The following is a 115,343-nucleotide window of genomic DNA, read 5'->3' on the forward strand; positions in this document are numbered from 1 at the left end:
CGTCATCGCCCGGGCGACCCGAACGGTTATTGGCGATTACACCTGGGATGCGCCCCGCAATGGCATTTGAAATATTGGCCGAACTGCTTTGTACAATATCACTCCCTTTTACAGAAGCGACAGCGCCGGTCACAGACGCCTTCTACTGCGCACCATATCCCACCACCACGACTTCATTCAACCCTTTGTTTTCAAGAGACAGGACGACATCCTGCGTATTGTTATTGCCTGCAGCAATTTCCTGCGGCACGTATCCGGTATAAGTGATGACCAGGATGACATTTTTGCCAGCAACGCTGATACTGAACCTGCCCTCTTCGGAAGTAACAACACCGTTGGTAGCTCCTTTTTCCATAACAGTTGCACCTGATACAGGTTCGTCCTTATAGTTCCGGACTATGCCGGTTATTACCCGGCGCACAGTTTGGGCTTGCGAAGCCATTTGAAGCCCAGGCATGAAAGGCAAAAGCAAAAAGGTAATCAGCAGGCATTTCGTTAAGACAGGGCACGCAAAGGCCAGGCCCCGTGAAGAACATTTTTTCATCATTAGCTTTTTTGGTAATAATCAGATAGAGATAAAATAATTAGCAGGTATGGTAGCAGGTTCGCTAACTACTGTCGTGCGGGATACAGCAAGTAATGAATGGCATAGCAGTCGTTTTACGTTTGAACTAATAGCACTCCCTCATCGGCCCGTCATGGAGAATAACAAAACCGGGGAAGTAGTAGATGATTGGTCTGGTCTGGTCTATTCTGTTTCAAATATAGAACAATTGCTTATCCCGGGAAAAATATTTTTGGAGTCGGGCCCGGGATGACTAAATAGATAAAGGGCCGTGCGATGTGCCGGCCCTTTATCCAGTATACTTCAACCAGGTAATGCTACCAATTAGTTCGCCATGATCTTCCCCACAGCCAATTTGGTGATGAATTATTGTCTTTTTCAGCTGGCAGGCACGAAGGCTACTGCATCCACTTCCAGTAAGAAATCAGGATTGCCGAATCCGGCTACATATACAACAGTAACCACCGGAGGTTTCGTCATCCCTTTCATTTCGGATTGCGCTGCTTTAAACGCTCCCCCCGCATCCTGACCTTGCTTCAAAAAGATGTTGAGCTTGACTACATCCTTCCAACCCCCACCGGCAGCTTCCAACGCTATCCGGATATTCTTCATCACCTGTACCGTCTGGGCATTCAGGTCACCCCTACCAACCAGTTCATTATTCGACAGCACAGCATCCTGACCGCCTATATAGATCGTTTTACCGCCGCCCTCCACAGTAACAGCCTGCGAAAAGGCCGGGCTTTTCAATAAGCTGTCCGGATTGATATGTTCGATCATTGTTGCCATAGTCTCCTTTTTAGAATTATCAAGTTTATTAACGCGATCGCTATCCGAACAGGATAGCATACCAATAACAGTAAGTACCACAAGTGTTGGCCTTATCATAACAAAGGTTTTGTTGACCCTTACGAAAATAGTGCCACCAGCCAACTGACAGCCCTGACCGATATCGCTTTCAATCCCTTATACAAAGCGGCTTTCACCTATTAACGCAAGAAGGCTGCTTTAAATAGCAGATAACCGTCCCGGTTCCTCCACATTCGCGGACCAGGTTCCCATTCGGAGCCCAATCGCCGGCGCCTCTTTTTTATTTTGAATAATACTTCGAACTTTGCAGTAATAATGTACACACGGGAAGAGATTTCCAGGTTAAAGCAAGCCTTCTGGACGGCTTTTGGGAAATATATGCAACCGGTCCTGTCGGCCGAAGGAATACCGGCAAACTGGATAAACTATAAAACGGGCGCCCCAGGCATTCAGTTCAAAATGGATGCCGACCGGGATCAGGCCGTCATCATGATCCTGCTTTCCCATAAAAACGCCGACGTTCAACTATCCCACTACGATCAATTGGTGCAATTGAAAGCCATGCTCGAAGAAGCCCTGGGAGAAAACGATTGGGTGTGGCAGGAAGCAGCCGTGGATAGCTCAGGCAGGCTGACCAGCGCTGTCAGCAAAACGCTGCCCGGTGTTAATGTATTGAAACAGGCCGACTGGCCGACTATTATATCCTTCCTCAAGCCGCGCATCCTCGCACTGGATGAATTTTGGAGTATGGTGAAGCATTCTTTTGAACAGTAATGGCCAATCAGCGAACCGTGCAGGGGCATGTACGACGGCACCTATGCATTGGAGAAGAACAGCGTGCGCTGATAAGTGCCCCCGGCTAGTTGAACGATTGCCGGAACTCCAGCGGCGACAACTTTGTCTTTATCTTGAATAATTTGCTAAAGGATTGAGGATGTTCAAAGCCCAGTTCGTAGGCTATTTCACTTACGGAGAGATTGGTCGTGGATAGTTTTTCTTTCGCCTTCTCTATTAATTTTTCGTGGATGTGCTGCTGGGCATTTTGTCCGGTAAGGGATCGCAGCATATCGCTTAAGTAGCGGGGCGATAAATGCAGCTGCTCTGCCAGGTATTCTACCGTAGGAAGTCCCTTATTCAACGCGTGCGCGGTTTCAAAATACTCATTCAGCAACTGTTCCATTTTCGACAACAGATCGTGGTTAACCGCTTTGCGGGTAATGAACTGCCGCTTATAGAAACGGTTGCTGTAGTTGAGCAACACTTCTAGGTACGACAACAATACATCCTGACTAAAATCATCGATGGGATTATTCAGTTCCCGCTCGATGTGCTGCAACACTTCCAGAATGGTCGTTCGTTCTTTTTCAGACAGGTGCAGCGCTTCATTGGCTTCATAAGAAAAGAAGCCGTATTTACCAATCGTTTTACCCAATGGATGGTTGCGCAGGAAATCGGGATGTATCAGCAGCGTAGCGCCAAAGAACTCCGCATCTTTATCGATCGCAATGACCTGATGAGGGGCGGTGAATACCAAACCGCCCTCATCATAATCATAATATCCTTGCCCGTACCCTATTCTGCCTTTCAACAATTTCTTGAAAGAGATCTTATAAAAGCCCAATATGAAGGTTTCCGGCAGTAAATGGACATCCACCGCAATTTTTGTATTGTCGATCAGGCTCACCAATGGATGCAGCGGTCCGGGTAACCCCAATTGCTTGTGCAATCCGGAGATAGTTTCAATATTATATGGTACAGGAGCACTTCTTTTCATGTAACCTGCTTTACTGTTTACAAACCTAGAACATTTTTGCCCATTTCTCTCCTGAAGGCCTCATTGCCCACCTCCAGCCGCCTTGCATACAGTGCTTTGGCATCTTCACCGGCCACATACCTCACCTGGTCTTTGCCATCGGTGGCGGCTTCATAAACGACGGCCGCAATCTGTTCGGCAGAGGAGAACTTGTCGACATCAAACAACGACCACAGCTTTTGCATGGCATCGTCGTACGCGGCATGCGTAGGGGCATCGATCGACCTGCCGCCAAAATCGGTGGCGATACCACCCGGGGCAACCGTTTTTACGCCGATGTTAAACAATCCCAACTCAAAAGAGAGACTTTCGCTCCAGCCTTCCAGCGCAAATTTGGTAGCGTGATAAATAGATCCCAGTGGAAATGCAAACAATCCGCCCATAGAAGTCGTGGTGATAAACAGCCCTTTTCTCCTTTTCCGGAAATAAGGAATAAATGCCTGCGTAACCCGCATCACCCCCAGCAGGTTGGTTTCCAGCTGGCGTACGATCTTTTCATCGCTGATGGCTTCCATGGGGCCTACCAATCCGTAGCCAGCATTGTTGAATACCACATCTACGCCTTGCTCAATAGCCTGCTGTACGGTATTGGCGATCTCTTCCGGTTTGGTTACATCCAGGGGCAATAAGGTTACATTATCCAACATCCTCAGCTCAGTATCTTTTTCCGGGTTGCGCATAGTGGCAATCACCTTCCATCCCTGCTGTTGAAACAATTTCGCGGTGGCTTTTCCTAAACCGGTCGAAGCGCCGGTAATAAAGATGGTGCTCATTTTTATTTGTTTTTGTTAGCACAAAACTCGGGCACCCACTACGGGCCGGTGTAACCAAATTGCAGATGGTTGTAGCCAAAATGACATAGGCGACCTTTAACATACAAGTTTATAAGGGGAATACAACTTTTCCTGTTTATGCACCTGCTCAGCAAAGACCCACTTGAAAAGTTGCCCGCTATGCGTATCCGAACGGTATTCAACAAATTATCAAGTCTGATACGATCATCCATCTCATTTGCCACTTAAACTATCCTACCGGTCATTCCAAGTCTACTGTACCGATAGGCTTTACATTTTCAATTATCTTCGCCGCTCATCAACTAACCAACACAGGGCAACAACTATATTATCACCCCCGATAAAAGTTGCATTGCCTGAAGTGCCCGTACCCTTGCTGCCATCGATCTGGTTACGACCCTTTTTACACTTAACTAAAAACATTCTACAGGCCCTTACAAAGGGTTTGCATGGATTGCATTGCGCCATCATCAATGATCGGCGGCGCAGCGATGACCGTGTCTATTAACAATTACCATAAGTATGCTACAAAAACAAAACTTGCTCGCACTGCTATTACTATTCAGTACCGGGCTATTGGCACAAACCAGGCAGGTACGCGGCGTAGTACTGACTGCCGAGACCAGGCAACCCCTCGAGGGCGCAACCATCGCCGTGAGCAAATCAACCCGCTCAACCGTTACCAACACCCAGGGACAATTCCAATTGGAATTGCCCGATGACAAAGCCGTACTGACCATTTCATTTGTGGGAAGAGAAAATGCCGAACTGGAAGTAAAGGCAGGTCAAACAGACATTACGATCCTCCTGAAGACCGGCAACAACACCCTGGATGAAGTAGTAGCCGTTGCCTACACCACGGTGAAGCGCTCCGGCTATCCGGGTGCCGTGACCACCATTGCTGCCGACAAGGTAAACAACCGGCTTACCCCCAACATCACCAATGCCCTGCAAGGGCTGGCGCCCGGCATTCAAACTACTTCGGCCAACGGGCAGCCCGGCAACAGTTCCACCATCCGCATTCGGGGTGTAGGGAGTATCAATGCATCGAGCGCGCCGCTGTTTGTAGTGGATGGCGCTCCTTATGAAGGCGATATCAATGCGCTTGATCCCGCCGATATAGCCACCATCAATATTCTTAAAGATGCCACGGCCGCCAACCTCTATGGATCGCGTGCCGCCAATGGGGTGATCCTTATCACGACCAAACAAGGCAAAAAAGGCAGCGACGTGGCCATCAATGCAACCATCAACCAGGGATGGAGCAGCCGCGCCGTCAAGGATTATGACAAGCTTGGCACTGACCAGTATTTTGAACTGTACTGGGAGGCCTTGCGCAACAAAGCGCTGACCAACGGACAAACAGCAGCACAGGCTGCCGCCACCGCGAGCGGTAAGATTGTTGCTGATCTCGGCATCAACCCTTATGGCACCACCTTTCCGCAGCCCGTAGGCGCCGATGGAAAGATCGTAGCCGGCGCACGCCCATTGTGGAACGACGATTGGGAAGAAGGCATGCTGCAGAATGCACAGTATACGCAGGCTCAGTTGAGCTTTGCAGGAGGCAGCGACAAATCGACCTACTATATAGGCGGCGGCTATACGAACAACCAGGGGGCTTACCTCGCGTCGGGATTTAAGCGCTACAATTTCAGGAGTAACCTAACCCTGCAGGCGAAGCCCTGGCTGAAGATCGGCCTCAACCTCAGTGGCGCCAGCACTGCACAGGACTACCCTACGTCTGCCGACTCCAGGCAAACCAACGTGGTACTGTTTGGCCGCACCATACCCAGCTTCTACCCCATTTACCAGCGCAATGCCGATGGCACGTTCAAGCTCGATGCCAGTGGTCAAAAGCAATTTGACTATGGTGCATACCGGCCAAACGCAGCGCTTACCCGCTACAACCTGATCGGTTCGCTTCCGTTGAACAAATCACGGAATACGAATGAGAACCTGTCTGCCAGAACTTTTCTGGAAGTAGCCGTCACCAAAGCATTGAAAGTAAAGACCAGCTTCAACCTGGATTATATCAACAGCAACTCATTGTATTATACCAATCCATTGGTGGGAGAAGATGCTGCTATCGGCGGAACGGTGAGCAAAAGCAGTAACCGTTTTCTCTCCTATACCTGGAACAATATCGCAACGTATGACTTCGACATCCAATCGGTCCACCATATCAGCTTGCTCGCCGGTCAGGAATATTACAAGTTAAATAACAGCGGGCTCAGTGGAAGCCGGCAGAAATTTGCCCTGCCCGATCTGTATGAACCCGTCGCGGCATCGCAACTGATCGATTTCTCGGGCAATGCAGACAATTATGCCAAGCTGAGCTTCTTTGGCCAGGGACAATACAATTACCTGGGCAAATACTTCTTCACCGCTTCTGTACGTCGCGATGGATCATCCCGCTTTTCGCCCGATTCGCGCTGGGGCACCTTCTGGTCGGCCGGTGCCTCCTGGCGCCTGTCGGAAGAAGATTTCCTGAAATCGGTGAATTGGTTAAACGCCTTGACGCTGAAGACGAGTTACGGCGCCTCCGGCAACGATAATATTTCCGGCTACTATGCCTATCTCGCATTGCACAGTATCAAGAACAACCTTGGCAACGGTGGCGTCATCACCTCCCGCCTGCCCACACCTGGCTTGAAATGGGAAAGCAACCTCAACCTCAACGTAGGCATCGACTTTGGCATACTCAAGAACCGCATTTACGGTACCGTCAATTATTACAGAAGAACCAGTAAAGACCTGCTGTATTCCAGACCGCTCGCCGGCTCTACCGGCTTCACCTCCGTAAGCGCCAACATCGGCGAGTTGCGCAATACCGGTGCAGAGCTGGAACTGAATGTAGTACCCGTTAGCAACCGCGACTGGAGATGGACGCTGGGCATCAACGTGGCACACAACAAAAACGAGATCACCTCGCTGCCGCAAAAGGAGATCATCAGCGGCAGCAAAAAGCTGATGGTTGGCACCTCCGTGTATGATTTCTTCCTGCGCGAATGGGCAGGCGTGGATCCCAACACCGGAAATCCTTTGTGGTACCGCACCACGGCCGATGGCAAAAAAGAAACCACCACGACATACGCACAGGGCACGCAGTACTATGCAGGCTCTTCCCTGCCCGACGTAACGGGCGGCATCACCAATTCGCTACAATATAAACAATTGGAATTATCGTTCGTGCTTTCATACAGCCTGGGCGGCAAGGTGCTCGATGCCGATTACATTTCACTGTTGACCGGTGGTCCATCACCGGGCCGCAACTGGTCTACAGAATTGCTTAACCGGTGGACACCCGACAACAAGAATACCAATGTGCCCCGCGTTACGACCGACGATCTGGCCTGGACCTCCACCTCAACGCGGTTCCTTTACGATGCCACTTATGCGCGCTTGAAGCAGGTATCGCTGGGATACAATGTACCGGCCAGCCTGCTGTCGAAGATCGGACTCAAGACTGCCAAAGTATATGGATTGGCCGAGAACCTGCTCACCTTCTATGGTCACCAGGGTATGGACCCCGAACAGTCGGTCGATGGCACCACCTATTACCAGTACCCGCAAATGAAAACCATCTCTGTAGGCCTGCAGGTTGGCCTGTAATGTTCACCTCAAATCAACTCTTTTATGAAACTATATAGATCACACTTGTTCATAGCCCTGCTGGCCATCGGCTCAACAGCCTGCAATAAGCAGCTCGATACCTCCCCCTCCAACGCCGTTCCGGAAGAGATCGTGCTGAAATCCGTTGCTAACCTCACCGCCCTGTCCGAAGGTACCTGGGCAGCCATGATGGACGATTTCTACGGCGGCACCTTTGGCAATCCCGGCTATAAGACCATTACCCTGGTCAGTGAAGCGATGGGCAACGACGTAGCATTGATCACTACCAAATACAGCTTTGCGCCGGTATACCGGTTCACCCAAATGAGCGACAAGACCCAAAGCCGGTTGAACGCCATCTGGAACCAGTTGTACCGCATCATCAATAACAACAACATTATCATCGCCAACGTTGACAAGGTAACAGGCGATGCGGCGGCGAAGAAGGTATTGAAGGGCCAGGCGCTGGCACTAAGGGCCAATACCTATCTTACGATTGCCTCCTTCTATCAGTTCTCCTACCTGAAGGATTCATTGACCAAAACGGCGCCGATCTATACCACCCCCACTACGGATACCACAAGGGGTAATGCGAAAGCAACGTTGAAAGAGATCTATGCACAGGTTTTTGCCGATCTCATCGAAGCAAAAGGGTTACTGGAAGGTTACCAGCGCGTTGCCAAATACAAGATCAATGCCGATGTAGTGAACGGATTGCTGGCACGTGCTTACCTGAATACTGGCCGGTGGACACTCGCGGCCGAAGCAGCCAACACTGCCCTGAAGAGCTACCCATTGATGCCACAGGCCGATTATGGCAAGGGATTCAATGATGTCAATAATTCAGAGTGGATCTGGGGGCATCCGGAAATTCCCAGTCAGAGTGATGGCAGCTACAGCTTTCACTTCCTCGACGTATCCTCTGCATCGTCTTATTACTACAGCTTTATGGCCGATCCTTTCTTCGGTGAGTTGTTTGAAGCTGGCGATATCCGCAAAACACTGTTCTCGTGGGATGGAAATCCCGGCCGGGAAGGATGGCTCCAATACAAGAAATTCAAGTTCCGGGCCGACCAAACGGGTGACCTCGTGCTGATGAGAAGCGCAGAGGCACACCTGATAAAAGCTGAAGGCTATGCCCGCGAAGGCAATATCACCGATGGGGCTGCTGCGCTCAACGTGCTGCGTACTGCCCGTGGAGCCAGCGCCTTCGATCCTGCCGGCGCCAGCAAGGAACAATTGATCGAAGCAATACTGGTAGAACGCCGGAAAGAATTGTGGGGCGAGGGGTTTGCATTGGCCGACATCATCCGCAACCAGTTGCCGGTTGTTCGCAAGCCCTATGTAGATGCTGGCGGTGCCGACCGTATTGTAACAGTCACCACACCCGACGGAAAAACCAAACAGGTACCGGCTAAATACCACTCGGCGTTCAAATTTGCAGATGGCAAAGACTTTACCGCCAATAGCACTAACTATATTTTCGTGGTACCGCAGGCAGAAGAACAAAACAATCCCAACCTGCTCAAATAACAGTCATCACCCAGGACGATGTAAAAAACTTACAGTAACCGGTTCCTCCCCAAAAAGGGTGTCTCACTTTTGAGACACCCTTTTTTCAGTCGGCTCCAATAAGCCCTTGCAGCGGAGACAGGATCGATATGCGGGGAATAATGCCTGGTGTATATTTTGTAAAAATCTACAGCCCTGGCGGCAAAATCAACACCACGTTTCAGGTTGTGAAAAGATAACCGTCTTGCACACTTATCGGCCAAAACTGCACGGTTTCCACCCAAATCTGCACACTTACGCATTGAAGGCTGGTTTTACGGGTATAACCTGATGGGGTCTAAAACGTTTAACCTTTCCGGGTATGCAAAATAATACCTGTAACAAGTTCGTTGTTATGAACTTACCGTTATTTTCACTTATTAATGCCCGTAATCGTAATGAAACCACGAATAACCCTGTTGAGTCTACTCTGTACTATCGGCCTTTTCGCAAAAGCACAAAACAAGGCCAAACTCATTAACTCTGGCGAAATCATCCAAACCGGGGTCAAATTATACGATGACGGAAAGTATAAAGAAGCGCTCAGAGAATTTCAAAAGGTACCCCTGGGCGATACAAATTATGTAATGGCTTTATATGAAAGCGCCCTGACCTGCTCTGCCGATAGCCAGTTCACCGCCGGCATTCGATACTGCGAAGAAGCGCTTTCATTAAAAACAGAACGTGAGCGTTGCCCCGAACTATTGGCACAGTATGCGTCCTTATTGGATTATTCAGGTCAGCAGGCACGTTCCCTGCAAATTTTCGACTCCGCCATTGCCCTTTACCCCGTTTATGTAAGTCTTCATATCAATAAAGGAACCACGCTTCTGCGGATGAAAAAATACGCAGAAGCTGAAAAAGTATTTCAGCAGGCACTACTGATCAACCCATATGCCTCCAGTGCCCATTATAAATTGGGCATCAGTGCCGTCAACCAGGGAAAGATCATTCCCGCCTTTTTCGGTATGCTGGGTAACCTGACGGTTGATCCAGACGGCAAATTCGCTAAAAACGCCATCAACATGCTTAGTGAAATAGCAAAGAGTAAGGATGATATTATGGAATTGGTCAATAAACGCCAGGAAGATCCCTCCGACAACTTCCGGTTGATCGAGCAAATTGTACTCTCGAAAATCGCATTGGATAAGAACTATAAGGCCACCATCGACCTGGATGATCCCATCCCCAGGCAAATGCAGGTTGTTTTCGAGAAACTATCTTACGATGAGTCCGACAAGGATTTCTCCATGCAATTTTATGTTCCGTTGTACAAAAAGATCTTTGACGACAAGAATTTTGAGCATCTCGTGAACTATATGTTCTCTGATGTTAACATCCCGGCTATCCAGAATTATAACAAGAAAAAGAAAAAAGATATTGAGTCCTTAAAATCCGATATCATTAGTTACCTGAACCAGATAAGGGCCACCCGCCAACTACAAGTTTCAAAACGTACCGCCAATGGCGCTATCTACCACTTCGTCGATGGCCGGCTGTTTGGAAAAGGCGTTGCCCCTAACAAGGACCTGCTCACAGGCCCCTGGGTGTTCTATTACGGCACAGGCAATAAAAAGGGAGAAGGCACCTATAATGAAAAGGGAGAAAAGGAAGACACATTCAACTATTACTATTTCAACGGTCAACTGAAAGGTCAGGAAATTTATAAGGGCGGCAAACAGGAAGGAGCAGAAACCTACTACTACGAGAATGGGATCGTTTCATCGCGTGCTACCTATAAAAATGGCGAAGCCCACGGAGAACATACCGCTTATTATGAAGAAGGCAACATCAAAATGATCCAGCACTTTTCGAATGGCAAACTGAACGGAACCAAGAAAACCTTCTTCGAGTCGGGCATAACCCAGTTGGAAGAAAAATATACTGACAACAAACGTAACGGGCCCGCCAGGACCTTCTACGAAAATGGCCAGCTCGAAACCGAGGGTAGCTACACGGATGATGAACTGAGCGGGCCATTTAAAGTATGGTACAATGACGGTACATTATCGATCGAAGGGAACTATGGTCAGGGTAAATTGACCGGCCTCTTGAAACGTTACGACGAAAATGGCAAACTTAAAGCCACTGAAAATTACAACAATGGCATACTGGAGGGGGAATACGTTAGCTATTATGATAACGGGCAGGTAAATGCCCGGTATATCAATAAGAAAGGTAAAACTTCAGGAGATGTACAATACTTCGACAAGGACGGGAAACTTTATTCCACGCTCACATTTGATGAAGATGTGGTGAAGACAGGCCGTTACTTCGACAAAACCGGCAAACAGATCAGTATGTCGGAAATGAGCAAAGGGAAAATGGAGATGCTCACCCTCAACCCCGATGGCACCAAAAAGATGTTAACCGTCTACAATTCAAAGGGAGAAATAGATGGCAACCGAACCTACTTTTTTGGTTCCGGTAAAGAACGAGCCCAGGAAGTATATAGCAAGGGTGAAATGAACGGAACGTCGGTTTCTTTTCATCCAAATGGACAGAAGCGGAATTCAGAACCCTATGAACACAATGAAAAAACGGGCTACTATACATCCTGGTATATCCATGGCGCTACGCAGGAAGAAGGTTGGTACGGAGAGAGCATGTTGCAGGGAGAATGGCTCAACTACGACGAACTCGGCAACCTGACCAACCGCAGCTGGTACCTGAACGGGAAAATAAACGGACTTAAAACATCCTACTGGCCAAACGGGAAAAAGCATACCGATTATGTCTACGAAATGGGCAAATTACTGGGCTTCAGTGAATACGATACAACAGGTAAGCTTATTAATGTGATGCAATTCAAAAATGGCAATGGAAAATACACTACACACAATGCCACAGGCAAGAAATCGGGTGAGTGTGTTTTTGTGAACGGCAACATAAACGGACAGTTCAGATCCTATTATTTCGATGGTTCGCCCATGACCGTTCAATACTACAAAAACGGACTGCTGGATAGCACCTATACCGTATATAATTATAGTGGAAAAGTGCAAACAGAAGGCAAGTATAAATTGAACGAGAAAGTAGGCTCCTGGAAATATTACCGCGCAGACGGAAGCCTGTCCTACACAGAAGAATATAAAGCCGGAAAATTGCACGGAAAGGCCATTTTCTATTACAAAAATGGGAAGCCAGATACCGAAATAACGAACGAAAACGGCGAGCGCCATGGCCTCTATAAACGATTTGCCCAAAGCGGTGAGTTAATGTACCAATTGCGCTATGAAGAAGGAGCACAAATGGGTTACAGCTACCTCGACAAAAACGGCCAGCTGGTACCGGAAATTCCTTTCCTGCAGGGCAATGGTAAACTAAAAGCCTACTTTGCCAATGGTACGGTCTCTGCTATCATGGAATATGTAGACGGTGTTCAAAATGGCCCTTTCACCCTTTATCACACCAATGGCCAGGTAGCAGTAAACGACAACGAGGTTTTCGGAGTTACAGAAGGGCTCCGCAATGAATATTACCCCGATGGGAAGCCCAGGTCGGTATATAATAACCTGCACGATAATTATCATGGCGCTTACAAAGAGTATAACACAAAGGGCATTGTAGTTGAAGAAGGAAATTACTACAACGGCGACCTGCACGGCGAACAACGTTTCTATGATGAAACCGGAAAGCTTAAACAGGTTAGAATTTTTTATTACGGTCAATTGTTGGAGGTAAAATGAAACCATTTAAAAGAATAGCATCCATCCTGCTAATGGTTGGGTTGGGAGGCGCCCTGCCGGTTGCCGCCCAAGAGGTAGAAGAATTGAAGAGCAAATATCCGGGCCACGAAGCGGTATTACTTCATGCATCCACCCAATTCAGGATATCACTCAAAGACGGAGAACCCTATGTGGAAAGCAAAGAAAGCGAGCAGGTGATGTTCCTGTCGTCCGATGCAGCCGCCTATCTCGGCCGATATGGATTCACGACCAGCAGCTTTCATGAGGTAACGGAATATGAAGCCTTTACCCGCACCGCTGAAAACAAAAAAGTAAAAGTTACCAGTTTCAGAACCGGCGACATGCAATCGGGCAGCGTATTCTACGACGATGTAAAACAAACCGTATTCGATTTCCCCGCCATCGGGCCAGGGGCTATCGGCGTATTGAACCAGAAGGCTATTCACAAAAAGGCCTACCTGCTTTCTCCGCAGTATTTTGCGCGCAGCATCCCGGTAATAAATAATGAGCTCACGATCTCCTTTCCAAAAGATATGTCGGTTAAGTATGTCTTTAAAGGATTGGACACCGATAAGATCCTTTTTACCCAAGATAAAAAAGGCGGGGAGATCACCTACAAATTCCAGGCAAAGGACCTGGCCCCGCTCCAAAAATATCCCGACGCTCCCGGCAGATCCTATTATGCACCCCACGTAATCTTTTATATTGAAAAGTATAAGAATGACAAAGGAGTGGACGTAACCTATCTCGCAGACACCAGCGCACTCTACAAACTGAATAGTAGTTTCGTAAAGGAAATCAACAAAGAGGTGGGCCCTGAATTGAAAAGACTTGTAGACTCATTGACCAGGGGCATCAATTCGAAGGAAGAAAAAGCACGCCGTATCTACCAATGGGTACAGGGGCATATCAAGTATATTGCCTTCGAGAATGGCATGGAAGGTTTTATACCCCGCGATGCAAATTTTGTATGCAGTCGGCGATACGGTGATTGTAAGGACATGAGTAGTATCCTCACCATGATGCTGAACACTGCCGGAGTACCTGCCTACTATACCTGGATCGGAACACGGGACCTCCCCTATTCCTACCGCGAAACACCGCTGCCGCTGGTCAGCAATCACATGATCTGCACCATACAGCTAAAAGAAGGAGAGTTCATATTTTTAGATGGAACCGACCCTACCTGTATTTTTGGAATTCCATCCGAAGGCATTCAGGATAAAGAGGCCATGATTGGGATGGGCCCGGATCAATTCCGGATTGTAAAAGTGCCCTCTGCGACAGGGCCGGTTAGTATAAAAACCGATTCCACCTTCCTGCAAATCACCGACAAGGGAATAACAGGCACCATCAAGCAGCATGTAACAGGTTATTTCGCGATGAATACCCACGGCCTGTTAAACTATTACAATGCCAGGGATAAGGAAGAATATATGAAAAGCCGCTTTTCCCGCGGCTCTAACAAATTTCACCTTACCGGATACGAGATCACCGATCAGTCGAGCAAAGAATATGTCACGCTCACCGCAAAATTTGACTTACAGGATTATGCCCGCAAATTGGGAGACGAGTGGTACATGAATATGAACCTGCTCAAGCATTATGAACATGAAGAGATCGATTACCCAAAGCGAAAGATGCCTGTCAAGCTCGATTTCCGGTTTATTGACCGGTATGTGACCGTACTTACCATTCCCGATGGCTACCAGGTGAGTCATCTGCCGAAGGGAAGATCTTTCCGGAATAATGCCTGGGGGTTTGCCCTCAATTATGAACAAAAGGGTAATGCCATCATCCTGACCCAGGAATTTTACAACGACCACCTGATGGTAGAACCCAGTCAATTCAAAGAGTGGAATGAGGTTCTCGAACGCCTTTTTCCCCAATACAAAGAATCCATAAGCATCTCTAAAAAATAGTACATGTCAAACTCGCTACAGAAACTATTGACCCTCGGCCTGCTGGCTTGCCAGCTACAGGCATTTTCCCAAACCACTCCCTCCATTGAACGGGAACAATGGAGTGGCAGTAACGTCATTCAAAAGCTCGACAGCAAGTACAACAACGAATCGGCCGTTATACTACTCGACAAACGCCGCGTAGAATTCATAGACGGGAAAGATGAAGTGACCTCCTATAAAACATTACACAAGCGCATCCATATTAATGACGACAAGGGTATTGAAAGGTTCAATAAAGTGTACCTGCCCGTGAGCTCAAGCAATGAGATCGTCGACATCATGGCACGTACCATCCTGCCCAACGGTAAGATCATAACGGTCGACAGTAAGAATATCCGGGATTTGCAGGAGGGCGAACAACGCTATAAGATCTTTGCTATGGAAGGTTTGGAAAAAGGCTGTGAGGTCGAGTTCTACTATACCTATAAAGCATTTGTCTCTTACTTTGGCAGGGAAATTATTCAAAACAATTATCCCGTTTTAGCGGCGCAGGTGATCGTGGTATCCCCCGCCCGGTTGATCTTTGAAACAAAAGGCTATAACCAGGTAAATGCAGCAAGCGACACCACGATCGTTGACAAACGGATCATTACCGTTAACCAGGCGGATATTACCGGCGTGGATGAAGAAAAATATGCTAACTACACGGCCAATCTCAAAAGGGTTGAGTACAAGTTATCGTACAACGCCAGCCGTAGCAAAACAGAAAGAGTATTTACCTGGAATGAGTTGGCAAAAAGGGCTTTCTCCATCTATGGAACCTACTCGGACAAGGAAATAAAACGGGTAAATGATCTGATCAGCAGTAATAACTGGAAGAAAATTGAAGGGAACGATGCCACCGTTGTGGTCGCTGTTGAAAACCACCTGAAAAAGAACTTCAGCACAGAGGAGAACCTCAACGACGAATCGGCTGAGAACCTGGAAATGATCATCAGGAACAAGATATCGAGCCATCGGGGCATCCTGCGACTTTATGGTGCGGTTTTCAAGCAATTGAACATCGAACATGAATTTGTAATGTGTGGATCAAGAGAAAACTTCGAAGTCGACAGAACTTTTGAGAACTGGAACAATTGCGATAACCAGGTGATCTATTTCCCGAAGCTGAAAAAATATATTGCCCCTACCCTATTGGGTATGCGTTACCCGCTCATTGACCCTTCGTGGGTAGGCACCAACGGCATTTTTTGTAAAGGAACTACCATCGGCAACTTCACAACAGCACTGGCCGATATCCGTCGCATACAGGGGGAAGATTATAACTGGTCATACAACAATATTGAAGCGAAGGTTCGCCTCGATGCCTCTCTGGATACCCTTATCGTTCAAAGCAAGCAATTGTATGCCGGTTATTCCGCTGTTTATTATCGACTCAGCTTTAACTATGGCCCCGCCGAACAACAACAGGAGATGCTCAAGGAAATGGCAAAATTCGGCACCAATTCCGAGCGGGTGATCACTTCAAAAGTGGAGAACAAGGAAATGGAAAGCATCCGGGAGAATAAACCTTTTGTGCTCGACCTGCAAGTGAATGCCAGTGAACTGGTAGACAGAGCCGGCAATAAAGTACTGGTCAAGATCGGTGAGATCATTGGGCCACAAGCCCAAATGTACCAGGAAAAGCCCCGGCAATTTGCGATGGACGTTAACTATCCACACGTGCTGCACCGAACCATTGAGTTCGTACTACCGGCTGGCTATAGGGTAAAAAACCTGAATGACCTCAATATCAGCAAAGTTTACCGGGAAAACGACCAGGTAACGATGGGTTTTGAATCATCTTATAAATTGGAAGGTAATGTGGTAAAAGTAGATGTCATGGAGGAATACCGGAATATCCATTACCCGATAACACAATACGAAGAATTTAAAAAGATCATCAATGCAGCGGCAGACTTCAATAAGGTGACGCTGGTATTGGAACCTCAATAATTTAGAAAACCAGGGCAGAAGAACAAAACAATCCCAACCTGCTCAAATAACAGGTACAATCCCGACCATGTAAAAAACTTACAATAACCGGTTCCGCTAAAAAAGCTTCACTATACAGTGAAGCTTTTTTTGTTGATCGTTATCTCCCGGCCCCCCTTCAAGCTACATAAAGTGCGTTCTATCCGATTGTGCTATAAAAAACAACCAAAACAATATTCATTTGCGGAAAGGATAGTACCGACAATGTCGATGACTATTTTTTATTTGAACCAATTCAAAATCCCACTACTAATGAAGAACCAGCAACGAGTTTTAGCGATGGTTGCAATACCTGTTCTTGCACTAACGGCAATTATAGGGTGCAACAAAAAAGACAAGACAGCTCCGGACGCTGTTCCGACACCACCCGTCATAACGAGCTTCACACCCACAGAAGCACAGGTAGGTACCACTGTCATCATCACCGGTCAGCATTTTTCAGATGACAAATCCAAAAACACCGTAAAATTCAATGGTATTACTGCCGAAGTTTCCAAGGCTACCACCACAGAACTTTCCGTTACCGTGCCGGAAGAGGCGTTAACGGGCCGGATCACGGTGAAGGTTGGCGACAGCACCGCCACGTCCCTCACCGACTTCAAGGTAAACCCAACAGCTCCTTCCATCACAAACATCAGCCCTACACATGGCAAACCGGGCATCGAGGTTACCATCACCGGCACCCGCTTTGCGAACGATAGCAAGGTGTATTTTGGAAGCGCACAGGCCACCGAAGTCACTTTTGTAAGTGCAACCAGCCTCAAAGCCAAAGTACCTGAAGCTGCATTGAACGGAAAGCTGAAGGTAACGGCCGGCAGCCTGGAAACGATCAGTGTACCTGACTTTTGGGTTAAACCTACCATTACCGGCTTTACACCTGCCAAAGCGAAAGAAGGAGAAGTGATTACCATTACGGGCACCAATTTCTCCGACGACAAAACACTCGACACAGTTTGGTTTGGCAATATCAAAACATCCGATATCGTAGAAGCCACCACTACCACTATTCGTGTAAAAGTGCCTTCCTTCAGCGGTAATGCAACCATCGCCGTGATGCTGAAAGACAGTACCCAAAGCCCTACCCCTTTTAGTATGTTGCCCAACATCACGTCTTATACACCTGGCTTCGGGGCCCGATCGACCCTCGTTACCATCAACGGCAAGAACTTTTCGTCGGATGCCACCGTAACGCTCAATGGCACAGTAGTACCCATTGAAGCTGGCCGTACTTCCACTTCCCTCCAATTCAAAGTTCCTGCAGATGGGATCGGAGGCAACATCGTGCTGAAACAAGCAGGCACCGATCACCTTATCGGCTCCTTCGAAGTAACCAATATCTGGGTACCCATTTCAGCAAAACACGGAGGTTATTATGTCGATGGCATGTCATTCGTTTACAACAACAAAATATACATAGGCCTTGGTCGAAATGGCAGCGGCAACCTGAACAATGGCTTTCAGATCTTTGACCCATCCACAAAGACATGGTCACCGGGCGCTACATTGCCAGGCTTTGTCAACGCAAGGGCATTGCCATCGTTTACCATGTTGAACAACAAAGTATACATCGGCCAGGGCAATGCCTCATCCGGTGCCCGCAATGACTGGTGGGAATATGACCCGTCTGTACCCGGCGATGCAGCCTGGATCAGCAAAACGTACTTCCCAGTTGCCGGCTATGGTGGCGTTGGGTTCACGATCAACAACAGGGTGTACAATGGGAACTTCTACCATGGATCGGGTATTTATGAATACATAACTGCCACCAACACCTGGTCATTGTCGGTAGCCCGCGACTATACCGTGCAGAGTGCCCTGTACAGTACTTATTTTGTGCTGAACAACAAGTGTTACATCGGGGGTGGTCTTACCTCAGGATTGGGTTATACCCAAAAAATGTACGTTTTTGATCCGGCAAACGCTTCACTGGGTGTTAAAGAACTTACCGGCGTAAGTATGCCATTCACAGTACAAAGCAGCGCCAGTACGTTCGTAATGAATGGTAAAGCCTATGCCCTTATGCAGGCGTATATGTATGAATTCGATCCTGCAGCCGCACCAGCTTCCGCCTGGAAAACAATTACCACCACGCCCGAAAGTATCCCTGAAAGCAGCGCTGCTGTCATAGGAGGCATTGCTTACTGCTGGGGTCCGGATGGCATCGTATATAAATACATTCCTAATCGATAATATATTCAATTCTTACATTTCAACGCAGGCGTCCCGGTATTCCGGGATGCCTGCGTTAATTTTATCAGCTAAAGAATATCTAACATGAAAAAGAGTATACTGACCGCAGCCCTTGCCGTAGTCATTCTATCGATGGGAAATAGTTGTCAATCGAAGAAAAAACCACCCGAAGACGAAGCCAAACAATGGCTGAAACAGTTTTACACCGATTATATTACAGCCTGCTCTAAAGGCGCCTCCAATGAGGAGATGGCTGTCATTGAAAAGAAGTATTGCACGGCCGCCCTTATCAAAGAGATCAAGTCCGATGAAGAAATGGATGTCAACCCTTACCTGAACGCACAGGACTGCGATACCAGTACCCTGAAGACCCTGCAGGTGGAAAAGGTACCGCAACAGAAAGATCAGTACAAGGTCTCGTACAAATGGTCGCCCGATGGAGTAGCAACAACCATTCATGTAACGCTGGTGCGGCAGCAGAACGAATACAAAATCAATAAGCTACAATAAATCTTTTAGCGTCCCGCCCCGCCAATTGGCAGGGCGGATGCCTGGGGCGCAATCGTTTGTTTCCCTTTCCTGGATTTTGCGCAACCGATTGGACAGCCTGGTCACCATATCCCCTGCCGTGTTATCGCTATCTTCATAGCGAACCATCATCAACGGCAATATGACAAAGACATCCGGCAACCGCAGCGCCATGATCATCATCGGGATCCTGTTCTTCGTATTCGGCTTTGTAACCTGGCTGAACGGCACCCTGATTCCTTTTCTTAAATTAACCTGTCAGCTGGAAACGGTAACGGAAGCGTTTTTCGTCACGTTTGCTTTTTACATGGCCTACTTCTTCCTGGCTATACCATCGGCCCGTATACTGCAAGGCACGGGGTTTAAAAACGGTATGGCACTCGGTCTGCTCATCATGGCTGCCGGATCACTGATATTTATACCAGCTGCGCAAACCAGGAACTTCGCCTTATTCCTGACCGGCTTATTTGTACAAGGTACCGGTCTGGCTCTGTTACAAACAGCCTCCAATCCCTATATCAGTATCATTGGGCCTATTGAAAGCGCCGCCCAGCGCATCAGCATCATGGGTATTTGTAACAAGGGAGCAGGAGCACTTAGTCCGCTCATTCTTGGCGCACTGATCCTGGGCAATGCCGGAGAGCTGGAGAAGAAAATAAACGAAACCACTGATGCAGCTGCCAAAGCAACCATGCTCGATGAGCTGGCAGGCCGTGTCATTGGCCCTTATATCGTGATGGCCGTTATACTGGCCATACTGGCATTCCTGGTAAGGAGAAGCAACCTGCCCAATATCGATACATCGAAGAGCAGCGAAGAGGCAGTGGCCACCGCAGATCAGCATAAGAGCATATTCCAGTTCCCGCATCTCTGGCTCGGCGTACTTTGTTTGTTCTTATACGTTGGTGTAGAGGTGATGGCAGGCGACGCGATCGGTGTATTTGGCAATGCCGCAGGCATCAGCCTCGATACGACACGCTATTTCACGACATTCACGCTCATCGCTATGTTGGTGGGTTATGTTATCGGCATCTTTACTATTCCAAAATATATCAGTCAGCAAAACGCTTTGAAGATATCGGCCCTTACAGGCATCGCATTCAGCCTCGGCATCTACCTCAGCAGCGGCTATGTAGCCATCGTATTTATTGCACTGCTGGGGTTATCCAACGCCTTGATGTGGCCTGCCATCTTTCCGCTGGCCATTAAAGGGCTGGGCCGGCATACACAGATGGGATCGGCCCTGCTGGTAATGGGCATTGCCGGAGGCGCGATCCTGCCACTGCTGTACGGCTTTTTGAAAGACAGCTGGCATATTCCCAATGCAACTGCCTTTACATTATGTACCCTCCCCTGCTACCTCTACATATGCTATTATGCAATTAAAGGGCATAAAGCGGGCGAAACGACCGGTCAGCTGGCAACGGCCTGATCCAAGACCATACGATCACCGTTAACATTGTCCTAATTATGGCCCGTTAAAACGCGCCATCCTCCAAATAGGCGGATGACAGCTATTGCTAAACGCCTAAAAGGAAATAAGTTTGTAGCACACCTAAACCGGAAAGCTACATGATCCGTTTCCAGTTAGCAATATTGCTGCTTTTATCCGTCAACCTCCAGGCCAGGCAGGCTGAACCTTTCGACACAACGCTGATCAACGCAAAGTCGAAACTGATTGGCTGGACGAGGATCGAAAACACCAGAGACAAAGTAAGCTTCATCCTCGACCAGCCCGAAGACATCAAAAAGGTAATGCCGCTCCTCACAAGTGGCCCCGAGGTCAACCTCCGGTTAACACACGAACCGTATTACATCAGCCTGGTTCAAAACAACCGGGAAATAAGGGTTTGGAAGGTCAACATCCCGGGCAACCGCATCATGAGTAACAACAACTGTTACTGGTTCGATGCCAGTATCATCTCCAAACTGGCCAAAGAAAATCCCTTCCGCTTCAAAAGCGAAAAGAAGATCTTCATCACCAATGGCGATGCCCAGGAATTCCTGCGGAAAGAATCGCTGAACCGCAATTTTCTGTTCGCCAGGATCCCGTCGGGTCTCTATGAAGGGATCTTTGACATACCGGTACCCCGCAACGTACAATACAAACATCCCGACACCATAGCCAATTATTTGCGAACGCAGATAGAAAGGATCGTGCCACAGGGCGCTTATGACTTTTACGATTTTCAGCGGTCGAGGGACCCCCAAAGCAAGATCCAATACATCATCACGATCTGCGGCAGCCGGGAACTTTTTGATAAACTCGACGCGGGCGACCTCACCAAAGAGAACTGGAAGTCGCTGACGGAGCCCTCCTATTTTTACTACCGTAAGTATTAAAGTTGCCGTATAGAGCACACCAGCCTGCACGAAGTGATGAGCCGATCATCCTGTGCCAACTGGCCTGCACCAGCTGCTACCAGCGCCGGCGATAAAGGCCTGTCATTCCCCATAGTCCCGCGATCATCGCTAGCGCCAGGGGTACAGCCAGGCACAGATACAGGGCAAAATACCTTGAATGGAACAGGTACCCTTTTTCTGTGCGCGCCAGGAACCAATAGCCCGCCGCCAAAATAAAGGCGGCAATCAGCCAGAGGCCCGGCACTACCACTTTCGCCATCGATCTACCGCAACGCAATAAAGCAACAGCCCATAAAGTGATCACCATACCCAATACGCCTGCCAGCAGACCGGAGAGCACCAGTTTTTTGTTGAGGTGATGTATGATGCTTGGATCAAAAGAATTGGGCACAGCCTGCAACTGCCGGTTCATGACATAGCAGCTAAAGCCGATCTGTCCCAGACAGGCTAGTAGAAAAGCGAACAGGAAAACCAGTACCAGTTTGTTCGAAGGATCAATGCCATGCCGGGAATACGTTTGCGCCATAGAGGTATTTGGAGCCATAATACAATGCTATAGGTGTCAGATTATTTGTCACCTGAAAACGAAGGTCATTGCTGCCTTATTTTGGCCCAGGATCAGCAATCGGCCTAACTGACTAATCTGATACACCAAAGCACATTAACAGCGGATCAACTGCCATGGAGCTAAACGCCTGTCATCGCTTTATTTCCCAAAGGCGGCTTTCACCTGGGCACGCACGGCTTTGTCCATTTTGTCGGCCGTAATACCATCGAGCTCGGCCACCACGCGGGTTTCCTTTTCAAACTGCATATGTAAAGGAGAACTGTTCAACTTCAGATCGGGAACATGCTCCTTGAATCGATACAACAGGACCTTTACTTTGGGCAGGTCTTTTTCGGTGATCGCATCACCGGGTATCCTTACATTGAAATCGAAACTCGGCAGAATGGAGATATGGTGGCCAGCGCGCGCCTTATCCTCGGGATGCGGAAAGCTTCGCTGCTCTCCAAAATCGGGCACAGAGGCTATGCTGAGACGTTGCTCGAGCAAGGTAGCTTCGTAGGTCAAACCACCTTGCACAATCCCCTCTTCGCGCAGTAGTTCGCTATCAACCCTTTTGCATGCCTCAACAGTCATTTCCCCATTTTGCACATGCATCCGGAATACCAGGTAGAAATCACCGGCCGTTTTGCGCGTCGCTTTCGGCTTCATGTCGCCCACAGGCGGCGACATCTTTACTTTCTCTTTGGGATCGAAAGCGCCCATCGCCTTGCCCGCCTGGATGTCTTTTTTGGTAGCCTTCGCATCACCCTCTTTCGCAGCACCCATTATCAACGCATTTTTAGCTTGCTTTGGCAAGGGCGCAGCTTGCTTACTGTCGACCGCCTCCATGCGGGGCAGCTTACTATTTTCAATCACCGGATCGGTAGCCTGGGCATCCATGGCCTTGCCAAAAATGCCTTTCGTTGATTTACGTGTCATAGCTTACCTCAATTATTTTTACCAGTTCCTACCATGACGGTAGTTGTGGATCCATTTAAAATAAAGTTTCTGCAGGCTGAGGGTGGGCGTGGCTTTGATCATGCCAAACCAGTTCGTGTTGTGCACAAACAGGTCACGTTTACCGGCGGCTCCCTCAAAGTTACACGGAATAAAGCGGTCTACCCGGCCGAGGTTCCACTCCCCTACCCAGTCCTCTTTCCAGGCGCACGAAAGCGTAGTTCCGTTCGAAGCCATCGTACCCAGGTATTCCGTGCTCCAATCCAGGCAATTGAAGACGAACAGATCTTCCCGGCTATCACCCTTGATGTTGCATACATAATGCTGATCGTTGCGCCGCATTTGCCAGCCTGGTGCATTGCCATCGTAACGGCGCACCATCGACAAAGCCGTACCCGACGAGCTCAGCATGCCCAAATAGGCCATCACCCAGTTCTCGCCATTGAACAAATAGATATCTTTTTTTCCATCGCCGTTAAAATCGGCCACATAGAACTTATCACCTTTTGTCATTTGCCAGCCCGGCAGGTTTTGATCATACCGTTTCACCATACGATAAGCAGTACCGGTACTTTGCAACATACCCAGGTAAGGAAAGGCCCAGTTATCGCCATTAAAAACGAAGAGGTCCTCTTTACCATCACCATTGAAGTCGCCCACATAGAACTTGTCCCCCTTTGTCATTTGCCAGCCCGGCAGGTTTTGATCGTACCGTTTCACCAACGAAAAGCCGGTGCCAGACGAGCGCAGCATGCCGAGGTAGGGAAACACCCAGCTAGTGCCATTGAAAACGATCAGGTCCTTTTTACCATCGCCGTTGAAGTCGGCTACGAAGAACTGGTCGTCTTTTTTGAAATCCCACCCAGGCATTGAATTATCGTAACGGGCAATAAGCCTTAATCCATTGTTGCCATCGTCGGCGAGTAAACCGAGGTATTCCATCACCCAATCGGTGCCATTGAATACAGCCACCTCATCTTTGCCATCGCCATTGAAATCACCAATATAAAAACGGTCGTTGGGCTGAAACTGCCACGAGCCGGGCACGCGTTCTACCGTACTGAACACCACATCCAGCTGCGTACCATTACTGCGATAGATCATGATGGAATTGCCATTGTGCACCAGCAGGTCCGATTTGCCATCGCCATTAAAATCACCCGCATAACATTTCAGGAAATTGCGCCCCGTATAAGTGTGCATCCTGTTTTTCATTTCGGTATAACACACCGGGCAAAACTCCGGCGTATTGCCCCGCATGCGGCAATTGATCACCGGGCGGTACATGCCAGTACTGTTCGTACCCCCGCCTTCAAACAAACCGGCGTCGTGTGCATCACTCCAGCCGGGCGGCTTTACGCCGCCGGTATAACCCGCACAGTTACCTGTACCGGTAGGGACCGGGGTTGCCGGAGCTACGAATTTTTTCCACTTGAGTGTATTGCGATTGGTATTGGTGGTCAGGTTCGCCACGCCTGGCTCGGGGCCCGAGTAAACACGAGAAGTACAATATTCATCGGCCAGGCCTCCGGTGCCGTGGCCAAACTCATGCGCCAGCACCGGCCAGGTCACCCCACGGGGTATGATTTGAAAACCACCACCACCACAGCCGCCATAGTTGGGGTTGTTGAGAATAACAACCACCAGGTCATAGTCCGGTACCCAGGTGGTCAGCGCAGCATTTACCAGCGTACCCGTTGTCGCCGTACCTTCCAGCCAGCAATGCGCCCACGATCCGCTGAAAATATACTTCAGGGCCGTATCGCGCAGCGTGGTACTAATGATCGTATCATCCGAAGCATCGTCGGGCGTACCATGCTCATCATATTGCCGCGTGCTCACCCCCGAGTCATTGGAAATGAGGTTGACGCGGAATACATTGAAAGCCTGCTTGTCTTCGTAAAAATAATCGTGACCGAAAACCCCATCCATCAGCAAGGATTGAACCGTGTCATTGTACAGGGTTTGATCAGCCGCTGCAAACCCATCGCCGAGGATAGCGATATTCAGCTTGGTACCAACCGGTCCAGCTTTTTGGATCTGAGTTACACTGTCTGGCATAAATACAAGTTGTATCCCGGCGATCGCGCATACGTAGACGGATGCCCGGGAGGGTTAAATAATAAGTGTCTTGTAAGCGCAGGGATCCTAAGGAATGAAAATGCAATGCGATAACTAATCAGCAGGCCAGGTAGAGTTTCGGGATTATCTGGTAGGATTCATCAATGGCGTGATACATTAACGTAAGCAAGGTAACATGATCCAGGAGGTAAAACAATACCACTTTAGTAGTACGAAGCGCCGGCAGGTACGATGCCGGCGGGATAAAAGTTGAGCCCTCCGCCTTCCGCAATAGAAAAAGCCGGTCACACAGGACCGGCTTGCATGCAGCGATTGTTGTTTAAATTATTTTATCAGAACGCCATTGAGCAGCAGGCCATCACCTGCAGGCATATCGAACTTGAGCAGTTTGCTGATCAGCGGTGCAATATCGACCAGCCCCATACGAGGTACCACAGCGCCTTTCCTGATATTCTTGCCAAAGGCAACAAAACCCGTCTGTATCTCTTTGAAATCGGGAAAGAAACCATGCGTGCCGCCTTTGCCGGCACGGATCAGTTCGCCGGTAGCTGCACCACTAAAGGTATAACCCTGCTGGCCTGCCAGGGCAAAAGCCGCAGAGCCATCGGCGCCTACAGCGTCCAGTTCTTCGCGCGATTTAATGATAAAGGTATTCCGTTGTGCAGCCGGCAACCCATTCAGCAACTGCAATACTTTTTCTTTGGTTTGCTTGTCATTCTTGTCTCTTAGTTGCAGGAAGGCTGCACCACCCGATTGATGAAAATAGGCCTTCCAGTTCTCCGGCTTCTGCGGATCGTACAAACCCGCCTTCGCCAGCAGTACATTCGGTGCAATGGCATCATGGATGTCAACAAAACCATGATCGCCGGTAACGATGAAAGTCGTTTTATCGGCAATGCCTGCTTTCTGTACCGCTTCGCGGATGGTTTTGATAGCCCGGTCTACGCCTGCGATTGCCGCCCTTACCTTATCGCCATCACGCCCCTGCTCATGCTCGAAGTGATCGACCGTTACCAGGTGCACCGCCAATAGGGAAGGCTTATACTGGCGGATGAGATAAGCGCTCATGCGGGCCAGGTTTTCATCGATGCCCAGGTAGTCGCCATTGAAGTCCAACTCATCCAGTTTACCGGTGGCTTTTTGCTCCAGCTCCTCAAACAAACCGGGCGGATTGGCATGCTCCTGCAAGGCTTTAGCCATCGTACGCTCCTGCCCTTTTTCCTTGGGCAAATACCAATACTCGGGAATATTATAAGTAGCCGGGCCACCTACCGATACGGGCCAGAATACGGAAGCCGTCTTCAATCCTTTCTCTTTGGCTACACTGAACAGCGTGGGCACTTTGATGTTCTCATATTGCCAGATCCAGTTGCCGGTAACACCCAGCGGTTCCGAAGGCGTGTTGTAATAGATGCCATGTTTCAAGGGCTTCACGCCAGAGATCATGGTCGTATGCGAAGGATAGGTAACAGTTGGGAAAACGCCATCCACCCCATCGGCATAAGCGCCTTCTTCCATCACCTGGCGCAGGTGCACCATATTCCACGAAGCATCTTTGTAAAATTCAGGACGAAGACCATCTATGCTGATCAGGATCACATGCTGATCCTGGGCACGGAGCGTGAGCTGGCCCAGGGCAAGCGCAGCAGCAAGGACAAGAGTTTTGTTCATAGTAGTAAGTGTCAGATTGAGTTTTATTCCATAAACCGGGCGCGAATGTACAGGTTAAGGCAGCTGTACGACGCCCCGCAATATGAACTTTACGTTAAGCCCATCAAACTTCTTCATTCAACTTCGACGTCTGCTTCGTATCTTTCATCAGCACGTACACCAACAGCGAAACGCCGATGCAAGCGGTGATATACCAGTAAAACCACGACTCATGCCCACTATCCTTCAACCACAACGCTACATACTCAGCGCTGCCGCCAAAGATGGCCACTGTCAACGCATAAGGCAGGCCAACACCCAGCGCACGCACTTCGGCCGGAAACAGTTCGGCCTTGACCACCGCATTGATACTCGTATAGCCGCTCACGATCAAAAGCGCAGCCATTAGCAACAGGAAGGCAGCGAACAAGGAAGTCGTGGCGCTCAGAGCCGTCAGCAAAGGCACCGTACACAACACGCCCAACACACCAAAGGAGATCAGCAAAGGCCGCCGGCCGATTCGATCGCTCAGTGATCCCAGAAAAGGCTGGAGCAAGGCAAACAACAACAGCGAGATAAATGACAACATGGTACTTTGCTCCTTACTAAGGTGCACCGTGTTCACCAGGAACTTTTGCATGTAGGTGGTGTACGTATAGAAAGCGAGGGTGCCGCCCAGCGTAAGCCCTACAACGGTCAATACAGCCCGCGGATGCTTCAGCAATTCTTTTACCGACCCCTTCTTAACGGATTGATTCGCTTCAGCGATTTCGAATGAAGGCGTTTCCTGCAGACTGCTGCGCAGGTACAGGGCCACTACCGACAGGATGGCGCCGATCACAAAGGGAATGCGCCAGCCCCAGGCATGCAATTGCTCGCTCGTGAGCAGCTTCTGTAAAATGAGTTGGATACCCAAAGCGATCAGCTGACCGCCGATCAGGGTCACGTATTGAAAACTGGAATAAAAACCTCGCCGGTTGCGGGTGGCCATTTCACTGAGGTAAGTAGCCGACACCCCGTACTCGCCGCCCACACTGAGCCCTTGCAGCAACCGCGCCAGCAATAAGATCACCGGAGCCAGGATGCCTATGCTGGCATACGTGGGTGTACAGGCTATGAGCAGGGAGCCCAGCGACATCAGCAATACCGACCAGGTCATGGAGATCTTCCGTCCGCGTTTATCGGCGAGATAGCCAAAGAGCCAACCCCCGATGGGGCGCATTAAAAAACCCAACGCAAACACACCCGCCGTATTCAGCAGCTGCGCTGTGGCATTGCCTTTGGGAAAGAAAGACCCTGAAAAATACAGGGCAAAGGCAGCATAAGCATACCAGTCGTACCATTCCACCAGGTTACCGATAGAGCCGCCAATGATCGCTTTCAGTCTTGTCAGGGAGATCTTTTCAGTGGGTTGCGCCATAAGTCTTCAAAAATAACCCCTGGGCGCAACAACACAAAGGGGCTCCTGGTAAAAACCAGGAGCCCGCCTTAACCTATACTTGTACATAAGAAAAACCTGGTTGAATACAGCTCCACACGTTCACGCCACCCGCAAAATCCTGCAAAGACAAGCGTGCATCATCAGTGATGGAAACCGCCGCCCTCGGCCTGGTTCAAAGGTGAAGTGACCGGATGCTTTTCAAAATGGTCCACACAACGCTTGTAATCCTCGATCAGCATATCGGCCATATCACGGCTAAACCCATGACGGATCAATACTCTTTGCACCACGATATTACTCGCTGAGCCCGTTAAAGGATAAGAAGCGATCTGCCATCCGCGCGAGCGGATCTTATCGGTAATATCATATAAACTAAAAGGATGATCGCCTTGCTTCAACGTCCAGCAGGCGCCGGGCAAACCGCCCCGCCCGTTATACAGGATATCGAAATGCCCCATTTGCGAAATGGCATCGGCGATGTAGGCCGCGTGATCGAGGCAGGCCTGCTGGATCTTCGCATATCCTTCCTTGCCATGCCGCAACAGGTTGTAGTATTGCGCTACGATCTGCCCACCAGGCCGTGAAAAATTAAGCGCAAAGGTGGGCATATCGCCGCCGAGGTAATTCACCCTGAAAACCAGTTCCTCCGGCAGGTCGTGCTTCTCACGCCAAACCACCCACCCAACACCCAGCGGACTCAATCCATATTTATGCCCCGAACAGTTGATCGACTTCACACGGGGTATCCTGAAATCCCACACCAGGTTGGGATCCACAAAAGGAGCAATGAAACCGCCACTGGCAGCATCCACATGAATAGGTATATCCAGTCCTTTTTCCTGCTGCAGTTTATCCAGCGCATCGGCAATGGCTTTCACCGGCTCATAGGTAAGCGTAAACGTGAGGCCGAAGGTGGGCACTACACCAATGGTATTTTCGTCTGCCAGTTCCAAAACCTTTTCGGGTGTTAGCTCCAGCCTGCCATGCTCCATCCCTACTTCGCGCAACTCAACATCGAAATAGCGGGCAAACTTATGCCAGCATACCTGCACGGCGCCGCAGATCAGGTTGGGCTTATCGACCGGCTTGCCTTCTTTCAATCTTTTCAGGCGCCAGCGCCATTTCATGGCGAGGCCGCCCAGCATGGCCGCCTCACTGGAACCGGTGGTGCTGCAGCCGATCGTTTCGGCACTTTCGGGCGAGTTCCACAAGTCGGCGAGTATATGCACGCAACGGTTCTCGATCTCGGCCGTCTGCGGATATTCGTCTTTATCGATCATGTTCTTGTCGAGGCATTCATCCATTAGCTAGTGTACGTACTCGTCGAGCCAGGTCTGACAAAAAGTGGCCAGGTTCATGCGCGAATTGCCATCCAGCATCAACTCATCATGCACGAGGTGATAAATGGTTCGCATATCCTGCGCATCATCGGGCATGGTGTATTTGGGAATGCTGTGGGTCGAGCTGTCCATCGCATACATACCGATCACCAGGCGGCTGGCATCCTTTTTCTTTGTGTAAAGAGACATGTGCAAACATTTAGTGAGTAGAATAGAAACGATCACCTTGGGATGGAAGCAGCAGGAAGCATTGTCTTACGCAGCGGGAGAATATCAATAGTCGATAGTTGAAAGTTACACCCAATGTCATTCACAAATAATTCCAAGTTGCTCAATATTCTAAAAACTGAACGGGCACCGTTTTCATCTACAGAAAATAGAGTAACTTGATGCATCCCCGCCGAGTCATCACCAAACAGCGCGATCGATGAACAGGCTTTACATGACCATACTGCTGCTCTTCACCTGCAATACATTATTGGCCCAGGAGCAGCCACCGGAAAAAGAAAAAGGCAAAGGCATTACCCGCAACGATATCGAAAGTGGCTCCTACGAAGGGTTGGTGTTTACCGATGTGCGGGGCATCCGGCTTCGCTTTAACGGATTTGTCCAGGCCGACTTCATCCACGACTTCAACGACATGGCCAATAAGTATGGGTTTCAACCGTCCACCATAACAGTACCAACACTGCATGATGCGAATACGGTGTTCAGCTATCGCCAGTCGCGATTTGCCTTCACGGCGTTGGGCCCCGTAGATCGCCGGGGACGCTTTTTAAAAGCAGTACTTGAATTTGACCTGTGGGGCAACAATACCGGTAACCCGCGCCTCCGCCATGCCTATATCGAGCATGGCAAGTGGATACTGGGACAAACCTTTAGTAACTTTATGAATGCGAATATCTGGCCCAATATCGTCGACTTCTGGGGGCCTAACGCGATCATTTCAATACGGCAGCCGCAGCTACGCTTCACCCAAAAATTGCCGAAGCAATACACGTTGTCAGTTTCAGTAGAGCAGCCTGGCAGCGATATCATACTGCCGCTCACCTGGGAAAAAAGAACAGTGTATCCGGATGTAACGGCAGCCCTGCAGAAAAACTTCGGACAGGAAGTTGCCAGCCACCTTCGCCTGGCTGCACTATTGCATCCTATTGATTACAAAAACGGCCAGGCTGTCAAGAAGACAAGCTTCGGGTATGCCGGCAGTTTTTCCGGCAGCATCGCCCTGCACGGCAAAGACGATATTCGCTTCCAGGTAAATTATGGAAAGGGATTCTCAAAATTCAACGAAGGGATCAGCGGCCAGGGATACGATGCCTACGCAAAAGACCTCAGCATAGAACCGCTGGAGATGCTCAACTACTGGGCATACTACGACCGTTACTGGAATGATAAATGGGGATCGGCCATCGGATGGAGCAGCATCCGGTTATTCAATACCGGCAGCATGGGCAACGCGGCCCTGCGTTATTCCAGCTACACCTCCTTCAACACCACTTATTATTTTACCCGCTATTTCAAGCTCGCCGGGGAAGTACTGTATGGTGAAAGAAAGATCAATACGGGCGAGCGGGGTAACAATGTGCGGTTACAATTCACCGGTTTTATCCGGTTCTAAACCGGGCAATTTCAGAGTACATTAAACGCTTACCCCTTTCACAACAGACTTGATGAAATCTTCCACACCCCCAAAGAGGATCTGACCACCGATACAAAGCAGGATAAACGCAAAGATCTTCATGATCACCTTGCGCATCTGGAGCGACAGGCGGCCCAGCACATAGTCTGTACTGCCGTAGCAGACATACACAGTGATCGCGATGAGCACGATGGCGGTAATGGCGCCGGCAAATTGCAGTACGCTGTTGGTGCTGTTGCCCCGGTGCACCAGCGATTCGGCACTGATGGTAAGCGCCACAGAGATGGTACCGGGGCCTACCGTAAAAGGGAAAGTGAAAGGATAGAACAACTTGCTTTTGTAAGCCTCGAAACCCCGGATGCTGTTGGCCAGCTTCATCTTCTCGTCGCTGTCGTTGGAATCATCATCCTTGGTCAGCGAACGCCAGCCCATCGCCAGGATCACCATGCCCCCGCATATTTTAACGATGGGAACGGTAATACCAAACAGCTTCAGGATATAGATGCCTCCCAGCAGCACCACGATGAGCATGATACAGGCATTAAGGGCGATCTTGCGGGCCATCAGACGCCGCTCGCGCCCATCGGCGCCGGGCGTGATATTATAGAACAATACCCCCGACCCGATCGGATTAATTACATGAAACAACGCTACATAAGTAAGCGGAATGATGCTGGCAAAATATTCCAGCTGCGCGATAAAGTTTTCGGGCATGGCCCAAACCTACCAAAAATGCAGTAACCGGCAAGCAGTTGTCTCAAAAAACAACCAGGTTGAACAGTAACCTTCCAACGCCTCACCGAAAAGCACCATTCGCAAGGTAGACTTGAAAAAACCAGGCCGGTAAACTAAATTCGGGATATGAGGAAGCCGATCCTTTTATGTTGCTGGCTGCTTGCAGCAACCTGGCCGGTTGGTGCACAAAATAACTTGTGGGCCACCTTCGAACAATTTGGACAAAAGGAGGGCTACCAAAACTACAGCAGTCCGGGTAAGATCACCCGCGATAAGGAAGGGCTGCTTTGGATCGGCAGCGACAACGGACTCTATAGTTTCGACGGCACCCACTTTACCAATTACCGGCATATTGCCGGTAACGACAGCAGCCTCCCCCGCAATGTGGTGTCTTTTAACTACCAGGACAAACAGGGCCAGTACTGGACAGCACTGCCCAACGCGGGTTTGTACCGGTTCAATCCAATCACCCGCGCATTCCGCCGATTTACCTATCAGGGAATAGAGCAGTTCAACATCCACCAGCAAAGAATATACGACATCTACGAGGAGGGCGAAAAACTATGGTTCATACTGCCCGGTTATGGATTGGCCTGCTGGGATCGCACAACGGCCACGATGAAGCACTACCCGAACCGGATGGCCGGCAGCGGCGCCACCTATTATTCGACATCGTGGATAACCACTATGGTCAAAAGCAAAACGGATAATACCTATTGGATAGGCAGCAACGATGGCCTGTTGCAATTTGATCCCGCAACCGGTAGCTGGCAGACCTTTCGCCCCGACCCGCTATCTACCATCGATGGCAGAAACATGGGTAGTATCTTCAACCAGCTTTACCTGGAAGCCGACGGAACCCTTTGGTGCGGCAGCTGGGGCCGGGGACTGCTACGATTCAACACCCGTGAAAAAAAGTTCACCGCCTCGTATACCTGGAAACAAGGCATTGCAGGTTCGCGAAATATCTGTAGTGGTCTTTGGAAGGCCAACGAACACCAGCTATGGGTTTGTACGCTCGATTACGGATTGTTATTGTTCGACAAACGTTCCGCATCCTTTCGCAAAACCAGGAGCATCGAAAAACCTGATGGTGCATTGGCCGTCAACAGCAGCTACCCAACGTCTCCTTACAATATGTGGGTGGTGGATAACAAAAATCTGTACAGGATCAATGTCGATACCACCCGGTTCCGTTGGTACCAGGTCATAGATCAGGCAAGTCAGCCCACGACACCTGGTGGCATCTACAATTTCATACGCCAGGGCTACAAGGTATATACCGGCGCATTCTATGATGGCCACTTTGGCTATTATGACCTGCAGCAACAGCGGTTTGTAAAGCGGCAGTTAAGCACAACACGCGACAACGAGGCCCCTTTGCACCTTTCCCAGGATCGTCAGGGCATAATCTGGGTATGTACCCAACAGGGCACTTATTGGTACGATCCATACCAGGAGCGGCTGTTGACGCCTCCCCTTATCGATAGCAGCGACCAGTATTTCCGCTCACACGGGCGAAGATCGCTCCACGCCCGCAATGGCAGCCACTGGCTCGCTACCAACAAAGGTTTACTGTACTATGATCCCGTAAAACGAACAACCACCGTATTCGATTCCCTGCAACCTCCCCGCCATCGCATCCGCTCACAGTGGGTTTATGAATTATACGAAGATTCGAAAGGAAGGATTTGGATCGGCACCCTCACTGAAGGTGTTTTCTGCTATTTACCGCAACAGGATACACTCATCAATATCCGGCAGCCCAACTTGCCCAGTGAAAAATGTATTGCCGTGCGCGAAGACAAAGCGGGCAATATCCTCTATATACTGGAATCAACAGGACTGGTAGTGCTCGAACAGCCATTTACCGCTCAGCAACGGTCCTATTTATACAACAGCAGCAACGACCTGCCCACCGATTACATCAACAGTATCCATATCGATACTAAAGGCAGGGTATGGTTAAACACCGCCAATGGGCTCGTCCTGTTCAACCCAGCCACCCGATCGCATATAGCCTTCCGCCGGCAGGACGGGCTATGGGACAATGCCATCGACTCCCGGCTGTACCAGGATAGCAGCGGATTGATGTACATAGGATTCAATTATGGATACCAGACCTTCCATCCCGATACATTGTTGAAGCACACCGATCAGCCATTCTATGTGCGCCTGAGCTCGCTGGAGATCGACGGGCAGCAGCAGGCCCTGCATGCGGCCTACAACAACGGCATTACCCTGGCCCCTACCCAAAACAACATCAGTTTTTCGTTTGCAGCAATAAGCCCTTCGCTAACGGGACAATACAAGTATGCTTACCTGCTCGAAGGGGTCGACAAAGACTGGAACCAAACGGGCAGTGCCACCACCGGCCAGTACAGCTACCTGCCCCCTGGGAATTACCGGTTGCGCATCAGGGCGGCTGGCAACAACGAAGCATGGTCGGTCAATGAATGGCAAATGCCTTTCGTCGTGCTGCCTGCCTGGTACCAGACTACCTGGTTCAGGATACTGGCAGCAGCCTTATTGGCAGGCCTGGTGTATGCCTTGTTCCGCTACCGTCTTAAAAAAGTACGCCTGGAAGCGGCACTCACAGAAAATTACCACAAACGCATCAAGGAACTCGAAATACGATCACTGCGGGCACAGATGAATCCGCATTTCATCTTCAACAGCCTTAGCAGCATCAACCGCTACATCGTGAAGAGCGATCATAAGATGGCATCCAACTACCTCACCCGGTTTTCGCGGCTCATCCGGCAAATACTGGACAATTCTGCTGCAGACAGCATCAGCCTGGAAACCGAACTGGAAACCCTCGAACTGTATATTGAAATGGAAAAGCTCCGCTTTGATGAGGCATTCACCTACGAGATCATTGTCGACGAACGGATACATGCCGCCGACACCTTTATACCGCCCATGCTCCTGCAACCCTATGTGGAAAATGCCATCTGGCATGGGCTCCTGCACCGGGAAGACGGGCACGGGAAACTAACGATCCGCCTGTTGCACAAGTCCGACGCCCTGCTCGAAGCACAGATCGAAGACAATGGCGTGGGTCGTCAAAAGGCCATGGAAATGAAGAGCCGCGAAGCCATCCGCACCAAATCCTATGGCATGCAATTGAGCCAGGACAGGCTACAGCTACTCGGCCAGCAAAAGGATAGCGCATCGGTCGTGATCGATGACCTCACGGATGCCGCTGGCAAGCCCGGCGGTACCCGGGTAATTTTGTATATTCCTATTCAAAACATCACCGCGTAAACCGGCAGCCATGAACGAGATCAAAGCAGTATTGGTAGATGATGAAAAGAATACCCTCGAATTGCTCGAGTGGCAGCTGCAAACCTATTGTCCGCAGGTGAAGGCCGTAGCGCTTTGCACCAACGCCGATGACGGCATTGCGGCCATCCGCACACACGATCCCCAATTGGTATTCCTCGATATCGAAATGCCCCGCAAGAATGGGTTCGAGCTCCTCTTGTCGTTTCCCGAGCCCAACTTCGAAGTCATCTTTACCACGGCCTACAACCAATTTGCCCTGAAGGCCTTCAAGTTTGCAGCACTCGATTACCTGCTGAAGCCGGTTGATGCCGACGACCTGATGGTGGCGGTGACACGCTATGAGAAACACCGCCGCAATATCGACTTCCGTACACAGCTCGATATATTATTACAGCAATACCAGCAACCGAGAGCACTTCCCGGCAAGATCCCCCTGGCTACCCAGGAAGGCATCCTCTTCGCCGATCCCCATCAGATCGTGCATTGCGAAGCTTCCAGCAACTATTGCGTGGTGCACTTTGCAGATAAAACAAAGCTGATCCTTTCCAGGCCACTGAAAGAAATGGAAGACCTTTTATTGCCCTTTAACTTCCTGCGCGTACATCACTCCCACCTCATCAACCTCAGCCATGTAAAACGGTATGTAAAGGCCGATGGCGGCTTTATCGAAATGAGCACCGGCGATCAGGTCACCATCTCCCGTCAGCGACGCGAAATGATCGTTGAGATACTGATGAAGAAACTTTAAAGGATCAGCCACCGACACGAGCGCCGATTCAGCGCTGGCGGCAACCTGCCGCCAACACCAGCCCCGGTACTACCACAAGCCCGCCTCTCCTTGCCGCCCGTCACGCCCGCATTGCCAATCGCTCGTTGGCGCCCGCCAACCGCTCATCCGGCCGGGAATCGCCTCCCGGGTGCTATAACTTGGTACAAAACCCTCCACATGCCATCCTCCACCAAAGCCCGCCTGTTCACCGGCGCCATGGCCGCATTACTCATCGTAACCCTGGTACAGTGGAATCCTCAACCCGTACCGACTTACACCGGCAACCAGGAATGGCTCAACGTTCGCAGCAGGTACGCCGTTCGCTGTCTGCCACCCGCTTATGTACCGGAAGATTTTCTGCAAAAGCCTATCTCTTTAAAGAAAGGGATCGGACAGGTTAGCTATCCCATACAAACAACTTCTCCTAAGGCCCAGATCTTCTTCAACCAGGGTATGACCTACCTCTACAACTTCGAATGGGTGCAGGCGGCGCGGTCCTTCTTCGAAGCAAAACGATTTGACTCTACCTCGGCCATGATCAGCTTTGGACTCGCCAACGCTTATGCCAACATGATTGATAGTAACGAGGCAAGAAGGTTTGGTCAATTGGCACTGCAACAAAGCAAGACGCCCTATGAAGGATCAATAACCCGCCTTCATGCCACCATGCTCGCGCCGGCACACGACCCGTCGACAGCCACCGCCAATAAACTATTAGCATACCGCCAGATCGATTCGTTGGTAGCAGCAAACGCCCACAATGCCGAAGCCTGGATGTTTGCCGGCAACTGTTATGCAGAGCTCAAATGGAAAGAAGGAGAAACAGAACAGGAGCATTACAAACAGGCAGGCACCTACTTTCACAAAGCCCTCGATATACTACCCAAACATTTCGGGGCCTGGCACTTGCTGATACACATCAACGAAGGATTGTCCAACTTCGGGGCTTGCCTCACCTATGGCAACCTATACACGCAGGCAGCGCCCGAAATACCCCACGCATGGCATATGTATGCCCACGACCTGATGAAGACTGGACGAGTCGATGAAGCCATCGAAAAATTCAACCATGCATTTCTGCTCGAACAGAAGAAGTATAAAGAAGAACAAATGCCCACGCACTATGACTGGCACCATACACACAACCTCGAACTGCTGGCATACAGTCACCAGTACAAAGGGCAACTTGCCAAAGCAGAGGCCATCTTTGCCAAACTCGACACCATCAAAGCTTTTTCCGTCCAGGCTACCGGCCAGATCAGGAAAGGATACCCCGAATACCTGTTGCAGAACGGACGCTATCTCGATGCAGTACGTATTGCACAGACCATGAAAGGCAGTCAGTATTCGGCAGGCATAGCCTATTCGCTGGCGGGATTGGGCTACCTCCTCGCGAAAGACACAGCAAACGCACGCCACGAAGCGACGCTATACGGGAAGCGGCTGGATTCCGTATTGCTGCAAAGGCTAAAAGAAGGATACACAAAGGAAGAAGCAGTAAGAATGCAATCGATCGGCAGGGGCTTATTAACACTGGTGGAGTCCGGTATCTCATTGCAGGCCGATCCGGAAAACAGCGGGCTACGGCAACAATTCACGAAAGTACAAACGGCCATGTTGAAACAAACGGGGCCCGACGCCTGGATAGCTGCTTTGTATTTTCTGCAGCTCGTTACCAATATCACCTGGTCGGGCGGCAATATGGAACTCGCCGAAACCAGCGCCCGCACCATGTTGCAGCACGATCCCAATTACGGCGGTGGCCATTGGTGGCTCGCGAAGATCCTGCATCGGCAAGGAAAGCTGGTTGAGGCCAATGCCGAACTGGATAAAGCCAGGAAAGCTTATGAAGACGCAGATCCGGCATTCTTACGAACTTTGACACTGTAAAGCATCCCGCCACAGCAATCCGCGCCCATACGTTCTGCCCTATACCCAACAATTAAACCAACCACCATGCGCAAGCCCAATCATTTTGCCGGCATTTTCCTGCTATCGCTGGCCACCTTGTTACTGGAACTTTCGCTTACCCGTGTAATGAGTGTTTCCCTCTGGTACCATTTTGGTTTTCTGGTGATATCGACAGCGCTGCTGGGCTTTGGCACGGCAGGCGTGGTATTGGCCTGCTGGCGAAACTTGCTCGAAAAAGCGAACCTCGATCAGGCACTTGCCTGGCTCTCGTTGTTGTTCGGGTTGGTGACGATCGGCTCGTATTGGCTATTGCAGCAGCTGCCCTTCAATCCCTTTTCCATCGCAACCGATCCCAGGCAATGGTGGATCATGTTGCTTTACTATATTATCATCGCGGCACCTTTCTTCGTTTCGGGCCTGGCTTTATCCTTACTGTTTACCCGTTCATCGCAACACATGAGCCGGTTATATGCCTGGGACCTGGCGGGTGCCGCCATGGGATGCCTGCTCATCGCCTGGGTGATGCCCTCACTGGGTGGCAGCGGATCGGTGGTGATGGCGGCGGCACTGGGCACTACTGCGACCTTCTTTTTCTGCAGCCAAAACATACTGCGCTTTTCCGGACTCGCCCTGTTCCTCCTCCTCGCCACCCTGGCCACATTGGCCGACCGCTGGCTGCCCATCAAGATCACTGAAAATAAAAGACCCGCTACTTTTAAGGCGAAGCCAATACTTACCCAATGGAATACCTTTTCCTTTATTGAACTCTTCGAGCGAAAGGCCGATTCCGCCACCGGGAACCTGGCATTGAGACGGTTTATGATCGACGGAGGCACCGCGGCAACGGGAATGGTGCAACTCTCGCCCGATGTTAGAAGCTATTTGGAAGCACATCCCCACGACTCTGTGTACGAAACCAGTGCAGCCTACGTACAATTGAATCACCCGGCAGTATTGAATATCGGCAGCGGGGCCGGACAGGAAGTACTCGACGCCCTGCACCACAAAGCCCGCCGGGTGGTATCCGTAGAGATCAACCCCATCATTAACCATACAGTCAAAGAGAGCATGAATGAGTTCTGGGGCAACCTGTTTCGCCAGCCGGGAGTTGAGCTCGTTACAGAAGAAGGCAGGAGTTATATCAACCGAAGCCGCGATCAGTTCGACGTGATCCTCTCTTCGCATACCATCAGCAATGCTGCAGTAGCTTCAGGGGCACTAAGCCTCGCCGAAAATTATGTGCTCACCAAAGAAGCATTTAATGCCTACTACAACCACCTCTCCGATACTGGTGTGATCTTTTTTTCCCGTCCCGAATCACAGTTGCCCCGATTGGTAACAACAGCGCGGGAAGTACTGGCCGACCATGACGTGGCCGATTTCTCCCGGCACTTTTACCTCTATAGATTGCCGCCGCCCAAAAACCAGCACAACCGGTCCTTCGTGGCCTGTTTCATGATGCGTAAGTCGCCCTTTACCAAAGAGCAGATAGACCTGATCGATAGCCAGGTGCTAACCCGCCATACATTCACCGATTCCATTTGGCAGCCTGTTCAAAAGCTATATGCCCCTTATGCCGGAAGGATCCCCAATGTATACGACACCATATTGACCACCCCCGACCTGAAAGCATTTTATGCCGGCTATGCAGCACAGGTAGCCCCGGCTACCGACGACAAACCCTTCTTCAACCAACACGCACGCTGGTCGGATATTGGCATACGCACGATCCGCGACGTGTTTTCACAAGATGATCCCACCGCCGCGAGATTGGCCCTCGAAAACAAACCGGTAGCAGAAGTAACCCTTACGATCATCCTGGTGCAGTCGATACTGCTGGCCACCATCCTCATCTTGTTTCCGCTGTATCGCTTCAACAGATCGGGCGTAATATTTGCCGGCCGCTGGCGCTACCTGGGTTATTTCGCCATGCTGGGCCTGGGTTTCATCATGATAGAAATATCCTTTATCCAACGGTTCACACTCTACCTCGGACAGCCGGTGTATACACTGGCTGTCATTATAGCGGGCTTGCTGCTGTTTACCGGGATAGGTTCCTGGCTTACGGAAAAGCTGGCGATATCGCCGGCATCCCTCACCAAACGCTGGATACCGGTATTACTCGCCGTATTACTACTCACCTCTTTGCTCACACCATTATTATTCAATAGTACGATCCACTGGCTTTTAGGATGGCGCATTGCACTAACCTTGTTGCTATTGGCGCCATTGGGCATCCTCCTGGGTATGCCCTTCCCTACGGGCATTAAAGCAGTGAGCTATTCATCGAAATCCTTTATCCCCTGGGCCTGGGGCGTCAATGGCTTCTTTACCGTAATTGGCTCCGTTACGGCATTGATCGCCGGTATGATCGCCGGATTTAAAGTAGTGATCCTGCTGGCAGCCTGTTGCTATTTGCTGGCGATGGTACTGCTGCCGAAAAAGGCGTCTTCCTGAACAGAACTTCATAACAACAAGGCCCGGCAACCATTCAGTTGCCGGGCCTTTATCATTTAACCCATATGGGCTCTATTCAACGCTTAGAGGAACTTCAACACTTCCGCACCGATTGCGTCCGTATTAAGTACTTTATCAGCAGGCGTAGTACCATCGGCGATATCGCGCGTACGGAAGCCAGCTTTCAATACTTTATCAACAGCAGCTATCACAGCTTCAGACTCTGCCTTCATACCGAAGGAGATGTCGAGCAGCAGGGCAGCAGACAAAATAGAAGCCAGCGGGTTGGCAACACCTTTACCAGTGATATCGTGGGCCGAACCGTGGATAGGCTCATACACACCAGTACCATCACCAATAGAAGCAGAAGCCAGCATACCCATAGAACCGGCGATCTGAGAAGCCTCATCGGTCAGGATGTCACCAAACAGGTTGGCAGTTACCACTACGTCGAAACGGCGGGGATCCTTGATCAGCAGCATCGCGGCAGCATCCACAAACTGGTGTTCCAGCTCCACGTCGGGATACTCCAGCGCTACCTTCTGTACCACTTCTCTCCACAGGCGGGAAGTTTCAATAACGTTGGCTTTGTCTACACTGCACAGCTTCTTACGGCGCGTGCGGGCAGCATCGAAAGCCTTGCGGGCAATACGCTCTACTTCGAAGCGGCTGTATTCGGCAATATCGTACGCCGTGTCGCCATTGTTCTTACGGCCTTTTTCGCCGAAGTAGATATCTCCGGTCAGTTCACGGAAGAACAGGATATCGGCGCCTTTCAGTATTTCGGGCTTGATGCTGGAAGCACCGAGCAATTCATCAAACAGCTTAATAGGGCGCAGGTTGGCATACAGGCCCAGCTCCTTGCGCATCTTCAGCAAACCCTGCTCAGGACGCACCTTAGCAGAAGGATCGTTATCATATTTAGGGTGGCCTACTGCACCAAACAACACCGCGTCGGATGTACGCATCTTCTCCAGCGACTCATCGGGTAAGGGAACACCGGTAGCTTCGATGGCCACGTGACCGATCAATGCTTCATCATAAGTAAAAGTATGTCCAAACTTCGCAGCGATCTTGTCCAGCACCTTTTTACCAACTGCAGTTACTTCCTGTCCGATACCATCACCAGGAACGATTAGAATGTGCTTAGTAGCCATTAGATTTTATTATGTTGTAAAAATATCAGGGTTGAAAAATATTGGAGCCGCAAATTACTGTATTCAGCGTACAAGTAAGGAGCAGCAGATCGACCAGGGCCGGTGAAGCCGCTAAATCTGGTTCAGCATCTTTTGCGTAGCCTTGATCGCCGACACAGTCTGGTCGCTGTCGAGACCGCGGGTAATGAACTCCTTGCCATGCTGCGACCACGTGATGATCGTTTCACACAAGGCATCCGTTTTACCACCGGGCGGAATACGCACCGTATAATCTGTCAGCAGGGGAAGTTCCCGCTTCAGTTGTTTATAGATCTTCTTCAACGCATTCATGAACGCATCGTATTGACCATCACCCTGCGAATGTTCCTCATACAACTCCCCGTCGATGCAGATCTTGATCGTAGCGGAAGGATGCAGGTTTTTCGAATGAGTGAGCACATAGTTTTCGATGCTCACTTTCTCCTCGATCGCATTGCTGTTCAAAACGTCGGCGATGATATAAGGCAGATCAGCCTGCGTCACCACTTCTTTGCGGTCGCCCAGCTCGATGATGCGTTGCGTTACTTTCTTCAGGTCGGCATCGGCCAGGTGAATACCCAGCTGCGCCAGGTTGTTCTCGATATTGGCCTTGCCACTGGTTTTACCAAGGGCATATTTACGCTGACGACCGAAGCGCTCGGGCATCAGGTCGCTGAAGTAAAGTTTGTTTTTCTTATCGCCATCAGCATGAATGCCGGCCGTTTGGGTGAACACGTTCTCTCCTACCACCGGCTTGTTCACCGGTACGCGGAAACCCGAGAAGGATTCTACCAGCTTGCTCACCGTGTACAAAGACTTCTCCACCACTTTGGTCTTTACCTCGGGTAAAAAGTCGTTCATCACCGCGATGGCGCTGGCCAACGGTGCATTGCCCGCTCTTTCTCCCATACCATTGATGGTAAGGTGAATACCATGAGCGCCCGCCTTGATGCCTTCGAGTACGTTGGCCGTACCCAGGTCGTAGTCGTTGTGCGCATGGAAATCGAAATGCAGCTTGGGATAACGCTTCACGATCGCGGAGATAAATTCATATACTTCCGAAGGAATCAGCACACCCAGCGTATCGGGCAGCATCACTCTTTTTACCGGCTGGTGTTGCAGGAAATCGAGGTATTGGTAAACATACTCCTGCGAATGGCGCATACCATTGCTCCAGTCTTCGAGGTATACATTGCACTCGAGTCCTTTTTTACGGGCGAGGGCAATCACGGCAGCGATCTCGGCGAAATGCTGCTCGGGCTTTTTCTTCAACTGGTGCGTGAGGTGATTGAGCGAGCCTTTGGTAAGCAGGTTCATCACTTTGGCGCCGGCTTTCTGCATCCATTGTACAGACACATCGCCATCCACAAAAGTGAGTACCTCTACTTTATTAAGAAACCCGTTGGCCTTGGCCCATTTGGTAATGGCCTTCACGGCGGCGAATTCACCATCCGAAACACGGGCAGAAGCGATCTCGATACGGTCAACCTTTACGTCGGTGAGCAAAAGTTGGGCAATCGTAAGCTTTTCAGAAGCTGAAAACGAAACTCCGCTGGTTTGTTCACCGTCACGGAGTGTCGTATCCATTATTTCAATGTAGCGCTGGGCTGAAGACATAATCGTTACTGGCTGTTTAGTATGGGCTGTTAGCAGCAAAAGCCTGGATCTCGGTTTTCAGAGATTGCAGGTAATCGATATCATCAAATCCGTTTTGCATGTTGTGCTTCTTATAGCCATTGATATCGAAAGATTCCTTTTCACCGGTCGCGAGGATGGTGATGGTTTGCGCAGGCAGACTCACTTCCAGCTCGGCCTTAGGATCGGCTTCGATCGCTTTAAAGATCTTATCGAGGAACTCCGGACTCACCTGCACGGGCAGGATGCCGATGTTCAGTGAGTTGTTCTTGAAGATATCAGCAAAGAAGCTCGATACTACGCAACGGAAACCGTAGTCATAAATAGCCCAGGCGGCGTGCTCACGGCTACTGCCGCTACCGAAGTTTCTGCCCCCAACGAGTATTTTGCCGGAATAGATAGCGTTGTTAAGAACAAAGTCTTGCTTGGGCGTATCATCGCCATTAAAACGCCAGTCGCGGAACAGGTTGTCACCAAAACCTTTCCGTTCCGTAGCTTTTAAGAAACGGGCAGGAATGATCTGGTCGGTATCCACGTTTTCAATCGGCATAGGAACAGCCGAACTCTTCAATATGGTGAATTTATCGTAAGCCATGATTGTAAATAATTGAGATGAACGGTAAAAGGTTAAATAAGTTCGCGGGGGTCAGTTACCACACCGGTTACGGCAGCAGCAGCAGCTACGAGCGGACTCGCGAGCATGGTGCGCGCGCCGGGCCCCTGACGGCCTTCGAAGTTGCGGTTGCTGGTGCTCACGGCGTATTTGCCGGCGGGGATCTTGTCGTCGTTCATCGCCAGGCAGGCCGAACAGCCGGGTTGACGCAGTTGGAAACCTGCAGCGGTAAGGATATCCAGGATACCCTCGTCCTTGATCTGTTGTTCTACGATGTGCGAACCGGGTACGATCCACGCAGTAACATGCTCAGCCTTCTTACGTCCTTTAATGATAGAGGCAAAAGCGCGGAAGTCTTCGATACGGCCATTGGTACAGCTGCCAATGAAAACGTAATCTACTTTCTTGCCGATCATCACGTCATCTTCATGGAAGCCCATGTAGTCGAGCGATTTGTCGTAGCTGGCCTTGCTGCCACCTACTTCTTTCGCTGTGGGGATATGCTTGGTGATACCCATGCCCATACCGGGGTTGGTACCGTAAGTGATCATGGGTTCAATGTCTGCCGCGTCGTAATTGTGTTCCACATCGAAAGTAGCGCCGGCATCAGTTTTCAACGTCTTCCAGTAAGCGAGTGCTTTATCCCAGGCAGCGCCTTGGGGAGCTTTCTCACGTCCTTTGATATAAGCGAAAGTCGTTTCATCGGGAGCGATCATACCGCCACGGGCACCCATCTCGATGCTCATGTTACAAACCGTCATACGGCCTTCCATGCTCATTTGCTCGAACACCTGTCCGGCAAACTCCACGAAGTAACCGGTAGCGCCGGCTGCGGTGAGTTTCGAGATGATATAGAGAACAACATCTTTAGGAGTGATGCCTTTGCCCAGCTGGCCATGCACGTTGATGCGCATTTTCTTGGGTTTGGGTTGCATGATACACTGAGAAGACAACACCATCTCTACTTCAGAAGTACCGATACCGAACGCAATAGCGCCGAAGGCACCGTGGGTAGAAGTGTGCGAGTCGCCGCAAACGATGGTCATACCCGGCAGGGTGATACCGTTTTCTGGTCCTACTACGTGCACGATACCGTTCTTGGGGTTACCAAGACCCCAGTGCGAAATACCGTATTTGGCAGAGTTGGACTCCAGGGCCTTCAACTGGTTGGCCGACAGGGGGTCCTGAACGGGCAGGTGCTGATTGATGGTGGGCGTGTTATGATCTGCAGTTGCAAAAGTCTTTTCGGGGAAAATAACCTTCAAACCACGGCTCTCGAGGCCCAGGAAGGCCACGGGGCTCGTAACCTCGTGAATAAAGTGACGATCAATGAAAAACACATCAGGACCATCTTCAATCTTCTTGACCACATGGGAGTCCCATACTTTGTCAAATAACGTAGCAGGCGTCTTGCTCATTTTGTATAATTTAAAACGGAATTGCGAATTTCTTAAAATATATCCGGAAAAACAGGTTTTAACCCTCCTTTTTCCTAACCTAAGTCATAAAATCGTGAAAATTATTCCACCCTGAAAATCAGCCGGTCCGGCATCCTGCCCCATCGGTTAACCCGGGAAAATAGGCCCGGGATCGTTAAATTGGAGCGCTTTCCGCAAATGTAACTCAATTTATCAGACCCTAAATCAATAGCAATCAGTGGATAATCGCTACGACCTGGATTATAGTGCGGTGATCGAAGAAGCAAAACGGCAGGCCCTGGCCTGCGCGCACGATATAGTGAGCACTGACCACTACCTGCTGGCCATGCTCCACCTCGATTGTTTGGCCAACCCTTACTTGTCCAGCCTCGACCAAGCACATTTTCAAGCCTGGACCTGCGAGAACTTTCCCCAGGCTAAAGCCTTACCTGATGAAAACAAGATCCCCACTGCCTGGTATGCAAGCCGGATAACCTGGCATGCCGCCTGGGTCGCCCAACAGGCTGACGCTGGCGATCCCACCAGCATACACCTGCTACTGGCAATCTTGAGTTACGATAACCATGTTTCTGAAAAACTGAAACAGGCCGGGATCATTTTCGAGGATGTTGCTTCCGCCATAGGCCTTCAGTCATTCCCAAGAAAGGGGCCTCAAATAAACCGTAGGGAAATAAAACCAGCCACCGGCTGGTCTAAACTATTTGGACGGGGGCCTTCAATCGATGAGCTGGGCGAAGAGCTGTATGGCCACGCCTATGAATTATTCCATTTTCAGCAATATGATGATTGCATCGCGGTTTGTACAGGAGGACTCAGTTGGCTGCCTGCATTCGATAGATTACGGGACCTGCTGGCCCAGAGTTATTTGTATAAGAGAGATTTTGTCAAAGCGCTGCCTGCATACCAGGAACTGGTACAGCTGTATCCCGAAGGCTTTAATTACAGGTACAGTCTTTCCTGCACACATGCGGAATTGGGCGAGTCCGGAAAAGCCGACACTTTATTCAATCAACTGCTGTTGCAATATCCCGAAAATGCATTATTGCTGAATGCAAAAGGCTTTGAGTGTTACAGGCAGGGAAAGTACGCCGAAGCCGTGCCCTGGTATGAAAAGGCTATTCAGGCCGATCCCTTGTTCGCATACCCATACGACAACCTTGGTTTCGTCAAATTCAAACTGGGACAAACACAGGAAGCATTGGAACTAATCGACAAAGCTCTCCAGCTCGACAAAGGAAACTCCTACGCATACATGTACCAGGGAAGAATTAAACTGGAGCAAAGCGATAAAGCCGGGGCCTTACAGCATTTTAAAAAAGCGCTGCATTTGCGTTTTACCCAGTCTTGGGGAGATGAAGTACTTGAACTCATCAAAAAATGTGAACAATAGATATCTGCAACTTCACTGAACTTCATTAGATTTATCCCATGAAACCTTACCGCCTCATCGCCCTGCTGCTCCTGCTGGCAGCCTCTGCCAAAACGATTGCCCAATCAACCGACAATCGCCTTTTTGAGCTCCGCATCTATTATTGCAACCCCGGCAAGCTCAACACCCTCATACAACGGTTTAACGACCATACGACCAAGCTTTTCGAAAAGCATGGCATGACCAATATTGGCTACTGGCTTCCTGTCAACAACACAGATAGCGCCCTGTACTACGTACTGGCATTCCCGAGCAAAGAAGCCCAGGAGGCGTCCTGGAAGTCCTTTATTGCCGATCCCGAATGGAAGCAGGTAGCCGCCAAATCGGAAGAGAACGGCAAGATCATCGCAAAGATCGTCTCCCAAAATATGCGCGCTTCGGATATCTCCCCCGCCATCGCAGCATCACAAAAAAGCCCCGACCGCACATTCGAGTTACGCACCTATACCTGCCTGCCCGGCCAATTGCCCAAACTCATCACCCGCTTTCGCGACCATACCGAAAAGCTGTTTGAGAAACACGGCATGACCAATGTTGCCTATTGGACCACCATTGAAAAAGACAGCAGCCAGCCCAAACTGGTGTATATACTCGCCCACAAAAGTGTAGAAGCCGTTAAGCAATCATTCGACGCCTTCCGCGCCGATCCCGCCTGGATCGCCGTCCGCGACGCTTCGGAGAAAGACGGTAAGATCGTAGAGAAACTGGAATCGGTCATCATGAAACCGCTGCCCTTCTCAACCATCCGTTAAAGAATCGGAGCAACACACCTGTTTAAAGTCTCACCCCTACCTTTGCTGCATGAAACGCTCGGGGTCTGCAGATCTGCCGCTGCATTATGGATATGTGCCGAAATGGTTGGCAGAACGCATGGCGAAGCTCGGATTGGCCATTACAGAAACCATCCTCATGGATTACGGGAAGGAAGAAGTATTGCGCCGCCTCTCCGATCCCTTCTGGTTCCAAAGCCTCGGCGCCGTCATGGGCATGGACTGGCACTCGTCCGGCATCACCACCTCAGTAATGGGCGCCCTTAAACGCGCCATCAATCCACACGGAAAGGAATTAGGGATTTATATCTGCGGAGGTAAGGGAAAGTTCTCTACCGAAACACCCGCCGAACTCCTGCGCCTGGCCGATGCCACCGGCCTCAATGGCACCGAACTCGTGCACGCCAGTAAACTCAGTGCTAAAGTCGACAATACCGCCGTGCAGGATGGATTTCAGTTGTACACCCACAACTTTGTCGTCAGCGATACCGGACAGTGGACCGTCATTCAACAGGGTATGAATCCCAATAACAAAACCGCCCGACGCTACCACTGGCATTCAGGCAACATCCAGTCATTTGTAGAAGAACCGCACACCGGTGTATGCGGCATCAACCAGGGCTCCATCCTCAACCTCACTGCTGGCGATGCCGCCAACACCCGCAACAGCATCGTACACATCACCACCGAAGAACCCATGCAAATAGTGCGCGACTTCCAGCGCCTCATCATGCCTGCGCACCACGACGTACGCAAAGAAGACGTGAACCTCAAACGCCTTGGCTCTGTACTATGGCTCGCCCATGAACAACACCTCACCAATTTTGAAGACTTCTTACTGCTGGAAGGCGTTGGTCCACGCACCCTGCAATCGCTCACCCTCGTCAGTGAAGTGATACATGGTACGCCCTCCCGATTCCGCGACCCTGCGCGCTTTTCTTTTGCACATGGCGGTAAAGACGGTCACCCGTTTCCCGTACCGGTCAACGTGTACGACGAAACCATCAGCCTATTGCAAACCGCTGTACACCGGTCGAAGCTCGGCAATACCGATAAAGCCGAAGCGATCCAAAAGTTGCATGAAATAGCCGCGCGGGCCGAAAAGGACTTTGTGCCCAATGATAATTTTGAAGCGTTGATAGAAAAGGAACGTGAGGAATCCTATAAGCACGGAGGCCGCACCGTATTTGGTAAAGAAAAACCACCACAGTCAGATCAGCTTTCCCTCTTCTAACCAATAACTACAACCCACAAACAAAAAACCCCGTTCCGGAGAACAGGGTCATGAATATGCCTAGAACTGCGTAGATTAATTCGACTCCGAAATGCGCTTCAGGTTGTTCAAACCCTTGTCGTACGATTCACTCATCATCTTATCCATCGGCATCACCAACAGCATCGCATTCATGGGGTAAGAATATTGGGTATCGAAACCCCAGGTAACCTTGGTTCCTGCACCAGCGTCCTGCAGGTTGATAAAGATATCGGCATCTCCATCAAAAGGCTTAATGAACTTCATATGCGATTCTACCCGTTGCGGCTGATCTACTTTAGTGAGCGTTTGTGTGCCTGCCCCAACCTTCTCGCTGGTATAACTATAAGAAGAGCCCACTGTTCCCAGATTGCCGGCATAGCTTACTTTAATATTAGGATCTTCCTCACTCCAGGGATTCCATTTGTGGCATTCTTCTAAATTACTCACATGCGACCATACTTTTTCGCGCGGAGCATTGATGGTGATCTCTCTTTCAATATGATATTTCTTAGGAGCAATGAGGCCGGCAACCAGTACCAGCACAATCAGTGACAGGATAACAATACCTACGATTTTCAGGAACTTTTTCATACAACTGCTTTTTGGTTAAAGTGTGTTTACTGCGTTTCAAATGTTACTGCAAGGTAAACCACTCAAGCAATATTATACAGGGTACGTTACGCCTATTCAGCGGGCTGTTTGCGACTTCATTAGGACGTCCAAATTCTGCCCCAACTATTACAAGATTTATAACCGCGTTAATCGAATTGATTCATTAACTCCAGTCCTAAACTCAAAGACATCACCCCGCAGCACTTCAGCCTGCTGCCCGTCTCGGATAAGCTTTACCCGCCTGCCCGGCCAGGGATTCTCCATCCTGCAAAGCCTCCCCTTTTCACTCAACAACTGCACATACTTTACCTGTCCCTTGATCAATTCGCTGCTCACCAAAAAGGCGCCATAAGCCCTCAGGTTATTGAACGAAGCGTCCTCACTGCGCACCCAATTGGGAAACACCCGCACTACCCCTTCATAACTTTGCAGCAACATCTCATTGACGGTAAGCGGTACTGCCGCCAGGGTTTCCAAACCACCACCACCCGCCGTGATCCACCCATTGCGCAACGACTGCGCCGCAATACGCGCCTTCAGGTAATGAAGTATCAGTTCAGCATCAAACCCAACCCGCACCGCACCGGGAAAACAGGTCTCGATGCCATTGTTCATCGTATTGCCCCAATCACTTGTCCGGGTAATATTGTCGCTCCAGTGAGATACATCGTTCAGGAGAATCCGATTGAAGACAGAATCAGTATAAGGCCCCGCCACACCTGCCGGCATCAGCAGGCCATGGATGGAGACTCTATTTAAACCCGCCGGCTTCTCAATTCCCCAGGGCCGCTTCTCTACGCTCATCAAACTCTTTCTGCCATTGATCTCACCAACAGGATACTGGCTCAAATGATCATAGATATGCTTCCATTTTTCGCGGCGGTCAGCATCAAGCCCCATGTATTCACTCATATCCAGCATCCCCTTAAACAACATTTTGACCAAACCCAGCGACAACGTCGAATTGAAGTCACCCAGCCTGTCGCGCCAGTTGCCCGTGCTGCCCAGCCTTGGCATAATTTCATTGAAGTGATCGTCGTAGATCACATAACGCCCACCCTCAAACTTCAAGTAATCTTCCCAGAAATTGGCACACTCCAGTATATAAGGATAAACACGCTCAGCATAGGCCGAATCATACGTACTATAAAAGCGCATCATCATATTGCCTACACTGAAAACGGCATTGATCTTTTGACCAAGAAACTTATATCCGTTATCAATGGTGTTCTCCCGCGTTCCATACCGCTTCTCCATTTCTTCTGGCGTTAACGGCCATAGCGTGGTAACCAACCCCCGCGGACCAATACCCACCGGATAATAAATACCCTGCACGCCGAGTAATTGCTTAGCATGCGCCCGGCCGCTGTCCATATAGTCCAGCAAAGGCTGATCGAAATTATCGGTCAGGTCAATATGGTTGGAAGAATAAGCCGCCCAATAAGGCGCCTGGTAATTGTAGTTGAGGTGATAATCGCCTCCCCAGGCCGTAGAATCTTTGGTGATGAAAGGCCCCCAGATACCCGGCGCAAATTTTCCAGCCCGCGATGCGCAGGCCAGCAGGTATTGCGAAACATAATAATAGTGCTCGAAAAAAACGTCGCCGATCTTCACCGAAGACTTTGACCAGAATTCCTGCCACCAGCGCTCATGCGCTGCCCGCATGGTATCGAGCGTAACAGGGGTAAGGCCAGATGCCGCCCTGATGGCTTCCTGCTTCCATTGAGCCTGATCAAAACCCGACAACAGCGTAACAGTGATAGAAACCGGTTTGCCCGGCAACAATTCGATCTCCTGTTGCTGGCCAGCAGGCACACCCACCACCTTCACCGCCATCGCCACCTGCGAAGGCCATTTGTGCAGCCCCGTATCAGGAAATGAACGCGTAGCCCAATACACATCACCATCCCAACCAGTCTCCGAAGTGCTGGCATTTCCCGTTGGCACTACCAGACTCCACCGTAGATGGTACTTTTTATTAGAAGTAAAGGTGGCCACCACGGTATTGCTGGTAGCACTTACCCAGGCATCAAGCTTGACCTCCCCCATCCCCTTTTCGGTTGATCCGTAAATACGGCCCTTCACCATATCCTGCTCATAATACCAATCACCGTCTTTAAGCGAATCTATATCCACCTGCAATACACCCGGCAAGGCAATGCCACCGCCCGGGTACACCGGCCAGGGTCGCCAGCAATCATTTTTACCAAGGTAAAAGCAGAAACGGCCGGGCTCGCCACCAAAGGTTAATCCGATATCACCATTACCCGCTAAAAAACCATCTGGCGTTTTCGAAGTGGGCACCCGCGTGGGAGGTTCACCCCAACGGGCATTCAGCAAACTGAAATCGCCGGTTTGAGCGTTGAGGCGAATAACGGTACCTAGCAGGAAGCAGGAGATCAAAAAAGCAACGCGTTTCATAATGGCCATTGAGGTGATGCTTACAGTCTCCGCAATCTAAGCCTCCTTATCCATATAAACTTTGGCAGACTTTACTATCCTGTAAACAATATTGTCAACCATTTTTTCGGTATATTTATAGTACTCCCCCGATTACTCACTGCCACTCCCGCGTCAATCATCCAACCGATCAAAGATCATTCGACTACTATGATCCGTTTATTAAAACTATACTTACCAGCCTTCGGATTGGCGTTATTGTTCACAGCCTGCACACCGCCGTCCGCTTATCCCGGCGATGTAACCGTTTATTACAATGGCGACATACTCACCATGGAGGGCGATAGCGCTCGTTATGTAGAAGCCGTCGCCGTTCAATATGGCAAGATCGCCTTTGCCGGCAAAAAATCCGGCGCCTTGCGCATGATGGCTGATGCAGTTCAACTTATTGACCTGCGCGGCAAAACTTTACTACCGGGTTTTATCGATGCCCACGGTCATGTTGGTGGCTATGCCTCCTTTATGCATACAGCCAACCTCCTGCCCTCCCCTTATGGAACCGTCATGTCTATACCCGATCTGCAGCAGGCACTGCGCAACTATATTCGCGACCTGAAAATACCGCCCGGCACCGCCGTCATCGGCAATGGATACGACGACGCCAACATGCGCGAACACCGCCATCCCACGCAGGCACAACTCGATGCCGTATCTACCAAACATCCGATTTACATCATTCATCAGTCGGGCCATATGGGCGTAGCCAATAGCCTGTTATTGCAGCAAATGGGCATATCGTACGCAACACCCGATCCAACCGGAGGGGTTATAGGAAGGGATAGTAAAAGAAAAAAGCTCACCGGCAAACTCATGGAGAATGCCCACATCCAGGCACTGTATTTCCTGATGAAACAAACGCCCGCTCCCGATGAAACCCACAAGTTCGATGACCTCCTGGCCGCAGAACAAATATGGTTTGCCAACGGACAAACCACCCTCTGCGAAGGCAAATCATCCCCCGCCATGGTCAACCTGATCCGCGAGGCCAGTGACCGCGGATTGCTGCATGGCGATTTCATCCTGCTGCCCGATTACGATGCCTACCACGACAGTTTGCAGGTACTCAAAAAAGCCTATCGCCATTACCAGGGTCATTATAAGATCGGCGCTATTAAACTAACCTTTGACGGATCGCCGCAAGGCAAATCGGCCTGGCTCACCCAACCCTACCTGGTACCGCCCGAAGGTGCAAACAAAGATTACCGGGGACAACCGATCTACACGCACGAAGCAGCCTACCAGGCTTTGAAGAAAATATTCGAACAAGGAATGCAGGCCCACGTACATTGTAATGGCGACGCCGCTATCGATGAAGGCCTCAACCTGATGGATACCCTGCGCCGAGAGGGGCTGCGCACCAGCGACATGCGCTGCGTACTCGTTCATAGCCAGGTAGCCCGGCCCGATCAGGTACCACGCTTCAAAGAACTCGGCATCATGCCCAGTTGGTTCCCCACCCACACTTACCTCTGGGGCGACTGGCACCTCCACAGCGTGCTGGGGCGGCCACGCGCCCAACACATCAGCCCATTAAAACAAGGATTAGACAATGGTATCCGTTTCACCATACACCACGATGCGCCGGTTACACCGCCCGATCTCCTCACAGCTGTGTACAGCGCCGTCAACCGCACCACCCGCACAGGCATTGTGTTGGGGGCCGATCAACGCATCACACCCTATGAAGCGCTCAAGGCCATCACCATTAACGCAGCCTGGCAATGGGGAGAAGAAAAAGAAAAAGGCACACTCAGGAAAGGAAAAAGGGCCGACCTCGTCATACTCGACCGCAATCCGCTCAAAGTAGAGCCGGCCCTTATCAAAGACATCAAAGTGATGGAAACGATCAAGGACGGCGTTACCGTCTTCAAAAAACAATAGCTCAATAAATACGGTACCGCAGTGCACCGCCATTGTCCGTACCATCAATCAGTACAATCCCTATAAATTCAGTAGACCATCCGCTACAACAACCCCGGCGGGCACTTCCGCACTTTTAAGCAATCGATTGATCTGAAAAAAATACGCCTGTCGCCATCAATCAATGCCTTAATATTTACCTCGCTTGTTGGGAATTCCCTACTTTGCAAAGGTTTATGAGGTCCCTGGAACGAATGGATGAAGCAACCCTGCTGAGAGAAGTAGCCCAAGGCAACGAAGCTGCCTTCCGGCAACTCTTTGAGCATTGGCATCCGGTACTCGCCGCCTATATCTTCCGCATCACCCGATCCAAAGAAATGGCCGCCGAGATCGTACAGGACGTATTTCTCAAGATCTGGCTCGACCGGAAAGCACTCACCGAAATTCGCCAGTTCAAACCCTACCTCTGGGTCATCAGCCGCAACCATGCCATCAACCTCCTCAAGAAAACCATGCGCGAACTGAAACGCGCCGAGGTCTGGAAACAGGAAAACAGCCACGAAGCAGTAACGCAACCGGAAAACCAGGAGGATATCTACCACGTCCTGATCGACGAAGCCATCCATAAATTACCGGCCCGCCAACAGGAAGTTTTCATCCTCCACCGCCGCGAAAACCTCACCTACCAGCAAATAGCCCTAAAACTGGGCATCGGCCGGGAATCTGTCAAGACACACCTCAAGCTCGCCACCCAAACCATTTCCAAATACCTGCAGGATCGCCGCGTGCTGCTGATCCTCATGGCAGAAATATTTTCTAAAAAATTCTGATCCTCATTCCCCCTCTCCCTTCGATCACATTGTCCTATTGATAGCATGGCTCCACATCAACGAATCAGGTCTTTGTTCAACAAGTATATGGCCGGCACCGCAACGCCCGAAGAAACCAGGCAACTGGCCGAATGGGTAGAAGCAGCAGACCACGATACGGTATCCGACCTGTTGGGCCAATCCTGGGATGAATTCAGTGATAAAAAGCCGGTGATCCATCGCCAGGAAGCAAACGATATCCTGCAACAGATACTCCGCAGCGAAAAAGACGATCAACAAACCTATCCATCAGTACAAACCTATCCATTTGAAGAAAAGCGGCGCCTGATGCGCCCCTGGCAGTATGCAGCGGCAGCAGCCGTGTTGCTGATGCTCACTGCCGGCTACTGGTTCTATACCGGAAGCCGCACAAAGAGCAACCAACCGCAGCCCGTTGTGCAACGCACCAACGACGCCAACCCCGGCAACCGCCAGGCAATGCTAACCCTGGCCGACGGACGCAAAGTGCTGCTCGACAGTGCAGCCAACGGCATCCTGGCCATGCAGAACAGTACGCAGGTAGAATACCGGAATGGAGAAGTGGTCTACAGCACGCAGCCAACAACTGCTGGCAATAAGGTAGCCTGGAACACGCTCACTACCGCCAACGGAGAAAGCTACTCGCTTACCCTGGCCGATGGGTCGAAGATTTGGCTCAACGCGGCCTCCTCCGCACGCTTCCCCGTCAGCTTTACCGGCAAAGAACGCCGGGTGGAAGTGAGCGGCGAAGTGTACATCGAGGTCGCGAAGAACAAAGCCATGCCCTTCATCGTATTGGTCAATGGAATGGAAGTACGTGCCCTCGGCACCGCTTTCAACATCAATGCCTATGCCGATGAGCCTGCCATGCGCACCACCCTGGTGGAAGGCAGCGTACAGGTAAGCAGGAGCAACCCCGAAATCAGCGCTGGCAAAGTATTGGTGCTGGCACCCGGACAACAATCCGTTTGCACGCCCGATGGCAGCATGCAGCCAATGAAGGAGGTCAATACAGAAGAGATCATCGCCTGGAAAGAAGGCACTTTCTATTTTGACAACGCCGATCTGCAAACCATCCTGCGCCAGTTTGCCCGCTGGTACAACGTAACGATTGCCTATGAAGGTCCCATCAAAAACAGGAAATTCTTTGGCATCATCAGCCGTCACAGCAACTTATCCGCTGTGTTGAAAATGCTTCAGGCCAACGATATCAGCTTCCGCATAGACGGGAAAAAGCTGGTGGTCACATCCATGTAAGAAAGTAATCGATGCAATTTTTATAGCGACCAAGGAAAAGGCCCCTGGTGGAACAGGAGCCTTTTGTATTGTCCAGGTGTACAACCTGACAGGTGTCGAGCCTAATCATCATTGTTAACCCAAACATGACAAAGTTATGCATTTACCCAAACTGCTGCACATCATGAAGATCACCGCATTCCTGCTGCTCGTAACATGCATGCAGGTCGCCGCCCGGACAAACGGGCAAACGTTGAACCTGAAGATGAAAAATGTCCCTGTAAAACAGGTGCTCCAGGAAGTCCGCAAACAAACCGGCCTCAACATACTGGTCGATGAATCGCTGCTACAGCAGCCCCATAAAATAACTATCCAGGGCAGCAACCTAACCCTGGAAGAAGTGCTGCAGCATTGTTTCGCCGACCAGCCATTCACGTACATACTGGCCGATGGCTCCATCACCATCAAACCCAGGCAACAGCCCGCACCGGCGCCTGCACGCGTGCAGCCACCGCGAATCCAGGGCCGCATTACCGACGAACAGGGCAACCCACTCTCCGGGGCCTCCATTAAAATAAAAGGAACCGAATTGGGCACCGCCTCCGGTCCCGACGGCAGCTTCGCCCTCGACGCGCCCAACGACAAAGCCATTCTCGTCATCTCTTATATTGGCTATCAAACCCAGGAAGTCAACGCCTCCGCAACCGGCAGGCTCGATATAGTATTAAAACCTGCAGCTACCACCAGCGAAGAAGTGGTGATTATCGGATACGGTACGCGTAAAAAATCACAGCTCATCGGCTCTGTATCGCAGATCAATGCCGGGAAAGTGAACAACCGCGCCGTACCACAATTATCCAACGTGCTCACCGGCCAGATGCCCGGTGTAACCGTCATCCAGCGATCCGGCCAGCCTGGCGCCAGCGGCGGCAATATCCAGATCAGGGGCGTAGGTTCCTTTGGCGCCGCCACCGGAGCCCTCATCCTCATCGATGGCATACCCGCCAATTCATTCAACGATATTGATCCCAATGATGTGGAGAATATCTCTGTATTGAAAGATGCCTCCTCTGCCGCCATCTACGGAGCACGCGCCGCCAACGGCGTTATCCTCGTGACCACCAAAACCGGCAAAGGCGAAAAACTCAAGGTCAATTACAATGGCTATGTAGGTACGCAAAAAGCAACAGCTTACCCCGAGTTCGTGCACTCCTGGGAATATGCCACCCTGCTCAACGAAGCGCAACCCAATGCCTACACCGCCGAACAGATACAGAAATTCAAAGACGGCAGCGATCCCGACAACTATCCCGACGAAGACTATATCGATCTCGTGTTCAAGAAGTCGACACTGCAAACCGGACACAACATCTCTTTGTCCAATAGCAACAAAAACACTTCCTATCAGTTGTCATTCGGCTACCTCACACAAAATGGTATCGTAGAAAAGAACAATTACAACCGCTACAATATCCGTCTCAACCTCACCAATACACTGGCGCCAACGGTTAAACTCACCACCCGCCTGTCGGCCATACAAACGAAGAACGACGAGCCCGCACCGCCGGCCACGCTCGACTTCACCGACATGCTCAACGCCATCAGCAACGTGATCCGTACCCCATCGATCTTTGTCAACAAACTCAGCAATGGCGACTGGGGGCCTGGAGTCGTTGGCAAAGGCACACCGGTTTCTTACCTCGACAACGCCTCTTTCTACAAATACAAAGGCACCGACCTGGCCGCCAACCTGCGGCTCGACTGGAATGTGATCCCCACGCTTAAGCTGTCGCTGATCGGCGGCTACACCGCCCTCTTCGAGAACTCCAGGCGTTTCCTTGCTTCGCAGCGCATTAATGCCAACGTAAACCTTGGTCCTTCCAGCCTCACCCAGGCAAGCGGCAACTCCAACTACCGCACCTTGCAGCAGCTGGCAGAATACCGCCTGCCCATCGGCCGTCACGACATCAGCCTGCTGGCTGGTCACTCGTTCGAAGCCTCCTATAGCGAGTCTATAAACGCCTACCGCAATGATTTCCCCGGCAACGACCTCACACAACTCGATGCGGGTGGCGCTACCGGAATGACGAATGGCGGCACCGCCACCGAATGGGCGCTCGACTCGTACTTCGGTCGCCTGCAATACAACTTCGCCAATAAGTATTTTGCCGAAGGCGTATTGCGCTACGATGGATCATCCCGTTTTCCGAAAGACAAGAAATACGCACTCTTCCCCTCTGGCGCCATCGGCTGGCGCATTGGCGAAGAATCGTTCGTAAAAAATACGCTGCCCTTTGTAAGTGACCTGAAGCTGAAAGCCTCTTACGGCATACTCGGCAACCAGAACGTCACCAGCGGCAACTATCCTTATCAGAACATCCTCAATGCAGGATACAACTACGCCATCGGCAATGTGATCTCCACCGGCGTGGCGCGCACCAACATCACCGATACCACCTTGCAATGGGAATCGACCCGCACCAGCGATATCGGCATCGAAGCCAGCTTATGGAAAGGGCTCGTTTCGTTCAGTGTAACCTACTTCGACAAATACACCTATGATATCCTCGTGAGCCCGGCCGCCAGCGTATCGAATGTATTGGGCTTTGGCGTAGGTCCACAAAACGCCGGCAAGCTCAAGAACACCGGCTGGGAGTTCACACTCGCTCATAAGAATACCATTGGCAAATTCAATTACTCGATCGATGCCAACCTCACTTATGTCCAGAACCGTGTATCCGACCTCGGCGTAGGCAACGTAAAGCAACCCAACGGCCTCACCGGAAACGGCAGTTCCTTATTCATTGGCTACCCCATCAACCTGTATTATGGTTATGTAGCAGACGGACTCTTTACCGATGCCACCGAGATCGCCGCCTGGCCCAATATGGCCGCCCTCTTCGGAGGCACCGCCAACAGCAATGTAAAACCCGGCGATATCCGCTACCGCGATATCAGTGGTCCCGATGGCAAACCCGATGGCATAGTGAATGCAGCGTACGACCGTGTGGTATTAGGCAGCTTCATTCCTAAATACAGCTATGGCATCAACCTGGGCGCCGGCTATAAGGGATTCGACTTCTCCTTATTGTTACAGGGTATAGCCGGCGTAAAGGGCAACCTCAACAACTATGCAGGATATGCCTTCTATCAGAACGGCGGAATACAACGCTGGCAGGCCGACGAACGGTGGACGAGCGCCAACCCCAATCGCGATGCCAAATATCCGCGCCTGGAAGTGATCACCAACCAGGGCACACCCAATACACAACAATCTTCATTCTGGATGCTCAACAGTGCTTACCTGCGCTTGAAGAATATCCAGCTGGGATACAACCTGCCGGCCGCCTGGTTGAAGAAAGCAGGCATCGGCTCGCTGCGTGTGTATGCGAATGCGGAAAACCTGCTCACCTTCAGTCAGTACCGCAAAGGATGGGATCCCGAGATCAATAATTCCGGAGGCTCTTACTACCCCATCCTCGCCAACTACACCATCGGCCTTAACCTCAACTTTTAATCGCCAATCCTACAACAATGAAGCAAACAACCCGCTATATACGCAACATCAGCATGGCCGCCCTCAGCGCCATCACGCTATTACCGGCCTGCCGCAAAGAGCTCGACAAATCGCCGCTCTACCAATTCGCCAATGAAACCTTCTGGACCTCCGAAGGTAATGCCGTGCTCGCGCTCAACGGGGTTTACCGGGGTAATATACAGATGAATCAGCTGGCCGAGTTTTCCGCCACCGACTGGTGGTCGTACCACGGCCTTCTCTACCTTGAATTTGCCACCGACAATGCCTACGACCGCCGCGGCGATAACTCGGCCATGAACAGGTTGTCCAATGGCACCCTTACGGCCGACAACAGTTATCTCAGCAACTACTGGAATGCCAGCTATAGCCGCGTGGCGCGTTGTAACTATTTCCTGGAGAATGTGGCTAAGACGCCCGTAAGTGAAGCCAAGCTGAAACGCTTTACCGCAGAAGCACGCTTTATCCGCGCCTGTCAGTATTTCTATATGTCGCAGTACTGGCAATCGGTACCGCTCGTTACCAAAACACTCAGCCTGCAGGAAGCCAATACCGTTACCAAGGCCAGCAAGCAGGACCTCGTGAATTTTGTAACGACCGAACTCAAAGCCGTAGCAGCCGACCTGCCCCAGTTCAAAGACATCCCTTCTTCCGAAAGAGGCCGGGCCTCCAAACAGGCTGCCCTCGCCTTCCTCGGTCGTTTGCAACTGGCAGAAAAGAAATATGCCGACGCAGCCGCTACCTATAAAACGATCATCGACTTCAACGACAACATCATCGATGCAGATTTTGAAGGATTGTTCAACAGCACCAATGAGAACAGCAAAGAGATCATCTTCGCCACACAATATATTCAGGACCTGGCAGGCAATGGCATATTGCAGCACGATTACCCGGCCATGGTAGGTGGCTGGCATTTGTACTGCCCGCTCGGCAGCCTGGTAGAATCATTTGAGTTTACCGACGGCACCACCTTCAGCTATACAGATGCGCGCTACAACGCAGTAGATCTCGGCGCCTCCCGCGACCCACGTCTCAAGTACACCGTGCTCTACAACCAGCAATCGTTCCGTGCACTGAAATACATCACGCATCCCGATTCCGCCAAATCCGCCGATCAGCTCACCACCACCAAGCAGGCCACCCGCACCGGCTTCGGCTTGAAGAAGTTCAACTTCGAAGGCTTCGCCGGCGGCAACCTGCAGAACTCCGGCATCGACCTGCCCATTATCCGCTATGCAGAAGTATTGCTCAGTTACCTCGAAGCCAAACTCGAGAACGGTGATGCCATTGACCAGGCTTTGCTGGATGCTACTATCAACAAAGTGCGCGGGCGCGCATCGGTGAACATGCCCAAGGTAACAGAAACCGATGCCACCAACTTACGCAGCATCCTGCGCCGCGAACGCCGCAACGAGCTGGCCTGCGAAGGCGTCCGCTACTGGGACCTCCTCCGCTGGGGAATAGCACCCACCGTACTGAACGGAGATTTTTATGGCGCACCGTATCCCACCGCGGTCAACCTGCGCAAGAAAGGCACTACCATCGATCCCTGGAAGCGCTGGTATGTCACCTCGAAAACATTCCGCGCCGGAACCGATGAAAAATGGCCCATACCGCAAAGCGAACAAAACATCAATCCGAACCTCAAATAACCATACAACCGGTATATTTGAACCAACATCCATCACCGCTACAAATCATCACCCGCATGATCAAAAAGATCGCAACATGCCTGTTCACCGCCGTATTGCTGAGCCACCCGGGCAAAACCCTGATGGCCCAGCAAAAACCCAATATCATCTTCATCATCGCCGACGACCTCGGCTATGGTGATCTCGGTTGCTATGGTGCCACAAAGATCAAAACGCCGCACATCGACCAATTGGCAAAGCAGGGCCTTCGGTATACGAACGGACATACTACCTCGGCCACCTGTACGCCTTCGCGTTATGCCTTGCTCACCGGTCAATATCCCTGGCGCAAAAACGGCACCGGCATCCTGCCCGGTGATGCAGCGCTCATCATACCACCCGGCTCTACGACGGTTCCTTCCTTATTGAAGAAAGCCGGCTATCAAACCGCCGTCGTGGGTAAATGGCATCTTGGCTTAGGCGAGGCAGTGGAGAAGAACTGGAATGGGGAGGTAAAACCCAGTCCCAACGAAACAGGATTCGATTACTCTTTTATCTTCCCCGCTACGGCCGACCGCGTGCCCACGGTATTCCTCGAGAACCACCACGTGGTAGCGCTCGACAGTAGCGACCCCATTGCCGTCAACTACAAGCAAATGGTGGGCAACGAGCCTACCGGAAAAGATCATCCTGAATTGCTGAAGCTGAAAGCTTCTCCCGGTCAGGGACACAACCAAACCATCGTGAACGGCATCGGCCGCATTGGTTACATGACTGGCGGTAAAACAGCCCGCTGGGTCGATGAAGAAGTATCTACCACCTTCCTGGCGAAAGCAAAGTCTTACATACAGGATCACCACAAGAAACCATTTTTCCTCTACTTTGCCCTTACCGAACCACACGTGCCGCGTATGCCGGCCACGATGTTCAAAGGCAAAAGCGGATTGGGATTGCGCGGCGATGCCATCCTGCAGCTGGATTGGACCGTTGGCCAGATCATGCAGCAACTCAAAGACCTCGGCATCGAAAAGAACACGATCGTCATCTTCACCAGCGACAACGGCCCCGTGCTCGATGATGGTTATGCAGACGAAGCCGTGACCAAACTCAACGGACATACCCCTGCCGGCCCGCTGCGCGGCGGCAAGTACAGTGCCTTCGAAGCAGGTACCCGCGTGCCCTGGATCATGAGCTGGCCCGGCGCCATCAAGCCCGGCGTAACGGACGCGTTGCTATGCCAGGTGGACCTGCTGGCCTCCTTCGCCAAACTCACCAAACAAACACTGGCCAATGCAGATGCCCCCGATAGTTATGATACCTGGGATGCCTTTACCGGCAAAACGAAAACCGGTCGCAGTACACTGGTACAACAAGGGGGCGCCATATCTATCGTAAATGGTCATTGGAAGTACATCGAACCGTCTAAGGGAGCTAAGATCCTGGGCGGTGTGAACATTGAGTCGGGCAGCGACGAAGAACCGCAATTGTATGACCTCTCCAACGACATTGGCGAAAAGAACAACCTCGCCAATACCCATCCCGATAGAGTGATAGCATTGAAAACACTGTTGCAGCAGATCAGGGACGCCGGACGAAGCAGAAAATAATAGCTCAACATGTCAAAGCCATGTCAGGTAAAGTCATATTAAGTCATGACATAACCTGACATGGCTTAATATTTTCAACCCTGCAGTAGGAATGGCCACGGGGCCTGATTAATTTTGCTCACCCCCACCCGGCCCGTGGCGCTCCCGTACCCGTTCCGTACCCGACCCGTACCGGTCTCGAATAAATAGCACAACTTTTAAAACACGGCCATTTTCACTAAAAATGGACGGATGACTGTTGCCATAAAAGTACCTGACGCCCCTAGTTTGAATTTTGCAATAAACCCTTTGAATAGTGCAATTAATCGCCCGAACCAGGAAATCAACCCCGCTGTTATTTAATCCATACACTACCAAAAATCAAAAAGATGAGCACACAAACAATTGAACAAACCTGGAAACTGGGTGAACAACTCGAAATAAACAGATTGGGTTATGGCGCCATGCAACTGGCCGGCCGTGGCGTATTTGGTGATCCGAAAGACCGTGAAGGCGCCAAAAAAGTATTACAGACAGCAGTAGCCGGCGGCGTCAACTTCATCGACACAGCCGAAGCCTACGGACCCAGGACCAATGAAATCCTGATCGCCGATGCCTTGCATCCCTATCAACAGGGACTGGTGATCGCCACCAAAGGAGGCTTCGACCGCCCTTCTGCCGAAGCCTGGATACCCAATGGTAAACCGGCCCATATCCGCGAACAGATTGAAGGCAGCCTCAAGCGGCTAAAAGTCGATACCATCGACCTCTGGCAGTTACATCGCATCGACTCCAATGTACCGGTAGAAGAAACCCTGGCGCCTGTGGCAGACGCCGTGCAAGCAGGTAAGATCCGTTACGTGGGACTATCCGAAGTAAACATCGCGCAGATCGAGCGCGCTGAAAAAGTAGTCCCCATTGTATCGGTACAAAACCTGTACAACCTCGGCAACCGCCAGTGGGAAGAGGTATTGAACTATACGATCAAACGCAACATTGCTTTCATCCCCTGGTATCCGCTCGCCTCGGGTCCGGATGCACTGGCCCCAAAGATTAACAGCATTGCGCAGGCGCACAACGCCACGGTAGCGCAGATAGCGCTTGCCTGGCTGCTGCACCGCGCCAACAATATTCTGCTGATCCCCGGCACCAGCTCTGTCGGCCACCTCAACGAAAACCTCGCCGCCGGTGACATTACCCTCACCGACGCGGAGTTCGAAGCGCTGTCCAACTAGTTTTTCATGGCTAACCAAAGAAGGGCTGCCCCCGCGGGCGGCCTTTTCGCTTTAAAGAATTGAACACGAAGCACTTACCCGAAAACCATCGTTAATACGCACATAACTCGCAGTAAACCCGCTGCTTATATACTGAAACAAGCCCCGGAATGGCACTGGAATGCACTAAAACAGGCACTTTTCATAGAGGGCCAGTGCAATTTGTAGTGAATAACAGTGCTTCACGAAGGGTGTTTTCAGGCTATCTCGCATGAGTCCGGCGTGGATTCCGGGCGGCGCCTTCAAACCCATTCATTCCATTACCCTTTCAACCGAACCCGCTACACCTCTGCCTACAATTCATCCCACTACCTAACTTTCCGGTAATAAAAAAGCGGTAGTTTGCCACACAACGAAAACAAAATTGATCAACAGGGCGTTGTATCGGTTCGCTATCGAAACGTAACTTCGAAAAGCCTGGCAATAAGCATCAACATTCGTTCAGCGTATGAAGGGAGTTCTCAGGAATTTGCTTTGGGGGATATTGGCCTTGCCATCGATCATGGTCCACGCTCAGGAACCGGCCAACCGGTACCTGTTCAGGGTCTATGAAGACAACGATGCCATGAACCTCTTCGATCCCGGCAGCGACAAAGGGTATACCAACGGCACCCGCCTCGATTTCTTCTGGGTGCCGCGCAAAGCCCCCTTTCTCAGCCCGCTGTTTCCCAAAGCCGGTGCGGGCAGCGTCAATACCCATGGCTGGAGTGCGATGCAGATGATGATCACGCCCGACAATATCCTGCGCCGTTATCCCGATCCCACCGACTATCCCTATTCGGGCGGACTGTTTGCGACCCGCAGCCTGCATTCGGCCAATCCCGACCGCAAGATCAGCTTCCAATCTGAACTGTTGCTGGGCGTTATGGGGCCACCGGCCCTCGCCGAGGATATGCAAAAACTCATTCACCGCATTATAGCCGCTCAGCCGCCCCGTGGCTGGGATTACCAGAAGTCGACCGACTTACTCCTCAATTACCAGTTTGCGGTCAGTAAACAGCTGGCAAACATGCCTGCGGGCATGGAGCTGATCGGCCATGCACAGGTGAATGCCGGCACCATGCAGAATGGCGCTTATATATCCACCCTGTTCCGGTGGGGCAAGAATATGAACCATTATTTCGATGGATTGATCCCGCAGTTCAGCAAAGACCGGCAGCAAGCCGACCGCTGGCAGTTCTACATCACTATACAGCCCGGCGCCGAACTGATGATCACCAATGCCTTGCTCGATGGCGGGGTCTTCAACGATCACCCCAAACAATTGCAGGGCACCAACCCGTATGGCGAACCAGGGCCAATACCTACCCGGCGCAAGCTATTGGGCCGACTCGATTTCGGCGCCGTCCTCTCGCACGGCAATTTCGGAGTCACCTATACGCAAAAAAGTACCACCCCCATTTACAGCGGTCTGCAGCCCCAGGGGCTGGGCAATGTGTCGGTTTACATCGCCTGGTAGGCCATGGAGCGCCTTCGGTAAGGCTCCTCCTGTTCGCACTTCCCCAGGCTGTCACCTCCCGATTTTAAGCGGCCCGTCCCGGCTACACACGTTACCCGGTTTTTTTAACAAAATCACCCAGGAGCATTTGTGTAATTTTTAGGTCGATTGCATCTACTACCAAACCACTGCTCATGAACCGGACATTTACCAAGGTCATCACCCTCACGGGGTTCGTTTTGCTGATCGGCGTATTCATTTACTACCGCCTGGATGGGTTTGAAACGACAGCACCTGTTATGCTCACCAGCAACCAGTCCGGTGCCGCTGATACCACCCGGCCACAAAACACCGATTCCCTGTTATTAGAAGAGATCATCGATTCCTTATCCTACATCCGGATGGTTAGCTCCAAAAGCATCGTAGTATTGAAAGATGTTAAATCCGAATTCAGGAAAGATCTCTTATCAGATACTGTCCGGTTGCGAAAGCTGCTTGACAAGCAAAAAGCCAGGCAACTCACCCGCAGCCAGTCTGTCAATATTCCAACGAAGTCTGCCGGCACCAAACGCGATACTACCAACCAGCACAACTAACAATATGCATTGGTTACAATTGTTATTGGGTACAGGAGCCAGCCTGCTTTTTCTGGCGCTTGTATTCATACCCATGGAAAAGGTATTCCCTGCGCGCAAAGAGCAAAAGATTCTAAGGCCCCATTGGATACTTGACCTTTGCTACTTCCTCGGTCAGTACTTACTGTGGAATGGACTGATATTATGGGCACTCACTTATGCCGAACAGTGGCTATCAGGTATCGTACCGGCATCGTTCCGTTCGATGGTGGGCAAACAGCCCGTTTGGCTGCAGGCACTTGAAGTAGTTGTCTTCAGCGACCTCATTATTTACTGGGGTCACAGGCTGCAGCACAAAGTCGATTTCCTCTGGCGCTTTCACAAAGTGCACCACAGTGCGCAGCACCTCGACTGGCTCGCTGCACACCGCGAACATCCGCTCGATTCGATCTATACCGTAGGGCTCATCAATCTGCCCGCATTGATCATGGGTTTCAACCTCGCGCCGCTCACCGCCGTCATCGCCTTCCGCGGCATCTGGGCCATTTATATTCATTCCAACGTACGACTGCCACTGGGCCCGCTCAAAGTACTGGTCGGATCGCCGGAACTGCACCACTGGCATCACGATATTGAAAGAGACGCGGGCAACTATGCCAATATATCACCACTCATGGATAAACTGTTTGGCACCTATACATGTCCGCCCAGAGAGCCCGAACAGTACGGCATTAAAGAAGATTTCCCGCAGCATTATGTTGGGCAGATGTTACGGCCGCTACTACCACTTCAAACAAGAAAGAAAAAGAAAGGTATCGTCGTTAACAAGGAGAACCATCAGTTTCCTTCACCCATCAACCAGGCATCGCAATCGCCTCCCCGATTCTAATATTATTCTAAGATGCTCCGCCCCACACCCGTCGTATCTTTGCGCCTTTTAAAGATAACCGGTCAACGTGTGTTATGGAGCTATACTATTCCTTTTCTGTACTGATCGTGCTGGCATCGTTTTTCGCTTACATCAACCTGCGGGTACTTAAATTACCTTCTACCATCGGGGTCATGATCATTGCGATGATCAGCTCCATCCTGCTGGTAATCGGCGGCAGCCTGTTCCCGAAATTCTTTACGCACTTCTCCACCCTGCTGATGGATGTGGACTTTACCGAAGTGCTGATGGGCGCTATGCTGAACTTCCTGTTGTTTGCCGGTGCTATTCATATCAACCTGAAAGACCTGCGCGAACAGAAAGGTCCCATCATCGTATTCTCCACCGTAAGTGTATTGATCTCGACGTTTGCGATCGGCATCATCCTGTATTACATATTTGCATTATCGCATATAGACCTTCCCTTCATTTATTGTTTATTGTTTGGCGCCCTCATCTCCCCCACCGATCCTATTGCAGTGATGGGCATATTGAAGAAAGCCAATGTAAGAAAGTCGCTGGAAACGAAAGTAGCCGGGGAATCCTTGTTCAACGATGGCGTGGCGGTAGTCGTGTTTGCCGTGATATTGCAGGTGGCACAGGGCAGCGAAGTGGATATGTCGGTAGGCAATGTGAGCTGGTTGCTGGTAAAAGAAGCAGCGGGCGGTTTCATATTGGGCGCTTTGCTCGGACTCGGCGCCTCCAATGCCATCCGCAAGATCGACGACTACAATGTAACCGTGCTCATCACTTTGTCGGTCGTAATGGGTGGGTACCTCATCGCGCACACGCTGCACATGTCGGGCCCGCTCACTATGGTGGCGGCGGGTATCGTGATCGGTAATTACGGCAAACGGACTGCCATGTCGGCCACCACGAAAGATTACCTCAATAAGTTCTGGGAACTGGTAGATGAGATCATGAACGCGATCCTCTTTCTCTTCATCGGCTTCGAGTTATTGCTGATACCGCACCTCAGCAGTTATTGGATCATGGGCAGCATAGCGATAGGGGTGGTATTGCTGGCACGTTTCATCTCCATCTGGCTGCCGGTAAAGCTGATCCCCTTCCGCAATAAGTTCAGCAGCGGCACCATCAAAATACTCGTATGGGGTGGCTTGCGCGGCGGCGTATCCATTGCACTGGCGCTCTCGATCGATAATGGTCCGTACAAGCTGGCCATCATCGCCATTACTTATTTCGTAGTGGTATTCTCGATCATCGTGCAGGGATTGAGCATCGGCAAAGTGGCCGGCAAGGTGTTGTCGAGGGAGGAAGTCTAAGAATGCTGCCCAGTGACCAGTCCTGCAGCATCCATCGGCCGCATATGCGTGACGCATTCCCGCATCAGCTATCGCTAGCTTCAGGACCTTCCCACCTTCAAAAAGCCGGGTGCCTGCACAAGATGTCATTCCGCAACCGGTTGTGTTTTCATCATTCCCATTTAACAATTAAATTGCGGTATGAAGTTAACCTCCCTGCTGCTCTCCGGTTTGTTGTGCGTGATTACTGCTACGGCGCAGAAGCGCCCCAATATCATACTCGTATTCACCGACGATATGGGCTACAGCGACCTCAGCTGCTTTGGCAATCCCCTCATCAAAACACCTTTCCTCGATAAAATGGCAGGGCGTGGCATCAAAGCCACCAATTTCCTGGTAGCGTCACCCACCTGTACGCCTTCCCGCGCTGCGTTGCTCACCGGACGTTACGCCACCCGTTTCAACTTGCCCGTACCCATAGGTCCCTGCGCCAAAAATGGACTTCCCGAAGAAGAAGTGACTATCGCTGAAATGTTGAAGCAGGTAGGTTATCGCACGGCACTCGTCGGCAAATGGCACCTCGGCGACAAACCAAACTACCATCCCAATACGCAGGGCTTCGACCAGTTCTTTGGAACGCTGTATAGTCATGACTATCGTCCGCCTTATGTGCAAACCGATACCACCATGAAGATCTGGCGCAATCGTACAGCCGCGATCGTGAAGCCCGAAGACACCACTCTTACAGAAATATATGCCGCAGAGGCCATCAAATACATCAAGGACCAATCTGCTCAACAACCCTTCTTCCTGTACCTGGCAGAGAACATGCCACACCTGCCGTTGGCAGTGCCGGCCAAATGGAAAGGACATTCAGCGGCCGGACTGTATGGCGATGTGATCGAGCACCTCGATGAGAGCCTGCAGCGCGTATGGGCAGCCGTAGAGGCAAAGGGTATGGCCGATAACACCATCTTTATTTTTACAAGCGACAATGGCCCCTGGATCGGATTCCCCGACCGCATGGCGGGCGACGGACATACCAAAGCCTGGGAAGTAGGCACAACCGGCATCTTCCGCGGGCAAAAAGGCAATACCTACGAAGGTGGTCACCGTGTACCCTTTATCTTTTATTGGAAAGGACGCGTACCGGCCGGCAAAACGATCACGGATCCTGTATCCTCACTCGATATATTACCCAGCATAGCCCAATGGCTCAATATTCCCACGCCGGCCGGCAGAACGCTCGACGGGCAGTCGGTCGTTGACCTGCTCTCCGGCAAGAAAGAACACATCGACCACCGCCCCATTTATTATGTACACAACCAGGCACAGGCAGTGCGAGACGGTAAATGGAAGTTGCGCGTAACGAGTGCAGACAACAAAACGCTCACCGAATTATTCGACATGGAAACCGATCCCGGCGAGAACTACAACCTGGCAGCTGGCCACGCAGAGATCGTAGCCCGTTTGCTAAAGCTGCTCGATGAATTTCCCGGCATGAAACCATAAGCACCGCGATCAAACAAAGGCCTTCACAACAACTTAAATCGTCACCACAATTCAACGGCTGGTATAACAGCCCATACACTCCTGTCTTTTACCGCGGCAAGGTGCATAGCAACTTTGCCCCAAAGTAATAGACATGAAACAATTGGTAACAGGCAAGTGGTTACTCATCCTTGCCTTGGCAGGCATTAGCATAGCATCCTGCAAGAAAAGTGGTTCGTCCGATAAACCCGGCAACGAAGGCGGAGAAGATCCTCAAACTGAAAGCACCGGCCTGGTAACAGCAGCAGGTGTACCCGTAGGTCAGCCCGAAACAAAGCAGATCGGTGCAGAAGGTGGCAGTTTCACCACAGCCGATGGCGCCTTAAAGATCGATGTGCCGGCAGGTGTATTCACTACCACTCAGACAGTTAGTGTGCAGCGCATCAGCAATGAAAACAAGGTCGGCACCGGCATAGCTTATCGCCTCACACCGCACAATGTAAAATTCAGTAAGCCGGTCACCCTTACCTTTCAATATGCCGACAGCAATCTCGTGGGCACCATCCCGCAGGCCATAGGCATATCCTATCAGGACGAAAAGGGAGTATGGCAATCCATCGGCAATCAACAGAATGATATAGCTGCGCGTAAAGTATCGGTGCAAACCGATCACTTCAGTGACTGGACGCTGTTTCAGGCGATGAGTATATTTCCAACGCAAGGCTACGTCGAATTGGGCGGTTCGCTGCCCCTGCGGGTAGTCAAGGCAATAACGGAGCCTTCAACGGGTCTTGAATTACCGGTACCTGCCGTTACCGTACCTATACACGATACTACCGGTAAGGTGGTGAAGAGTTGGGCAGTAACAGGAGGTGGAGCCATTCAGGGCGTTGGCGGATCGGCCACCTATTATGCGCCACAGTCCATACCCGACAAAAATCCGGTGGCAATAACGGCCACCATAGCAGCAAAAGGGGGCGAACAGTGGCAGCTCGTCAGCAATATTTATGTTGGCAAGGAAGGTATCAATTTTCGTATCAACAATGGTCCCTGGATCCATGCAGACGTCGTCCTGGGCGCTATAAGGGTCAATGACACTTTACGCACCATACAGGGAGTGCCCATCATCGACAATACGCCAGGGGGCTCATTCAGCATACATTGGTTGCGGGGTGCCGCTGGCGAAACTCAACAGTGGGGTAAGAAGTTTGCGGCGCTTCAGTACGGCACAGGCGGAGCCATCTCGTACTGGCAGTTCAAGCCCACCCAGGGTGCATTGGAAGTCAGTCCAGGCTATCTCACCTTCGCGGAATATCATGGAGACTATGTATCGGGCGGTTTCCTGCTCACGAAGGCGAGCAAAGAAACGACTGTCTACCCATCAAACACCTGGGAAACGGTGCGGATAGAAGGCAACTTCCGGGTGAAGTGGAAAAAGTAATTGAACTAAATAAGGCGGCGCACTACATATAGAATTGCTCTTCAACGACCTTACCGTCTTTGACCTGGTATACGCAGAGCTCTTTCATAGGGGTGCGCCCCATTCCTTTCATGGTGGCGTCCATGTCGAGTACACAGGCAAAAGAATTGTCGGCCACTATAGGATCAGAAACTTTAATGCTGTGCATGGTCTCGACCATGGCATCAAATTTCTTTCCTTTCTCGACAATGGCAGGTAACCCTTTGGTTACTTTCTCGAAGCCAGGTGAAGCTTCGGGCTCGATGCTGGAGCAGTTTTCTGCATAGAGTTCTTGCTGGGCCTTGGCCCATTCGCCGGTACGGCAGTATTGTACCAGCTTGTCAGCAATCTGTTGAGTGGTCATATGGAAAGTTTTCCTGCTCCGCAGCAAAAAGCAGGCCCGGAGAACGGGTGGCAGCAGCATGCTGGCCTCTTAGCAGGATAAGTCCTGCACAGATCGCAACATGCCTTCGGACTTGATCCTTATGGTACTATCTCATACTCGAGCTGTCGGGTAGCTGTTTTAATCAGCCCGTTTTCTTCATACTCAAAGCGAACAGGAATAGAATATTTCCCCGGCAGTCCTGTTACCCTGACTTTCCGGGTTGCCCAGTCCCACGACTCTCTGCGCGTGATAGAGTCTTGAATAAATACTCTTTCACTGGAATGATAATTACGGTAACCATACCCCAGGAATACGGTTAGCGGTTGTCCCTTTTTTATTTGGTTGGCACTGATATCGCAAATAGCTGTGGCAAAAAACCATCCATCGGTAGCACCTATTTGGTTACCCAGGTATTCAATCAGCTGCGCCTGCATGGCGAGCACATCTGCCTTCATATTGGCCAGCAGCAACAGGGTTGTTTCTTTACGATGGTCACCCGCATGGTCCCTGACCCATTTCATTTTTCTGGAACTCGGGTCGATAGTAGAATCTGCGGGCAATAAGGGCCCATGAACTGTAAACCCTAAAGAGTCCCGCAACAACACTTCTGCAAACGTTGGATTCTCCCTATACAGGCTCGGTTGCATAGTTGAAAGCATCCGATGCTTGTATTGAAGCAAACGGTCATAGAGCACTCCATCATCGAATAACGTTTCGGTAGTGCCCACTTCTTTACGCAAGGCGGCTTCCAAACTATCGAGATAAGTACAGGCCTCATGGCCTGTTGCCTTTACTAGCTTCCCCCTATCAAACCATACCTCAGCTTTCATTCTTTGGCTTGGATCGAACCATTTATTTTCGAGGAACCGGAATGAACTGGCACTGGCGCTTCTCATCTCCTCCCCTATCGACCGAAAGGTTTTCTCCAAAGCCGCTCGCCTGTATTCCTCCGCGTGTTCATTACACCCGGTCAACACAAGCATGAAAAGCCCGGTAAACAGCGACATCAAAACAGCCCTCATGGTATCAATTTATAGGTTAACCTTTTAGACTCAGCAACAACAGGATCATCCCAATGCTTATACCGTATAATGACTGGAATGGAATAATAACCCGGCTTACCAGCCGGCTTAAACTCGACGCTCCCGTCTTTTAGATCATTGAAGCCATAGGTAACACCACCCACGGTGTATTTCATAACCGAGTCAACGCGAAAGAGGCCAACACCGGCCTTCACTTCAATAGAATCACCGCTATGCAACACAGTTGAGTTAGCCGACACTACGGGGACAGAAACAAATCGGGGTATTTTCGCCGAGGGGAGCCAATTCTTTACATACGACATCCATTGGTATTCGGTAGAGAGGATTTCATACCGGAGTTTGTTTAACATGACGATCGCCATGAGCGGCGTAGAGCTACCAAAATTATCTGCTATCCATTTCTTCGATTCGCTGGGAACAGAGCTCATCGAGTCACCAGCAGTATTCAATTTTCTGGTCAACTCAAGTTTAAACCTGACTATATCTTCTTTGACAGACAATTCCACGGAGGGATCGCCGCCGCGCCGGTAAAAGTCCGGGAAAGAATCCAACAGCCTGACAGTACCATATAGGCGGTCGTAGAGATTCTTACCTTGCCTGCTCATTAAAGAATCAACGACGGAAGCATCATCCTCACTCCTGTTCTCCAGCAAATTGACCATTGAATCCAGCATCAGGAGAGCTGGCGAAAGATCACGATGAATTGCAAGGATCCCTGCACCATGAAACATTGCCAGATCGTGCTGTTGCGGATCAAGGAGCCCCTCTCGCTGTCTATCTCTTATATATCGGACCCTCTCCTGAAGCATACCACTACCATGACCTAAAGTATGGTTCAATTCTTTTAATTGCCCGGGTGAATAGCGGGGTTTGCAGCCGCCAGCTAAGGCTGCCGTAATCAAAACAAGGGCCATGATGCCATTGATTGACCTATTGTTCACTTTGTTGTTTTCTAATCGGCAATGATGTATTCCAGTGTTCTGTTGAGGGTGTGAATACTGCTATCCGCCTTGACAAAAGAAATAGAAACCGGTAGCGTGTATTTACCAGGCTTCCCTTCAGCTTTAAATTTATAGACAGCAGATCCATCTATAGCAATATCATGGACCACTCCATTGATCATAACCTTTGGGCTTGCGTCAGCACTGAACTTACCCAAACCTGCAATAACTTCAATTGTTTGTCCAGCCTTCACACAAGAGGTATTCATCGTCGCTATCACACTGTAATAGGTAAAACTCTCCTCGATCATGGAGTTGGCTTCATAGCAATGACTCAATAATTCACTTGCTACCGTCAAAACATCCAACTGAAGTTTCGAAAGCATGACCAACGTACGAAACTCTTCATTCTCAAATAAAAATGACTTATACCAACCAAGCGGAATGCTATCGGTCGCTTCTCCTTTCATGGAGATGTGAAACAATGTAGAGTACTTGTCAATTCGCTTTTCCTTCTCTTTCATCAAGTATGTTTTCCAGGCCGGATTATTGCTGAATCCAGCAGTATCGAACACCTGCAGAACGTTTCTGCAATAAGTTACCACCTGCCTATAAAGTGTATCACCAAACTTAGCCAGACACCTTTCATGTCTGGGTTCTTTATTTTTCAGATTAGATTTTAACGAATCAATTGCCGTATACATCTTTTCAGACAATACGAGTACCTTTTCAGAACTGGATACATACAATGCAGCTTTACTGGCAGCATATTGGTGAATATGCTTTCGTCTTATAGCTTCATAGGCCAGCTTATTTGATTCTTTTAGAACCCGACTAGAATGCTGCAACGTTTGATCAAATGACGCTAAGGCGCCATTATCTTCTTTAGGCTGACAACTTGCTAGAATAAGCGCTATGCTAATACAAAAGAAAAGCCGTGACACGCTACTTTTGGATAACATACTTAACATTTTTAGTCCAACTAAGCACTTCCCCCGTGGGCTTTTCGTATTGAATGTTCACCGGAAGAAAATATTCACCCGGCTTCGCACTGGCTATCCAGGAATAACGAAAGCCCCCCGCATCATCCTGCGGTACTAACGTACCATCAAGCCGTATCAACGGCGTCTTGTAAGCAACAAACTCTCCATCACCCAGCGTCAACACCAGGGTGTCACCGGTTCTTATGCGTTCGTAATTGAGCGTGTTTATTATTGCCGGAACGCCTACACAATGCAAATACCCCTTCGTTCGGCTCATACAAAAAGACGCGAGGCTACGCTCTACCAGGCCCAACGTCAATTCGATCCTACCAATAGCCAAAGCGGCAGAAACCTGATCGTTTCCCAATAAATTTCTTTCACCTGGCTTCAGCGGCTCCAGTGAATCCCCCTGCGAAAGCGCATAGCTCATTCTCAATGAACCTTTAAATAAGGAATCGACATCCCTCACAACTTGCTTGTAATAACGCAGTTGCCATTCGGCTATAGCATGGCTTGAATGATACAGAATATTGTTTATCGCTGAGCGATAAAAGTTCAAATGCCGGTAAATGATGGCTTCTTGTGCGAGTAAAGAAGGACCTTTAGTATTCTTCTTTCCGTCAGCTTCAGCAACCTGCCTTTTCGCTACCTCTAAGCTATCATTCAACATTGAAGCAGCAGCCCGTAACTCATTCGCCGTAGGCGCCCATTCAATAGATGGGCCACCAGTAAATGCACTTTCCAATTCCCTGTTTAGATGACCATATATAAGCTGATTCTCCTTCCGGATCAACTTCTCCGAATTCTGCAGTGAGTTCTCCAGCAACCGCAATACCTTTGCCTCGTGCTTTTCAGCACAACCAACCATTAGGACACCTGCAGTAATAACTAATAATGTTCTCATAATGGGTATTACCTTGTAACTGTATAACTGATATTTTTCCAGATGGTGGATGGAGAGCCGTCTGGCTGCACATATGCTACTTCAAGCTTTAAATTGTATTTCCCGGGAAGTCCGGCAACCAATCGATATATTCCTACGCCATGTTCATTAACAGATACAGGATTTCCATTGACCGACATTACAATTGAATGATTTTTAGCAAAAGCCGCAACACCGGCAGTCAAAACCAGCCGCCCGCCTTGCTTTACACTACTTCGATCTAGCGTAATGATTGGTTCAAAAGAATACTCCCTACGGTCTGGCGCCTCCTTCGCTTGCAAATAATAGCTTAACACATCATGCTCGATCAACAACACATCGTTCGACAACTTACGTAGCATGGCCTTTTGAAAATGCTTTGAAACCTTGTTGAGCAGATTATTACCCCATACCGACGCCTTGATGGGTGAATTATCAGAACTATCAGCGGTGAGCTGCAGCCTATACAATGCACCTTGGCGTATCCGCCTGAGGCCTGACCATAGCCAGGGCTGCTTCATCCCAATACTGTCAGTAACAGCTTTCACAAATGCAATTAACTCTCCATGCAACTCACTTATTATTTCAGGAGGAATGGGTGCTGTTTCATCGTCCCAATACCCTTCTTCCACTCCTTTGATCCATCGAAGTAGTTCACCGGTGTTTGCCCCAACTTTCTTCACATAGGGCATCAATTCCGAATACTCTTTACTTTCGCGGGGAAACCTGGCCTTGCTGTACAATGCCTCCTTGATGTCACGATTGGAATTGACGAGGTAAACGTAGGCGTACTGGAGGCTCTGCATCGAATCGGCCAGCTCCACAGACCGATCCGCCCGCTTACAGGAAGGAAACAGAGAAAGGATCAATAGCCCGAAAGGCAAAAGCAGACGCATGGTTAACGGTATAGGTTAACCCAGTAACGGTGCCACCTCCGATTTAGTATCTAACCCCGGGGCTATGGAACCTATAAAAATGTTAAAGGACCTTTTCGGCCCGGTGGCGCTTCGCCATCCCTTGGGCAATGATACTCACGGCTATTAATTGGAGGGCATGGTAGAGCATGATAGGCAGTAGCAGGATGCCCATGAGCGGACTATTCATAAATATCACTTTCGCCATCACTGTGCCGTGCACCAGCGATTTCTTAGACCCGCAAAAAGTTGCCGTAATACGATCTTCCCGGTTAAAACCCAGCAACCGGGCAATATACGCGATCAGGAAGTACACCAGGAAGAACAGGGCCAGCATGCAGGCACCAAGTAAGACCAGCTCGACCAGGTCGAGGTTGCTGAACATATGCTTGTCAAACGACTCACTGAAAGCAGTGTACACGATCGCCAGAATCGTGATCTGGTCAAAACATTTCAACTGCTTGTTATATTTACCGGCCACCTTGCCCAGTTTTGTAGGGTTCAGCAACAAGCCCAATACCACCGGCGCCAGTATCTGCAGCAATAACTTCATAATGATATCGGTCATATCTACGCTGTTCTGCTGCCCTTCTGTAACGATGCTCATCCAAAGGGGCGTTAGGAAGATGCCCATGAGGCTGGAAATACTTGCATTGAAGATGGCGGCGGGAATATTACCCTCAGCGATAGAAACCATCACCACCGAAGAGGAAACTGTAGAAGGTAGGGCCGCCAGGAAGAAAGTACCCAGCCACAGTATATGCAGGTCACCCTGGTCTACCCAACCGCGCAAAGCCAGGATCACCAGCGGAAACAAGATAAAAGTACCTACCTGCACCAACAGGTGCAGCCGCCAATTGCTTAATCCTGCCACCAGTTTGCTGCGGTTCAGTTTCAATCCGTAGAAAAAGAAGATGAAGGAGATCCCAATATTGGCCAGGGACGAAATGGAGAATGGGCCATCGGCTACACCAGGCCCCGGCCATTGCGAAGCCAGCACGATCATGCCGATCAGCGAAAGAATGAACCAATCCAAACCAAACCTGCCCAAAAACTGAAATACCTTCCTTGCTATCATGGCTGCAAGATAATAAGACTACAACAATATATCGGTTCAACACAACGTTCCAGCCAATGGGCATTTCTGTCACTACATAAAACCCAACACCCTACATTGCAAACTTATACGTTATGAGTAAACACCTACGGATACCCATCTTGCTGTGTGCATTGTTTTTTGCCAAAGGAGTATCCGCGCAGATCAAAGGTATTTACCTCATCAAGAACTGCCAACGATCACCCCTCATAGACAACTATTACAAACAGGTTAAGTTCTTCTGGTGGTGGATGATCGGCAACACCGATTTTCAACAACAGAAGCTACTGCACTTTGCTGAAGGCTACAGGCCCGATTCAGCCGCACTCCGAAAAGACAAAGAAAAACTCAGAAGCCTCCTGCCCAAAGAATACAATTATGCGGGAGATGTTTCCATTGGCTTATTACGCGACAACAGGCCCGACGAAAAGGCTATCTGGTTTACGGAGGTATTCGCTGAGCATGACAAGAAAACCGGGACTTTTAAAGTGTACGGCGCTTACAAGATCACCTTCGAAGGAACTAACGCGCACGAGGTAGACACCAAAAAACCCTTGAACATAAAGTCGATACAGTTCATTTTTGAAGAAGCGGATCTACAGGCATTGGGCAAAAGGCTGGCAGAACTGCCAGTTTCGCAGGATATTCACAGCTAGCGTCTTTTAGAAATTCCGGGAGACACTTACCTCAACACCTTATCCATCAGCCCAGAATACTCCGTTTTCATCTGTGGCGATATATCATGCTTCAACCCGGGATAAGTAGACAATTTCAATGGCATGTGGCGACCAAGAGCTTTAACCGCTTCCCGGGTATAAGAAACTGCGATGATCGGGTCATCCTCACCCTGATAAAGATATACAGGTACTTTGTTGGCAGGCATGTCCAGTATGGATGCATAGGCCTGCCGGTGAATGAAGGCGGCGAACGGGAATGCAGCCTTCACCAATGGAGGATAATACACCGCCAGCATCCAGGCAAGGTCGCCGCCTTGCGATATGCCACTCACCACAGGCTTTACGCCGTACTTCGCCTCAATGGCTTTTACAAAGGCAGCAATACTATCAAGCGTAATATGTGCCTCCTTCATTTGCGCCAGACTATCCAGCTTATAGTGATCGTGCGGATAATAAGAATAACCATTTCGCTTACGCACATTGCCAACCGGCACAATGATCCTCACCGGTGTCTTCAACAGTTCGTAATCCGCCAGCGACTCCTGTGGCGTACCGCTGGAATAATGAAAAGCAATGAGCAAGGGATAAGCCCCATTGTCCCTTACCCCACCGCGCACCTGTTCCACATAGCGAAACCCTGCGACCGAATCCTGCATAACAGCTTGTGTATATCCGGCAAAGGCTGCAGCCATTAAGCTGACGAGTAAAAGCAACTGACGCATGAAATGGTACTATTTAGGTCACCCGAATATAACGAACTATCCCCTTAAACATGTGTCCGCTGCCATTGCTCACCTCAAAACCGGCATTCATGATAAGAACCATGCAAGTTGACACCACTCCGTTCAGCAACCGCAGGCAGCCATCCGTTATCCGCAAGCCGTCGTATAATCGTTTTTCTCCCGCTTCGATTATTTGTGCTAAATGGAATATTCACATGAAGTACATTCACTACTCAAATACTTTACCATGAAAAAGTTACTTCCTTTGATCGCAGCCTGCCTGTTGATGACAGCTGGCTTCGCCACACCATCCACAATGATCCAACCGGCCAGCCTGCAACCAGTGCTCACCGGTGAACCGGAGCCTCACCCCAACAACCTGTATGTGAAACTGAAAGTGAATGGACAAACCACCATTCTCTGGCTCCTGAGCTTTCCCGATGACACCATCGGTGATGTTAAGAGCAGTGTAGAAGACATCGTTGGCTTTCCCATCAACTACCTTTCCTACAAAGGACAGGTACTCGATGAGTCAGGCACATTGGCCTCCTATGGGATCGGCGCCAATGCTACCTTAAATGCTTATTGAGGAGTACGCTCACTTGCTCAAACGCCGCGGATCAATTCCGCGGCGTTTCTATATCCAGCCATTATATCCTTATATGTCGAGATTGCGCTGTATCCATCCTGTAGCAAAACCTGCCACGATCAAAGCGATCAGCAACAGCACAATAATAAAGCCTGCTCCAATGCCCCTTGAACGGCGCGGCGCCGGTGCGTGGTAATTAGTAGCCGTTTGCAATTCGCTCGCATTCGGTTTACGTGCTTTGATCAGCAGCCCCGTATGCCGGGAAGTGAATACATCCGCCTCGGCCTGGTTGTAAACGACTTGCTCGGCCACGAAAAGATCCTCACTGCCCGATGGCTGGTAAGCCTGTACCACCACCGGAAATTCGCCTGGTTGAATAACCATAGTTAACGATTATAGTGAACAATTTATAGTCACTATCGCAAATCCGCTGCCAGCACGTAAACTGTTGAACGACCTGCACAAAACCCCAGTTTCACTGCTTCTAATCGTATAACCTGACCACAGGGGCCGTCCGGTTCCGTCCACAAGCAACCTTAACATTTCTTTATGCCCCTTCGGGAAATTTTTACAAGCCAACGGGAAATAACTCCATTCTTTTGGGTAGCAAATGGTTGCAATTTTACATCGTCAACAACACACAACGTAAAATCAACCTAAAAGATAAGTTATGAAGACTTTCACAGTTCCTACCAGAGAATCAGTTACACCCGCCAACCAAACCTTGTTCGACAACCTGCAGAAAGGCCTCGGCAAAGTGCCCAACCTCTACGCCACCATGGCCCTCTCGCAAAACGCCCTTGGTACCTACCTCGCTCTATCAAGCGCCAAATCCTCGCTCCGTGCCAAAGAAAAAGAAGTGGTGAACCTGGTAACCAGTCAAGTCAATGATTGCGACTACTGCCTGGCTGCCCACACCGCCATCGGCAAACTGAATGGCTTCACCGACGAACAGATCCTGGAGATTCGCGCCGGCGGCGCCTCCTTTGATCCAAAAATCAATGCCCTGGCCGCCCTCACCAAAAGCTTCGTTCAACACCATGGCAAACCCGACCCCGTGCTGGTAGATAACTTCTTCGCAGCCGGCTACACCGAAGAAAACCTGGTCGACACCATCGTGGTGATTGGCGATAAAATCATCACCAATTTCCTCTACGGCGTTACCAAAGTGCCCGTCGACTTCCCCGCTGCTCCCGCTTTACAAGCCGAAGTAGCTTAATCTATAGCATCGCAGGTTTTAGTGAAAAGGCGTCTCCCGCGAAAGTGCCCAAAAGTGTAAATACTTACGGGTGCAGTCATCGCCGGGAGGCGCTTCTGTGTTTGATAACTGGCCCGCCAACTTATCCCTGAAACCGGCAGCTCCATTGAAAGCCGGTGGTAAAAAACAGTAGCACATTCAGTTACACCTTCGATAGTGCTCCCCACGTTTTCTTTTTTGCCATAAAAAAAAGAGTTAACTTAACAGTAGATTTTTATCCGCTTAAATTTTTTGCTATGGATACGGTAAGAAATATCCTGCAAGTTAAGGGGAACGTGGTTTACACGGTAAGTGCGGACAGCTCAGTCTATGAAGCACTTGAGGCGCTGGAAGAAAAGAACGTCGGCGCGCTCATAGTAATGGAAGACGATGGAACATTGGATGGCATTTTTACAGAAAGGGATTATGCCCGCAAAATTATCCTCAAAGGACGCTCCTCTAAAGACACCTGCGTAAGGGAAATCATGACATCTAGCCCCTGTTGGGTTACTCAAGACACCAAGATTGACGTATGTATGCAGCTGATGACCGAAAGGTTCATCCGCCACTTACCGGTAATGGAAGACAGGGAGCTGATCGGCATCATTTCCATTGGTGATATCGTCAAACATATCATCGAGCAGAAAGATTTCATTATTGCTAACCTGGAACATTACATCTGCAGTTAAGTTCGGTCGCCATTAACCGTGGCACTTCGATCAATACTTGAAACCTTGCTATATGCCGGGACAGGAAACCTATACAGTTCCCTTATGGCCTTTGCTTTTATATGCAATCGTGGTAGTGGTATTGCTCGCCCTTATTCTCACCCTTTCGTATTTTCTTGGACAACGTCACCATGACCGTGCCACCGGCGAACCTTATGAAGGAGGCATCGAGCAGTCTGGCTCTGCCCGGCTTCGATTTTCCGCACAGTTCTATTTAGTGGCCATGCTGTTTGTGATCTTCGATGTAGAAGGCGTATTTATCATGCTGTGGGCATTGGGCTTTTACGAATTGGGCTGGCCCGGATACATTGGAGTGGCAGTATTTATCGGGCAATTGATGGTGGTACTGATCTACGAATGGGGCACCGGCGCACTGAACATCGGGGCCGATGCCAGGAAAATCCTGAAAGTCTATAAAAAAAGACAAGCTGAAGAAAAAACGATGAATATATGAAAGCAGGCAAATTATGAAGTGGTGGTTAAATAAAGCAGGCGAAACGGCCGGCCGTATAACCGGCACCGGCAGCATGGAAGAAACAGTAAGCAAGAGCATTATGCTTACCTCCATGCAGGACCTGCTCGCATGGGGGCGAAAGAACTCCATGTGGCCCTTCCACTTTGGGTTGAGTTGCTGCTTTGTAGAAATGGCCACCAGTATTACCAGCAAATATGATGTGGCCAGGTTCGGGGCAGAAGTGATCCGCGGCACACCGCGTGAAGCAGATGTCATGGTCATTGCAGGAACCGTATTCATCAAGATGGTGCCCATCATCAAGCGCCTGCATGAACAGATGATGGAACCCCGGTGGGTAATATCCATGGGGAGTTGCGCCAATAGCGGCGGCATGTACGATATCTACAGCGTGGTGCAGGGCGTGGATAAATTTCTGCCGGTAGATGTATATGTGCCGGGCTGTCCGCCAAGACCTGATGCTTTTATGCAGGGGCTGGTTTTGCTGGGTGAATCCGTGGGAAAAGAAGCCCGCCCGCTGAGTTGGGTGATTGGTGAACAGGGCGTCATTAAACCTCATCTTACGTCTATGAAGGATCGCAAACGTGAAGAAAGGAGGAAGATGGTAAACTTCAGAGGAATAGATGAAGTGTAAAACAGGATATGGAGCATGACTTTGACATACTTCGTCATCTGCAACAGACTTTAGGAGCAGATATCATTCATCAGCAGCAACCGGTTGATGAGATTCCTACATGTTGGATAGCTAAAGAAAGAATAGTACCGGCCGTTCTGCAACTAAAAAGCAGCACCCCCTCTCCTTACTCCTTCCTCTACGACCTCTTTGGCATCGATGAAAGGAACCGGATCCATACAGCAGGAGCACCACCCAGCGACTTCACCGTAGCCTACCTGCTCTTCTCCTACCAACAAAATAGTTTTATCCGCCTGAAAGTACCATTAACGGGCGAATATCCCACTCTGCCGTCCATCTCCTCCGTATTTAAGAACGCTAACTGGTACGAACGGGAAGTGTACGACATGTTTGGTATCCGCTTCGAAGGCCATCCGCATCTGCGACGAATCCTGATGCCAATCACCTGGCAGGGTCACCCCTTACGCAAAGAACATCCGGCCCGGGCCACCGAAATGGGCCCCTATCAACTATGGGATGAAAAACAGGACCGCGAACAGGAAGCCCTTCGCTTCAAACCCGAAGAATGGGGCATGCAGGCCCAGAGTGAAGATGCCGACTTTATGTTCCTGAACATCGGACCGCAACACCCCGGCACCCATGGCGTGCTGCGCATCATCCTGCAACTCGATGGAGAAGATATTGTAGATGCCGTACCGGAGATCGGCTTCCACCATCGCGGCGCCGAAAAAATGGGAGAAAGACAAAGCTGGCATACTTACATTCCCTATACTGATCGGATAGACTATCTAGGCGGTGTCATGAATAACCTCGCCTATTTGCTGGCGGTTGAAAAACTGGCAGGTATTGAAGTGCCCGACCGGGTAAAAGTGATCCGCGTGATGCTGTGCGAATTGTTTCGCATAGCCAGTCACCTGGTTTGGTTTGGCACCTTTGCGCAGGACCTTGGCCAGTTGTCGCCGGTCTTCTACATGTTCACCGACCGCGAAAGGATCTTCGACATCATAGAAGCCATCTGTGGAGGTCGTATGCACCCCAATTGGTTCCGTATTGGGGGCGTGGCGCAAGACCTGCCCACCGGATGGGATAAGGTGGTGAAGGATTTTACAGACGTTTTCCCCAAAAACCTGCGCGAATACAATAGTATGGTGATGCGCAACAGCCTCTTTAAGGCCCGCACCAAAGGCATTGGCATTTATACACTGCAAGAGGCCATTGAATGGGGCGTTACCGGTCCCGGCCTCCGCGCCTGTGGTTTTGAGTGGGACTTCCGGAAAAAACGGCCCTACTCCGGTTATGAGCAATTCGACTTCGACATTCCCATCGCTCAAAATGGCGATTGCTTCGACCGGGCCACCGTACGCGTAGAAGAAATGTGGCAAAGCCTGCGTATCGTTACCCAATGCCTCCACAATATGCCTGAAGGCAGTTATAAAGCCGACCACCCCCTCACAACCCCACCCCTTAAGAAACACACGATGGCAGATATAGAAACACTGATCACCCATTTCCTGGGTGTAAGCTGGGGACCCGTCATCCCCGCCGGTGAGGCCATGAGCTGTATCGAGGCTACCAAGGGGGCCAATAGCTACTACCTCATCAGTGACAATAACACCGTAGCCTACAGAGTACGTATCCGCACACCATCATTTCCACATATGCAAATGGTGCCCTATATCAGCAAAGGATATACGGTAGCCGACCTGCTTTCCATTCTGGGCAGCGTCGACTTCGTTTTGGCAGACATCGACAGATAAAAAAGACAACATGTTGCAGGAATCCGAAATACTGGCTATCGAACACGAACTGACACTGGTGCCGCACAAAAGCGCTGCTGTCATTGAAGCGCTGAAGATCGTTCAGCAGCATCGCGGCTGGGTAAGCGACGAGGCCGTGGCAGCTATTGCCACACACCTCGACATGAGCCCCGCGGCCGTGGACAGTATCGCCACCTTCTACAACCTTATATTCCGGAAGCCCGTAGGCCGCCATGTGATCTTACTCTGTGACAGCATTTCCTGCTATGTCATGGGATATAAAACATTGTATGCAGCATTGCAGAAGCAACTGAACATACGATTTGGTGAAACTACCCCCGACCAGCGTTTCACGCTGCTGCCCAACGCCTGCCTTGGTTGTTGCGATCACGCACCGGCATTAATGATCGATGCCAACCTGCATACTGATGTAACCGTGGAGCAATTAGAAACCCTATTGGAAAAATACGTGTAAAATGGAACGTCCGCTCACCATAAATATTCATCCAGGCCAACCGCCACTCAACCTAAAGGAGTATGAGAGCGTAGGTGGATATGCGGCAGTTCGAAAAGCCGTCACCAACCTCACACCCCAGGAAGTGCAGCAACTGGTGCAGGAAAGCAACCTGAAAGGTCGTGGCGGTGCCGGGTTCAATACCGGGTTCAAATGGAGCTTCGTACCCATGGGGCCCGATGCTCCAACTACAAAATACCTGATCGCCAACGCCGATGAAATGGAGCCCGGCACTTTCAAAGACCGCCTGCTCCTCGAAGGCAATCCCCACCAACTCATAGAAGGAATGATCATCGCCGCCTATGCTATACAGGCCAATATTGCCTATGTGTTTTTAAGATGGGCCTACAAGAAAGCCGCGGAACTGATCACCAAAGGCATACAGGAGGCCTACGCCAAAGGATACCTGGGTAAGAACATACTGGGCAGCCCTTTCAGTTTGGACATGTATTTGCACACCGGCGTGGGCCGCTACATGTGCGGCGAAGAAACCGCTTTATTAAACGCACTGGAAGGCAAACGCGCCACACCCCGGGCCAAACCTCCCTTTCCACAGGTAAGCGGACTCTTTGGCAAACCTACCATCGTCAACAATGTAGAAACCTTTTGCTGTGTACCTCATATCATCAACAATGGCGCTGCCTGGTTCAAAAGCCTCAGCTACAGCGAAGACGGAGGCACCAAGCTATACGGCGTCAGTGGCAAGGTAAAACGCCCCGGAGCATGGGAGCTGCCCATGGGCATCACGATGCGCGAGCTCATAGAAGAACACGCCGGCGGCATGAAGAACGGCTACCGCCTCAAAGGCGTATTGCCGGGCGGAGCTTCCACCGATTTTTTAACCGACAAACACCTGGACATTAAACTGGATTTTAAATCGGTATCGGCAGCAGGCAGCCGGTTGGGCACCGGCACCATGATCGTGATGGACGACGCCACCTGCCCCGTGGGCTTTGTACATAACCTACAGCATTTCTTCGCGCAGGAAAGTTGCGGCTGGTGTACACCCTGCCGGGAAGGGCTGCCATGGGTTGAAAAGATCCTATGGTCCATCGAAAATGGAAATGGCCGGGAGGAAGACATGGAACTGTTGCAAATGCACACGCGCCTGTTGGGCCCCGGTAATACTTTCTGTGCATTGGCTCCCGGCGCAATGGAACCCCTGCAAAGTGCGATCAAGTATTTCGGCGACGATTTTCTGACTCACATTAAAGAAAAGAAATGTCCCTATCAGTAGCAATGAACAGCGGATATGCCAACAATTTATATAGATAACAAGCCATACGAAGTAAAAGCCGGTAAAAACCTGCTCGAAACCTGTTTGACCCTCGGTCTTGACCTTCCCTATTTCTGCTGGCATCCCGCCCTGGGCAGTGTGGGCGCCTGCCGCCAATGTGCCATCACGCTGTTCAAGGACAAAGAAGATACCCAGGGCCGTATTGTGATGAGCTGTATGGAACCCGTAAAAGAAGGTGCCTGTATTTCAGTTTCGAATGCAACCGCCAAAGCTTTCCGCGGGCAGGTCATTGAATGGCTCATGACCAACCACCCACACGACTGTCCTGTGTGCGACGAAGGCGGATGTTGTCACCTCCAGGACATGACCGTCATGACGGGACACAACTACCGGCGCTACCAGTATAAGAAACGCACTTACCTCAATCAATACCTTGGTCCACTCCTGAATCATGAAATGAACAGGTGTATCCAGTGTTACCGCTGTGTTAGGTTTTATAAAGACTATGCAGGCGGAGAGGACCTGAATGTATTTGCCGCGCATCACCATGTTTACTTTGGAAGGGAAAAAGACGGCATACTACAAAGCCCTTTCAGTGGCAACCTCGTTGAAGTATGTCCTACCGGAGTATTTACCGACAAAACACTGAAACAACACTATACCAGGAAATGGGACCTCACTGCCGCTCCTTCTGTTTGCCAGCATTGCAGCCTGGGCTGTAATACGACCGCAGGCGAGCGCTATGGGAAAATACGATCTATCACCAACCGCTATAACGGCGCAGTAAATGGGTATTTTTTATGCGACAGGGGCCGCTTCGGCTACGAATTCGTGAATGATGAAAACCGCATCACCCAGCCATTGATACGAAACCGTGTCCCCGAGGCAGTTGATGAGCAAAGCCTGATGGATCACCTGAAGCTACTGCTCACCCAATCGCGTACACTGATCGGCATAGGCTCGTCCAGAGCCTCCGTAGAAAGCAATTTTGCCCTCCGGCAATTGGTAGGCAGCGAAAATTTCTACCAGGGAGTAAGTCTCGACGAGGCTGCCTTGGGTAAACTGATAGCCAGCATCCTGCAATCGGGGGCTGTGCACACTCCTTCGCTGAAAGAAATGGAACAGGCTGATGCCGTGTTGGTGCTGGGAGAAGATATTTGGAATACTGCTCCTATCATGGCCCTGTCGGTTCGCCAGGCAGTTATGAACAGTGCGGCAGCCAACGCGCTGCAACAGACGTCGATCGCCGGCTGGCACGATGCCGCCGTGAGAGAACTTGTACAGGACAACAAAGGATTCCTCGCCAACGCCGGCCTTACCGCCTCACCGCTGGACGACATCAGTACCTGCACCCTGCATGCAACGCCCCACGATATTGCCGTGATGGGATTCGCCATCGCGCATGCCATTCATCCTGGTTTGCCCGAAGTACCCCAACTGAATAATGAACTGGCAGCGAAAGCCGCACAGATTGCCAAAGCCCTGCAACAGGCAAAGCGCCCCCTCATCATCAGTGGCCCCTCCTGTTACAACGAAGCGATGATCAAAGCGGCTTTCGATATTGCCGGGGCATTGAATACCGGAGAAAGAAAAGCCATGCTATCTTATGTATTGCCTGCCTGTAACAGTATGACCCTTGCTATGATGCAGGCTCCCTCTTTTGAAAAATCCATTGACAGGATAAACGACAATACCGTAGTTATCATCCTCGAACAGGACCTGTACCGCAGCATACCCCCGGCAAAGGCCAACGCTTTTTTCAACCGCTGCAAAAACCTCATCGTATTGGACTCCTTACACAATGGCACCACAGAGAAAGCCCAGGTATTGATACCGGCCGCAACTATGGCCGAAGCCGATGGCACCCTTATTAACAATGAAGGACGTGCCCAGCGTTATTACCAGGTCTTTGTTCCCACTACCGGTATGGTTAAAGAAAGCTGGAAATGGTTTTGGCAGATGAGATCCCTGCAAACCAGCTCAGGCAATGGGCTGGAACTTCATCCCAATGACTGGCTTACGAAGCTGGAAAAAACACTTCCTCAATTTAACGGCATCTCCCGGGTGAGCTATCCGCCTGAGTTTCGAATACATGGACAAGCCATTCCCCGCGAACCGCATCGTTATAGTGGCCGTACCGCCATGCTGGCCAACCTAGCTGTGAGCGAACCGAAGCCATTGCAGGACAATGACTCTCCACTCTCCTTTACCATGGAAGGATACCCCAATCGACCACCAGCCTCCTTGATCCCCTTCTTTTGGGCGCCCGGCTGGAACTCGATCCAGTCGGTGAATAAATACCAGCAGGAAACAGGTGGTGCATTAAGCGGAGGTGATCCGGGTATTCGCTTGCTGGAACAAAAGACAGGAACACCCACCGCGTACTTTACCGACATACCGGAAGCCCTGCCGGCGCCGCGCAATAAATGGCTGTTGTTGCCGGCCTATCATATTTTCGGATCCGACGAACTGAGCGCTTACAGCGCAGCTATCCGGGAGCTATGTCCCGAGCCTTATATAGGCCTGTCCACTCAAGACACAGCCGAACTGGGCATAACTGATGGAAAAAATATCACCCTGGTAGCAGAGGGCGAGGAATATACTTATCCGCTGAAGATACAAGAACATTTGTGCAACGGAATAGTATTGCTGCCTGCCGGCTTGCCTGGCATGCCGGCCCTTACCTGGGGCTCGTGGGCGACCATCGCTCCTTCACTAAAAAACAATGCAGTATGACCGTGATGCAACATATCTGGATCGTGCTCGGCGTATTGTTCGTACTGTTGAATATCGCCGCAGGATTGATCTGGGTAGAGCGCAGGCTGCTCGCCATGTGGCAGGACAGGTTGGGCCCCAACCGCGCAGGGCCGCTCGGCATTTTGATTGTATTGGCCGATACCCTCAAGCTCTTCTTCAAAGAAGATTGGATACCTCCCTTTGCCGATAAATGGTTATTCATTCTGGCACCGGCCATCGTGGTGGGCAGTGTATTGATGAGTTTTGTGATCATCCCATTTGCTCCCCAAATAGTAGTAGCCGACCTCAATATCGGACTGCTGTTCTTCCTGGCCATGTCGTCACTGGGCGTTTACAGTATTGTACTGGGCGGCTGGGCTTCGAACAACAAATACTCGCTATTGGGAGCCTTGCGCGGGGCTTCTCAAATGATCGCTTATGAGGTATTCATGGGCCTTTCTTTGATGGGTATCGTTATGCTCACCGGCTCATTCAACCTGGGCGCTATCGTGGCTGCGCAGCAACATACCTGGTTCGTCTTTACCCAACCGCTGGGGTTCATCATTTTTTTCATTGCAGGCATAGCCGAAACGCACCGCCTCCCATTCGACATCCCCGAAGCGGAAAGCGAATTGATCGCTGGTTATCACGCGGAATATTCGGGAATGAAATTCGGTATGTTCTTTATTGGAGAATACCTGGGCATCACCCTGATATCGGCCATGACGGCCACCCTGTTTTTCGGTGGCTGGCTAGGGCCCGGCTTTCTGCCACCCTGGGCCTGGTTCTTTTTAAAAACATTCTTTTTCATCGGCATCTTCATATTACTGCGGGCTTCGCTACCCCGCCCCAGATATGACCAGCTGATGGGATATGGATGGAAGATCCTGTTGCCGCTGGTATTGGTCAACCTATTAGTAACCGGCGCTATTGCCCTCTGCTTAAGAGGATAAGAGCGCTGCTACATACGTAAAAACAAAGACCATGATAAGTCATATCCGCACAATGTGGCTGGTTTTCCTGCACCTCTTCCATAAAAAGGCCACCATTCAATACCCGGAAGAAAAAATAAGGCTGCGTCCACGCTACAAAGGGCGGATCGTGCTCACCAAAGACCCCGACGGAGGCGAGCGATGCGTAGGCTGTTACCTATGCGCAGCCGCCTGCCCGGTAGATTGTATCGCCCTGCAAGCCACGGAAGACGAGCATGGCCGCCGATACCCCGAATTCTTTCGCATCAACTTTTCGCGCTGCATTTTTTGCGGCTACTGCGAAGAAGCCTGTCCCACCTATGCCATTCAACTCATCCCCGACTTCGAAATGGCAGAATTCAAACGACAAAACCTGGTGTTTGAAAAAGAAGACCTGCTCATCGACAGTCAGGGAAAATACCCAGGTTATAACTTTTATAAAGCGGCCGGAGTGAATATAGGTGTAAAAGAAAAAGGAGCAGGAGACCAGGAAGAACGACCGGTAGATATACATGACTTATTGCCTTAAGCCAACAGCTATGCCATAAAATGTCAGCACTCTTCTACATATCATCCTTGATTGCCATCCTGGCCACCATCATGGTCATTACCCGTTATAATCCGATCCATGCATTATTGTACCTGGTCGTATCACTGATGGCTGCCGCCATGATCTTTGTAACCCTGGGGGCGCCCTTTGTAGCAGCGCTGGAGGTCATTATCTATGCAGGCGCCATTATGGTACTGTTCATTTTCTTCGTCATGATGCTGAACCTGGGCAACACAACAACCTTGCAGGAAAAACTGTGGCTGCAACCCAAAATATGGATAGGTCCCTCGATCCTCTCGCTGATACTACTCGGCGAGCTGATCGTACTCTTGTTACAGGAAAAACCAACACCCTTGCCCGTAACAGTAGTGGATGCCCGCAAAGTAGCCCTGTCTTTATATGGTGAATACATCATTATCGTGGAACTGGCTGGCTTTTTATTGATGGCCGGGATCGTAGGAGCTGCCCATATCGGCAAGCACCGGAAAAAACACCTGCACCGCTTTTTGCAGGAAGAAGAAAATAGCCATGGCCACCCCCCTGCCTCGCAGGCAGACAATGCAAAACAGATCGTCGATCATAAAGAACCAAAATCGATTGTATGACATCCTTTAACACCAATACCGTTTTAATCGTCGCCGCCATATTGTTTGTACTGGGACTGATCGGCGTGCTCACGCGCCGGAATATCATCTTCCTGCTACTGTCTGCCGAGATCATGCTGAATGCTGCCGGTATTGCCTTTGTAGCGGCCGGCGCCAAATGGCAGCAGCCCGACGGACAGGTGATGTTCCTCATGATACTGGCGATGGCAGCGGCCGAGGTATCTGTGGGATTGGCATTGGTGTTACAGATCTTTCACCAGCATAAAACACTGGATGTGGACAATCTCAACGAATTGAGTGATTGACCCGATTAAACAATGAATATGCCCTTATTGGCGCTTATACCAGCATTGCCATTGACAGGTTTCCTGGTCTTGTTCCTGGGAGGAAGAAGGTTTTCCCGAAACGTCATTGCAGGGATCGGTGCAGGCAGCGTCATTGCATCGGCTGTCTTCACCTTGCTATGGGGCATCCGTTTTCTACAGTCGCCACCCGCCGGGGGAGCCTGGACGCAATCCCTCTGGCAATGGTTCCGGGTGGAGAGCTTATCAGTTGGCATCGACCTTCGGCTGGATGCACTATCGCTCCTGTTCGTGTTTATCATCACCTTCGTTGGAGCGCTTATCCATATTTACTCGGTAGCATTTATGCGCCAGGACCGTGACTACGCCCGCTTCTTTGCCTCCATGAATTTATTTGTATGCAGTATGCTCTTGCTGGTAATGGCAGATAACCTGGTGCTATTGTACCTGGGCTGGGAAGGCGTGGGTCTGTGCAGCTACCTGCTGATCGGGTTCTGGTACGAAAAACCTGCCAACTGTTATGCAGCCAATAAAGCTTTCTATATTACCCGGATCGGTGATACAGCCATGGCCATTGGTTTGTTCCTGTTGTTTAAAGAGCTGGGTACCCTGAGTATACCCGGCATCCTGAACCAGGCTCCGCAGCACTTCGCCCGTAGCGCCAGCTATAGTACCCTCATCCCTTTATTACTCCTGGCTGGTGGTATCGGAAAATCGGCCCAGTTGCCTTTGCAAACCTGGTTGCCCGATGCCATGGCCGGTCCATCGCCCGTTAGTGCCTTGATACACGCGGCTACGATGGTAACAGCCGGTGTATACCTCATTGCACGTATGCATGGATTATTCCTGCTGTCTCCGATGGCCATGTCGGTTACCGCTGTTATAGGCGCCATTACCTTGTTCATAGCTGGTTGCAGCGCCCTGGTGCAAACGGATATCAAAAGGATACTCGCCTATTCTACCATTAGCCAGATCGGGTATATGTTCCTCGCATTAGGCGTTGGTGCCTGGAGCGCTGCCATCTTCCATTTCTTCACGCACGCCTTTTTCAAAGCACTGCTGTTCCTGGCCGCAGGCGTCGTGATCGAAGCTCTGCACCACGAACACAACATCTTCAAGATGGGTGGACTGAGGCAGAAAATGCCGCTGTTATTCTACACCTTCCTGAGCGGAGCTGCTTCCCTTGCCGCCCTTCCGCTGATAACGGCAGGATTTTTCAGCAAAGACCAGATATTGTGGTATGCGTGGAGCGCAGGCAATGGGAATATCCTGCTCTGGGCCATCGCCCTGGCAGGCGCATTTATCACAGCCTGTTATTCCACCCGATTACTCCTGGTTGTATTTTGGGGCGAAGCAAAAACGCCCGTCGGCAAATTTGGGGGCCGGCTGATCTACCTGCCATTGATCACGCTGGCGGCGTTGTCACTGATCAGCGGCTTTATTGAATGGCCACATAATATCTTACACCTTACCCTGTTTTCCGACGAATTGCAACAGGTATTGCCGGCCACCATCCTGCAGGAAAACCATCCACCCGAATTCCTGCTGCAAGGGATCGCCGCGACTGCCACGATTGCGGGTATATATATGGGCTATCATTGGTACTACCCCATAACCGGCAGGATATACAGGTGGCAGGCCGGCACCAGGATGCTGGCATTTCGAAGCTTCCTGCTCGACGGATGGAAGTTCGACCAGCTATACCGCACCCTGTTCATACAACCATTTCTGTACCTTACGAGGATCAATAAGAACGATGTATTCGACCGCGTGTACAGCGGCATCGCACGGGGTTCTGTCTCACTGAACCGCCTGTTCTCGGCCTCACAAAATGGCTCGCTGCGATGGTACATAGCAGCTGTACTCATTGGTATTTTATTTATCGTCACCTTACAGCTATTGTTATGATACTGGTATGGATGATAGGGATCTTATTGGCAGGAGGCTTCCTGTGCTGGCTGCTGGCGCGGTGGAATACACAGCTATCAAAGTGGGCTGCCTTGTTGTCGCTAGCCGCCGGCCTACTTATTGTTGGATCTGTTGCCTGGCAATATGGAGATACGGTGCGCAGCCAGGCCACCTGGCTCATCGATTACCGGATCAACTGGATACCGGCATTCGGCATCAGTTTCCATGTAGCCATCGACGGGCTCAGTCTTGTACTATTGCTGCTTACTTTTTTCCTGGGATTGTTGGCGGTGCTCTGCTCATGGAACGAGATCAGGGAAAGAACAGGCTTCTACTTTTTTAATCTGCTGTGGACACTCGCCGGCATCAGCGGGGTATTCATGGCGATGGACCTTTTCTTATTTTATTTCTTCTGGGAGGTCATGCTGGTGCCCATGTATTTCCTGATTGCCATCTGGGGCGATAGCAATCGCCGTTATGCCGCTTACAAGTTTTTTATCTTTACGCAAGCCGGTGGTTTACTCATGCTGCTGGCTATCCTGGCTTTATACTTCGTCAATGCCACGCAAAGTGGCGTCTATACGTTCGACTACTTCGATCTGCTCAACGTTTCGCTCGCACCAGAAACGGCCAGGTGGATCATGGCGGGCTTCCTGATCGCCTTTGCCGTGAAGCTGCCAGTGGTGCCTTTTCACAACTGGTTGCCCGATGCCCATAGTGAAGCTCCTACGGCTGGTAGCTTGATACTGGCCGGCCTGCTGCTCAAAACCGGGGCTTATGGCATTATCCGTTTTGTACTCACTTTATTTCCGCAGGCTGCCGCCGATATCGCCTGGTGGGCCATGCTGTTTGGAGCGGTGGGAATTGTCTATGGAGCAATGCTGGCTTATGCGCAAACCGATCTTAAGCGGCTTATCGCCTACACTTCTGTAAGCCATATGGGCTTTGTGCTGTTAGGAGTATTTGCCTTTCGGGAAATAGCCTTGCAAGGGGTGATCATGCAGTTGCTCACACACGGCATCGGCACAGGGGCACTGTTTGCGATGGCCGGCATGCTAAAGGAAAGATTGCACACCAGGGATATTGAGAAAATGGGAGGCTTGTGGTCGGCAATGCCGGCCATGGGCGGTATGGCGCTCCTCTTTACCATGGCGTCGCTGGGATTGCCCATGCTTGGGAGTTTTATCGCCGAATTCCTGATCCTGCTGGGAACTTTTCCGGTACAACCTGCCCTTACCTCCATCGCCACGCTCGGATTGATATTTGCCGCTTTGTACTCCTTGCGCATGATGCAGAAAGTTTTCCTGGGGCCAGTCAAAGGCGCCTCACCACCAAAAGACCTTACCCCCAGAGAGCTGATCATAATGGCAACCCTGGGTATCAGTATGGTACTATTGGGGCTCTTTCCGCAACCCATATTGGATATGGTGAAAATGACGGTACATCAATAAAAACACGCTCCTATGAACGGGCTTCAGTTCGAGGCATTGCTTCCTTATACGTTACTGGCCGCCGCATCGCTGGTGGTGATCCTGTTGATTGCCTTCCGGCTAAGCCATACCGTAATACAAATAACCGGGTTTATTTTGATGTGCGCTGTAATGGTGGCCCTGTTGCAAGCGTCTGCGTTATTGCCAGTGGCCATCTACCCCATCTTTCAAATAGATGGATTTGCCCTGTTGTTCACCGGGTTACTTGTTTTATGTGTAATGGTAGTAGGCTTGTTCTCCTTTATTTACTTTGAAGAAAGAGAGGAAAATCCCAAAGAATACTACATATTGTTGTTCCTGGGCACTCTGGGAGCCGCTGTCTTAAGCATCAGCAGTCATTTTATATCCCTGTTTATCGGTCTGGAACTCCTGAGTGTAAGTCTGTATGCGCTCATTGCCTACCTGCGCAACCGCAACAATGCCGTAGAAGCGGGTATTAAATACCTGGTGCTCGCAGCCATATCTTCCGCCTTTCTCCTCTTTGGCATGGCTATGATCTATATGGAAACCGGCAGTATGGAATTCGCAACCATCGCAAAAAAACTGCAGACATCCAATGGTCATTCCATATTATTCATTACGGGAACTGGCATGATGGTCGTGGCCATCGGATTTAAGCTAGCCCTGGCACCCTTCCACCTTTGGGCGGCCGACGTATACGAAGGCGCTCCCACGCCCGTTACTGCCTTTATCGCCACCGCGTCGAAGATCGGGGTATTTGCGGTATTACTCCGTTTCTTCCAGACCATCGGGCTGTCAAACTATCCCATGGTGATTACAGTGTTCTTGGTCCTTGCAGTGGCCTCCATGATCATCGGCAACCTATTGGCATTGCGACAGCAAAATCTTAAGCGGCTGCTGGCCTATTCGTCAATAGCCCATTTCGGATACCTGTTGGTCGCTTTCCTGCCCGGCAATGCCGCCGGTGTACAGGTGGCCGTTTTCTACCTGCTGTCCTATTCCATTACTTTGTTGATAGCCTTTGGCGTGATCACGCTTTTATCAAGTCGCGAACAGGATACAGGCGACCTGGCACTCTTTCGGGGACTATTCTGGAAAAAGCCTGTGACAGCAGCCGTACTAACGCTTGCATTATTGTCGTTGGCTGGTATTCCGCTGACAGGAGGTTTCCTGGCTAAGTTTTTTGTATTGGCAACCGGTGCACAACAGCAGCTATGGTTCCCTGTAACCGTGCTGGTAATTACCAGTGTGATCGGACTCTACTATTATCTGCGCGTCATCAGCACCTTGTTTGGAGAAGCTGTGCCAACGCCGGTCAAAAAAACGCTGCATCCCTTCTTTTATCTAACCACCTATACATCCCTGATCGTCATGGTTGTTTTGCTCTGCTGGCTGGGCACCTTCCCCAATGACGTCATTGAATATATTAACCGGCAGCTGCTCATCCGCTAGCCTCCTGCAAATGAGCTAAAAAGAACTGACGGAAAGCACCCTTTTCAAGCGCCAACGCAATGGACAAATTGATACGTTTTATTCCGACCGTAAACTCTTGACGGGATTCATCAGGGCTGCTTTGATAGCCTGCACGCTCACGGTCATCAGGGTGATGGCCAAAGCGCCCAATGCAGTAACCGCAAAGATCCACCAGGATAGTGACGCGCGGTATTCGTAGTTGCCCAGCCAATCGCTCATGAAATAATAAGCCAGCGGTAAGGCGATCAGCAACGACAGGCCAACGAGCACTACAAACTCTTTCGACAATAGTCCCCATAGCTGAAGCACCGAAGCGCCTAACACTTTACGAACCCCGATCTCTTTGGTGCGCTTCTCTGCAATAAAGGATGAAAGACCAAACAGTCCCAGGCAGGATATGAAGATAGCCAGGACCGCAAAAAAGCTGGCCAGTTTGCCGATACGCTCCTCATGGCCAAACTTCTTGCCAAACCGCTCATCGACAAACGTATATTGAAACGGAGCGCCAGGATTGTAGGTCTTGAACACCTTGGCTACTTTCTCCAGCGACTCACTCGCCGTCATTGCGGGTGTAAGCCTGATGTCAATCACCGCCACCCCTTTGCCCAGCTTAAAGAAAGTGGGCTGCACCGGCGTAAACGGCGATTCACGCACCATATCTTTTACCACACCGATGATCTTATATTCTTTGCCGCCGCTTTTTACGAAAGCCCCCAGGGGCTGTTTATAGGCAATCAGTTTCACAGCCGCCTCATTCAATATGATCGCTGCAGAGTCTGATCCATAGGCCCGCGAAAAGTCGCGCCCCTGCGCCAGCTTCCACCCGATCGTTTTACCAAAGTCGTAGGTTACATTATTACTCATCACCAGCGGCGTGTTGTTCCTATTCTTTCCTTCCCAGAAAAAATCGGTAGTGCCGCCATCCTGACTGGTGATACCGCACGACGCACCCGCCATATCCACCACAGCGCCCGACGCCATCAGGTCGGTACGCAAAGGCCCCAGGTTACGACGGAGATCTGTCGTATTGATATTTACTTCGATCAATCCTTCCTGCGAATATCCCAACGGTCTGGTCCTTGCATGTTCTATTTGTCTAAATACGATGATGGTACAAATGATCAGCGCTACCGATACCGTAAACTGGAAGGTCACCAACGCCTTCCTTGGCAAGGCAGCGAAACGGCCTGCCCTGAATACCCCCTTCAACACTTTCACCGGCTTGAACGACGATAAATAGAAGGCGGGATAACTACCGGCCACCAATCCGGTGATCAAACTAAAGGCCAACAAGAGTCCCCAGAACAAGGGCTGCGGCCAAAGAATGGAAAGCTCTTTACCCGAAACGATATTGAAGAAGGGTAAACTCACCTGCACCAGCAAAAGCGCCAGGATGAGCGCCACCCCCACTACCAGGAGAGATTCGGTCAGGAACTGCACGATCAGTTGCCTCCTCTCGGAGCCGATCGCTTTACGGATGCCTACCTCACGCGCTCTCTTCTCGGACCGCGCCGTGCTGAGGTTCATAAAATTGATGCAAGCGAGCAGCAGGACAAAGACACCAATGATGCCAAACAGCCAAACGAAACGAATGGTGCCGCCATCATTCACCCCATTCTTAAAGCTTGAATACAAATGCCACTTGCTCATAGGATGCAGGAAGAATTCGGGCTTATAGGCCGGCGGATCTTCTCTTTTCATTCGGATGTCTCGGATCTTCGTCGACAAGGCAACCATATCGATACCTGGTTTCACCTGCACGAAAAGCTGGTAATTGTTATTGTCCCAATCCTTCACCGCCGCTTTCACGAAATTGTCGTTGGCCACATAAAGGTCCCACGGGGCCAGGAACTCCACACCCGCAAATTGGGTATTGCCGCCAAAGTCTTCGTATACCCCAGCCACCTTTACGGGCATTTTATTGTTGAGGGTGATCACCTGGTGTAAAGCCTCTCCGCGACCAAACAGGCTGGCGGCCAGTGAGCGGGAAAGCAGAATGGAATTAATATCACGCAACCCATTCCGATCGCCCGACAACATGCGCAACGACAACATGGATGGGAAAGATGGTTCTACATAATTGCCGCCTTTGCTGAATTGCTCCCCGCCAATCGCCACCACTGTTTCCTGCGTATGCGATGACATGCTCACTGCCTCAAAGTCGGGGTATTGGTTGCGCAACTCAGGGGCCAGAGGCGCCGGCATTACATCGTACGACGATTTATCGCCATCGCCAAAACGTACGAATTGCCACACCTTGGCCAGGCGGTCATAATGCTCAAAGGAGCGATTGAAAGAAAGTTCGTCAAATATCCATAATCCGATGAGGATAGCCACTGCCATGCCGGCAGCCAGGCCACTGATATTGATCAGCGAAGAAGACTTGTTCTTGAAAAGGCTGCGTACAGCGAGCTTGAAGTAGTTACGGAGCATAGCTTCGATGGTTTTGGCTGATGTAGCTGTACCATTAAAATGCCAAACTCCAGCTTTCTTATTCTCAAACACTTAGAAACGCAAAGGGCGTCACAGTGTTCGTTTTTGATACGTACACTGTACGCCCTTACCGCATGAAAAGTTGAACCTAAATGCCCGGAGACCGGGCAAACTGGCTACCTGCTACCATTTCAGCGTAGCGATCACCGGCAGGTGGTCTGACGCATATTTTTCGTCGATCACTGTATGGGAAACCACTGAAAATCCATTACCTGGCTTGAAGGCAATAAAGTCGATGGTCTTGGTGGGCACTTCCACCGGAATGGTAAAACCACAGTTCTGCGTGCAGGTGCGGGTAAAATGCTGGTCGAGCACATCGATCACCGGTCCGCCAGCCGTCGCATTCAGGTCGCCAGCTATGATCACCGGGCTGGTTTCTTTGGCTAAAATACCGGTGAGTGCATTGATCTGCAACACCCGGTTGGTATCGTTGCGCTGTGCATCGAGGTGCGTACAGGCCAAGACGATCTTTTTGCCATTCACTTCTATCCAGCCGGTCGATAACACGCGAGGTTCCCCATTGGTTCCCACGGCAGTAGGCAGAGGATAGGTAGTACCGCCATTGAGTGGCTGCCGCGAAAGGATGGCCACTCCGTATTGGCCGCCATCATAATCGATGGCCCTGGCGAAATAGAAGTTCATTTTCGTTTTCTCTGCCAGCAGCGAAGCCTCATTTACACCGGAACGCTTGGTATTGACGTCCACTTCCTGCAGTGCCACCACATCGGGCTTGTACTTATTGATCACCGCTGCAATGGCATCGAGATCTATAACACCAGGCTTGGAAGGCGGATTGGCATGATGAATATTATAGCTCATCACAGTGATCTCATTCTTGTTGGCCGAAGACGACACTTTCTTATTGACACCACAGGCAGTAGCAAACAGCAGGACCGCAAGGCAAATGACAGGTAAACGCATGACAGGTGATTTAAAGTTGGGCCCCAAGATAAAACAATGTTGGCAAGCACTGTTTTAAGTTTCTATGGTATGTACAACTTTTTATAGCATATAGCTATTGCCTGCCAGTTTGTGCCGGAATAATTTTGTGGAAGATATGAAATACCTCCTGGCCATACTGCTTTCCGCATCCCTGTTCATTACGCATGCCCAAACCGTACCGGCTTTCAAACCCCTCCGGTACGAGGAGGATTATTCCCGGCTGCAAAATGACAGCGCCCGAGGCTGGTACGAAAGAACGAAATACAGTCCGCTCAACAAGAGCGGCAACACCTATGTCAGCCTGGGCGGCGAAGCAAGGTTCCAGTATTTTCATTTCACCAACGAAGATTGGGGTGAAGCGCCCAAAGACAAAGATGGGTATGTATTGGCCCGCTACCTCTTACATGCCGACCTCCATACAGGCCATCACTTCCGTGCATTTTTACAACTGCAAAGCAGTCTGGTGAATGGCAAACTATCCACCAGCCCCGTAGAAGAAAACCCGCTTGAGGTACACCAGGCATTTGCCGACGCTGCCCTCATGAGCAATAGTACAAGGAAACTTATTATACGCATCGGCCGGCAGGAACTGCTCTATGGCATCCAGCGCATCATTGCTGTGCGCGATGGCCCCAATAACCGCCAGTCGTTCGATGCCGCCCGCGCCATTTATACCGAAGGGCCCTATCGCCTCGATGTATTCTATGGACATTTTGTGGCCGCGAAAAAGGGCATCTTCAATGACGGATTTAATCAACACGCGAAGCTATATGGCCTCTACCTCACCCGGAGCAATCTTCCGGTACTGCAAAACATCGACTTCTACTATCTCGGTCACTGGCGCGACAAAGCCCTATTCGACGAAGGCATTGGCAAAGAGAACCGGCATTCCTTGGGGGCGCATACATGGGGCGCAAGCGGGGGTTGGCGGTATGATGCGGAAGGCCTCTACCAGTTGGGCAGTTTCGCCGGCTCACCCATCCATGCCTGGACGGCTTCGCTGTACACCAGCTATAAATGGAAGAAAGTAAAGTTTACACCAGAACTTGGTTTGAAGACAGAACTCATTAGCGGAGACAAACAATATGACGATGGCCGTTTAAATACCTTCAACCCGCTATACCCGCGGGGCGCTTACTTCGGACAGGCAGCCTTGATCGGTCCGGTCAACCTGTTCGACATACATCCTTCCTTGTCACTGTCGTTGACAAAGAAGCTAACCTGGAATGTAGATTATGATCTATTCTGGCGTTACAGCCGCAACGATGGCATTTATGGACCCAATGTAGCGCTTCTCTATTCCGGGAAAGGTATTGCAGACAAACATATCGGCGACCAGCTGGCCATCGAATTTATTTACACACCCAATCCCTTCCTGTATTTCCGGGCAGAGTTCACCTGGTTCAACAGCGGCGCTTTTCTCAAAGCGGCCGGCCCCGGTAAAGACATTCTTTTTACCGGCCTCACAGCCCAGGTAAAGTTCTAAAAAGCATACAGACCATGGGAGACAGCGCAACCGACTCTCCATCCGGCCAACGCAGCCAACCATAGTCCATATGCAGTAATATGCAGTGAAGCTTATTTCACAAAGCGCTTCGTGACCGACTTACCTTCTTTCGTAAGGATCAAAGTATAAGTGCCTGCCGAAAGTTTCGACACATCGATCCTGTTAGATACCGGCTTGCCGCTCCACACCTGGCGCCCAGCTATATCATACACCCTTACCAAACCGCCCGACAGGTCTTCCCCCGACGACAGGTACAGTGTATTCAATACCGGGTTGGGATAGATCTCCAGCCCTTTGATGGTTTGCGCGGCCGCAACATCTACGGTGGTCTGGCCGGTTAACGTAGTAGGCGACTCACTGTTCACCACCACCACATTGGCCACCACCAGCGAAGAAGCAGCATCATTCCAGCTATCGTTCACCAGGCAATCGTCATCGGCCGTTTTCACCAGGGTAGTACCGCCGAAATTGTCGTGCTGATACAACGTTACCTTGTAACCATTCTGCACCCGCAGCGAAGAGATATCATCGTTCAGGATACCTTTCGCCTGCAATTGCGACAATGTATAACTGCCCGGCAACAAGGGGATCGCATAGCCGCCGTAACTGCAGTTTTTATACACGGTGACTGCCCCATCAGGATACGTGAAGGGAAAACTGATGCGCGCCTGGTTGAACTCGGTCTCGTAATTGGCCGGCCATCCAAAAGCCGCTGTAGCCAATGGCTTCAGGTTTACCCCGGCAGCACCACTCCAAAAGTGTACGAATTCACCCCAGTTCATACCGCGGCTATAGGCACTGCCACTTTTAGGAAAGTACTGCGACAGCAGGGTGAAATACCTGTTCAGCGTTTGCGTACCGCCGTAGGCATTGTAAATGGGATAGAACCAATCCCTGAACCAATAGGTATTGGCCCGGGGAAAACTGCTGGTGCCGTTGATCATCAGGTTGTACCAACGCGTAACGTCGCTGGTGCGCCCCAGACCGCGGTACACATCGTAAATAAAGATCTCGGCCCATTTACTGTCGCCCCAGATACCGAAAGCCGGGGAGTTCTTGACACCCTTGCTGGCGCCTTCCACGATATGCGCTACTTCATGCGTAACGATATCGAGGTCGTTATTGGCACCACTTGTCCAGGGCCCGGGACCCACGTCGATCATGTTGCGGTTATCGTGGCTGGCATCGAAGTAAGTAGAAGGATGCCCTCCACTGTACTTATTGGTATGGAACACGGCAAACAAATGCGGATCGCTGCCAAATGCACCATAGACCGATTTCGTATACCGCCAAACATCACCCACAAACGAATAGGGCCAGGTAATGGAATTGCTCACGTCGTTGTCGTAGTACACGGCCACGTCATTGTCGTAGAACTTTCTGTTGAGCAACTGGTTGTGTTCGAACCAATGCTCCTGCCAGGTAGTCGGCGGCGTTTGGGCGGCCGCAAAGCCCGTGAAAGAAAGGCATAGCAGGAAAAAGGAAAGATGTTTCATAATGAATCAAGGTTTAAATGTGAACGTATCCTGCTATGACACACGGAAGCAGCGCTACCATTAGTGCTCTTTGATAAATTGACGCTTCACCGTTTTATCCTTACGGGTAAACACCAGCGTGTACAGGCCAGGTGCCAGTTTGCTCACATCCAGCTGGTAGGTAGCCACTCTCGATGTAATGACCTGCCTGCCAGTGATATCGAACACCTGCAGGGTGCCACCCGAGAGATCTTCACCAGCCAGAATACTGAGCCTGTCACGCACCGGGTTGGGGAATAAGGTCCACTTACCGGCTCCCGGCTTTTCTGCTATTTTTCTTTCGGCCGCTGGGTTCACCTGCGTGATGACCCTGGCACCCGAAGGCCTGGTGATCTTGATCCAGTTGAGGTTCCAGCCACCCGCCTGTGCGTATACGCCTACATTATAGGTACCGGCATTCACGGTTACATTGTGCGAGATCGTTGTCCAGGTTTGCCAGCCACCGGTAGAAGGTACTGCCAAAGCCCCCAACTGGATGGAACCGGCATTGAGATCGAGCGACAAAGTGCCGCCGCCGCTCAAACTGGCCACCCGGTACTCCACTTTATAGGAGCCGCTCACCGGGAAATTGATATTGTAGAAAGCCATCCAATCGGTAGCGTCTATCCAACCCACATTCTGCCCGCCACCTGCATCGGTGCAAGCCTCCGTTTGCACGCCCGACATGGAATTGTAGCTCTCCGCCTGGATCGTAATGGTAGTACCCCCACCGCCGGTTCGCTGCAGCACCACTTCGTGTATGGCCGACAAGAGCGAGTTGGCACCAGTGGCATCCTGCGAGAGTTCCCACATCATGATGCCGCCGCCCTGATCGAAGGCCAGGTTGGTCTTGCTCTTGATGGTGGGGATGCCATTATACCCCACGCCGCTGAATACATCGGCATTGGGACTGGCGCCGCGCGCCAGCAAGGCCGCATACGACTCCCAGGACGGGCGGCCATAGAAAGGCACACCCAATATGGCCTTTGAAGCAGCCAATCCCCTGCCCTTCCAGTAATTGATGCTTTGCACCGCATAGTTGTAAGTAGAGTGGTCGAAGCTGTTGGCATCATAAGCCATGAGGTTGAGAAAATCGACCATATTGAACACGCTGCTGAGGATACTGCCACCATTGATGGCCACCACGGCAGCCGTGAGCAGTTTACCGCGGTTGTGCATCTCGGTCGATAGCTGCTGCATCAACGTCGCATAGTTATTGGCTGAAGCACCTGCGTCGGGATACTCCCAATCGATATCGATGCCATCGAGTCCATACTGGTTCACGAAGTTGATCATGTTGTTCACAAAAGTGTTTCGGTAAGTGGCGTTGCCCGCCAGGCTTTCAAAGGCGCCATCGTCGCCATTGTTCCAGCCGCCCACGGCAATGAGCACCTTCTTACCATTCGAATGTGCCAGCGATATCAGGCTTTGCAGCTTGGAAGGATTCTCGATGGCCTGTAAACCACCGGTAGAAGTTGGCAACAGGAAAGCATAATTAATATGGGTGAGCTTACTGTATTGGATAGCATTAACGCTACCCGCCCAGGAAGGCATATAGCCTACCACTTTAAACTGGGCCTGCAACCATTGAGAACCGAGGAGGAATAAGAGAAGAATGCAAGTTGATTTTTTCATGATCGTTTTATTTAAGTGAAAGAATGCAGGGTGCTGTATGGCATGCACCACCCGGCCCGGCACAAACGTTGTTGTACAGGCTACTGCAGCAGCAGCCTGTCCGGCCGGGTTATCCCAGTCGGGCATGGCTGCCTGTACAGTGCAGGCAGGCTACCTAAAACTCATTGATACAGGACGCGTGCAATTCACTTACTTGAGAAACCGTCTTGTTGTGGTTTTACCTTCTTTGGTAAACAACAAGGTATATACACCCGGCGTCAGCTTCGCTACATTGACCCGGTTGGTAGTTGCTGTTGCCGTCAATACCAGGCGACCCATCACGTCATAGATCCGCAACAATCCACCAGCAAGGTTCTCACCGGTATTGATCCGTAATTCATCTTTTACAGGATTCGGGAACAACTCAAATCCCTTAAGCGTTTCCGCAGCTCTTCGTTCTTCTGCAGCCGTGATCGTATTCGCCACCCTGGCGCTGCCCTGGCGGGTAATGCGGATCCAGTTCAGGTTCCATCCGCCCGCTTGTGCGAATACGCCTACATTATAGGTGCCGGCATTCACATTGACAGTATGTGAAATGGTGGTCCAGTTTTGCCAGCCACCGGTAGAAGGCACATTGAGTGCGCCCAGCTGTATAGAACCTGCATTGAGATCAAGCGACAAACGACCACCGCCGCTGAGGCTGGCCACCCGGTACTCTACGAGGTATGAACCACTGGTAGGGAAGTTGATGCTATTATAGGCCATCCAATCATTGGCATCGATGTAGCCCACATTCTGTCCGCCGCCGGCATCCGTACAAGCTTCGGTTTGAATGCCCAGCATATTGCTGTAGCTCTCCGCCTGTATGGTAACAGGGGAAGGACCACTGGTTTGCTGGTACACCCGCACATAATCAACATACATATTGGCGGGCATGGCTCCATTGTTGACCGTAAAGCCGGGCCAGTTGCCACCTATCGCCATATTGAGGATGAGGAAGAAGTTGTTATGGAACTCACCAGTGCCGTTAACCCCGTTGAGAATATTGGCTTCGTGAAACTGTACGCCATCTACGAACCATTTGATGGATGCCGCTGTCCACTCGATGGCATAGGTGTGAAAACCGGTAACACCCACGGCGGTATTACCACCATAAGATGCATAGTTGTTGTTTGGGTCCGACCAATGAATGGTGCCATACGTACGGCTCTCCGTATTGACGTGTTCCATCACATCGATCTCGCCGCAAGCCGGCCAGCCGGCCGTGCCTATATTATCGCCCAGCATCCAGAAAGCGGGCCATACGCCCTGGAAGGCAGGCATGGCTATACGGGCTTCTATCCTGCCATACCTCCAGGACCTACGGCCCTGCGTTTTCATTCTTGCTGATGTATAATTCTTTCCGCCAAAACTTTCATTACGGGCCGTGATCACCAGTTGACCGTTTTGCACGGTTGCATTCTGGGTACGATAGTATTGCATCTCGTTATTGCCCCAGCCTCCCGAGCCGGTGCCTGTTTCGAAGACCCAATCGGGTCCGATGCCATTGGTAAATTCATCCTGCCAAACCAGTTGCCAGGATTGCGCCTGCAGGGGCTGCTGTAATAAGAATAGAGGGAGTAATAAGAATACAGGGAGTGTAATTCTTTTCATAAGCAAGGTTTTAGTTGATGTGAATAGCGAAGCTACCTACAAGATAAGCTTTTTGTCTATTAGTTCCCGTTAGTCGTGCTTCTGTAATGGTTGTTTGTATCTATTTTTTTATTCACATAGTAATATCACGATAGCCACATCGTAGCTTCAACATGAAATCTTTTCATGCTGCTATGAAAGGTTTTCATCAACAGCTACAGTAGTCAACCACGTGGGTAGATTATACCACAGATTGATGCAACCGGGTGCAAGTGATACCACCTGCATCAGTACCATAAAAAATCCCCGGCACTAGCCGGGGAGTATATGCTAAGGCAGCATATCTATTTACCGATCCACCATGAGCGAATGCAACATCGCGGTCGTTACTTTTTAGGCAGTACATTATTTTGAGTGGCCCACTGCTGCCATAATTGTTGAAGCTCCTTCACTCTGCCGGGTTCTTTCGCCGAGAGATCATTGAGTTCCGTAGCATCTTCTTTCAGGTTGTACAAACGCCAGGTGCTGTCGTTGGAGGGCGCCACCAGTTTCCAGTCGCCCAGGCGTACATACTTTGCGTTGAAATGTTCGTTGAACAATGCCCTGCCCTGCTCCACCGCGTAGCCTTTAAATACAGGCACCAGACTAATACCATCCATCGCATTGATCGCATGACCGTTGTATTGTGTAGGGTACTTCGTTTTGGCCAACTCTATCACCGTGGCCATAAAGTCCATTACGTGACCAGTATGGTGAGTGATGCTTCCCTTCTTCAGCTTCATACCTTGCGGCCAGAATGCCACCATGGGTGTATTGATACCACCTTCATACGATTCGGCTTTCCAGAACCGGTAAGGCGTGTTCACCACATTCGACCAGCGCTCACCAATGGAAGCAAAACTGGTTTGTGGTCCGGGCATCACCTCTTTGTTGACAGGATACACCACCTTCTCGCCGGTGCGGGTTTGGCCCGGACGATCAAAACCCGGCCCATAGCGCGCAGCATTCTCGGCACTGGCGCCATTATCACTCAGGAAAAAGATCAGTGTGTTGTTCAATTGACCGGTGGCCTTTAATGTGGCGATGATGCGGCCAATGCCCTGGTCCATCCGGTCGATCATAGCAGCATGCACCGCCATGGCTTCCGCATCCCAGGCTTTATCGGGATTGTTTTCCCAACTCAGCTCGCTTTTGATCCTGGGTGATAAGGGTGTGGTCTTTGGATCGATCAGTCCCAACTTCACCATGCGGTTGTACCGGGCCTGCCGAATGCTATCCCAACCCACCTTATACGTTTCCTTGTATTGGGTGATGTCGGCGGGCAATGCCTGCAAGGGCCAGTGTGGGGCATTGTGCGCGAGATACAGGAAGAAAGGCTTGTTGCCTTTTCCAAACTCCTTGATATAGCTTATGGCGCTGTCGTTGAGCGCGTCTGTGTGGTAATAGTTGGCGGGCAGCTGCTCTACCGGTTTTGTGCCATTCACCAGGCTAAACGGATCGAAGAAATCGATCACCCCCCAAATAGTGCCATAGTACTTTTCAAAACCACGGTTTGCCGGGTATTGCTCCAGGGGCGAAAAGGCGGGATACGATGCCTGGTGGTTGAGCCACTTCAGCTGTTCCTGCGGGTTCGACTGTTCGAAGGTATTCGACACATGCCATTTGCCGCTCATGGCGGTACGGTAACCAGCAGAGCGCAACACCTCGGCGAGGGTAACGGCATTTTCCGTGAGGCGGCCATAATAACCGGGCCGGTTGCGATCGGTGGTCATTTCACCTATGCCTGCGCGGTGCTGGTATTGACCAGTGAGCAACGACGCCCTGGTGGGACAGCATCGGGAAGTGTTGTAAAAATTAGTGAACCGCACGCCATTGGCTGCGAGGTAATCTAGGTTGGGCGTTTTGATCTCGCTGCCGTAACAACCCAGGTCGGAGTAGCCAAGGTCGTCGGCGAGAATGATGATAATGTTGGGGCGGCTGTCTTTTTTCGTTTGCTGTGCCTGGCCAGCCATCGTAGCCAGCAGCGCAGCCAAAAGGATCGGGTGTTTCTTCATAAATTATTTCCTTTCCGTATCGTGCGGCCAGTATAAAGCACTGCCGCACAATTACGTATCTTTGGGAACAACGAGGAAACAAAATACTTAATCCATCTCAAACAAGTGCATTCATGAAGCATTTAATCAAAGCCTTCCTTCTTTTGTTCGTGTCGGGTGCAGCATCCGCCCAGAACAAAAGCAATGTATCTCCTGCTGAGTTCGAAAAAGGACTACAGGTTAAAGGCGTACAACTCGTCGATGTGCGACGCCCCGAGGAATACAAAGAAGGCCATCTGAAAGGCGCCGTATTGGCGAACTGGCAGGATGATAAACAGTTCCAGGCCCAGGCTGCCAAACTCGATAAAACAAAGCCAGTGTATGTTTACTGCCTGGCAGGTGTGCGCGGCGACAAAGCTGCCAGCTGGCTGGTGAAGAATGGTTTTACCAATGTCGTAAACCTCGACGGAGGCATTACGGCCTGGAAAGAGGCAGGAAAACCAATCGAAGCGGGGCACTGATAGACATATGACTGCTTTCATCAACTTCCTGTTGTCATTCACCCTGAGTTTCACAGGATCATTAACCCCGGGTACCGTTAATCTCAGTTCCGTTCAATTAGGGCTCAACAACAAGGCTTATCTGGCGTGGCGTTTTGCATTTGCTGCGGCGCTGATGGAATACATGTATGCCTGGCTGGCCGTTACGTTTGAGAAGATCATTACTTCCTCACCGGTCATCGTACAGAACTTCCACCTGCTGGCGGCAGTGGTGATGCTGACGCTGGGCATCCTCACGATCCGGTCGGCCAGCAAACCCACGAACCTGTCGCTGCGGTTTGAGAACAGTGGATTTCGGAGGGGGCTTGTACTGGGTTTATTGAATCCATTGGCCATGCCCTATTGGATCGGGATGGTGGCCTACCTGAAGAGTCAGCGTTGGGTTGACCTGTCGACTCCGCTGCAATTGCATAGTTTTCTATTGGGCGTATCGTCGGGGGTGTTCACCCTGCTGGTGCTGGTGGCCTATCTGGCAGGTAGGGTAATGAAATTGTTCCGGGAACACCAGGGCATCCGTAAATTTCCCGGTTACCTGATGTTAGTGCTGGGTATTTATGCCCTGATCCGTTATATTGTAATGCTTTTACAATCCGCTCCCTGACAAAATGAATTATGGAAAAGCGCGATTATGATGCCGTCGTAGTAGGATCTGGCCCTAATGGGCTTGCTGCTGCTATCACCCTGCAGCAGGCGGGCCTTTCGGTACTGCTGATCGAAGGCAAAGACAGTATCGGCGGCGGCACACGCACAGCGGAACTTACCCTCCCAGGCTTTCTCCATGACGTTTGCGCAGCTGTTGTACCCATGGCAGCTACCTCGCCCTTTCTGTCTACACTTCCCCTCGAAAAATATGGACTGAAGTACCTATACCCAACAATTGAGGCGGCCCATCCCTTCGATAATGGCAGTGCAGCGGTATTAAAACGATCGATTGACGAAACAGCCGGCCTCTTGGGCGATGATGCAGATGCCTATAGAAGGTTGATTCAACCGGTGGTGCGCGACTGGACCACACTGGCCCCTGAACTATTGGGCCCGCTTCGTTTTCCACGGCATCCACTGGCCATGGCGAAGTTTGGCCTGAAGGCTTTGCCATCGGCAGCCGCCATCGCCCGGCGTTTCAAAACTGAAAAAGCAAAAGGCCTATGGGCAGGTATGACGGCCCACTCCATTCAACCACTCTCGAACCTGACGACCTCCGCCGTCGGGTTGGCGCTGATCGCTTCGGGACATTTATACGGCTGGCCGATACCCAAAGGCGGAACCATCAGCATCAGCAAGGCGATGGCAGCCCACTTCGAAGCGATGGGGGGTAAAATACAAACCGGTTTACCAGTAACGAACCTGCAGCAACTACCATCGGCTCATGCAGTGTTGTTTGATGTAACCCCCAGACAATTGCTATCCATTGCCGGCGACCGGTTTTCCAGCTTGTACCATTGGCAAATGAGCCGCTACCGGTATGGCATGGGCGTATTCAAGGTAGATTGGGCGCTCGATACTCCGATACCATTTACCGCTCCTGAATGCCGGCAGGCAGGCACGGTTCATCTTGGCAGCACCTTCAAAGAGATCGCCACCGGCGAGCGACAAACATCGCAAGGCAATCATCCGCAGCGTCCGTACGTGTTGCTGGCCCAGCAAAGTCTTTTCGATGACACGCGGGCGCCGGCAGGCAAACATACTGCGTGGGCCTATTGCCACGTACCCAACGGCTCTAGTGTAGATATGACGGCAATCATCGAAGAACAAGTGGAACGGTATGCCCCGGGTTTCCGCCAAACCATCCTGGCGCGACACACATTTAATACGGTTCAATTGCAGCAATACAACCCTAATTATATTGGCGGCGACATCAATGGTGGCGTACTAGACCTGGGGCAGTTGTATACGCGACCTGTATTCAGGCTTTCTCCCTACAACACTTCTGCACGAGGCATTTATATCTGCTCCTCTTCTACCCCGCCCGGCGGCGGCGTGCACGGCATGTGCGGTCACCATGCGGCGCGTAAAGCATTGAAAGATATTTTCAAAATATCTATATAGTTATCAATTCCAGCCTCCTATTCTATTTCCGGCCATTTAATGTCTAAATCATCGTTGTGGCCTTCCTGCCCAAAAACTTAACATTGGAGTTTAAACCCGGACATTATCTTTATGTTATTCTTATATTATCCCAAGGTTAACATTTCGTAAATTGTAATAAACAAAAGAGCATGTCGCACAGTAAGACTACTGACAATAAGAACGCCCATTCTAAAAAAGACACCCGTAAGGAGGTTAGTGAACAACTAACCAGCGTACTGAACAATCTCAAGGAAACATTGGGTGAAAAGAAGTTTGAGCGCCGCATAAAAAAAGCAGCCCGCCTGCTGACTGCCGGTATCAAAACCAAACCCGTCAAGAAGGAAAAGAAGGTAAAAGGAAAAACAAAGACCAACAAGTCCAAGAAACCGGTGGCCACCAAAGCAGTTGCAGAGTAATCTTACAACGCTTCAATAACCTCCACCGGGCAGGTTGCTTTACTGGATAATTCCTCCGGATCAAATAGCAGGCCTGCTGCCCCTTCCCTTGAAACTGTTCCGCCGTCAACAAAGATCACTGCAGCATTACCCACCATCTTCAGGATGGAATCAACCGAAGCATTCTCACTTACCTGTATCGATGTTCCGATACCGGCAGCTTTTGCACTGTCATTAATCAATCGGATCTTACTGTGCAGTAACGCTCGATCATCGGCTTCAGCCTCAGCTGTACCTGTTAATGCTTCGGCAGCATCGATATCGCTGGGAAACAGGTAATCTTCTTCCACTGGCTTGTCCGAAAGGAAAAGCACACGCAGTTCCATGTCCTGCGCCTTTGCCTGCGCAATTGCCCGCTCCAATACTTTATAGGACAGATTGAGTCCACTGAAAATCACTGTGACAGATTGCATATTCCATTATTGCTGTGAGTAATAGAATTACACCAGCAATATTGTGGCCAGCATGGCTTCTGCAGAGGATTTCTACCTGAAAATGCATGATAAGGAACCCTCATACATCATAAGCGTCGCCATTCCCGCACGCATCATTGTTGTATGGTATCTTCATTTCCTAAAACCTGTATCACATGAGAAAGATCCGCATTGTCACGATGTCACTTGCCATTATGCTGGCGGTAGGCGCCGCCATGGCCACCAATTCAAAAGCCCCCTGCAGCAGCCTGCCGCAGTACTTCAAAAGCGGCAATAACTTTTACCCTGCGGGCATAGAAGGGTACGACTATGTTTGCGAGTGGGATCATTTCGGCACCTGCACGTATTATTTCGATGCCGCAACCGGTACCTACAAACCATGTAAGGCGGGCAAAATCCTTTGGTTGCGCTAGGCAACAGTTTTCAGGCTATAGTCAGTCCAACTATTGCATGGCCGCCATTAGCCTTCCGAAAACGCTACGCGTTCCATTGAACATCAGCCTTGCTGAACCGGCATCAGCTATGGGGAACCGGTGCAACCGCATTTCCACTAGGCAGAGACGCTGGCGGCAGCAAGGCTGCCCTTTTCTTGTTTACGCAAGGGTTGCCACTTCCAATAGGTAAGACTACGCCAGAGCCACTCAAATGGGCCGAAGTTAAAATACCGCAACCATAAATGGCTCCAGACAATCTGCAGCACCCAGATGCCCAGCACCACATAATACACTTCAATCCGCTGCAGCTTACCATACAACCCAAAACCTACGCCATAGAAGATCAGTCCGCACAAAATGGACTGAGTGAGATAGTTGGTAAAAGCCATTTGCCCTACCGGCTTCATCAGGTTGAACAAACGACTGAACCAGCCAGAACGGTACATCAGCATCAGCAGTCCCAGCAAACCGACAGATCGCGCTGTCCGCGAAAGGGTGTATAGGTCAAAAGTCTCGTTTTTAGCGATATTAAACGCGTTGAAGTCATATTTAATGAAGTTTTGCACGCGCAGCCAGGATAACCCAAGCCCGATGGTCAACCCGGCAATGGTCATAATCCAATATTGTTTCATGGGTCCTTGTCCGGTGAGGATGTTCATTTTAAATAGTGCCATACCCAGGAACATGAAAGCGAGTACATCCCAGGCACCGAGGTACACGAAGCGCACCATGAAGCCCATGTAGAGATCGCCGCGGTATTCATAGGCATCACCATAAGAACCAGTCGTTTTACGGATACTTTTTTCGGTGCGCTTCAATTTCTTCGCTTTTGAGCTGCGGTCACGGAAATCGGTCATCGCCGACAATTGTTCCTTTTGTTGTTCGGTAAGCTTTGTCTTCGTCGTATCGATCGCTGCAATGGCTTCGCCTGTGGCGATCATGGCTTTGTCTTTGTAGAGGTCACGGGTTTCGCGGCCCATCATCAGCAACAAACAAATGGCTGCGCCGATCAGCAGGTGTTTGCCCGGTAGGCGGCGAAAGGCGAACATCACGATGCCCAGGCAGGCATAGTCAAAAAGGATATCGCCGAACCAAAGGAATATCCACACATCGATCAATCCAAAGACCATGAGCCAAAGTTGCCGGCGCAGGAAATAATCGGCTGGCAGGGAGCCATCCAATTTTTTTTCGGCCCGGGTGGAAAAGAGGATGATACCAGCCCCAAACAGCATGGAGAAAATAGCCCGCTGGGTTCCTTCCGGAATAAGGTTAACGTAATACCACAAGCTAAAGTTAGCAGAACCAAATTCGTTCCAGAGAGAAGGATCGAAGCCCACCCCCGAGGGCAGACCGAAACCCGGAATATTCATGAGTAAAATACCGAGAATGGCAAAGCCGCGGAGGGCATCCAGCAGGCCAATACGTTCGGATTGGCCAACAGGTGCGGCTTGTAAAGCAGTAGCACTGGTGAGCATAGCAAGGTGTTGGTTTAATGGTATAGCTAAAAGCAGGGGTAAGATATGGATTAACGGTAGTAAATCCAACGCTGGTTAAAGCTAATCTATACCCGAAACCGTCCGGTTATACAACAAATTGCCAGTCACCAGATTAACAGAGGGCCAGCTCCCGGGAGAAGGCGAAGCCTCACATTTTCCCGAACCTGTTGATTGGCAATAGGGAAACGGCCCAACCCGGGATATTCTCCCAGAAACTGTACCTTGCCAGTTAAAGCAGTTTATGTCTTCCTCCATCGACCCACAGCGGATACGTGAAACTTATTCGGCCATGTCCGACAGTGCATTAATTGACTTTGCCCGCCATGAAGGGTACAAGATCACAGCAGACGCATTTCTGGTATTACGCGAAGAACTGCGCAAACGAAATATCGGCGCAGATATCGTCCATTACATGGAGCACGAGATCATTTTACAGGATAGCTTAAAAAGGAAAAAGTTTTCTGAACAACACAAGCTCAATAATCTATCCGATTCAGTAGCCTATGCCTTCAAGCAAAAGGTGGAAGGAGTGAGCAACTTCGACATATATGCCGGCCTGATAGAAATGGGCATCCCGGAACAACAGGCCGGGGAAATGGTAAATCAACTCGAAGACTGGGCGCTTGAATTACGCAAAGATGCGACCCTGGAAATCCAGACAGGTATTGGCCTGGTCATAGTTGGTCTCATTGCCGTTCTGGTGGCTTTAAACATCCATTTTCTGGTATTAGGAGCAATCCTGTTGTTATTTTCAGGCGTGATAAGGATCATGACAGGCAACAGCAAAAGAAAGCGATTCGACGCTGTGCTGACTGTTTTCCAACAAGAGAAAGAAGATCAGCATCCGGACCCACGTCGAATTATCCAACCCCATTAACCTACCCCCCCTGAACAATGACATTCACCCAACTTTAACGAATAATCGAATACTAAATCGAGTGACCATCCGTTTGTCGCACAAAGCCTTTCATGCGTTTAATCCCGATATTGAAGCTCTGTATTTTCCTCACTATACACCTGCAAGCGCAACAGATCGACCGGCTGCAGTCCGATGCCGAGGTGCTGGCTTTTGCGGAAGGGATATCCGGCTATAGTAGGCTTTTTAGTTTTACCGCGTCCAGGCCAAACGAAATCCTGCCCCGCCTTTCCAAAAGGGTACAACAATTTGTCTTTCCGGCTTATGCAAAAGCCGACTTTGACGGTAACGGCTATACCGACCTTTTATTCAATGGATTTATTCGCCCTGAACAAGTGGTGTCTATGGTGGTGATGGATATGGGCAACGGTCGGTTTGAGACCATCGACTTCGCCACCGACAGGACTTATCATTTTGGAGCCCGTGTGCTAAACGCCGGTGGAGTTCCATTCCTGGAAACGCTGAAGGTGTATACTGACTATGATAGTGCGGGTGAAGTGCAGACGATTGAACGATTCGATACGCTGGAATACAAATTCGGTGCTTTTATTGAAAGAGCTGTACCCGAAAACTATACCCTGCAGCAATTGAATTACGCTTGCGGGTTTACCTTGGGAGGAGCTACTTTTAGTATGACCATTTGCGGGGACTCCGCCCTGTTGATAACGCAAGGTTCCGTTATTCATAATAATACCCCTGAAGACAGTACCGGAGCTTTTGTTACCCGACTTACGCCGGAGACAAAAAACCGGATCACCGGACTGATCAGCAACATTCATTTACCGAAAATGAAAGACGCCTATCGTGCTGCAGGCACCTGCCATGGTGAAACCAGTTTTAAGGTCATCTATAACAACGGGCAACTGAAAAAGATTACTGACTGTGGCGTAACCGGACCATATGGATTGGAGGCATTAGAAAATGCTATCTGGAATCTTTACCGGAGCCAGCAATGGACCCGGATAACTGGAGCTACGCCTTTGTTTGAATGTGACGCCAGCACGACGAGCAACCGACAGTCTCCCTACCGCTAATCAGGTTGGAATATTCCTGAAAACCAACCGGTTCCGCCGCCTTTCATCTTCCTACTTTTGACGTAATTTTGCCACAAATTCGATGATTTGAGCGCAACTGTGTTTTTGCTGACGCCTCCATTTACGCAACTAAATACGCCGTACCCGGCCACCGCCTACCTGAAGGGATTCCTCA

At 50.5% G+C, this 115,343-nt stretch carries 93 protein-coding genes (2 of these 93 only partly in view); 57 read left to right on the forward strand and 36 right to left on the reverse strand.

The window, feature by feature from the left end:
- The 3 genes from P2H89_RS11300 to P2H89_RS11310 form a co-directional block, all read right to left on the reverse strand.
- Positions 1-133, reverse strand: partial view of a TonB-dependent receptor gene (locus P2H89_RS11300; RefSeq protein ID WP_275826849.1) — the start only. 2,546 nt of this gene lie to the left of the window's left edge; the window shows 133 of its 2,679 coding nt (coding positions 1-133); the start codon lies at positions 131-133; its stop codon lies off the left edge, out of view.
- Between the two features lie 9 nt (positions 134-142).
- On the reverse strand, positions 143-421 hold the full coding sequence (locus tag P2H89_RS11305) for a carboxypeptidase-like regulatory domain-containing protein (protein WP_275826850.1): 279 nt from the start codon (positions 419-421) through the stop codon (positions 143-145).
- 522 nt (positions 422-943) lie between these two features.
- Positions 944-1,354, reverse strand: a complete 411-nt coding sequence (locus P2H89_RS11310) for a RidA family protein (RefSeq protein WP_275826851.1) — start codon at positions 1,352-1,354, stop codon at positions 944-946.
- A gap of 336 nt (positions 1,355-1,690) precedes the next feature.
- Here P2H89_RS11310 and P2H89_RS11315 point away from each other — a divergent pair, with 336 nt between their 5' ends.
- Positions 1,691-2,149: a DUF4268 domain-containing protein gene (locus P2H89_RS11315; RefSeq protein ID WP_275826852.1), complete on the forward strand. Its 459-nt coding sequence runs from the start codon at positions 1,691-1,693 to the stop codon at positions 2,147-2,149.
- Between the two features lie 85 nt (positions 2,150-2,234).
- On the opposite strand, the gene P2H89_RS11320 is transcribed toward P2H89_RS11315, so the two are convergent.
- Together P2H89_RS11320 and P2H89_RS11325 are read right to left on the reverse strand one after the other, a co-directional pair.
- Positions 2,235-3,149, reverse strand: coding sequence for a helix-turn-helix transcriptional regulator (locus tag P2H89_RS11320; protein ID WP_275826853.1), 915 nt, complete (start codon positions 3,147-3,149; stop codon positions 2,235-2,237).
- 17 nt (positions 3,150-3,166) lie between these two features.
- A complete protein-coding gene (locus P2H89_RS11325) occupies positions 3,167-3,961 on the reverse strand; it encodes an SDR family oxidoreductase (protein WP_275826854.1) in 795 nt (264 codons plus the stop codon).
- 543 nt (positions 3,962-4,504) lie between these two features.
- Here P2H89_RS11325 and P2H89_RS11330 point away from each other — a divergent pair.
- The 9 genes from P2H89_RS11330 to P2H89_RS11370 all read left to right on the forward strand — a co-directional run bounded on the left by P2H89_RS11330 (position 4,505) and on the right by P2H89_RS11370 (position 21,833).
- Complete coding sequence (locus tag P2H89_RS11330) at positions 4,505-7,594, forward strand: TonB-dependent receptor (RefSeq protein ID WP_275826855.1); 3,090 nt, start codon at positions 4,505-4,507, stop codon at positions 7,592-7,594.
- 24 nt (positions 7,595-7,618) lie between these two features.
- The gene (locus P2H89_RS11335; protein ID WP_275826856.1) at positions 7,619-9,127 is read left to right on the forward strand and encodes a RagB/SusD family nutrient uptake outer membrane protein; all 1,509 of its coding nucleotides are present in this window, start codon (positions 7,619-7,621) and stop codon (positions 9,125-9,127) included.
- A 416-nt stretch (positions 9,128-9,543) separates the two neighbouring features.
- Complete coding sequence (locus P2H89_RS11340) at positions 9,544-12,834, forward strand: hypothetical protein (protein WP_275826857.1); 3,291 nt, start codon at positions 9,544-9,546, stop codon at positions 12,832-12,834.
- On the forward strand, positions 12,831-14,756 hold the full coding sequence (locus P2H89_RS11345) for a transglutaminase-like domain-containing protein (protein ID WP_275826858.1): 1,926 nt from the start codon (positions 12,831-12,833) through the stop codon (positions 14,754-14,756). Before P2H89_RS11340 ends, P2H89_RS11345 begins: the two co-directional genes overlap by 4 nt.
- A 3-nt stretch (positions 14,757-14,759) precedes the next feature.
- Entirely contained in the window at positions 14,760-16,733 is a 1,974-nt protein-coding gene (locus P2H89_RS11350) for a DUF3857 domain-containing protein (RefSeq protein ID WP_275826859.1), read from the forward strand.
- A gap of 291 nt (positions 16,734-17,024) precedes the next feature.
- Positions 17,025-18,962 (forward strand): IPT/TIG domain-containing protein, encoded by a 1,938-nt coding sequence (locus P2H89_RS11355; RefSeq protein WP_275826860.1) that lies wholly within the window; start codon positions 17,025-17,027, stop codon positions 18,960-18,962.
- Positions 18,963-19,046: 84 nt separating this feature from the next.
- Complete coding sequence (locus P2H89_RS11360) at positions 19,047-19,472, forward strand: DUF3828 domain-containing protein (protein WP_275826861.1); 426 nt, start codon at positions 19,047-19,049, stop codon at positions 19,470-19,472.
- A 160-nt stretch (positions 19,473-19,632) separates the two neighbouring features.
- A complete protein-coding gene (locus tag P2H89_RS11365) occupies positions 19,633-20,922 on the forward strand; it encodes a sugar MFS transporter (RefSeq protein ID WP_275826862.1) in 1,290 nt (429 codons plus the stop codon).
- A 140-nt stretch (positions 20,923-21,062) separates the two neighbouring features.
- Positions 21,063-21,833: a hypothetical protein gene (locus P2H89_RS11370; protein WP_275826863.1), complete on the forward strand. Its 771-nt coding sequence runs from the start codon at positions 21,063-21,065 to the stop codon at positions 21,831-21,833.
- A gap of 76 nt (positions 21,834-21,909) precedes the next feature.
- Here P2H89_RS11370 and P2H89_RS11375 read toward each other — a convergent pair whose 3' ends face one another.
- The 7 genes from P2H89_RS11375 to P2H89_RS11405 form a co-directional block, all read right to left on the reverse strand.
- Positions 21,910-22,380 carry a hypothetical protein gene (locus tag P2H89_RS11375; RefSeq protein ID WP_275826864.1) on the reverse strand — a complete coding sequence of 157 codons (471 nt, stop codon included), beginning with the start codon at positions 22,378-22,380 and terminating at the stop codon, positions 21,910-21,912.
- A gap of 180 nt (positions 22,381-22,560) precedes the next feature.
- Entirely contained in the window at positions 22,561-23,340 is a 780-nt protein-coding gene (locus P2H89_RS11380) for a hypothetical protein (protein ID WP_275826865.1), read from the reverse strand.
- 18 nt (positions 23,341-23,358) lie between these two features.
- Positions 23,359-25,419 carry a M64 family metallopeptidase gene (locus tag P2H89_RS11385; protein ID WP_275826866.1) on the reverse strand — a complete coding sequence of 687 codons (2,061 nt, stop codon included), beginning with the start codon at positions 25,417-25,419 and terminating at the stop codon, positions 23,359-23,361.
- A gap of 345 nt (positions 25,420-25,764) precedes the next feature.
- Positions 25,765-27,111 carry an ectonucleotide pyrophosphatase/phosphodiesterase gene (locus P2H89_RS11390; RefSeq protein WP_275826867.1) on the reverse strand — a complete coding sequence of 449 codons (1,347 nt, stop codon included), beginning with the start codon at positions 27,109-27,111 and terminating at the stop codon, positions 25,765-25,767.
- 103 nt (positions 27,112-27,214) lie between these two features.
- A complete protein-coding gene (locus P2H89_RS11395; RefSeq protein ID WP_275826868.1) occupies positions 27,215-28,510 on the reverse strand; it encodes an MFS transporter in 1,296 nt (431 codons plus the stop codon).
- Positions 28,511-28,671: 161 nt separating this feature from the next.
- The gene (locus P2H89_RS11400; RefSeq protein ID WP_275826869.1) at positions 28,672-29,835 is read right to left on the reverse strand and encodes a glutamate decarboxylase; all 1,164 of its coding nucleotides are present in this window, start codon (positions 29,833-29,835) and stop codon (positions 28,672-28,674) included.
- Positions 29,836-29,838: 3 nt separating this feature from the next.
- Complete coding sequence (locus tag P2H89_RS11405) at positions 29,839-30,060, reverse strand: hypothetical protein (RefSeq protein WP_275826870.1); 222 nt, start codon at positions 30,058-30,060, stop codon at positions 29,839-29,841.
- Positions 30,061-30,298: 238 nt separating this feature from the next.
- Between P2H89_RS11405 and P2H89_RS11410 the strand changes: the two genes are divergently transcribed.
- The gene (locus tag P2H89_RS11410; RefSeq protein ID WP_275826871.1) at positions 30,299-31,492 is read left to right on the forward strand and encodes a DcaP family trimeric outer membrane transporter; all 1,194 of its coding nucleotides are present in this window, start codon (positions 30,299-30,301) and stop codon (positions 31,490-31,492) included.
- A 21-nt stretch (positions 31,493-31,513) separates the two neighbouring features.
- On the opposite strand, the gene P2H89_RS11415 is transcribed toward P2H89_RS11410, so the two are convergent.
- On the reverse strand, positions 31,514-32,227 hold the full coding sequence (locus tag P2H89_RS11415; protein ID WP_275826872.1) for a MarC family protein: 714 nt from the start codon (positions 32,225-32,227) through the stop codon (positions 31,514-31,516).
- 147 nt (positions 32,228-32,374) lie between these two features.
- Between P2H89_RS11415 and P2H89_RS11420 the strand changes: the two genes are divergently transcribed.
- The 4 genes from P2H89_RS11420 (at position 32,375) to P2H89_RS11435 (ending at position 40,676) form a co-directional block, all read left to right on the forward strand.
- Entirely contained in the window at positions 32,375-35,518 is a 3,144-nt protein-coding gene (locus P2H89_RS11420; protein WP_275826873.1) for a sensor histidine kinase, read from the forward strand.
- A gap of 10 nt (positions 35,519-35,528) precedes the next feature.
- Positions 35,529-36,287, forward strand: coding sequence for a LytTR family DNA-binding domain-containing protein (locus tag P2H89_RS11425; RefSeq protein ID WP_275826874.1), 759 nt, complete (start codon positions 35,529-35,531; stop codon positions 36,285-36,287).
- A gap of 198 nt (positions 36,288-36,485) precedes the next feature.
- On the forward strand, positions 36,486-38,198 hold the full coding sequence (locus tag P2H89_RS11430) for a hypothetical protein (protein WP_275826875.1): 1,713 nt from the start codon (positions 36,486-36,488) through the stop codon (positions 38,196-38,198).
- Positions 38,199-38,264: 66 nt separating this feature from the next.
- The gene (locus tag P2H89_RS11435) at positions 38,265-40,676 is read left to right on the forward strand and encodes a class I SAM-dependent methyltransferase (RefSeq protein WP_275826876.1); all 2,412 of its coding nucleotides are present in this window, start codon (positions 38,265-38,267) and stop codon (positions 40,674-40,676) included.
- Positions 40,677-40,759: 83 nt separating this feature from the next.
- Here the strand turns inward: P2H89_RS11435 and leuB are convergent, their stop codons facing one another.
- From leuB to leuC, 4 genes are all read right to left on the reverse strand, one after another.
- A complete protein-coding gene (gene leuB, locus P2H89_RS11440; protein WP_275826877.1) occupies positions 40,760-41,833 on the reverse strand; it encodes a 3-isopropylmalate dehydrogenase in 1,074 nt (357 codons plus the stop codon).
- A 111-nt stretch (positions 41,834-41,944) separates the two neighbouring features.
- Positions 41,945-43,438: an alpha-isopropylmalate synthase regulatory domain-containing protein gene (locus P2H89_RS11445; RefSeq protein WP_275826878.1), complete on the reverse strand. Its 1,494-nt coding sequence runs from the start codon at positions 43,436-43,438 to the stop codon at positions 41,945-41,947.
- 46 nt (positions 43,439-43,484) lie between these two features.
- Positions 43,485-44,081, reverse strand: a complete 597-nt coding sequence (gene leuD, locus P2H89_RS11450; RefSeq protein WP_275826879.1) for a 3-isopropylmalate dehydratase small subunit — start codon at positions 44,079-44,081, stop codon at positions 43,485-43,487.
- Positions 44,082-44,113: 32 nt separating this feature from the next.
- Entirely contained in the window at positions 44,114-45,517 is a 1,404-nt protein-coding gene (gene leuC, locus P2H89_RS11455) for a 3-isopropylmalate dehydratase large subunit (protein WP_275826880.1), read from the reverse strand.
- Between the two features lie 238 nt (positions 45,518-45,755).
- Between leuC and P2H89_RS11460 the strand changes: the two genes are divergently transcribed.
- From P2H89_RS11460 to P2H89_RS11470, 3 genes are read left to right on the forward strand one after another with little or no spacing between them, the layout of a single operon-like run.
- Positions 45,756-46,928, forward strand: coding sequence for a tetratricopeptide repeat protein (locus P2H89_RS11460; RefSeq protein WP_275826881.1), 1,173 nt, complete (start codon positions 45,756-45,758; stop codon positions 46,926-46,928).
- A 38-nt stretch (positions 46,929-46,966) separates the two neighbouring features.
- Positions 46,967-47,719, forward strand: coding sequence for an NIPSNAP family protein (locus P2H89_RS11465; RefSeq protein ID WP_275826882.1), 753 nt, complete (start codon positions 46,967-46,969; stop codon positions 47,717-47,719).
- A 49-nt stretch (positions 47,720-47,768) separates the two neighbouring features.
- The gene (locus tag P2H89_RS11470) at positions 47,769-48,971 is read left to right on the forward strand and encodes a DUF763 domain-containing protein (RefSeq protein WP_275826883.1); all 1,203 of its coding nucleotides are present in this window, start codon (positions 47,769-47,771) and stop codon (positions 48,969-48,971) included.
- A gap of 75 nt (positions 48,972-49,046) precedes the next feature.
- Here P2H89_RS11470 and P2H89_RS11475 read toward each other — a convergent pair whose 3' ends face one another.
- Both P2H89_RS11475 and P2H89_RS11480 read right to left on the reverse strand, forming a co-directional pair.
- A complete protein-coding gene (locus tag P2H89_RS11475; RefSeq protein ID WP_275826884.1) occupies positions 49,047-49,583 on the reverse strand; it encodes an SRPBCC family protein in 537 nt (178 codons plus the stop codon).
- 156 nt (positions 49,584-49,739) lie between these two features.
- A complete protein-coding gene (locus P2H89_RS11480) occupies positions 49,740-52,025 on the reverse strand; it encodes a trehalose hydrolase (protein ID WP_275826885.1) in 2,286 nt (761 codons plus the stop codon).
- Positions 52,026-52,214: 189 nt separating this feature from the next.
- On the opposite strand from P2H89_RS11480, the gene P2H89_RS11485 reads away from it, so the two are divergent.
- The 13 genes from P2H89_RS11485 (at position 52,215) to P2H89_RS11545 (ending at position 71,172) form a co-directional block, all read left to right on the forward strand.
- Positions 52,215-53,945: an amidohydrolase gene (locus P2H89_RS11485; RefSeq protein WP_275826886.1), complete on the forward strand. Its 1,731-nt coding sequence runs from the start codon at positions 52,215-52,217 to the stop codon at positions 53,943-53,945.
- 215 nt (positions 53,946-54,160) lie between these two features.
- Positions 54,161-54,754 carry a sigma-70 family RNA polymerase sigma factor gene (locus P2H89_RS11490; RefSeq protein ID WP_275826887.1) on the forward strand — a complete coding sequence of 198 codons (594 nt, stop codon included), beginning with the start codon at positions 54,161-54,163 and terminating at the stop codon, positions 54,752-54,754.
- Between the two features lie 45 nt (positions 54,755-54,799).
- The gene (locus P2H89_RS11495; RefSeq protein WP_275826888.1) at positions 54,800-56,029 is read left to right on the forward strand and encodes a FecR family protein; all 1,230 of its coding nucleotides are present in this window, start codon (positions 54,800-54,802) and stop codon (positions 56,027-56,029) included.
- A 136-nt stretch (positions 56,030-56,165) separates the two neighbouring features.
- Positions 56,166-59,525 (forward strand): TonB-dependent receptor, encoded by a 3,360-nt coding sequence (locus tag P2H89_RS11500; RefSeq protein WP_275826889.1) that lies wholly within the window; start codon positions 56,166-56,168, stop codon positions 59,523-59,525.
- Positions 59,526-59,542: 17 nt separating this feature from the next.
- On the forward strand, positions 59,543-61,198 hold the full coding sequence (locus P2H89_RS11505) for a RagB/SusD family nutrient uptake outer membrane protein (protein ID WP_275826890.1): 1,656 nt from the start codon (positions 59,543-59,545) through the stop codon (positions 61,196-61,198).
- A 56-nt stretch (positions 61,199-61,254) separates the two neighbouring features.
- Positions 61,255-62,784: an arylsulfatase gene (locus tag P2H89_RS11510; RefSeq protein ID WP_275826891.1), complete on the forward strand. Its 1,530-nt coding sequence runs from the start codon at positions 61,255-61,257 to the stop codon at positions 62,782-62,784.
- A 368-nt stretch (positions 62,785-63,152) separates the two neighbouring features.
- Positions 63,153-63,998, forward strand: a complete 846-nt coding sequence (locus tag P2H89_RS11515) for an aldo/keto reductase (protein ID WP_275826892.1) — start codon at positions 63,153-63,155, stop codon at positions 63,996-63,998.
- 487 nt (positions 63,999-64,485) lie between these two features.
- Positions 64,486-65,496, forward strand: coding sequence for a lipid A deacylase LpxR family protein (locus P2H89_RS11520; RefSeq protein ID WP_275826893.1), 1,011 nt, complete (start codon positions 64,486-64,488; stop codon positions 65,494-65,496).
- A 173-nt stretch (positions 65,497-65,669) separates the two neighbouring features.
- Positions 65,670-66,071 carry a hypothetical protein gene (locus P2H89_RS11525; protein ID WP_275826894.1) on the forward strand — a complete coding sequence of 134 codons (402 nt, stop codon included), beginning with the start codon at positions 65,670-65,672 and terminating at the stop codon, positions 66,069-66,071.
- A 4-nt stretch (positions 66,072-66,075) separates the two neighbouring features.
- Positions 66,076-66,939, forward strand: coding sequence for a sterol desaturase family protein (locus P2H89_RS11530; RefSeq protein WP_275826895.1), 864 nt, complete (start codon positions 66,076-66,078; stop codon positions 66,937-66,939).
- A gap of 74 nt (positions 66,940-67,013) precedes the next feature.
- The gene (locus P2H89_RS11535; RefSeq protein ID WP_275826896.1) at positions 67,014-68,261 is read left to right on the forward strand and encodes a sodium:proton antiporter; all 1,248 of its coding nucleotides are present in this window, start codon (positions 67,014-67,016) and stop codon (positions 68,259-68,261) included.
- A 180-nt stretch (positions 68,262-68,441) separates the two neighbouring features.
- The gene (locus P2H89_RS11540) at positions 68,442-69,752 is read left to right on the forward strand and encodes a sulfatase (protein WP_275826897.1); all 1,311 of its coding nucleotides are present in this window, start codon (positions 68,442-68,444) and stop codon (positions 69,750-69,752) included.
- 133 nt (positions 69,753-69,885) lie between these two features.
- Positions 69,886-71,172, forward strand: a complete 1,287-nt coding sequence (locus P2H89_RS11545) for a hypothetical protein (protein WP_275826898.1) — start codon at positions 69,886-69,888, stop codon at positions 71,170-71,172.
- A 22-nt stretch (positions 71,173-71,194) separates the two neighbouring features.
- On the opposite strand, the gene P2H89_RS11550 is transcribed toward P2H89_RS11545, so the two are convergent.
- From P2H89_RS11550 to P2H89_RS11580, 7 genes are all read right to left on the reverse strand, one after another.
- Entirely contained in the window at positions 71,195-71,554 is a 360-nt protein-coding gene (locus P2H89_RS11550) for a SnoaL-like domain-containing protein (RefSeq protein WP_275826899.1), read from the reverse strand.
- Between the two features lie 119 nt (positions 71,555-71,673).
- Positions 71,674-72,597 carry a hypothetical protein gene (locus tag P2H89_RS11555; protein WP_275826900.1) on the reverse strand — a complete coding sequence of 308 codons (924 nt, stop codon included), beginning with the start codon at positions 72,595-72,597 and terminating at the stop codon, positions 71,674-71,676.
- A complete protein-coding gene (locus P2H89_RS11560; RefSeq protein WP_275826901.1) occupies positions 72,594-73,532 on the reverse strand; it encodes a hypothetical protein in 939 nt (312 codons plus the stop codon). The genes P2H89_RS11555 and P2H89_RS11560 overlap by 4 nt, the downstream gene beginning before the upstream one ends.
- Positions 73,533-73,570: 38 nt before the next feature.
- Positions 73,571-74,521 (reverse strand): hypothetical protein, encoded by a 951-nt coding sequence (locus P2H89_RS11565; RefSeq protein ID WP_275826902.1) that lies wholly within the window; start codon positions 74,519-74,521, stop codon positions 73,571-73,573.
- Positions 74,505-75,446, reverse strand: coding sequence for a hypothetical protein (locus tag P2H89_RS11570; RefSeq protein ID WP_275826903.1), 942 nt, complete (start codon positions 75,444-75,446; stop codon positions 74,505-74,507). Before P2H89_RS11570 ends, P2H89_RS11565 begins: the two co-directional genes overlap by 17 nt.
- Positions 75,447-75,454: 8 nt before the next feature.
- On the reverse strand, positions 75,455-76,288 hold the full coding sequence (locus tag P2H89_RS11575; RefSeq protein ID WP_275826904.1) for a hypothetical protein: 834 nt from the start codon (positions 76,286-76,288) through the stop codon (positions 75,455-75,457).
- Between the two features lie 154 nt (positions 76,289-76,442).
- Positions 76,443-77,456 carry a bile acid:sodium symporter family protein gene (locus P2H89_RS11580; protein ID WP_275826905.1) on the reverse strand — a complete coding sequence of 338 codons (1,014 nt, stop codon included), beginning with the start codon at positions 77,454-77,456 and terminating at the stop codon, positions 76,443-76,445.
- 113 nt (positions 77,457-77,569) lie between these two features.
- On the opposite strand from P2H89_RS11580, the gene P2H89_RS11585 reads away from it, so the two are divergent.
- On the forward strand, positions 77,570-78,130 hold the full coding sequence (locus P2H89_RS11585) for a hypothetical protein (protein ID WP_275826906.1): 561 nt from the start codon (positions 77,570-77,572) through the stop codon (positions 78,128-78,130).
- 26 nt (positions 78,131-78,156) lie between these two features.
- On the opposite strand, the gene P2H89_RS11590 is transcribed toward P2H89_RS11585, so the two are convergent.
- Positions 78,157-78,873: a dienelactone hydrolase family protein gene (locus tag P2H89_RS11590; protein WP_275826907.1), complete on the reverse strand. Its 717-nt coding sequence runs from the start codon at positions 78,871-78,873 to the stop codon at positions 78,157-78,159.
- Between the two features lie 247 nt (positions 78,874-79,120).
- On the opposite strand from P2H89_RS11590, the gene P2H89_RS11595 reads away from it, so the two are divergent.
- Complete coding sequence (locus tag P2H89_RS11595; protein ID WP_275826908.1) at positions 79,121-79,462, forward strand: ubiquitin-like domain-containing protein; 342 nt, start codon at positions 79,121-79,123, stop codon at positions 79,460-79,462.
- A gap of 69 nt (positions 79,463-79,531) precedes the next feature.
- Here the strand turns inward: P2H89_RS11595 and P2H89_RS11600 are convergent, their stop codons facing one another.
- The gene (locus P2H89_RS11600; protein ID WP_275826909.1) at positions 79,532-79,846 is read right to left on the reverse strand and encodes a hypothetical protein; all 315 of its coding nucleotides are present in this window, start codon (positions 79,844-79,846) and stop codon (positions 79,532-79,534) included.
- Between the two features lie 286 nt (positions 79,847-80,132).
- On the opposite strand from P2H89_RS11600, the gene P2H89_RS11605 reads away from it, so the two are divergent.
- From P2H89_RS11605 to P2H89_RS11675, 15 genes are all read left to right on the forward strand, one after another.
- Positions 80,133-80,681, forward strand: coding sequence for a carboxymuconolactone decarboxylase family protein (locus tag P2H89_RS11605; RefSeq protein ID WP_275826910.1), 549 nt, complete (start codon positions 80,133-80,135; stop codon positions 80,679-80,681).
- A gap of 275 nt (positions 80,682-80,956) precedes the next feature.
- Positions 80,957-81,388, forward strand: a complete 432-nt coding sequence (locus tag P2H89_RS11610; protein WP_275826911.1) for a CBS domain-containing protein — start codon at positions 80,957-80,959, stop codon at positions 81,386-81,388.
- A gap of 52 nt (positions 81,389-81,440) precedes the next feature.
- Positions 81,441-81,881 carry an NADH-quinone oxidoreductase subunit A gene (locus tag P2H89_RS11615; protein ID WP_275826912.1) on the forward strand — a complete coding sequence of 147 codons (441 nt, stop codon included), beginning with the start codon at positions 81,441-81,443 and terminating at the stop codon, positions 81,879-81,881.
- Between the two features lie 13 nt (positions 81,882-81,894).
- Entirely contained in the window at positions 81,895-82,533 is a 639-nt protein-coding gene (nuoB, locus tag P2H89_RS11620; protein WP_275826913.1) for an NADH-quinone oxidoreductase subunit NuoB, read from the forward strand.
- An 8-nt stretch (positions 82,534-82,541) separates the two neighbouring features.
- Positions 82,542-84,290 carry an NADH-quinone oxidoreductase subunit C/D gene (gene nuoC, locus P2H89_RS11625; protein WP_275826914.1) on the forward strand — a complete coding sequence of 583 codons (1,749 nt, stop codon included), beginning with the start codon at positions 82,542-82,544 and terminating at the stop codon, positions 84,288-84,290.
- Between the two features lie 10 nt (positions 84,291-84,300).
- Positions 84,301-84,765 (forward strand): NADH-quinone oxidoreductase subunit NuoE, encoded by a 465-nt coding sequence (gene nuoE / locus P2H89_RS11630; protein WP_275826915.1) that lies wholly within the window; start codon positions 84,301-84,303, stop codon positions 84,763-84,765.
- A 1-nt stretch (position 84,766) separates the two neighbouring features.
- Positions 84,767-86,041 carry an NADH-quinone oxidoreductase subunit NuoF gene (nuoF, locus tag P2H89_RS11635; protein WP_275826916.1) on the forward strand — a complete coding sequence of 425 codons (1,275 nt, stop codon included), beginning with the start codon at positions 84,767-84,769 and terminating at the stop codon, positions 86,039-86,041.
- 15 nt (positions 86,042-86,056) lie between these two features.
- Positions 86,057-88,777 carry an NADH-quinone oxidoreductase subunit NuoG gene (gene nuoG / locus P2H89_RS11640; RefSeq protein ID WP_275826917.1) on the forward strand — a complete coding sequence of 907 codons (2,721 nt, stop codon included), beginning with the start codon at positions 86,057-86,059 and terminating at the stop codon, positions 88,775-88,777.
- Positions 88,774-89,730, forward strand: coding sequence for an NADH-quinone oxidoreductase subunit NuoH (gene nuoH / locus P2H89_RS11645; RefSeq protein WP_275826918.1), 957 nt, complete (start codon positions 88,774-88,776; stop codon positions 89,728-89,730). Before nuoG ends, nuoH begins: the two co-directional genes overlap by 4 nt.
- A gap of 31 nt (positions 89,731-89,761) precedes the next feature.
- Positions 89,762-90,277, forward strand: a complete 516-nt coding sequence (gene nuoI / locus P2H89_RS11650; protein WP_275826919.1) for an NADH-quinone oxidoreductase subunit NuoI — start codon at positions 89,762-89,764, stop codon at positions 90,275-90,277.
- 20 nt (positions 90,278-90,297) lie between these two features.
- The gene (gene nuoJ / locus P2H89_RS11655) at positions 90,298-90,903 is read left to right on the forward strand and encodes an NADH-quinone oxidoreductase subunit J (RefSeq protein ID WP_275826920.1); all 606 of its coding nucleotides are present in this window, start codon (positions 90,298-90,300) and stop codon (positions 90,901-90,903) included.
- Positions 90,900-91,208 (forward strand): NADH-quinone oxidoreductase subunit NuoK, encoded by a 309-nt coding sequence (gene nuoK / locus P2H89_RS11660; RefSeq protein WP_275826921.1) that lies wholly within the window; start codon positions 90,900-90,902, stop codon positions 91,206-91,208. The genes nuoJ and nuoK overlap by 4 nt, the downstream gene beginning before the upstream one ends.
- Before the next feature lie 18 nt (positions 91,209-91,226).
- Positions 91,227-93,113, forward strand: a complete 1,887-nt coding sequence (gene nuoL / locus P2H89_RS11665) for an NADH-quinone oxidoreductase subunit L (protein WP_275826922.1) — start codon at positions 91,227-91,229, stop codon at positions 93,111-93,113.
- Positions 93,110-94,564, forward strand: a complete 1,455-nt coding sequence (locus P2H89_RS11670) for an NADH-quinone oxidoreductase subunit M (protein WP_275826923.1) — start codon at positions 93,110-93,112, stop codon at positions 94,562-94,564. Before nuoL ends, P2H89_RS11670 begins: the two co-directional genes overlap by 4 nt.
- Before the next feature lie 12 nt (positions 94,565-94,576).
- On the forward strand, positions 94,577-96,016 hold the full coding sequence (locus tag P2H89_RS11675) for an NADH-quinone oxidoreductase subunit N (protein WP_275826924.1): 1,440 nt from the start codon (positions 94,577-94,579) through the stop codon (positions 96,014-96,016).
- 78 nt (positions 96,017-96,094) lie between these two features.
- Here P2H89_RS11675 and P2H89_RS11680 read toward each other — a convergent pair whose 3' ends face one another.
- Both P2H89_RS11680 and P2H89_RS11685 read right to left on the reverse strand, forming a co-directional pair.
- Positions 96,095-98,470: an ABC transporter permease gene (locus P2H89_RS11680; RefSeq protein WP_275826925.1), complete on the reverse strand. Its 2,376-nt coding sequence runs from the start codon at positions 98,468-98,470 to the stop codon at positions 96,095-96,097.
- Between the two features lie 183 nt (positions 98,471-98,653).
- A complete protein-coding gene (locus P2H89_RS11685; RefSeq protein WP_275826926.1) occupies positions 98,654-99,451 on the reverse strand; it encodes an endonuclease/exonuclease/phosphatase family protein in 798 nt (265 codons plus the stop codon).
- 136 nt (positions 99,452-99,587) lie between these two features.
- On the opposite strand from P2H89_RS11685, the gene P2H89_RS11690 reads away from it, so the two are divergent.
- The gene (locus P2H89_RS11690; protein ID WP_275826927.1) at positions 99,588-100,958 is read left to right on the forward strand and encodes an alginate export family protein; all 1,371 of its coding nucleotides are present in this window, start codon (positions 99,588-99,590) and stop codon (positions 100,956-100,958) included.
- A 92-nt stretch (positions 100,959-101,050) separates the two neighbouring features.
- On the opposite strand, the gene P2H89_RS11695 is transcribed toward P2H89_RS11690, so the two are convergent.
- The 4 genes from P2H89_RS11695 to P2H89_RS11710 form a co-directional block, all read right to left on the reverse strand.
- Positions 101,051-102,475, reverse strand: coding sequence for a T9SS type A sorting domain-containing protein (locus tag P2H89_RS11695; RefSeq protein ID WP_275826928.1), 1,425 nt, complete (start codon positions 102,473-102,475; stop codon positions 101,051-101,053).
- 60 nt (positions 102,476-102,535) lie between these two features.
- Positions 102,536-104,128 carry a glycosyl hydrolase family 18 protein gene (locus P2H89_RS11700; protein ID WP_275826929.1) on the reverse strand — a complete coding sequence of 531 codons (1,593 nt, stop codon included), beginning with the start codon at positions 104,126-104,128 and terminating at the stop codon, positions 102,536-102,538.
- A gap of 189 nt (positions 104,129-104,317) precedes the next feature.
- Entirely contained in the window at positions 104,318-105,760 is a 1,443-nt protein-coding gene (locus P2H89_RS11705) for a carbohydrate-binding protein (protein ID WP_275826930.1), read from the reverse strand.
- A 365-nt stretch (positions 105,761-106,125) separates the two neighbouring features.
- Entirely contained in the window at positions 106,126-107,793 is a 1,668-nt protein-coding gene (locus P2H89_RS11710) for an arylsulfatase (RefSeq protein WP_275826931.1), read from the reverse strand.
- Between the two features lie 113 nt (positions 107,794-107,906).
- Between P2H89_RS11710 and P2H89_RS11715 the strand changes: the two genes are divergently transcribed.
- The 4 genes from P2H89_RS11715 to P2H89_RS11730 all read left to right on the forward strand — a co-directional run bounded on the left by P2H89_RS11715 (position 107,907) and on the right by P2H89_RS11730 (position 110,815).
- On the forward strand, positions 107,907-108,293 hold the full coding sequence (locus P2H89_RS11715) for a rhodanese-like domain-containing protein (protein WP_275826932.1): 387 nt from the start codon (positions 107,907-107,909) through the stop codon (positions 108,291-108,293).
- Positions 108,294-108,300: 7 nt separating this feature from the next.
- A complete protein-coding gene (locus tag P2H89_RS11720; protein ID WP_275826933.1) occupies positions 108,301-108,933 on the forward strand; it encodes a LysE family transporter in 633 nt (210 codons plus the stop codon).
- Positions 108,934-108,944: 11 nt separating this feature from the next.
- Positions 108,945-110,378 carry an NAD(P)/FAD-dependent oxidoreductase gene (locus P2H89_RS11725; RefSeq protein ID WP_275826934.1) on the forward strand — a complete coding sequence of 478 codons (1,434 nt, stop codon included), beginning with the start codon at positions 108,945-108,947 and terminating at the stop codon, positions 110,376-110,378.
- A gap of 170 nt (positions 110,379-110,548) precedes the next feature.
- On the forward strand, positions 110,549-110,815 hold the full coding sequence (locus P2H89_RS11730; protein WP_275826935.1) for a hypothetical protein: 267 nt from the start codon (positions 110,549-110,551) through the stop codon (positions 110,813-110,815).
- 2 nt (positions 110,816-110,817) lie between these two features.
- On the opposite strand, the gene P2H89_RS11735 is transcribed toward P2H89_RS11730, so the two are convergent.
- Entirely contained in the window at positions 110,818-111,267 is a 450-nt protein-coding gene (locus P2H89_RS11735) for a hypothetical protein (protein WP_275826936.1), read from the reverse strand.
- Positions 111,268-111,443: 176 nt separating this feature from the next.
- Between P2H89_RS11735 and P2H89_RS11740 the strand changes: the two genes are divergently transcribed.
- Positions 111,444-111,701 carry a hypothetical protein gene (locus P2H89_RS11740; RefSeq protein ID WP_275826937.1) on the forward strand — a complete coding sequence of 86 codons (258 nt, stop codon included), beginning with the start codon at positions 111,444-111,446 and terminating at the stop codon, positions 111,699-111,701.
- A gap of 137 nt (positions 111,702-111,838) precedes the next feature.
- Here P2H89_RS11740 and P2H89_RS11745 read toward each other — a convergent pair whose 3' ends face one another.
- A complete protein-coding gene (locus tag P2H89_RS11745) occupies positions 111,839-113,197 on the reverse strand; it encodes a DUF418 domain-containing protein (RefSeq protein WP_275826938.1) in 1,359 nt (452 codons plus the stop codon).
- Positions 113,198-113,459: 262 nt separating this feature from the next.
- Between P2H89_RS11745 and P2H89_RS11750 the strand changes: the two genes are divergently transcribed.
- From P2H89_RS11750 to P2H89_RS11760, 3 genes are all read left to right on the forward strand, one after another.
- The gene (locus P2H89_RS11750) at positions 113,460-114,095 is read left to right on the forward strand and encodes a hypothetical protein (RefSeq protein ID WP_275826939.1); all 636 of its coding nucleotides are present in this window, start codon (positions 113,460-113,462) and stop codon (positions 114,093-114,095) included.
- Between the two features lie 92 nt (positions 114,096-114,187).
- Positions 114,188-115,168 (forward strand): hypothetical protein, encoded by a 981-nt coding sequence (locus P2H89_RS11755; RefSeq protein ID WP_275826940.1) that lies wholly within the window; start codon positions 114,188-114,190, stop codon positions 115,166-115,168.
- Between the two features lie 87 nt (positions 115,169-115,255).
- Positions 115,256-115,343, forward strand: the beginning of a protein-coding gene (locus P2H89_RS11760; RefSeq protein ID WP_275826941.1) for a B12-binding domain-containing radical SAM protein. Its footprint extends 2,114 nt past the window's final position; 88 of the gene's 2,202 nt are visible here — the first part of the coding sequence; the start codon lies at positions 115,256-115,258; the stop codon falls past the right edge of the window.

This window comes from Paraflavitalea sp. CAU 1676, assembly GCF_029223285.1.
Taxonomy (GTDB): domain Bacteria; phylum Bacteroidota; class Bacteroidia; order Chitinophagales; family Chitinophagaceae; genus Paraflavitalea.

Bases quoted from the DNA above. Each gene is read 5' to 3' on its own strand.
- P2H89_RS11310 (WP_275826851.1), bottom strand. From the start codon at position 1,354: ATGGCAACAATGATCGAACATATCAATCCGGACAGCTTATTGAAAAGC.
- P2H89_RS11315 (WP_275826852.1), top strand. From the start codon at position 1,691: ATGTACACACGGGAAGAGATTTCCAGGTTAAAGCAAGCCTTCTGGACG.
- P2H89_RS11320 (WP_275826853.1), bottom strand. From the start codon at position 3,149: ATGAAAAGAAGTGCTCCTGTACCATATAATATTGAAACTATCTCCGGA.
- P2H89_RS11325 (WP_275826854.1), bottom strand. From the start codon at position 3,961: ATGAGCACCATCTTTATTACCGGCGCTTCGACCGGTTTAGGAAAAGCC.
- P2H89_RS11330 (WP_275826855.1), top strand. From the start codon at position 4,505: ATGCTACAAAAACAAAACTTGCTCGCACTGCTATTACTATTCAGTACC.
- P2H89_RS11335 (WP_275826856.1), top strand. From the start codon at position 7,619: ATGAAACTATATAGATCACACTTGTTCATAGCCCTGCTGGCCATCGGC.
- P2H89_RS11340 (WP_275826857.1), top strand. From the start codon at position 9,544: ATGAAACCACGAATAACCCTGTTGAGTCTACTCTGTACTATCGGCCTT.
- P2H89_RS11345 (WP_275826858.1), top strand. From the start codon at position 12,831: ATGAAACCATTTAAAAGAATAGCATCCATCCTGCTAATGGTTGGGTTG.
- P2H89_RS11350 (WP_275826859.1), top strand. From the start codon at position 14,760: ATGTCAAACTCGCTACAGAAACTATTGACCCTCGGCCTGCTGGCTTGC.
- P2H89_RS11355 (WP_275826860.1), top strand. From the start codon at position 17,025: ATGAAGAACCAGCAACGAGTTTTAGCGATGGTTGCAATACCTGTTCTT.
- P2H89_RS11360 (WP_275826861.1), top strand. From the start codon at position 19,047: ATGAAAAAGAGTATACTGACCGCAGCCCTTGCCGTAGTCATTCTATCG.
- P2H89_RS11365 (WP_275826862.1), top strand. From the start codon at position 19,633: ATGACAAAGACATCCGGCAACCGCAGCGCCATGATCATCATCGGGATC.
- P2H89_RS11370 (WP_275826863.1), top strand. From the start codon at position 21,063: ATGATCCGTTTCCAGTTAGCAATATTGCTGCTTTTATCCGTCAACCTC.
- P2H89_RS11375 (WP_275826864.1), bottom strand. From the start codon at position 22,380: ATGGCGCAAACGTATTCCCGGCATGGCATTGATCCTTCGAACAAACTG.
- P2H89_RS11380 (WP_275826865.1), bottom strand. From the start codon at position 23,340: ATGACACGTAAATCAACGAAAGGCATTTTTGGCAAGGCCATGGATGCC.
- P2H89_RS11385 (WP_275826866.1), bottom strand. From the start codon at position 25,419: ATGCCAGACAGTGTAACTCAGATCCAAAAAGCTGGACCGGTTGGTACC.
- P2H89_RS11390 (WP_275826867.1), bottom strand. From the start codon at position 27,111: ATGAACAAAACTCTTGTCCTTGCTGCTGCGCTTGCCCTGGGCCAGCTC.
- P2H89_RS11395 (WP_275826868.1), bottom strand. From the start codon at position 28,510: ATGGCGCAACCCACTGAAAAGATCTCCCTGACAAGACTGAAAGCGATC.
- P2H89_RS11400 (WP_275826869.1), bottom strand. From the start codon at position 29,835: ATGGATGAATGCCTCGACAAGAACATGATCGATAAAGACGAATATCCG.
- P2H89_RS11405 (WP_275826870.1), bottom strand. From the start codon at position 30,060: ATGTCTCTTTACACAAAGAAAAAGGATGCCAGCCGCCTGGTGATCGGT.
- P2H89_RS11410 (WP_275826871.1), top strand. From the start codon at position 30,299: ATGAACAGGCTTTACATGACCATACTGCTGCTCTTCACCTGCAATACA.
- P2H89_RS11415 (WP_275826872.1), bottom strand. From the start codon at position 32,227: ATGCCCGAAAACTTTATCGCGCAGCTGGAATATTTTGCCAGCATCATT.
- P2H89_RS11420 (WP_275826873.1), top strand. From the start codon at position 32,375: ATGAGGAAGCCGATCCTTTTATGTTGCTGGCTGCTTGCAGCAACCTGG.
- P2H89_RS11425 (WP_275826874.1), top strand. From the start codon at position 35,529: ATGAACGAGATCAAAGCAGTATTGGTAGATGATGAAAAGAATACCCTC.
- P2H89_RS11430 (WP_275826875.1), top strand. From the start codon at position 36,486: ATGCCATCCTCCACCAAAGCCCGCCTGTTCACCGGCGCCATGGCCGCA.
- P2H89_RS11435 (WP_275826876.1), top strand. From the start codon at position 38,265: ATGCGCAAGCCCAATCATTTTGCCGGCATTTTCCTGCTATCGCTGGCC.
- leuB (WP_275826877.1), bottom strand. From the start codon at position 41,833: ATGGCTACTAAGCACATTCTAATCGTTCCTGGTGATGGTATCGGACAG.
- P2H89_RS11445 (WP_275826878.1), bottom strand. From the start codon at position 43,438: ATGGATACGACACTCCGTGACGGTGAACAAACCAGCGGAGTTTCGTTT.
- leuD (WP_275826879.1), bottom strand. From the start codon at position 44,081: ATGGCTTACGATAAATTCACCATATTGAAGAGTTCGGCTGTTCCTATG.
- leuC (WP_275826880.1), bottom strand. From the start codon at position 45,517: ATGAGCAAGACGCCTGCTACGTTATTTGACAAAGTATGGGACTCCCAT.
- P2H89_RS11465 (WP_275826882.1), top strand. From the start codon at position 46,967: ATGAAACCTTACCGCCTCATCGCCCTGCTGCTCCTGCTGGCAGCCTCT.
- P2H89_RS11470 (WP_275826883.1), top strand. From the start codon at position 47,769: ATGAAACGCTCGGGGTCTGCAGATCTGCCGCTGCATTATGGATATGTG.
- P2H89_RS11475 (WP_275826884.1), bottom strand. From the start codon at position 49,583: ATGAAAAAGTTCCTGAAAATCGTAGGTATTGTTATCCTGTCACTGATT.
- P2H89_RS11480 (WP_275826885.1), bottom strand. From the start codon at position 52,025: ATGAAACGCGTTGCTTTTTTGATCTCCTGCTTCCTGCTAGGTACCGTT.
- P2H89_RS11485 (WP_275826886.1), top strand. From the start codon at position 52,215: ATGATCCGTTTATTAAAACTATACTTACCAGCCTTCGGATTGGCGTTA.
- P2H89_RS11490 (WP_275826887.1), top strand. From the start codon at position 54,161: ATGAGGTCCCTGGAACGAATGGATGAAGCAACCCTGCTGAGAGAAGTA.
- P2H89_RS11495 (WP_275826888.1), top strand. From the start codon at position 54,800: ATGGCTCCACATCAACGAATCAGGTCTTTGTTCAACAAGTATATGGCC.
- P2H89_RS11500 (WP_275826889.1), top strand. From the start codon at position 56,166: ATGCATTTACCCAAACTGCTGCACATCATGAAGATCACCGCATTCCTG.
- P2H89_RS11505 (WP_275826890.1), top strand. From the start codon at position 59,543: ATGAAGCAAACAACCCGCTATATACGCAACATCAGCATGGCCGCCCTC.
- P2H89_RS11510 (WP_275826891.1), top strand. From the start codon at position 61,255: ATGATCAAAAAGATCGCAACATGCCTGTTCACCGCCGTATTGCTGAGC.
- P2H89_RS11515 (WP_275826892.1), top strand. From the start codon at position 63,153: ATGAGCACACAAACAATTGAACAAACCTGGAAACTGGGTGAACAACTC.
- P2H89_RS11520 (WP_275826893.1), top strand. From the start codon at position 64,486: ATGAAGGGAGTTCTCAGGAATTTGCTTTGGGGGATATTGGCCTTGCCA.
- P2H89_RS11525 (WP_275826894.1), top strand. From the start codon at position 65,670: ATGAACCGGACATTTACCAAGGTCATCACCCTCACGGGGTTCGTTTTG.
- P2H89_RS11530 (WP_275826895.1), top strand. From the start codon at position 66,076: ATGCATTGGTTACAATTGTTATTGGGTACAGGAGCCAGCCTGCTTTTT.
- P2H89_RS11535 (WP_275826896.1), top strand. From the start codon at position 67,014: ATGGAGCTATACTATTCCTTTTCTGTACTGATCGTGCTGGCATCGTTT.
- P2H89_RS11540 (WP_275826897.1), top strand. From the start codon at position 68,442: ATGAAGTTAACCTCCCTGCTGCTCTCCGGTTTGTTGTGCGTGATTACT.
- P2H89_RS11545 (WP_275826898.1), top strand. From the start codon at position 69,886: ATGAAACAATTGGTAACAGGCAAGTGGTTACTCATCCTTGCCTTGGCA.
- P2H89_RS11550 (WP_275826899.1), bottom strand. From the start codon at position 71,554: ATGACCACTCAACAGATTGCTGACAAGCTGGTACAATACTGCCGTACC.
- P2H89_RS11555 (WP_275826900.1), bottom strand. From the start codon at position 72,597: ATGAGGGCTGTTTTGATGTCGCTGTTTACCGGGCTTTTCATGCTTGTG.
- P2H89_RS11560 (WP_275826901.1), bottom strand. From the start codon at position 73,532: ATGGCCCTTGTTTTGATTACGGCAGCCTTAGCTGGCGGCTGCAAACCC.
- P2H89_RS11565 (WP_275826902.1), bottom strand. From the start codon at position 74,521: ATGTTATCCAAAAGTAGCGTGTCACGGCTTTTCTTTTGTATTAGCATA.
- P2H89_RS11570 (WP_275826903.1), bottom strand. From the start codon at position 75,446: ATGAGAACATTATTAGTTATTACTGCAGGTGTCCTAATGGTTGGTTGT.
- P2H89_RS11580 (WP_275826905.1), bottom strand. From the start codon at position 77,456: ATGATAGCAAGGAAGGTATTTCAGTTTTTGGGCAGGTTTGGTTTGGAT.
- P2H89_RS11585 (WP_275826906.1), top strand. From the start codon at position 77,570: ATGAGTAAACACCTACGGATACCCATCTTGCTGTGTGCATTGTTTTTT.
- P2H89_RS11590 (WP_275826907.1), bottom strand. From the start codon at position 78,873: ATGCGTCAGTTGCTTTTACTCGTCAGCTTAATGGCTGCAGCCTTTGCC.
- P2H89_RS11595 (WP_275826908.1), top strand. From the start codon at position 79,121: ATGAAAAAGTTACTTCCTTTGATCGCAGCCTGCCTGTTGATGACAGCT.
- P2H89_RS11600 (WP_275826909.1), bottom strand. From the start codon at position 79,846: ATGGTTATTCAACCAGGCGAATTTCCGGTGGTGGTACAGGCTTACCAG.
- P2H89_RS11605 (WP_275826910.1), top strand. From the start codon at position 80,133: ATGAAGACTTTCACAGTTCCTACCAGAGAATCAGTTACACCCGCCAAC.
- P2H89_RS11610 (WP_275826911.1), top strand. From the start codon at position 80,957: ATGGATACGGTAAGAAATATCCTGCAAGTTAAGGGGAACGTGGTTTAC.
- P2H89_RS11615 (WP_275826912.1), top strand. From the start codon at position 81,441: ATGCCGGGACAGGAAACCTATACAGTTCCCTTATGGCCTTTGCTTTTA.
- nuoB (WP_275826913.1), top strand. From the start codon at position 81,895: ATGAAGTGGTGGTTAAATAAAGCAGGCGAAACGGCCGGCCGTATAACC.
- nuoC (WP_275826914.1), top strand. From the start codon at position 82,542: ATGGAGCATGACTTTGACATACTTCGTCATCTGCAACAGACTTTAGGA.
- nuoE (WP_275826915.1), top strand. From the start codon at position 84,301: ATGTTGCAGGAATCCGAAATACTGGCTATCGAACACGAACTGACACTG.
- nuoF (WP_275826916.1), top strand. From the start codon at position 84,767: ATGGAACGTCCGCTCACCATAAATATTCATCCAGGCCAACCGCCACTC.
- nuoG (WP_275826917.1), top strand. From the start codon at position 86,057: ATGCCAACAATTTATATAGATAACAAGCCATACGAAGTAAAAGCCGGT.
- nuoH (WP_275826918.1), top strand. From the start codon at position 88,774: ATGACCGTGATGCAACATATCTGGATCGTGCTCGGCGTATTGTTCGTA.
- nuoI (WP_275826919.1), top strand. From the start codon at position 89,762: ATGATAAGTCATATCCGCACAATGTGGCTGGTTTTCCTGCACCTCTTC.
- nuoJ (WP_275826920.1), top strand. From the start codon at position 90,298: ATGTCAGCACTCTTCTACATATCATCCTTGATTGCCATCCTGGCCACC.
- nuoK (WP_275826921.1), top strand. From the start codon at position 90,900: ATGACATCCTTTAACACCAATACCGTTTTAATCGTCGCCGCCATATTG.
- nuoL (WP_275826922.1), top strand. From the start codon at position 91,227: ATGCCCTTATTGGCGCTTATACCAGCATTGCCATTGACAGGTTTCCTG.
- P2H89_RS11670 (WP_275826923.1), top strand. From the start codon at position 93,110: ATGATACTGGTATGGATGATAGGGATCTTATTGGCAGGAGGCTTCCTG.
- P2H89_RS11675 (WP_275826924.1), top strand. From the start codon at position 94,577: ATGAACGGGCTTCAGTTCGAGGCATTGCTTCCTTATACGTTACTGGCC.
- P2H89_RS11680 (WP_275826925.1), bottom strand. From the start codon at position 98,470: ATGCTCCGTAACTACTTCAAGCTCGCTGTACGCAGCCTTTTCAAGAAC.
- P2H89_RS11685 (WP_275826926.1), bottom strand. From the start codon at position 99,451: ATGCGTTTACCTGTCATTTGCCTTGCGGTCCTGCTGTTTGCTACTGCC.
- P2H89_RS11690 (WP_275826927.1), top strand. From the start codon at position 99,588: ATGAAATACCTCCTGGCCATACTGCTTTCCGCATCCCTGTTCATTACG.
- P2H89_RS11695 (WP_275826928.1), bottom strand. From the start codon at position 102,475: ATGAAACATCTTTCCTTTTTCCTGCTATGCCTTTCTTTCACGGGCTTT.
- P2H89_RS11700 (WP_275826929.1), bottom strand. From the start codon at position 104,128: ATGAAAAAATCAACTTGCATTCTTCTCTTATTCCTCCTCGGTTCTCAA.
- P2H89_RS11705 (WP_275826930.1), bottom strand. From the start codon at position 105,760: ATGAAAAGAATTACACTCCCTGTATTCTTATTACTCCCTCTATTCTTA.
- P2H89_RS11710 (WP_275826931.1), bottom strand. From the start codon at position 107,793: ATGAAGAAACACCCGATCCTTTTGGCTGCGCTGCTGGCTACGATGGCT.
- P2H89_RS11715 (WP_275826932.1), top strand. From the start codon at position 107,907: ATGAAGCATTTAATCAAAGCCTTCCTTCTTTTGTTCGTGTCGGGTGCA.
- P2H89_RS11720 (WP_275826933.1), top strand. From the start codon at position 108,301: ATGACTGCTTTCATCAACTTCCTGTTGTCATTCACCCTGAGTTTCACA.
- P2H89_RS11725 (WP_275826934.1), top strand. From the start codon at position 108,945: ATGGAAAAGCGCGATTATGATGCCGTCGTAGTAGGATCTGGCCCTAAT.
- P2H89_RS11730 (WP_275826935.1), top strand. From the start codon at position 110,549: ATGTCGCACAGTAAGACTACTGACAATAAGAACGCCCATTCTAAAAAA.
- P2H89_RS11735 (WP_275826936.1), bottom strand. From the start codon at position 111,267: ATGCAATCTGTCACAGTGATTTTCAGTGGACTCAATCTGTCCTATAAA.
- P2H89_RS11740 (WP_275826937.1), top strand. From the start codon at position 111,444: ATGAGAAAGATCCGCATTGTCACGATGTCACTTGCCATTATGCTGGCG.
- P2H89_RS11745 (WP_275826938.1), bottom strand. From the start codon at position 113,197: ATGCTCACCAGTGCTACTGCTTTACAAGCCGCACCTGTTGGCCAATCC.
- P2H89_RS11750 (WP_275826939.1), top strand. From the start codon at position 113,460: ATGTCTTCCTCCATCGACCCACAGCGGATACGTGAAACTTATTCGGCC.
- P2H89_RS11755 (WP_275826940.1), top strand. From the start codon at position 114,188: ATGCGTTTAATCCCGATATTGAAGCTCTGTATTTTCCTCACTATACAC.